77 protein-coding genes (1 of these 77 running past the window's edge) are annotated in these 115,343 nt (G+C 41.5%); 68 read left to right on the forward strand and 9 right to left on the reverse strand.

From position 1 onward, the window contains the following. The first annotated feature begins 44 nt into the window (after nucleotides 1-44). The 5 genes from RZO55_RS03775 (at nucleotide 45) to RZO55_RS03800 (ending at nucleotide 3,920) form a co-directional block, all read left to right on the forward strand. On the forward strand, nucleotides 45-629 hold the full coding sequence (locus RZO55_RS03775; protein ID WP_318062955.1) for a P-loop nucleotide/nucleoside kinase family protein: 585 nt from the start codon (nucleotides 45-47) through the stop codon (nucleotides 627-629). A 340-nt stretch (nucleotides 630-969) separates the two neighbouring features. After that, nucleotides 970-1,866: a metallophosphoesterase family protein gene (locus RZO55_RS03785; protein ID WP_318062956.1), complete on the forward strand. Its 897-nt coding sequence runs from the start codon at nucleotides 970-972 to the stop codon at nucleotides 1,864-1,866. 218 nt (nucleotides 1,867-2,084) lie between these two features. Beyond that, on the forward strand, nucleotides 2,085-2,315 hold the full coding sequence (locus RZO55_RS03790) for a family 1 glycosylhydrolase (protein ID WP_439100021.1): 231 nt from the start codon (nucleotides 2,085-2,087) through the stop codon (nucleotides 2,313-2,315). 95 nt (nucleotides 2,316-2,410) lie between these two features. Then, complete coding sequence (locus tag RZO55_RS03795) at nucleotides 2,411-3,529, forward strand: BglG family transcription antiterminator (protein ID WP_318062957.1); 1,119 nt, start codon at nucleotides 2,411-2,413, stop codon at nucleotides 3,527-3,529. Nucleotides 3,530-3,566: 37 nt separating this feature from the next. Next, complete coding sequence (locus RZO55_RS03800; protein WP_318062958.1) at nucleotides 3,567-3,920, forward strand: sulfatase/phosphatase domain-containing protein; 354 nt, start codon at nucleotides 3,567-3,569, stop codon at nucleotides 3,918-3,920. 103 nt (nucleotides 3,921-4,023) lie between these two features. Here RZO55_RS03800 and RZO55_RS03805 read toward each other — a convergent pair whose 3' ends face one another. From RZO55_RS03805 to RZO55_RS03815, 3 genes are read right to left on the reverse strand one after another with little or no spacing between them, the layout of a single operon-like run. Then, complete coding sequence (locus RZO55_RS03805) at nucleotides 4,024-4,593, reverse strand: accessory gene regulator ArgB-like protein (RefSeq protein ID WP_318062960.1); 570 nt, start codon at nucleotides 4,591-4,593, stop codon at nucleotides 4,024-4,026. After that, on the reverse strand, nucleotides 4,562-5,890 hold the full coding sequence (locus RZO55_RS03810; RefSeq protein ID WP_318062961.1) for a sensor histidine kinase: 1,329 nt from the start codon (nucleotides 5,888-5,890) through the stop codon (nucleotides 4,562-4,564). Before RZO55_RS03810 ends, RZO55_RS03805 begins: the two co-directional genes overlap by 32 nt. 12 nt (nucleotides 5,891-5,902) lie before the next feature. Next, nucleotides 5,903-6,610, reverse strand: a complete 708-nt coding sequence (locus RZO55_RS03815) for a LytR/AlgR family response regulator transcription factor (RefSeq protein ID WP_318062962.1) — start codon at nucleotides 6,608-6,610, stop codon at nucleotides 5,903-5,905. Between the two features lie 64 nt (nucleotides 6,611-6,674). On the opposite strand from RZO55_RS03815, the gene RZO55_RS03820 reads away from it, so the two are divergent. From RZO55_RS03820 to RZO55_RS03930, 23 genes are all read left to right on the forward strand, one after another. Beyond that, a complete protein-coding gene (locus RZO55_RS03820) occupies nucleotides 6,675-6,959 on the forward strand; it encodes a cyclic lactone autoinducer peptide (RefSeq protein ID WP_318062963.1) in 285 nt (94 codons plus the stop codon). Nucleotides 6,960-7,089: 130 nt separating this feature from the next. Beyond that, nucleotides 7,090-16,005, forward strand: coding sequence for a non-ribosomal peptide synthetase (locus RZO55_RS03825; protein ID WP_318062964.1), 8,916 nt, complete (start codon nucleotides 7,090-7,092; stop codon nucleotides 16,003-16,005). A gap of 24 nt (nucleotides 16,006-16,029) precedes the next feature. After that, a complete protein-coding gene (locus RZO55_RS03830; RefSeq protein WP_318062965.1) occupies nucleotides 16,030-17,304 on the forward strand; it encodes a condensation domain-containing protein in 1,275 nt (424 codons plus the stop codon). Between the two features lie 26 nt (nucleotides 17,305-17,330). After that, on the forward strand, nucleotides 17,331-31,106 hold the full coding sequence (locus RZO55_RS03835; protein ID WP_318062966.1) for a non-ribosomal peptide synthetase: 13,776 nt from the start codon (nucleotides 17,331-17,333) through the stop codon (nucleotides 31,104-31,106). Continuing rightward, on the forward strand, nucleotides 31,106-32,278 hold the full coding sequence (locus RZO55_RS03840; protein WP_318062967.1) for a DUF362 domain-containing protein: 1,173 nt from the start codon (nucleotides 31,106-31,108) through the stop codon (nucleotides 32,276-32,278). The genes RZO55_RS03835 and RZO55_RS03840 overlap by 1 nt, the downstream gene beginning before the upstream one ends. Further along, on the forward strand, nucleotides 32,265-32,987 hold the full coding sequence (locus RZO55_RS03845) for a thioesterase II family protein (protein WP_318062968.1): 723 nt from the start codon (nucleotides 32,265-32,267) through the stop codon (nucleotides 32,985-32,987). Before RZO55_RS03840 ends, RZO55_RS03845 begins: the two co-directional genes overlap by 14 nt. 103 nt (nucleotides 32,988-33,090) lie before the next feature. Beyond that, the gene (locus RZO55_RS03850; RefSeq protein WP_318062969.1) at nucleotides 33,091-33,453 is read left to right on the forward strand and encodes an ArsR/SmtB family transcription factor; all 363 of its coding nucleotides are present in this window, start codon (nucleotides 33,091-33,093) and stop codon (nucleotides 33,451-33,453) included. 187 nt (nucleotides 33,454-33,640) lie between these two features. Beyond that, nucleotides 33,641-34,483 (forward strand): BglG family transcription antiterminator LicT, encoded by an 843-nt coding sequence (licT, locus tag RZO55_RS03855; protein WP_318062970.1) that lies wholly within the window; start codon nucleotides 33,641-33,643, stop codon nucleotides 34,481-34,483. A gap of 69 nt (nucleotides 34,484-34,552) precedes the next feature. Next, the gene (locus RZO55_RS03860; RefSeq protein WP_318062971.1) at nucleotides 34,553-36,382 is read left to right on the forward strand and encodes a beta-glucoside-specific PTS transporter subunit IIABC; all 1,830 of its coding nucleotides are present in this window, start codon (nucleotides 34,553-34,555) and stop codon (nucleotides 36,380-36,382) included. A gap of 12 nt (nucleotides 36,383-36,394) precedes the next feature. After that, nucleotides 36,395-37,846, forward strand: a complete 1,452-nt coding sequence (locus RZO55_RS03865; protein ID WP_318062972.1) for a glycoside hydrolase family 1 protein — start codon at nucleotides 36,395-36,397, stop codon at nucleotides 37,844-37,846. A gap of 151 nt (nucleotides 37,847-37,997) precedes the next feature. Beyond that, on the forward strand, nucleotides 37,998-38,279 hold the full coding sequence (locus tag RZO55_RS03870) for an autorepressor SdpR family transcription factor (protein WP_318062973.1): 282 nt from the start codon (nucleotides 37,998-38,000) through the stop codon (nucleotides 38,277-38,279). Beyond that, entirely contained in the window at nucleotides 38,266-38,922 is a 657-nt protein-coding gene (locus RZO55_RS03875) for an SdpI family protein (RefSeq protein ID WP_318062974.1), read from the forward strand. Before RZO55_RS03870 ends, RZO55_RS03875 begins: the two co-directional genes overlap by 14 nt. Before the next feature lie 43 nt (nucleotides 38,923-38,965). After that, on the forward strand, nucleotides 38,966-39,640 hold the full coding sequence (locus tag RZO55_RS03880; protein WP_318062975.1) for a response regulator transcription factor: 675 nt from the start codon (nucleotides 38,966-38,968) through the stop codon (nucleotides 39,638-39,640). After that, nucleotides 39,630-40,682, forward strand: a complete 1,053-nt coding sequence (locus RZO55_RS03885; RefSeq protein WP_318062976.1) for a sensor histidine kinase — start codon at nucleotides 39,630-39,632, stop codon at nucleotides 40,680-40,682. The genes RZO55_RS03880 and RZO55_RS03885 overlap by 11 nt, the downstream gene beginning before the upstream one ends. A 174-nt stretch (nucleotides 40,683-40,856) precedes the next feature. Then, a complete protein-coding gene (locus RZO55_RS03890) occupies nucleotides 40,857-41,927 on the forward strand; it encodes an efflux RND transporter periplasmic adaptor subunit (protein ID WP_318062977.1) in 1,071 nt (356 codons plus the stop codon). 5 nt (nucleotides 41,928-41,932) lie between these two features. Beyond that, a complete protein-coding gene (locus tag RZO55_RS03895) occupies nucleotides 41,933-44,965 on the forward strand; it encodes an efflux RND transporter permease subunit (RefSeq protein ID WP_318062978.1) in 3,033 nt (1,010 codons plus the stop codon). Nucleotides 44,966-45,235: 270 nt separating this feature from the next. Continuing rightward, the gene (gene hcp / locus RZO55_RS03900) at nucleotides 45,236-46,867 is read left to right on the forward strand and encodes a hydroxylamine reductase (RefSeq protein ID WP_318062979.1); all 1,632 of its coding nucleotides are present in this window, start codon (nucleotides 45,236-45,238) and stop codon (nucleotides 46,865-46,867) included. Nucleotides 46,868-47,192: 325 nt separating this feature from the next. Continuing rightward, nucleotides 47,193-48,458, forward strand: coding sequence for a phosphoglucose isomerase-related protein (locus RZO55_RS03905; protein ID WP_318062980.1), 1,266 nt, complete (start codon nucleotides 47,193-47,195; stop codon nucleotides 48,456-48,458). A 73-nt stretch (nucleotides 48,459-48,531) separates the two neighbouring features. Continuing rightward, on the forward strand, nucleotides 48,532-50,172 hold the full coding sequence (locus tag RZO55_RS03910) for an ABC transporter substrate-binding protein (protein WP_318062981.1): 1,641 nt from the start codon (nucleotides 48,532-48,534) through the stop codon (nucleotides 50,170-50,172). A 97-nt stretch (nucleotides 50,173-50,269) separates the two neighbouring features. Beyond that, the gene (locus RZO55_RS03915; protein ID WP_318062982.1) at nucleotides 50,270-51,247 is read left to right on the forward strand and encodes an ABC transporter permease; all 978 of its coding nucleotides are present in this window, start codon (nucleotides 50,270-50,272) and stop codon (nucleotides 51,245-51,247) included. After that, complete coding sequence (locus RZO55_RS03920; protein WP_318062983.1) at nucleotides 51,240-52,109, forward strand: ABC transporter permease; 870 nt, start codon at nucleotides 51,240-51,242, stop codon at nucleotides 52,107-52,109. The genes RZO55_RS03915 and RZO55_RS03920 overlap by 8 nt, the downstream gene beginning before the upstream one ends. Before the next feature lie 31 nt (nucleotides 52,110-52,140). After that, a complete protein-coding gene (locus RZO55_RS03925; RefSeq protein ID WP_500683303.1) occupies nucleotides 52,141-53,133 on the forward strand; it encodes an ABC transporter ATP-binding protein in 993 nt (330 codons plus the stop codon). Further along, nucleotides 53,134-54,096, forward strand: a complete 963-nt coding sequence (locus tag RZO55_RS03930) for an ABC transporter ATP-binding protein (protein ID WP_318062984.1) — start codon at nucleotides 53,134-53,136, stop codon at nucleotides 54,094-54,096. Nucleotides 54,097-54,156: 60 nt separating this feature from the next. Here the strand turns inward: RZO55_RS03930 and RZO55_RS03935 are convergent, their stop codons facing one another. Beyond that, nucleotides 54,157-54,645 carry a hypothetical protein gene (locus tag RZO55_RS03935; RefSeq protein ID WP_318062985.1) on the reverse strand — a complete coding sequence of 163 codons (489 nt, stop codon included), beginning with the start codon at nucleotides 54,643-54,645 and terminating at the stop codon, nucleotides 54,157-54,159. Between the two features lie 125 nt (nucleotides 54,646-54,770). Between RZO55_RS03935 and RZO55_RS03940 the strand changes: the two genes are divergently transcribed. Continuing rightward, nucleotides 54,771-57,206: a glycoside hydrolase family 3 N-terminal domain-containing protein gene (locus RZO55_RS03940; RefSeq protein WP_318062986.1), complete on the forward strand. Its 2,436-nt coding sequence runs from the start codon at nucleotides 54,771-54,773 to the stop codon at nucleotides 57,204-57,206. A gap of 77 nt (nucleotides 57,207-57,283) precedes the next feature. Further along, nucleotides 57,284-58,897, forward strand: coding sequence for a sulfatase family protein (locus RZO55_RS03945; RefSeq protein ID WP_318062987.1), 1,614 nt, complete (start codon nucleotides 57,284-57,286; stop codon nucleotides 58,895-58,897). A gap of 47 nt (nucleotides 58,898-58,944) precedes the next feature. On the opposite strand, the gene RZO55_RS03950 is transcribed toward RZO55_RS03945, so the two are convergent. Together RZO55_RS03950 and RZO55_RS03955 are read right to left on the reverse strand one after the other, a co-directional pair. Continuing rightward, nucleotides 58,945-60,174: an ROK family transcriptional regulator gene (locus tag RZO55_RS03950; protein WP_318062988.1), complete on the reverse strand. Its 1,230-nt coding sequence runs from the start codon at nucleotides 60,172-60,174 to the stop codon at nucleotides 58,945-58,947. A gap of 41 nt (nucleotides 60,175-60,215) precedes the next feature. After that, the gene (locus RZO55_RS03955; RefSeq protein ID WP_318062989.1) at nucleotides 60,216-60,965 is read right to left on the reverse strand and encodes a hypothetical protein; all 750 of its coding nucleotides are present in this window, start codon (nucleotides 60,963-60,965) and stop codon (nucleotides 60,216-60,218) included. A gap of 177 nt (nucleotides 60,966-61,142) precedes the next feature. Here RZO55_RS03955 and RZO55_RS03960 point away from each other — a divergent pair, with 177 nt between their 5' ends. The 31 genes from RZO55_RS03960 (at nucleotide 61,143) to RZO55_RS04110 (ending at nucleotide 99,924) form a co-directional block, all read left to right on the forward strand. Beyond that, a complete protein-coding gene (locus RZO55_RS03960; protein WP_318062990.1) occupies nucleotides 61,143-62,633 on the forward strand; it encodes a sulfatase-like hydrolase/transferase in 1,491 nt (496 codons plus the stop codon). 22 nt (nucleotides 62,634-62,655) lie between these two features. Further along, nucleotides 62,656-62,892 (forward strand): polya polymerase, encoded by a 237-nt coding sequence (locus RZO55_RS03965; protein WP_318062991.1) that lies wholly within the window; start codon nucleotides 62,656-62,658, stop codon nucleotides 62,890-62,892. 65 nt (nucleotides 62,893-62,957) lie between these two features. Further along, entirely contained in the window at nucleotides 62,958-64,106 is a 1,149-nt protein-coding gene (locus RZO55_RS03970) for a class II fructose-bisphosphate aldolase (protein ID WP_318062992.1), read from the forward strand. 15 nt (nucleotides 64,107-64,121) lie between these two features. Then, nucleotides 64,122-64,955 (forward strand): triose-phosphate isomerase family protein, encoded by an 834-nt coding sequence (locus RZO55_RS03975; protein ID WP_318062993.1) that lies wholly within the window; start codon nucleotides 64,122-64,124, stop codon nucleotides 64,953-64,955. A 32-nt stretch (nucleotides 64,956-64,987) separates the two neighbouring features. After that, a complete protein-coding gene (locus tag RZO55_RS03980; protein ID WP_318062994.1) occupies nucleotides 64,988-66,460 on the forward strand; it encodes a lactate racemase domain-containing protein in 1,473 nt (490 codons plus the stop codon). A gap of 34 nt (nucleotides 66,461-66,494) precedes the next feature. Further along, nucleotides 66,495-67,613, forward strand: coding sequence for a PfkB family carbohydrate kinase (locus tag RZO55_RS03985; RefSeq protein WP_318062995.1), 1,119 nt, complete (start codon nucleotides 66,495-66,497; stop codon nucleotides 67,611-67,613). A 30-nt stretch (nucleotides 67,614-67,643) separates the two neighbouring features. After that, on the forward strand, nucleotides 67,644-68,450 hold the full coding sequence (gene larC, locus RZO55_RS03990; protein ID WP_318062996.1) for a nickel pincer cofactor biosynthesis protein LarC: 807 nt from the start codon (nucleotides 67,644-67,646) through the stop codon (nucleotides 68,448-68,450). A 147-nt stretch (nucleotides 68,451-68,597) separates the two neighbouring features. Beyond that, on the forward strand, nucleotides 68,598-69,707 hold the full coding sequence (locus RZO55_RS03995) for an anaerobic sulfatase maturase (protein WP_318062997.1): 1,110 nt from the start codon (nucleotides 68,598-68,600) through the stop codon (nucleotides 69,705-69,707). A 101-nt stretch (nucleotides 69,708-69,808) separates the two neighbouring features. Beyond that, the gene (locus RZO55_RS04000; RefSeq protein WP_318062998.1) at nucleotides 69,809-70,021 is read left to right on the forward strand and encodes a hypothetical protein; all 213 of its coding nucleotides are present in this window, start codon (nucleotides 69,809-69,811) and stop codon (nucleotides 70,019-70,021) included. Nucleotides 70,022-70,162: 141 nt separating this feature from the next. Next, entirely contained in the window at nucleotides 70,163-71,698 is a 1,536-nt protein-coding gene (locus RZO55_RS04005) for a DUF5605 domain-containing protein (RefSeq protein ID WP_318062999.1), read from the forward strand. A gap of 121 nt (nucleotides 71,699-71,819) precedes the next feature. After that, entirely contained in the window at nucleotides 71,820-72,797 is a 978-nt protein-coding gene (locus tag RZO55_RS04010; RefSeq protein ID WP_318063000.1) for a LacI family DNA-binding transcriptional regulator, read from the forward strand. 310 nt (nucleotides 72,798-73,107) lie between these two features. Then, entirely contained in the window at nucleotides 73,108-74,469 is a 1,362-nt protein-coding gene (locus RZO55_RS04015; RefSeq protein ID WP_318063001.1) for an ABC transporter substrate-binding protein, read from the forward strand. A 22-nt stretch (nucleotides 74,470-74,491) separates the two neighbouring features. Next, on the forward strand, nucleotides 74,492-75,373 hold the full coding sequence (locus RZO55_RS04020) for a carbohydrate ABC transporter permease (RefSeq protein WP_318063002.1): 882 nt from the start codon (nucleotides 74,492-74,494) through the stop codon (nucleotides 75,371-75,373). After that, the gene (locus tag RZO55_RS04025; protein WP_318063003.1) at nucleotides 75,373-76,239 is read left to right on the forward strand and encodes a carbohydrate ABC transporter permease; all 867 of its coding nucleotides are present in this window, start codon (nucleotides 75,373-75,375) and stop codon (nucleotides 76,237-76,239) included. Before RZO55_RS04020 ends, RZO55_RS04025 begins: the two co-directional genes overlap by 1 nt. An 11-nt stretch (nucleotides 76,240-76,250) precedes the next feature. Then, a complete protein-coding gene (locus RZO55_RS04030; RefSeq protein ID WP_318063004.1) occupies nucleotides 76,251-77,966 on the forward strand; it encodes a glycoside hydrolase family 32 protein in 1,716 nt (571 codons plus the stop codon). A 15-nt stretch (nucleotides 77,967-77,981) separates the two neighbouring features. Further along, nucleotides 77,982-79,400, forward strand: coding sequence for a sucrose phosphorylase (gene gtfA, locus RZO55_RS04035; protein WP_318063005.1), 1,419 nt, complete (start codon nucleotides 77,982-77,984; stop codon nucleotides 79,398-79,400). An 82-nt stretch (nucleotides 79,401-79,482) separates the two neighbouring features. After that, nucleotides 79,483-79,980: an HD domain-containing protein gene (locus RZO55_RS04040; RefSeq protein ID WP_318063006.1), complete on the forward strand. Its 498-nt coding sequence runs from the start codon at nucleotides 79,483-79,485 to the stop codon at nucleotides 79,978-79,980. A gap of 319 nt (nucleotides 79,981-80,299) precedes the next feature. Then, a complete protein-coding gene (locus RZO55_RS04045) occupies nucleotides 80,300-82,642 on the forward strand; it encodes a helix-turn-helix transcriptional regulator (RefSeq protein ID WP_318063007.1) in 2,343 nt (780 codons plus the stop codon). A gap of 134 nt (nucleotides 82,643-82,776) precedes the next feature. Next, on the forward strand, nucleotides 82,777-83,706 hold the full coding sequence (locus RZO55_RS04050; protein ID WP_318063008.1) for an ABC transporter permease: 930 nt from the start codon (nucleotides 82,777-82,779) through the stop codon (nucleotides 83,704-83,706). Between the two features lie 11 nt (nucleotides 83,707-83,717). Continuing rightward, nucleotides 83,718-84,608 (forward strand): carbohydrate ABC transporter permease, encoded by an 891-nt coding sequence (locus tag RZO55_RS04055; RefSeq protein WP_318063009.1) that lies wholly within the window; start codon nucleotides 83,718-83,720, stop codon nucleotides 84,606-84,608. Nucleotides 84,609-84,659: 51 nt separating this feature from the next. Further along, nucleotides 84,660-86,432, forward strand: a complete 1,773-nt coding sequence (locus tag RZO55_RS04060) for a type 2 periplasmic-binding domain-containing protein (RefSeq protein ID WP_318063010.1) — start codon at nucleotides 84,660-84,662, stop codon at nucleotides 86,430-86,432. A 48-nt stretch (nucleotides 86,433-86,480) separates the two neighbouring features. Then, a complete protein-coding gene (locus tag RZO55_RS04065; RefSeq protein ID WP_318063011.1) occupies nucleotides 86,481-87,896 on the forward strand; it encodes a family 43 glycosylhydrolase in 1,416 nt (471 codons plus the stop codon). A gap of 16 nt (nucleotides 87,897-87,912) precedes the next feature. Beyond that, nucleotides 87,913-90,219: a glycoside hydrolase family 95 protein gene (locus tag RZO55_RS04070; protein WP_318063012.1), complete on the forward strand. Its 2,307-nt coding sequence runs from the start codon at nucleotides 87,913-87,915 to the stop codon at nucleotides 90,217-90,219. Nucleotides 90,220-90,243: 24 nt separating this feature from the next. Beyond that, the gene (locus tag RZO55_RS04075) at nucleotides 90,244-92,682 is read left to right on the forward strand and encodes a glycoside hydrolase family 2 protein (RefSeq protein WP_318063013.1); all 2,439 of its coding nucleotides are present in this window, start codon (nucleotides 90,244-90,246) and stop codon (nucleotides 92,680-92,682) included. Between the two features lie 38 nt (nucleotides 92,683-92,720). Next, complete coding sequence (locus RZO55_RS04080) at nucleotides 92,721-94,550, forward strand: glycoside hydrolase family 36 protein (RefSeq protein ID WP_318063014.1); 1,830 nt, start codon at nucleotides 92,721-92,723, stop codon at nucleotides 94,548-94,550. Nucleotides 94,551-94,631: 81 nt separating this feature from the next. Next, nucleotides 94,632-94,940 (forward strand): glutaredoxin, encoded by a 309-nt coding sequence (locus tag RZO55_RS04085; protein ID WP_318063015.1) that lies wholly within the window; start codon nucleotides 94,632-94,634, stop codon nucleotides 94,938-94,940. A gap of 54 nt (nucleotides 94,941-94,994) precedes the next feature. Further along, a complete protein-coding gene (locus RZO55_RS04090) occupies nucleotides 94,995-95,504 on the forward strand; it encodes a flavin reductase (RefSeq protein ID WP_318063016.1) in 510 nt (169 codons plus the stop codon). Between the two features lie 68 nt (nucleotides 95,505-95,572). Beyond that, on the forward strand, nucleotides 95,573-95,707 hold the full coding sequence (locus RZO55_RS04095; protein WP_318063017.1) for a hypothetical protein: 135 nt from the start codon (nucleotides 95,573-95,575) through the stop codon (nucleotides 95,705-95,707). A gap of 162 nt (nucleotides 95,708-95,869) precedes the next feature. After that, nucleotides 95,870-96,481 carry a TetR/AcrR family transcriptional regulator gene (locus tag RZO55_RS04100; protein WP_318063018.1) on the forward strand — a complete coding sequence of 204 codons (612 nt, stop codon included), beginning with the start codon at nucleotides 95,870-95,872 and terminating at the stop codon, nucleotides 96,479-96,481. A gap of 12 nt (nucleotides 96,482-96,493) precedes the next feature. Further along, nucleotides 96,494-99,055, forward strand: coding sequence for a PEP/pyruvate-binding domain-containing protein (locus RZO55_RS04105; RefSeq protein WP_318063019.1), 2,562 nt, complete (start codon nucleotides 96,494-96,496; stop codon nucleotides 99,053-99,055). Nucleotides 99,056-99,147: 92 nt separating this feature from the next. Continuing rightward, nucleotides 99,148-99,924 carry an EFR1 family ferrodoxin gene (locus RZO55_RS04110; RefSeq protein WP_318063020.1) on the forward strand — a complete coding sequence of 259 codons (777 nt, stop codon included), beginning with the start codon at nucleotides 99,148-99,150 and terminating at the stop codon, nucleotides 99,922-99,924. 274 nt (nucleotides 99,925-100,198) lie between these two features. On the opposite strand, the gene RZO55_RS04115 is transcribed toward RZO55_RS04110, so the two are convergent. Beyond that, entirely contained in the window at nucleotides 100,199-100,966 is a 768-nt protein-coding gene (locus RZO55_RS04115) for a hypothetical protein (protein WP_318063021.1), read from the reverse strand. 233 nt (nucleotides 100,967-101,199) lie between these two features. Here RZO55_RS04115 and RZO55_RS04120 point away from each other — a divergent pair, with 233 nt between their 5' ends. Further along, complete coding sequence (locus tag RZO55_RS04120) at nucleotides 101,200-102,453, forward strand: transposase (protein ID WP_318063022.1); 1,254 nt, start codon at nucleotides 101,200-101,202, stop codon at nucleotides 102,451-102,453. A 283-nt stretch (nucleotides 102,454-102,736) separates the two neighbouring features. Here the strand turns inward: RZO55_RS04120 and RZO55_RS04125 are convergent, their stop codons facing one another. Continuing rightward, nucleotides 102,737-103,225, reverse strand: coding sequence for a cell wall hydrolase (locus RZO55_RS04125; RefSeq protein ID WP_318063023.1), 489 nt, complete (start codon nucleotides 103,223-103,225; stop codon nucleotides 102,737-102,739). Between the two features lie 195 nt (nucleotides 103,226-103,420). Between RZO55_RS04125 and RZO55_RS04130 the strand changes: the two genes are divergently transcribed. Beyond that, nucleotides 103,421-107,548, forward strand: a complete 4,128-nt coding sequence (locus RZO55_RS04130; RefSeq protein WP_318063024.1) for a DEAD/DEAH box helicase — start codon at nucleotides 103,421-103,423, stop codon at nucleotides 107,546-107,548. A 212-nt stretch (nucleotides 107,549-107,760) separates the two neighbouring features. Here RZO55_RS04130 and RZO55_RS04135 read toward each other — a convergent pair whose 3' ends face one another. Beyond that, nucleotides 107,761-107,955, reverse strand: a complete 195-nt coding sequence (locus RZO55_RS04135) for a hypothetical protein (RefSeq protein WP_318063025.1) — start codon at nucleotides 107,953-107,955, stop codon at nucleotides 107,761-107,763. Nucleotides 107,956-108,079: 124 nt separating this feature from the next. On the opposite strand from RZO55_RS04135, the gene RZO55_RS04140 reads away from it, so the two are divergent. From RZO55_RS04140 to RZO55_RS04160, 5 genes are all read left to right on the forward strand, one after another. Continuing rightward, nucleotides 108,080-109,030 carry a DUF1848 domain-containing protein gene (locus RZO55_RS04140; RefSeq protein WP_318063026.1) on the forward strand — a complete coding sequence of 317 codons (951 nt, stop codon included), beginning with the start codon at nucleotides 108,080-108,082 and terminating at the stop codon, nucleotides 109,028-109,030. Nucleotides 109,031-109,328: 298 nt separating this feature from the next. Continuing rightward, the gene (locus RZO55_RS04145) at nucleotides 109,329-111,041 is read left to right on the forward strand and encodes a sensor histidine kinase (protein WP_318063027.1); all 1,713 of its coding nucleotides are present in this window, start codon (nucleotides 109,329-109,331) and stop codon (nucleotides 111,039-111,041) included. Beyond that, nucleotides 111,038-112,507 (forward strand): response regulator transcription factor, encoded by a 1,470-nt coding sequence (locus RZO55_RS04150; protein WP_318063028.1) that lies wholly within the window; start codon nucleotides 111,038-111,040, stop codon nucleotides 112,505-112,507. Before RZO55_RS04145 ends, RZO55_RS04150 begins: the two co-directional genes overlap by 4 nt. Nucleotides 112,508-112,594: 87 nt before the next feature. Beyond that, entirely contained in the window at nucleotides 112,595-114,472 is a 1,878-nt protein-coding gene (locus tag RZO55_RS04155) for an ABC transporter substrate-binding protein (RefSeq protein WP_318063029.1), read from the forward strand. A 25-nt stretch (nucleotides 114,473-114,497) separates the two neighbouring features. After that, a protein-coding gene (locus RZO55_RS04160) for an ABC transporter permease (protein ID WP_318063030.1) crosses the window boundary here: on the forward strand, nucleotides 114,498-115,343 show its 5' portion. The gene runs 159 nt beyond the window's last position; 846 of the gene's 1,005 nt are visible here — the first part of the coding sequence; the start codon lies at nucleotides 114,498-114,500; its stop codon lies off the right edge, out of view.

Raw genomic sequence — 115,343 nt, forward strand, 5'->3', positions numbered from 1 at the left:
TAATAGGATTAAAAATGGACTTTATAATAGAAGAGAGGTAAATTATGAAAAGACTGATACTGGTAACATCTCCTCCTGCAAGCGGAAAAACATACGTATCAAAGCAGCTTGCCAAAAATTTAAAACATGTTGTTTATCTTGATAAAGATACATTGATTGTCTTATCGAAACAGATTTTTGTTGTTGCCGGTCAGGAATACAACAGAAGTTCTGATTTTTTTGAAGCCAATATACGGGATTATGAATATGCGGCTATTGTCGACCTTGCTATGGAAGCATTGGAATATGATGATATTGTGCTGATTAATGCTCCATTTACAAGAGAAATCAGAGATACGGGATATATGAATGCACTGCGGGAGAAGCTGATCAAGAAGAATACAGTTCTTACCGTAATCTGGGTTCAGACGGATGCAGCAGTATGCAGACAGAGAATGATTGACCGGAACAGTGATCGGGACCAATGGAAGCTTGATCATTGGGATGAATACATTGCAGGTGTTAATTTTGATATTCCAGAAGAATTAGACGATCCCGACTGCAAAGATGATCTGTTGATTTTTAAGAATTCATCAGAGACTGAATTTCAGAACTCCATGAAAGAAATACTGGATATAATTGAAAGCTAGTTCAGTATGTTGTGGAATGAAGAAACAGGCTGACCATCATGGCGTCAGCCTGCTTTTAATTTTTACTTTCCATTTCAGTTATATGCAGGCTATTCAAGAGATGCGTTTGATTATATCGTACTATATATCTTTCTCCTTGTGATATTATGCACAGCGGCAGTCACGCCAACATTTTCTAATGAATATCAAACCGGTTCCGATAGTATATTACGATGTACGAAATTGGAAGGATAAAACTGGCATTTTGCATTTGGGCCACAGTGTATGAAAACATCCATGCAGATGAGTATAAAACCTGAAATTAGTTAAATACTATAAAAAAAGGAAAACCGGAGCCCAAATGAAAGCAGATAAAAGACTTACAACCGCATTTAAGCATGCCGAGACCATAACGTTTGATAAAAATTCTAAATATATATTCTTCAGTGACTGTCACCGTGGTGATGACAGTGTCTCAGATGAATTTATCAGAAATCAAAACATCTTTTTACATGCATTAAACTACTATTATAAAGAGAACTATGTATATGTAGAGGTTGGAGATGGGGATGAATTGTGGGAGTATAAGAAATTCAGTGTCATACGGCTGGCCCATACCGATGTGTTTACAGTAATGAAGAAGTTTTATGATTCTGGGCGATTCATCTCACTGTATGGTAATCATAATATTTATCTGAAATCTAAACGTTTCGTAAAATCAAATTATTATCAATATTATGACGAATATAATCAAAAGACGGTGGATTTATTTAAAGGAATAAGACCAAAAGAGGCTCTGGTTCTCCGTTATAAAGACACGGGGCAGAAGATTTTTGTACTGCATGGACATCAGGGTGATTTTATGAATGACCAGCTGTGGTTTCTGTCCATGCTGCTGCTCCGGTATTTCTGGAGATATCTCCATCTTGTGGGGTTTGACAATCCAACAAGTCCTGCCCGTAATTTATTTAAACGTCATAAAATAGAACGAATCTATGATGAATGGATTCATAGGCATAAAGTTATGCTAATCTGCGGACATACGCACAGACCCAAATTTCCGAAATCAGATGAGCTTCCATATTTTAATACGGGCTGCTGTACCAGAACCAGGGGAATCTCCGGAATAGAAATAATAAATGGAGAAATACTGCTGGTGGACTGGAGAATAGCCGCAGATGAAGAGGGTGGTCTTAGAGTTCACCGCACCGTAGTAAGAGGACCGGAACCCATTGAAAAATATGATAGAAGGAAATAGTAATGCTCCCGTTTTTACCCTTATAGAAACGGTCAAAAATAGAAATGTCGTTTTGGGGAAATATACACAAAAAATACACATAATTTTAATTGGTTTTTACAGATTGACATAGTATTGTTTATTTATTATACTTAAGTCATCTTAAAAGGATTGTTACTCTTTGAGGCATTACCTGCTTATTTTGGTATGCTTTCAAGGAGTTTTTTTATGCAAATACGTTGAAGGGAGTTTCTCATTACGAACTACCGTATCATTTGATGGAGCAATATAATGGCTGGACAAACCGGAAATGCATTGATTTTTATCTGCATTATTGCAATACATTATTTACAGAATATAAAGATCTGGTAAAATACTGGCTTACTTTTAATGAAATTAATTGCCTGACAATGAGTGTTGGTGATATTTTTTCAGGAGGGTTTTTGTGTGAAGACGGACCTGCCCAGTAATGGCGTAAAGATTTACCGTAATGCATACGGAAAATAATCGGGTGGATCTTCATTCTGCCGATGTTATAATGAAGATAACGAAAGGAGGTGGCGGCTTGCTTAACAGGAGGCAGCAGCTTTTGTTCTCAAAGTTTACCAGCAATCAATACATTACAGCGGCTGAACTGGCCAGACAACTGGAACTTAGTGAAAAGACAGTCAGGACCAGAGTTAAGGAACTGGATAAAGAGCTTTTGCCATGTGGGGCACATGTCATATCCAAACAAGGATATGGATACAGGATTTCCATTACCGATGAGGTATTATATCAGAAACTCATAATGTCTGTGTCAGCAGACAAACAGGTGTTACCCACATCTTCACAGGAACGGATTTTGTATCTTCTTTCTTGCTTTCTTAACAGCAGGGACTATGTAAAACTGGATGATTTAAGTTCTTTTTTATTCATATCAAGGAATGTGCTGACTGGAGATTTAAAAAAGGCAGAGGAGATGTTATCCAAATACGGTGTCAGACTGGTGCGCAAACCTCATTATGGCATCAGGGCAGAAGGGACTGAATTTGATAAAAGGCTGTGTATCTCCAATTATCTGATGAAGCCGGATTTTATTTTGCAGGGGAACCGGCGCAGAAGTACGGATGAGATGAGGTCCATTGGAGATACGCTTCTTTCCTGCATCAGAGAGCATAGCATCAAATTGTCTGAGGTTTTATTTCAAAATCTGATCATTCATATATACATTGCAGCAAAACGTATGAAAGCCGGGCTTTATATGACTGCAAAGGAGACTGATTATTTTCAGACAAGCCTTGGCGAGAAAGAAATGGTCATTGCACAGAATCTTGCGAAAGGGCTGGAGTCCAGTCTGGGAATCGTTTTTTCAGAGCCTGAGATAAAATATCTGGCAATTCATCTGGCTGGAAAAAGAAGCATTGGGGAAGAAAACGGTGAAAGTCTTAAACTGGAAATTCCCAGGCGGCTTATGGATCTGATTACGGAATTGCTGCAATCGGTGTATGACAGTTTTAAAATAGACTTCAGACAGAACCAGGAGTTAATTCTGTCGCTTTCTCAGCACATGGTGCCTTTGGATATTAGAATCCGGTACGATATGGGAATCGATAATCCATTGCTGGAGGAAACAAAAAAGAATTATTTTCTGGCCTATGCCATTGCCAGGCAGGCATGTATTGTTCTTAATTCTCCCATATAAGCAGTTTGGAAAATCACTTCTGAATGCGGTAAGCGGCATGGAGTTTCATAAGGATGCGGTATTCTGCGAAGGTGGCAGGCTTCATGGGGAGGAGCACTGCATGGAAAAGGGACACGGTCCTTTATCTCCTTACTGGCCCAGACTTGATACACAGTGCAGTGAGGGGGCAGAGCATACAAAGGCAGTTATGATCAGGAGGGGGAATTTGAAATACGTCAGGCGTTTGTATGAGACAGATGAACTCTATGATCTTGAAAAAGATCCCATGGAGTTAAATAATGTAATCAATGATGGGAATTATAAGGAAGAAATCTTAAAACTGAAAGAGCGTATGCTTACCTTCTTTCTTGAAACAGGAGATTATGTGCCTGACCGTAAAGATATTCGATAGATCATGAGGGGAATGGAAAAAAACCATTCCCCTTTTCCCATACCAGTATTATGTCTCACGGAAAATTTCTTCAATCAGCGCCGGCTTTCCTTAATTCTGTTTTTCATCCCCTTTTGTTTTTCATTATGCCAAGAATCAGCATAACTGCCGAGACCAAAAGAGACAGAGTAATATTGTTTGCGATTGGTACCAGCCCTGTTACAAGAAAAAGTAGTGTCAGCGCAGAAAGAACAGACAGGACAACCCGGGACCTGTGTCTGTAGACCATCTGTTCCGTCTCGTCGAGAGGTTTGTTTTCGTCCTCAACAGGTGCAAGAATAAAGATGACAGCACCTGAAAAAAGAAGAACAAGAATGCAGACGATGCTGCTCCACGGAAACCACTTTAACATACTCAGAACAATTACAATCAGAAGCAGGGAAAAGAGGTAGCAGTTTCGCTGGGTGCGCGCATGATAACCGCCCGCCATTGGACGTATCAGCCCGTAGGAGAGAATGAATACAAGACTCTGCCACAGCATACCAAACAGCAGACCGATTAAAAACACACTGGCATAATTGAAAATATAGATACCGCCCTGCCAGAATCCGTAAGCATATAAATCCCGGTCCTCTCTGTCTATGATTTTCCAGTCTATTAATTTATCCGTTAGTGCATTTGCTAAATGTTCCATGATAACCTCCCCAATTATTTAAATTCATGTACATCAGAACCTTAACCTGAAAACCTTTTTCATCATGGGATACCTGCATGGCACCGTCGTATTTCTGAATGGCCTTCTGTACACTTTTCAGCCCTAACCCATGGTTTTTTTCATCCTTTTTCCGGGTTATATAGTGATCCTCTACTTTCTTAGCCAAACCGTTAAAGGAGTTGTTTATGACGATGATAAGGCGGCCTTTGGTGTATTTTATTCTAATATGAATCCAGCGTTCCCCTGTTTGGGCAACTGCTTCCAGAGCGTTATCCAATAAGTTTCCAAGGATAACAGCCATATCAAACGTTTCCACTGATAAGTCTTCCGGAATCAGGATATCCGCCTTAATTTGTATGTTCTTTTTTTCAGCCTGCTGTAATTTGAAATTAATAATACTGTCAATGGTGCTGTTTCCTGATACAGCATATTCTTTTGTTATTTGGCACATGTCGGTTAATTCGGATAGCCGTTCGGTTAATTCATTTATTTTCCCGGATTTTGCCAGTTCACATAAAGGGGATAGCTTATTTTTAAAATCATGGCGGAGCATTCTCATATTTTTTAAGGCTGACTCCATCATCGCCACCTGATTTTCATAATAACGATTCTGTTCTTCTATAATTCTTCTGTTCATCTGCGCAACTAATAAGTCAGATATTTTATCGTAAAGATAGAATGTAACAATATTTATGGCGAACGCACTCGCCATACAAATAAAAATAATGGTGCGGGATCTGGAATTGTTTGTGAAAATGGTAAGAAGCATGATAATGGTCCCATATGGAACGGTGATTAAGCTTAACCAGTACACATTGGGGAGAGGATATTTAGTTTTCACATTCTTAAATCCCTGCACAAGCAGCACATAAGAAAAGGATAGTATATTTAGCGCAACAATCCCAAAGCCCGATTTATACTGAAAGGGTATCAGAAGATTCAGCTCCAGAATGCTGGTTAAAAACGCCACAAGTGTCTCGATCATCATCAATGAAAAATAAATAATGGTCGTAGAGAGGAGGGCTTTACTGGTTTTACCTTCATACAAAAGAGCTGTTAAAAAGAGTGTTATCAGATTGACCGTTAAATTTGCCAATGGAATTTTTAAATAAATATATGTAAGTGTGATCACCACAAAATAGCCGAAATAAGCCAGACGTTCCAACTTAAAATTCACTCTGCAGTCTGAGTAAAAAATATGCATATATTTGTAAATGACAAAAGTCATAAACAGATTGCCCAGGCAGTAGACCGCATTGTAGCTTTCCATATTCATAAAGTTTCCCCCTTATTCTTCGCTGATCTGCAGTTTGCGGAACTCATGACGCTTTGATCTGCTGATCGGAAGTACCGTACCATTTGACATAACTACTTCTGTATAACGCAAAATCGCAATATGGTTATAATTGATCAGATAGGACCGGTGTATCTGAACAAATTGATATTTTGTAACACTTAAGGCTGTGTCCTCCAGTTTCCCGTAAAAAAAATCTTCTCCGGTTGTAAATACAATCCTGTTTTCCCGGTTTAAGCTTTCAAAATATATGATTTCACTAATTGGTATCTTGTGCGTATCATATCCTTTTTGGTAGGTGAAATAACCGCCCAGCCTCTGGGTTCGTTCTAAAGCCAGTTTTAAATCTTCTATGACCGTGAGAGGATTGATGGGCTTGGGAATAAAATGGAGCGGCTGAATATCAAATAATTGTCTGTCATAGGCGTCTTTGCCTGAAATATACACAATTTCAGTGTTATAATTTTTCAGGACTTTTCTTATCTGCCTGCCTGCTTCCACACCATTCATGCAGCCCAGTTCAATATCAAGGAAAATCAGGTCAAACGACTTTTCCTGGTCAAACGATTTTAGCAGACTTTCACCGCTGTTGAAGATGCTTAAATCAATCTTCAAGAAATTTCTGGCAGCATAATCCAATATGATGTGTTCCACCTGAGAGCATATCACATTGTCATCATCACATATAGCAATATCAATCATAGTAACTCCTTTCCGTTAGATATTGGTAACAAAATTGTCGATTACAATCTTATTATAGCAAAATATGTCATTTTTGCTACATTTAATTTATCGTTACATTTCACATCAATCGAAAGTACCATTCACTACATTAAGTTACTTTATAGTAAATTATTTGATAAAATACACATTGAAAGTAGAAAACAATAGAAAGGAGGCGAAAATCATAGAACTTTTATTTTTTAAACTGGTAAAAATAATCGCGAGTCTTGCGCTGAGTTTTACATCTTTAAATATGAATTTAGCATGCATGTTGTTTATTCATCAGCCCAAGCTTCCGGACAATGCTAAAAAGCTGCGCCGTTTTTAAGTGAAGAGAGGTCTAAAGCTGGTAACACAGCCATGATTGCCAGGCCGCCGAAGGAAACCAGGCAGTGACAGCAGCCTGTTCCAATAATTTTATGGGGACAGACTGCTTTTTTTTATGAGGGGAGAAATTTATGAGTACAAATGAGATTACAACAGAATACAGATTAAGTTCTTATCAGAGAGATATATGGTTAGAGCAGTGCATGCATCCGGGAAAACCGATTTATAATCTTGGCGGTTATATCAGGATTAAAGGGAACATTGATACCAAAATATTTAGAAATGCCATGCAGCAAATCATCAATCAGAATGATACTCTGAGAACACGTCTTATGGACCGGGCAGGAGAAGCGTATCTGACCATACTGCCTGAACTGGAGTATAAAGCTCCATATCTTGATTTTTCAATGAAAGAAACCCCGGCTGATTTTTGTGTGAATTGGATTAAACGTGAATTTTTAAAACCATTTAATCCCAACGATTATTTTTTTCAATTTTGTTTATTGAAAAGTGATGAAAATGAATATTATATTTTTTTAAAAGTGTATCATATGATCATTGACGGCTGGGGCTTTGCATTATTATACAGCCAGATGGTTGATACCTACAATGAACTGTCAAACGGAAATATGGAAGTAAAGGCAGTTGCCTATTCCTATACCGATTTTATCGCCGAGGATCAGGAATATAGAAACTCCCCGGCCTACTTAAAGGACATTGAATTTTGGAAGAATAAATACCGTACGATTCCGGAACCTTTGTTAAGTAAAGGAATTGGAAATGATTGTGAAAATGACAGCACCATTTGGAGTGACAGGTGCACTTTAAAAATAAAAAAATTGCAATATAACAGAATGCTGGAGTTTTGCAAAGAGGAAAACAGCTCCGCATTTCATTATTTATTAGGGATTTTATATCTCTATTTCAGCAAGGTCTGCAATCAGAAAGATATGGTGATTGGTGTCCCTGTTTTTAACCGGAGCAATGCCAAATATAAACAGACCATGGGACATTTTGCAAATGTAATACCGCTGAGAATAAACCCGGAGACGGATATGAGCTTTAAAGAGCTTATGAAAATAATCAGGCATGGCCTTTTTGAATGTTACCGCCATAAAAGAACGAACTTTGGTGACATCAGCCGTGCGGTTTTTGAAGAGGTAAGTGAGAAAGGTAATCTATTTGATATATCCCTTTCTTTTGAAGAACAGGAAATCAGGAAACAATTTGTTACTGCGGATGAATGCCAGAATATAACAATGTCGCATCAACATGAAAGGAATGCTCTTATGCTTCTGATCTGGGGACATGAGGGGGAAGCAGATGTATGCGTTAATTTTGATTACCGGCTTGATGTGTTTGAAAAGTTTATACCCATTAAAGACTTCATTGCCCATTTTGAATATTTATTCACGCAGGCAATGGAAAATGGCGATACTCCCATATCTGCAATAGATGTAATACCGGAGGCAGAAAGGCGAATGCTGCTTCATGATTTTAATCAGACAGTGATGGAATATCCAAAAGATCAGACTATCCACGGTTTGTTTGAGGAGCAGGCGAAACAAAGGCCGGATCATACGGCACTTGTTTATGAAGATAAGAAACTGACTTACAAGGAATTAAATGAGAAAGCGAATAAGCTGGCTCATACACTGCGAAGGCAGGGGGTTAAACCGGACAGTATTGTTGCAGTTATGACGGAACGTTCCTTAGACATGATAACGGGCATATTCGGAACGCTCAAAGCGGGAGGTGCCTATCTGCCCATAGATCCCGGTTATCCGCAGGACAGGATTGAATATATGCTTGAGGACAGCGGGGCGGAGGTTGTGCTGACTCAAAAGCATCTAAAGGACAGAATAAACTATAACGGTCATATTATCTGTCTGGATGATGCAGATGCTTATATGAAAGAAGATACCAACCCAGAGCCTGTAAATAAATCAGATGATCTGGCGTATATCATCTATACATCTGGCTCAACCGGAAAACCAAAAGGGGTTATGGTAGAACATCACGGTATTTTAAATCTCCAGAATTATTTTAAAGAAGGCTGGGGAGTAGATGGATCAGACCGGATGCTGCAGTTTGCCAGCAGTTCCTTTGATGCTTCCGTATGGGAAACTTTTACCATTTTGCTGGGCGGAGGAACCTTATATCTTATTTCCAGAGATGTAATTAATAATCTGGATAATTTCAAGGATTTTATCAATGAAAATGAAATCACCATTACATTGCTTCCTCCTGCATACCTGTCAGGCATTGAGCCGGGAAGCTTGCCGTCATTAAAGAAACTGGTAACTGGCGGATCGGCTATTACAAAGGAACTGGTTGCAAAATGGAAGGACAAGGCTGCTTATATGAATGCCTATGGTCCCACCGAATACAGTGTAATTGCGACTACATGGAAATTCAGAAATGAGGAGACAGGATATGATTCAGTACCCATTGGAAAGCCTGTGTCCAATACAAGAATCTATATACTGGATAAGGAACAGAAGCTTTTGCCGGTGGGAGTGGCCGGAGAAATGTGCGTATCAGGTGCCGGCATTGCCAGAGGCTATTTAAACCGCCGGTCTCTGACTGCAGAAAAGTTTGTGGATAATCCCTATGAAGCCGGAGAGAAGATGTACCGGACAGGAGATCTTGCCCGCTGGCTGCCGGATGGAAATGTGGAATATTTAGGTAGAATCGATGATCAGGTAAAGATCCGGGGATTTCGGATCGAGCTTGGGGAGATTGAAGCAAACTTACATAAGTATCCGCTGATCCGTGATGTGGCAGTGATTGCAAGAGAGGACAAAAAGAAAGAAAAGTATCTCTTAGCGTATTATACGGCAGAGTGCCCGCTTAAAGCAGATGAACTGCGGGAGCATCTTTTAAAGGAGCTTCCGGATTATATGGTGCCGTCTTACTTTACACAGTTAGAGCATATGCCTTTGAATCAAAGCGGAAAAATTGATAAGAAGGTCCTTCCTGAGCCAGATACAGGTATGAGTGCTGCAGTGGAATATGTGGCGCCGAGAAACAAAACAGAAGAGATCATAGCTCGGGTTTGGGAAAAGGTGCTTGAACTTGAACGGGTGGGAATCAAAGACAATTTTTTCAATCTGGGCGGAGATTCCATTAAAGCAATACAGGTATTATCCAAACTGAACAGTTATCAGCTAAAGCTTGAACTAAAGGATATTTTTGAACATCCGTTTATCGGAGAGCTGAGCGCTTATATTAAAACCGGGGAACGTACTGCTTTACAGGGAACTGTAAAAGGAGAAGTAATTCTTACTCCGATCCAAAGCTGGTTTTTTGAGCAGTGTTCTGAGTATAAAAATCACTTCAACCAGTCAGTTATGCTGTACCGGAAAGAGGGATTCGACGAAGGTGCTCTGAGAAATGTACTTGACCGCCTGGTGGAACACCATGATGCGCTGCGGATTGTAATGAGGCAGAAGGCCGGGCGGATTGCTTTGCTTAACCGGGGGCTGGAAGGAAATCTTTATTCACTGACAGTAAAGGATTTTACAAGTGTGCAGTTTGACAAGAAAGCAGTGGAAGAAGAAGCCGGAATTCTTCAGTCCTCTATGAATTTAAAACAGGGTCCTCTGGTAAATGCAGGTCTGTTTAAGACAAAAGAGGGAGACTATCTGTTCCTTGCAATCCATCATCTGGTGGTTGACGGGATCTCTTGGAGAATTCTCTTTGAGGATATCACAGCAGGATACCGGCAGGCGGTTAACGGTGAAGAGATTAAATTCCAGGCAAAAACAGATTCCTTTAAGGAATGGTCGGAAAAGCTTTATGAGTATGCCGACAGTGAGGAGCTTCAAAAGGAAATTCCGTACTGGAGTGGGCTGGAACAGATCGAGGTGAAGTCCCTTCCAAAGGAACATACTGTCAGCAGCAGACACTATAAAGATTGTGACCAGGTTTTCATGGAGCTTGATGAGATCCGCACTTCCCGTCTGATCAGGGAAGTAAACAAGGCGTACAATACCGAAATTAATGATATTCTTCTGGCAGCGCTGGGGGAGACGATTTCAGAGTGGACTGGAGAGGATAAAGTTCTCATTAATTTAGAAGGACATGGCCGTGAAGAAATTGTCCCGGATATTGATATCAGCAGAACCGTAGGATGGTTTACCACACAGTATCCTGTAATTTTAAATATGAAAGGAAACGGAGCCTTATCCTCCAGGATAAAATCTGTGAAAGAAATCCTGCGTACCATTCCAGGAAAAGGAATTGGTTATGGTATTTTAAAATATCAGACAATTCTTCCGGATGAAGAAATGCTTAAGTTTAATTTAAATCCGGAGATCAGTTTCAACTATCTGGGTCAATTTGACCAGGATATAGACAGCGGTTTATTTACGTTATCGAATATCTCCGCAGGTAACACTATTTCACCAGAGATGGAGCTGCCATATTGTCTTGATATTTATGGAGGAATTAATAACGGAAAGCTGCAGCTTAATTTTACCTATCACATTGGCGAATATGAAAAGACCACAATAAACCAGATTGCTGAGAATTTTAAACGCTGTCTGATACGGATGATTGAGCACTGCGTATCTCAGGATTATACCGAACTGACACCTGGTGATTTAAGCTCCGCAAAGATCACGGATCAGGAAGTGGAGGCGGTGTACCGTGTGATGGAAGCATCAAAACAAAATATCAGGGACATTTATCCCCTGACGCCGATGCAGACCGGAATGCTGTATCATTTCCTCAGGGAAAAAGATTCCAATGCTTATTTTGAGCAGGCTGTAATCACATTAAAGGGCAATGTTGATAAAGATGTATTTCAGCGGGCATTTTGGCAGGTGATTTTAAGACATGATATTCTAAGAACCGCCTTTATCTATGAACAGACAGATAAGCCGGTCCAGGTGGTTTTAACAGACAGACCTGCAAAAATGGACTATAAGGATATTTCACTTTTATTGGAAGAACAAAAGAAATATTATTTGGAAGAATGCATGACTGACGACAGAAAGAAGGGATTTGACTTAACCCACGAGCCGCTGGTCCGGATCATGCTGATTAAAGTGAGTGAGGGAATTTACCATGTAATCTGGAGCTTTCATCATATCATCATGGACGGCTGGTGTCTGCCTATTGTATTTAAGGAGCTTCTGGAATCTTATAAAGCGTTTCGGGACGGCAGTTCCCCCCAGTTAGGAAGGATATACCCATACAGCCAGTATATACAATGGCTGGAAAACAGAGATGACCAGGAAGCATCGGATTATTGGGCTCAGTATCTCATGGAATATGAACAGACTGAACAGCTGTCCAGAATGAAAGCCATAACTGCCGGGCAGGGTTATCTTCAGGAGGAATACGATTTTACAATAAATGAAGAAATGAAAGCAAGGCTTGAAAAAACAGCAAGAGATAGCACTGCTACCTTAAGTACGCTGATGCAGGCAGTATGGGGAATCTTACTGCAAAGGTACAGCAATACCCGGGATGTGGTGTTTGGATCAGTGGTTTCAGGCAGACCGGCCGAGGTGGAGGGGGTTGAACGAATGGTAGGGCTCTTTATCAATACCATTCCAGTCAGAGTCCGGGCAGAAAAAGGTGAAAGCTTTTCCTCTCTTATTGCAAAACAGCAAAGAGCGGCGTTGGAGTCTGAGAAACACAGTTATTATCCGCTTGCGGAAATTCAGTCCAGATTATCCTGCAAAGGGGAACTGGTTCAAAATCTTATGGCTTTTGAAAATTATCCCATGGAGGAAGCTGTTAAGGGAGACGATAACGATAAGGATGATATCACCGTACTTTCAGCAAAGGTATCGGAGCAGACGAATTTTGATTTAAATATTATTATCATGCCCGGGAAGGATCTGCAAATCAAATTCCGATACAACAGCCTGGCTTATAACAAAAGCTTTCTCGCCCGAATCGCTGAACAGATGAAAGCTATAATCAGTGAAATTGTAAAGCACCCGGATATGGCCATTGAAGAGATTGATGTAGTGCCGGAAGCTGAAAGGCGTATGCTGCTTCATGATTTTAATCAGACAGTAGTGGAATATTTAAAAGATCAGACTATCCACGGTTTATTTGAGGAGCAGGCAGATCAAAGACCGGATCATGCGGCACTTGTTTTTGAAGATAAAAAACTGACCTACAGGGAGTTGAATGAGAAAGCAAACAGGCTGGCTCATGCACTGATAAGGCAGGGAGTGAAGCCGGACACCATTGTTGCTGTAATGACAGAACGTTCCTTGGATATGGTAACAGGCATATTTGGAATACTCAAAGCGGGAGGTGCCTACCTGCCCATAGATCCCGGTTATCCACAGGACAGGATTAAATATATGCTGGAGGACAGCCAGGCAGGTATTGTGCTCACTCAAAAGCATCTGAAAGACAGAATTAAGTATAACGGTATTGTGATCTGCCTGGATGATGATGAGGCTTATCTGGATGAGAAGGCAAATCCGGAGCCTGTAAATAAACCGGATGATCTGGCGTATATCATCTATACGTCAGGCTCTACCGGAAAACCGAAAGGTGTCATGGTAGAACATCACGGAATTTTAAATCTCCAGAATTATTTCAAGAAAAGCTGGGGAGTGGGAGAATCAGACCGGATGCTTCAGTTTGCCAGCAGTTCCTTTGATGCTTCCGTGTGGGAGACTTTCACGATACTGCTGGGCGGGGGAACTCTGTATCTGATTTCCAGGGATGTGATTAATAATCTGGATGATTTCAAGGGTTTTATCAATGAAAATGAAATCACTATTACCCTTCTGCCGCCTGCATACCTGTCAGGCATTGAGCCGGGAAGTCTGCCGTCATTAAAGAAACTGGTAACGGGTGGGTCAGCTATTACAAAGGAGTTGGTAGAAAAGTGGAAGGACAAGGCTGATTATATGAATGCCTACGGTCCAACCGAATACAGTGTCATTGCAACCGCATGGAAATACCAGAGCGGGGAAATGGGATTTGATTCAGTACCTATCGGGAAGCCTGTCTCCAATACAAGGATCTACATACTGGATAAAGAACAGAAGCTTTTACCGATAGGAGCGGCGGGGGAGATGTGCGTATCAGGTGACGGCATTGCCAGAGGCTATTTAAACCGCCGGTCTCTGACTGAAGAAAAGTTTATTGATAACCCGTATGAATCCGGTGAGAAGTTGTACCGGACAGGAGATCTTGCCCGGTGGCTGCCGGATGGAAATGTGGAATATTTAGGAAGAACCGATGATCAGGTAAAGATCCGGGGATTTCGGATCGAGCTTGGAGAGATTGAAGCAAACTTACATAAATATCCCCTGATTCATGATGTGGCAGTGATTGCCAGAGAGGATCAAAAGAAAGAGAAATATCTGACTGCATATTATACGGCAAAAGATGAAGTAGATGTGGAAGAACTGAAAAAACATCTTTTAAGGGAACTGCCGGACTACATGGTACCAGCCTTCTTTATGAAGATGGAGCTTATGCCAATGACGCAAAGCGGCAAGATAGACAAAAAAGCACTGCCGGAGCCGGAAATGCATGGAAATTGCGGGGCAGAATTTATTGGTCCAAGAAGCGATGCGGATAAAAAAATCCAGGAAGTGTGGCAGGATACTCTGGGAATTGAAACAATCGGAATCGATGACAATTTCTTTATGATGGGCGGAAATTCCATCAAGGCGATCCAGGCAGTATCAAGGCTGGCGTCGGAATTCGAAATTGGAATTAACGACATTTTCCAATATCCTACAATACGGAGTCTGTCGGATCAGATAAAATACTCCAAAGACAGGCTGAAGACAGCGATTGAAGCACTTAAAGAATCAGCGGTCACCAGAATGGAAGGAAGGGGAGCCAGTGATGGAAGAATTCTTAAAAGCCTGAAAGAATACCATAAAAGAAATCAGAAGTATAAAGAAGTAGATATTTCAGAAAAGGCAGGCTACCACAATATTTTAGTAGCAGGAGGAACCGGTTATCTTGGTATACAGATTGTACATCAGCTGCTAAAGAACACTGACTATAAGATTTACACAGCTGTCAGGGGAAAGGATGACAGTGAGGCAAAGGAACGGCTGTATGCAAAGCTGCAATTCCACTTTGGAGATGAAATCTGCGGACGGCGAACACTGGAAGACAGATTATACGTATTTAGCGGAGATTTAACAAAGGATTATTTTGGGCTTGGCAAAGAACGTTATGAAAGCCTGGCAAATCAAATTGATGCAGTCATAAACTCAGCGGCAAATGTTAAGCATTTTGGAAATTATTCAGAGTTTTACGCAATTAATGTGGAAGGAAATAAAAGGCTCATTGAATTTGCTGGTACAGGAAAGAAAAAGGTGTATAACTTCATATCAACGACAAGTGTGGGAAGCGGATTAATAGAAGATCAGTCAAGCATGGTTTTTACCGAGTATGACTGTGATGTAGATCAAAATTCCGACAACTATTATGTAATGACAAAGCTGGAAGCTGAGAAGCAGATCGTCAGGGCGAGAGAAAATGGTATTGAATGCAATGTTTTCAGGGTAGGAAATCTGGTTTTTGATTCAGAGTCCGGTATTTTTCAGGAAAATATTCAGGATAATGCGTTCTATACCATGGTGAAATCCATGATAAAGCTAGGATATGTCCCTGCGATTACTGATAAAACCCTGGACTTTTCCTTTGTAGATCAGGTGGCAAAAGCAGTTGTACTGCTGTTTGACAGGAAGAATTTAAAAAATGAGACGTACCATTTATTTAACAGCCATCGGATCAATATGATTTCCTTTGCCCGTTTCTTAAATCAGGCAGGAGTGGAAGTGGAGCCGATGCCCGTGGACAAGTTCACCTCATATATTCTGAAAAAATACGATGATAATGAGGCGAAACAGGAAGTATCCAGAATACTTGTCCATTCCAATATATTCTTTGAAGGAGCCAGCAAAACATTATTCCTGATAAAGAACAGAAAGACTGACGGTATCTTAAAAGCGCTGGGATTTGAGTGGCAAAAGCTTGACAGCAGCAGAGTAAAGCTCATGATTGAACACTGCAGAAATGTAGGGTTTATGCAATAAAAATACGCTGGAGGGCAGTAAAAGATGGATGCAATCAAACTTGCAAGTTTATATTTTTTTGGAACAGAAGAATTCAATTCGTCCAATTGCATGATAGCAACAGTCAGCTTTAAGAAGAAAATTGATCCGGAACAATTGTATCCCAGCTACCGGGCACTGGTTATGGAAAATCCGCTGCTGCAGGCTAAAATGGTGGAACAGCCTGAAAAAAATACGTTTCAATGGAACCGGTTTCCAAAAGAGGAACTGAAAGTTTTGCTTGATTTTGAAAAGGAGCAGCTTTCTAAGTATTATACCGAGGAAGAGGTTTTGGAACGATATGATTCCACCAATTCCAGGCTGGTTTTTCACCTGTTTCCTGTAAATGAGAATACGATGGTATTTTCCATGCATCATGCCGTGACCAATGGCAGGGGACTGATATTCTGGATTAAGAAGTGGCTTGAATATTATTCGTGTGAAATTGACACAGTGCCGGAAGAGACGTCTGTCTCTCCCGGCTTAAGGGAACGGATTCTTCGCACCGGCAGAAAAATATCTGCCTATTTGTGGCTTCCTGTTTTTTTAACAGGCTTTGCATTCAATGTTAATAAGAAGGATAAAAACGAAACTTTAGATTTAAGTTATGACCAAAAACCGAAAAGAGGCAGAGGCTATGTGAAAAAATCCTACAGTTTCAGCGCTGAAAAAACCAGGGAAATATTACGCCAGAGCAGACGCCATGATATGACATTTGGCGAATATCTCTGTTACAGAATGACGGATGGATTATTGGAGCATGATTCCGGAAAACAGCGGGTGCTTGTCTCCATGCCTATGGACATACAGCCTTTACATTCCTATTCGCCACAGACCATGCATGGGAATTATGTAGCCAGCCTTCCGGCGCAGTTCTTCCGGGAGGGAGATTTGAGAAAACAGGTAAAAGAAGCGTTTCAATGGTTTAAAAGAGGAGTCCCGTACGGCTTGCTGCGTCTGGCAGCTGTTTTCTCCAATTCATTGAAAAAATACAAGAGGCTATGTTTAAAATCGTGTAAGAAAACCATGTCTGAAAGGGGGCCGTTGATGAATACGTCCATCACTCTTTCTAATCTTGGTGTTATATCATATCCGATTATGGAAAAATGGGTGGAATCGTTTTATATTTCTGTGAGAGCCCAGTCACTTTTCCTTTCGTCGGCTACCATTTCAGGGCGGTTAATGATGGAACTTTGCGTTTCAAAAAATCTTTACGATCCGGAAGAAGTTATTTCACTTTTCGACCGGATATTATCTGAGAAACATTTGTTAAATACATAGCAATAAAAAAGGGGAGATCAATCAGTATGGAAACAGGAATAAAAAACGTTACAGAATATCCGTTAAGCTCATACCAAAAGGACATATGGCTGGAACAGTGTATGTATGCAGGTAAGCCAATTTACAATATTGGCGGATATACAGAAATAAAAGGCGAAATTAATGTACCATTATTTAACCAGGCCATTCAGGTTTTTATCGACCGCAATGAAATGATGCGGGCTAACGTAATAGAAAGAGACGGAGTACCATATCTGAACATATCATCAGAGTCTTTGTATGAACTGCCTGTACATGATTTCTCCGGGAAGGAAAATTCCCGTGAGTTTTGCATGGAATGGATGCGGGGAGAGTTTCAGAAGCCCTTTGATATGGGAAACCGGCTCTTCCAGTTTGACCTGTTGAAATGGAACGATAACCAGTACTTCGTATTTATCAAAGCCTTTCATCTTATTATAGATGGCTGGGGATTTGTACTCACTCACAAACAAATCATAGAAAACTATAATGAATTATACACAGGGGGAAGAACAGAAGAGAAACCGGTCTATTTCTATCACGATTTCCTGCTTGAAGATCAAAGCTATCATAATTCAAAAAGCTTTATAAAAGACAGGGAATTCTGGATGGAAAAGTACTTAAATATTCCCGAACCTTTGTTTAAACGAAACGCAACCGGCACTGATCCGGACGGGCAGTCGGACTGGAGCGGCAGGCGTATTTTAAAGATAGACAGGGAATTATATAACCGGATTATTCGGTTCAGTGAAGAAAGGGGCTGTTCTGTCTTTCATTTTGTACTTGGAACCTTATTTACCTATTTCAGCAGAGTATGCGATAAGGAAGAGGTAGTAATCGGCGTACCGGTTCTAAATCGAAATAAAACAAAATACAAGCAGACGATGGGACATTTTGCCAATGTTATTCCGTTAAGGATATCTCCAGGAAGCGATATAAGCTTTCATGAGCTTATTAAGTATATTAAAAATGAGCTCATGGACTGCTACAGGCACATGAGGGTTTCCACAGGAGAAATCTACCGGTCTGTTTTCAGTACAACAATCGAAAAAAGCAGTCTTTTTGATATTTCATTTTCCTATGAAAAGCATGGGGCGACGGAAAGCTTTGTGGATGCTGAAATTGGAAGCCATGTAATGTTGCCCCATCATCATGAACGCAACGCTCTCACGGTCTATTTAAGAGAGTATGAGGATGCAGAAGTTTATATTGATTTTTCCTATCGAATGGATGTATTTGACAAATTCATTCCAATTGAACATGTGGTATCTCATTTTGATTTTTTATTCCGCCAGATATTGGATCATAACGAATGCAGCATATCAGAAATCGGCATTGTACCTGAATGGGAACAAAAAAAGATGATGGAAGAGTTTCATGCAGCAGCAGCGGATTACGAAAAAAACAAGACCATACATACGCTGTTTGAAGAACAGGTTTTAAAATACCCTAAACAGACTGCTGTGTGTTTGGAAGATCAGAAGCTTACGTACCGGGAATTAAACCAAAGGGCTAACCAACTGGCATGGACGCTGAGAGAGAAAGGTGTGAAAAAAGATCAGATCATTGCCATCATGACCGGACGTTCCCCGGAAATGATCATAGGTATGCTGGGAATACTTAAAGCAGGCGGAGCTTATTTAACCATTGATCCCAACTATCCTTCAGAAAGAATAAAGTATATGCTGGAAGACAGCGCGTCGGAAATTTTGCTGACTCAAAAGCATCTGAGGGATAAAGCGGATTTTAACGGAGAAGTGATCCTGCTTGATGACAGCCAAAGCTATAATGATAACAAAGACAATCCGGAGAACAGAAGTAAACCGGAGGACCTGGCATATATCATCTATACTTCCGGATCTACCGGGAAACCCAAAGGAGTTATGGTGAAGCATCAGGGAATCTTAAATCTTCAGGCCTTTTTTGTGCAGAAGCATGAGATGAATAAAAATGACAGAATGCTTCAGTTTGCAAGCAATTCATTTGATGCTTCTGTGTGGGAGATTTTCACCACCCTGCTGACCGGTGCCACCCTTTACTTAATACCCAAAGAAACCATAAACAATTTATTGGAATTTGAAAAATATATAAATAAGAACGGCATTACCATAGCATTGCTTCCTCCAACTTATTTGTCTAACTTAGAGCCGGGACAACTGCCCACTCTAACAAGGCTGATTACCGGAGGGTCCGCAATTACAAAAGAAATGGTGGAAAAGTGGAAGTCTGGGCTTACTTATATTAACGCTTACGGTCCGACGGAATACAGTGTTATTACTACTACATGGACATATAAAGAGGAAGAATTGGAATATGAATCGGTACCCATTGGAACTCCAGTGAACAATACCAGAGTATTTATTCTTGACAAAAAGCGTCATATGCTGCCAATTGGAGCCGCGGGTGAACTGTGCATTTCAGGTGACGGACTTGCAAGAGGGTATTTAAACCGTCCGGAGCTTACGAAAGAAAAGTTCGTGGATAACCCCTTTCAATCAGGAGAAAAAATGTACCGGACAGGTGATCTTGCCAAATGGCTGCCAGATGGTAATATCGAATTCCTGGGTAGAATTGACGATCAGGTAAAAGTCAGAGGTTTCAGGATTGAACTGGGTGAAATCGAGAGCCAACTGCTTAAAATGCCCCAGATCAAAGATGCTGCAGTCGTTGCGAAGGATGATTTGCAGGGCAATAAATATATTGCAGCTTATATTGTCTGGGAAGAAATATTACCGTTAGACAGGCTGAGAGCAGAGCTGTTACAGGAACTGCCGGATTATATGGTACCTTCCTGCTTTGTAAAACTTGACCAGATGCCTTTAACTGTCAATGGGAAAATTGACCGCAAGGCCCTCCCGGAACCTGACCTGACTATGGATACAAGTGCAGAGTACGAAGCGCCTTCTGATGAACTGGAAGAGGATATCTGCCGGTTGTGGAAGAAGATATTTAAGGCAGAGCGTATCGGAATCAATGATAATTTCTTTGCACTTGGGGGAGATTCCTTAAATGCAATTGTTCTTTCCTCTGAAATCCACAAAGAATTTAATAGTAACATCCCGTTAAAAGAGATTTTTGCAGGTCCCACAGTAAGGGAAATTGCGGCGTATCTAAGGAACGCAAAAGAGGATATTTATGCTTCCATCCAACCAGTAGAACAGGCAGAGTATTATCCCATGTCATCTGCCCAGAAACGGATATTTGTATTAGGACAGTTGGAGGACGGAAAGACAGTATATAACATACCTGGTGCTGTACTGATTAATGGCTATATTGATCCGGAAAAAACAGAAGCTGTTTTTAAAAAGCTGATTGCCCGTCATGAGACTTTAAGAACATCCTTTGAAATAATGAACGGGGAACCGGTCCAGAGAGTGCATGATCAGGCACAATTCAGTGTATCTTACAGGGAAGCACCCAACGAAAATACAGATAACCTGCTGAATGAATTTATAAAGCCCTTTGATTTAAACAAAGCCCCTCTTTTGCGGGCAGGTCTGGTGAAAACCGGAGAAAACAGGCATGTCCTTCTGTTTGACATGCACCATATTATCTCTGACGGAGTCTCCATGGAGATACTGATCCGGGAATTCACCACTCTTTATGAAGGAACGGATTTGACCCCTCTCAGACTTCAGTACAGGGATTATTCAGCATGGCAGAATCAGATGTACGAGAATGGAACCTTAAAAAAGCAGAAAGAGTTCTGGCTTAAGACCTTTGAAGGTGATCTTCCTGTACTCAACATGCCCCTTAATTATCAAAGACCGGCGGTACAGAGCTTCGAAGGAGACAGAATCAGGATTCATTTAAACCAGGAAGTTTCAAAGAAACTACAGGGTATTGCAAAGGATCATGGAGCAACCATGTATATGGTGCTGCTTGCAGCATACAATACACTGCTTTATAAATATACCGGACAGGAAGATATAATAGTCGGATCACCAATTGCGGGAAGGCCCCATGCAGATCTGCAAAATATGATAGGAATGTTTGTCAATACTCTGGCAATGAGAAACTATCCTCAGGGAGAGAAGACCTTCCAGGACTTTTTGGCAGAAGTCAGAGAAATGGCTCTCAGTGCGTATGAGAACCAGGATTATCCCTTTGAAGAGCTGGTAGAAAAGCTTAAATTGAAAAGGGATGTCAGCCGAAATGCCCTTTTTGATGCTTTTTTTGCCCTTCAGAGTGTAGATACTACAGCGTTTGTAATGAATGGGCTGGAAATGATGCCTTACAGCTATGATGTGAAAATGTCCAAATTTGACATTGCCCTGACTGCTAAAGAGGATGACGGGGGGATAGAGCTTGAACTGGCATACTGCACCAGGCTGTTTTGTAAAGATACCATGGAGAAGGCGGCAGTCCACTATGTTACATTGCTGGAAAAGATTGCCGCTAATCCCCAGACCCGCCTTAAGGATCTTCAGATGCTTAAAGAGGAAGAAATACAAAGAATTGTATATGACTTTAATGACAACTTTGCACAGTATGCCAGAGATAAAACCATCGTTCAGGTATTTGAAGAACAGGCGGAGAAAAATCCAGACCAGGCGGCTGTGGAATTTGAAGAAAGCAGCCTTACCTATGGGGAATTAAATTCACGTTCCAATCAGTTGGCAGGAGTATTGAGAGAAAATGGAGCAGGTACGGAAAAGACCATAGGTATCATGACTGAACGCTCAGTAGAAATGATAGTGGGAATTATGGCAATACTGAAAGCAGGAAGCGCTTATCTGCCCATGGATCCCCTTTATCCTGAAGCAAGAATCCGGTATATGCTGGAAGACAGCCAGACACAAATCCTGCTGACGCAGACGCAGTTACTAAATAAGGTGCAATTTTCAGGAAAAACACTGGACTTAAAGGATGAGTCATTGTATCAGGGAGACACAGCCAATATATCTCCCCTTAATTTCCCGGATGACATGGCCTACGTTATCTATACCTCCGGAACAACAGGTATGCCAAAAGGAGTCATAATTGAGCACAGGAATGTACTGAATCTTACAGCAGGTTTAAACAGGCATATTTACGGAACGTATGACAGGAATTTTAAAGTTGCCCTTGTGGCGCCCTACGTCTTTGATGCATCGGTCAAACAGATTTTTCCGGCTTTGCTGCTGGGGCATACAATTTGCATCGTTCCGGAAGAAGCAAGGCTGGACGGCATGAATCTGCTCCGTTACTATAAAGAACATTCCGTGGATGTCTCTGATGGCACCCCGGCACATATCCGTTTTCTGGAGAATGCAATGCAGGAAGGAGCAGATGCTTTAACGGTAAAACATTTTGTAATCGGCGGTGAAGCGCTGGGGATAGAAACGGTAAAGAGTTTTTATGACCGGATTTCCGGAGAAAAACCAAGGATCACCAATGTTTATGGTCCTACAGAATGCTGTGTGGATTCCACCTTGTTTTCCATTGATTATGAAGCTGCAGCCGGACTGAACTCCATACCGATCGGAGCGCCGATTAACAATGTCCAGGTCTACATTCTTGGAAAAGACAGAGAGGTACTTCCGGTTGGCACAGCAGGAGAGCTGTACATATCCGGTGACGGAGTAGGAAGAGGCTATCTAAACAGATTAGAACTGACAGAGCAGAAATTTGTGGAAAATCCATTTGTTCCCGGAAGCAGGATGTACCGGACAGGTGATTTGGCAAGATGGCTGTCTGATGGTACGATTGACTTCCTTGGAAGAATTGACTATCAGGTAAAAATCCGCGGATACAGGATCGAACTGGGAGAGATCGAGAATCGTCTGCTGAACCATGAGTCAGTCAGGGAAGCCGCAGTGATTGACCGGGAAGACGGATACGGAACAAAATATCTCTGTGCATATATAGCAGGAAAAGAAGATCTTACGCCAGGTAAACTGAGAGAGTTTCTGCTAAGGGATTTGCCTGAGTATATGGTACCGTCCTATTTTATTCAGCTTGAGAAGCTGCCCCTTACATTCAACGGAAAGCTTGACAGAAAGGCACTGCCGGAGCCGGAGGGCCGGATTGATACCGGTGTGGAATACGAAAAGCCGGAAGGAATGGTGGAAGAAAAGCTGGCGGAGATCTGGCAGGAAGTATTGAAAATCCAGAAAATCGGCAGAATGGATAACTTCTTTGAACTGGGAGGACATTCCTTAAAAGCGACCGTGCTGGTTTCCAGAATCCATAAGGAATTCAACATCAACATACCGTTAAAGGCGATTTTTGAAGGACCCACAATAAAGGATACTGCAGAATACATTAAAAATGCAAAAGAAGATATTTATGCTTCCATTAAAACAATGAAAAAAGCAGAATACTATCCCATGTCGTCTGCCCAGAAGAGAGTATATGTATTGGGCCAGCTGGAGGACAGCAAGACGGTCTATAATATGCCGGGAGCGGTCTTGATTGAAGGCGGTGTTGATAGGCTAAAAACAGAAGCTGCGTTTAAAAAACTTATCGAACGTCACGAGACTTTGAGAACTTCTTTTGAAATAATGGATGGAGAGCCGTTACAAAGAGTGCACGATGAGGCGGAATTTTGTGTGTCCTGTAAAGAGGCACCAGGAGAAAAAACAGAAGATTTGCTAAATGACTTTATAAAGCCTTTTGATTTAAGCAAAGCCCCCCTTTTAAGAGTAGAATTGGTAAAGACCGAAGAAAACAGTCATGTTCTTTTATTTGATATGCACCATATTATCTCCGACGGAGTCTCCATGGAAATCCTGATCCGGGAATTTATCACCCTTTATGAAGGCACGGATTTAAATCCGCTCAGACTCCAGTACAGAGATTATTCGGCTTGGCAGAATCGGATGTACGAAGATGGAACCTTGAAAAAACAGGAAGATTACTGGCTGAAGACCTTGGAAGGTGAAATTCCGGTACTCAATCTGCCCCTTGATTATCAAAGACCGGCAGTACAGAGCTTTGAAGGAGACAGAATCAGGTTTCATTTAAGCCAGGAGATTACCGGGAAACTTCAGGGTGTGGCCAGGGAAAACGGCGCAACCATGTACATGGTACTGCTTGCAGCATATAACACACTGCTTTATAAATACACCGGACAGGAAGATATGATAGTCGGATCGCCCATTGCAGGAAGACCTCATGCAGATCTTCAGAATATTATTGGAATGTTTGTTAACACTCTGGCAATGAGAAACTATCCCCAGGGAGAGAAGACCTTTGAGGGATTTTTGACGGAAGTCAGAGAAATGGCCCTGGGTGCGTATGAAAACCAGGATTATCCCTTTGAAGAGCTGGTGGAAAAGCTTAAGCTGAAACGGGATGTAAGCCGGAGTGCCCTTTTTGATGCTTTCTTCGCGCTGCTTAATGTGGATGCAGCAGCACTGGTAATGGATGGACTAAACATCACGCCTTGCAGCTATGAAGTGAAGATGTCCAAATTTGACATTGCCCTGACTGCGAAAGAGGAGGAAGCGGGGATAGAGTTTGAACTGGCATACTGTACCAGGCTGTTTAAAAAAGAAACCATGGAGAAAGCCGCAATCCACTACAGCGCGTTGCTGGAAGAAATAGCCAAAGACCCAAAGACCCGGCTTAAGGATCTTCAAATGCTTAAAAAGGAAGAAATTCAAAGAATTATATATGGCTTTAATGACAACTCTGCAGAGTATTCCAGGGATAAAACCATCATTGAGGTATTTGAAGAACAGGCAGAGAAAAATCCTGACCGGGTGGCTGTGGAATTTGAAGAAAAAATCCTGACTTATGGAGAATTGAATGCGCGTTCCAATCAGCTTGCCGCAGTATTGAGAGAAAATGGAGCGGGTGTTGACAAGACGGTAGGTATCATGACAGAGCGCTCGGTAGAAATGATAGTGGGAATTATGGCAGTACTAAAAGCAGGAAGTGCTTATATGCCGGTTGATCCCCTTTATCCGGAAGCAAGAATCCGGTATATGCTGGAAGACAGCCAGACGGAAATCCTGCTGACGCAGACGCAGTTACTGGACAAACTACAATTCTCTGGAAAAACACTGGACTTAAAGAATGAGGCATTGTATCAGGGAGAGGCAGGCAATATAGCTCCGGTTAATACTCCCCAGGACATGGCTTACGTCATCTACACTTCAGGAACTACAGGTATGCCAAAAGGAGTCATGATCGAGCACAGGAATGTGCTGAATCTGACAGCAGGTTTAAACAGGCATATTTACGGAAAGTACGACAGGAATTTAAAAGTTGCCCTTGTGGCACCCTATGTCTTTGATGCATCGGTTAAGCAGATATTTCCGACTTTGATGCTGGGTCACACACTTTGCATCGTTCCGGAAGAAGCAAGGCTTGATGGCATGAGTCTGCTCCGTTACTATAAAGAGCACTCCGCAGATGTCTCTGATGGTACCCCGGCACACATCCGTTTTCTGGAGAATGCTATGCAGGCTGGATCAGATGCTTTAACAGTAAAGCATTTTGTAATCGGCGGTGAGGCGCTGGGGATAGAAACGGTAAAGAGTTTTTATGACCGGATTGCAGGAGAAAAACCAAGGATCACCAATGTTTACGGTCCTACAGAATGCTGTGTGGATTCCACCTTGTTTTCCATTGATTATGAAACCGCAGCAGGACTGAACTCCATACCGGTCGGAGCGCCGCTTAACAATGTCCAGATCTACATTCTTGGTAAAGACAGAGAGGTACTTCCGGTTGGCGCGGCAGGAGAGCTGTATATATCCGGTGACGGAGTGGGAAGAGGATATCTAAACAGATTGGAACTGACAGAGCAGAAATTTGTGGAAAATCCATTTGTTCCCGGAAGCAGGATGTACCGGACAGGGGATTTGGCAAGATGGCTGTCTGATGGAACAATCGAGTTTCTCGGAAGAATTGATTATCAGGTCAAAATCCGCGGATACAGGATCGAATTGGGTGAAATTGAGAACCGGCTGCTCACCCATGAGTCAGTCAGGGAAGCCGCAGTGATTGACCGGGAAGACGGATACGGGACAAAATATCTCTGTGCATATATAGCAGGAAAAGAGGAGCTTACAACAGGGGAATTGAGAGCATACCTGTTAAAGGATCTTCCTGACTACATGGTGCCCTCCTATTTTATCCGGCTTGAGCAGCTGCCGCTCACCTTTAACGGAAAGCTTGACAGAAAGGCACTGCCTGAGCCGGAGGGCAGGATCGATACCGGTGTGGAATACGAAAAGCCGGAAGGAATGGTGGAAGAAAAGCTGGCCGTTATCTGGCAGGAAGTGTTAAAAGCTGAGAAGATCGGGAGAATGGATAACTTCTTTGAACTGGGAGGTCATTCTTTAAAGGCTACCGTGCTGGTTTCCAGAATCCACAAGGAATTCAACATCAACATCCCGTTAAAGGAGATCTTTGGGGGACCGACAATTGCTGAAATGAAAAAATACATAGAAAATGCAAAGGAAGATATCTATGCATCCATTGAACCGGCAGAAAAAGCGCAGTATTATCCAATGTCCTCTGCGCAGAAGCGGGTCTATGTATTAAGCCAGCTGGGAGGGAATGGAATTACCTATAACATGCCTTCTGCATTGCGGATTGAAGGTAATATTGATATAGAACGTCTGCAGGCGGCATTCAGACAGATGATTGAGCGCCATGAAACCTTAAGAACATCCTTTAAAACAATAGATGGTGAACTGGTCCAATGGGTGGACACCCATGTTGATTTTGCAGTCGGCTGTGAAGAAGCCGCAAAAGAAGAGGGACAGGATATTGTCCGTAATTTTGTAAAGCCTTTTGACTTAAGTAAGGCACCTCTTTTGAGAGCTGAACTGGTTAAATTGAAAGATGAAAGTTATATCCTGATGTTTGATATGCACCACATCATTTCCGACGGAGTTTCCATGGAGATACTGCTGAGAGAATTCTGTGCTCTTTACGAAGGGAAGGATTTAAAACCACTGCAGCTTCAGTACAGGGACTACTGCGTATGGCAGAACCAGATGTATGGGAATGATTCAATGAAACAACAGGAAAATTACTGGCTGAAGACATTAGGAGGTGAAATACCCGTACTTAACATGCCGGCTGATTATAAAAGACCGGCAGTGCAAAACTTTGAAGGAGGCAGAGTTCGTTTCCACTTAGGCAGCGAAATTACAGGAAAGCTTAGTGAAATTGCAAAAGAAAACGGAGCAACCATGTACATGGTACTTCTGGCAGCTTACAACACGCTGCTTTACAGATATACAGGGCAGGAAGATATTATAGTTGGTTCCCCTATTGCAGGACGGCCTCATGCAGATCTGCAAAATATAATAGGGATGTTTGTTAACACCCTGGCAATGAGAAATTACCCTCAGGGAGAAAAGACATACCAAAAATTTCTGGCAGAAGTCAGAGAAATGGCCCTGGGAGCTTATGAAAACCAGGATTATCCTTTTGAAGAGATTGTAGAAAAACTGGGATTAAAGGGAGACATGAGCAGAAATGCTTTGTTTGATACCATGTTCGCACTTCAGAATATGGAGACCGGAAAATTAGAACTGGCTGGAATGAAAGCCGCTCCTTATGGCAACGGGGTTCCTATATCCAAGTTTGATATCACTCTTGCTGCTATTGAAACACAGGAAGGTATTATATTTGAACTGGAATACGGGATTAAGCTGTACAAAAGGGAAACAATGGAAGCTCTTTTACAACACTTCGTCAATATTTTGAAAGAGGTGGCAGAAAATCCTCAGGTGAAGCTGAAGGACATTCAGCTTCTTGATGAAGAAGAACGGAAAAAAATATTATATTGCTTTAACAGGACAGCTGAGCCGTATCCAAAACGCAGTACCATTCATGGAGCCTTTGAAGAACAGGTCAGAAGGGTTCCGGATAAGACAGCGGTAGTCTTTGGTGAGAGCAGTTTAAGTTATCTGGAACTCAACAAAAGGGCCAACGGCGTGGCTAAAATACTGAACAGTAAGGGCGTGGGAACAGATAAGATTGTCGCCATTATGGCGGAGCGCTCCCTGGAAATGATCGTTGCAATGCTTGGAGTATTAAAAGCAGGAGGAGCCTATCTGCCTGTAGACCCTAATTATCCGGAGGACAGAATCCGGTATATGCTGGAGGACAGCGGTGCAGCGGTAGTCCTGACACAAAGGCATTTAGAGGAGAAAGCTGTGACTGACATAGAGGTGATTTTCCTCGATGACCAATTTGGTGAATGCGGGGAAAACCCTGAGGACTTAAGCAGTGCGGGTGATTTAGCGTATATTATCTACACCTCAGGTTCAACGGGAAAACCCAAAGGAGTTATGGTAGAACATCATGGAATCATAAACCTCCGGAATTATTTTAAGAGATACTGGAAGGTGGACGAAAATGAGCGGATGCTTCAGTTTGCAAGCAGTTCCTTTGATGCATCGGTATGGGAGATCTTCACCAGTCTGCTGGGAGGAGGAACCCTGTATCTGATATCAAAGGACACCATAAACAACTTAAATGAATTTGAAGCATACGTCAATGAAAAGGGAATAACCATAGCTTTGCTTCCGCCTACTTACTTAGCTGGAATTGAACCGGGAAAACTGCGCACACTGAAAAAACTGATTACCGGCGGTTCCGCTATTACAAAGACTCTGGTGGAGCAATGGAAAGACAGCGTTGAATATATGAATGCCTATGGTCCAACGGAATACAGCATTATAACCTCCGCCTGGAAGTACAGGGAAGAAGAGATGTGCTACGGTTCCGTACCCATTGGAAGACCTGTGGACAACACGAGAATCTATATCCTTGACAAAAATGGCAATGTGCTGCCTGTAGGTGTACCAGGTGAATTGTGTGTAGCCGGAGATGGAATTGCCAGAGGTTATTTAAACAGACCGGAGCTGACAGCTGAAAAGTTTACTGCTGATCCATTTCTGGCCGGTGAAAGAATGTATCATACCGGTGATTTAGCCAGATGGCTTCCGGATGGAAATATTGAGTATATGGGAAGAATTGACGATCAGGTAAAGATCAGGGGCTTTCGGATCGAGCTTGGAGAAATTGAAGCCAGACTGCTTCAATGTCCATCTGTTCGTGAGGCAGTGGTGATAGCCCGTGAAGACAGTCATGGAGATAAGTACCTTGTTTCCTATTATACGGGAGAAAAAGAACTGGAAGCTGCAAAACTGAAGGAACAGATGGCAGAAGCATTGCCGGACTATATGGTGCCGTCCTATTTCGTACAGTTGGAGGCGATGCCTGTGACTGCCAATGGTAAGATCGATAAAAAAGCATTACCGGAGCCGGAGAAAGGCGGAAATGGGGAATCAGAGTACATAGGGCCTAGAAATGACACAGATGCTAAAATCCAGAAAGTATGGCAGGAGGTCCTGGGAATCGGGCAGATCAGTATCGATGACAACTTCTTTATGCTTGGAGGCAATTCCATTAAAGCGATCCAGACCGTATCCAGACTGGCAATGGAGTTTGAAATAGAGATCAACGACATTTTCAAGTGTCTGACCATACGGGTTTTATCGGATCATATCAGATATTCCAAAGACAGGCTGAAGAATGCCCTGAATGCCTATAGAGAAGCGGCTGTTACAGCACAAAGCGGTGTGTCTGCCTTAGATGAAGGAATAGAAAAGCGAATCATTAAATATAAGACCAGAATCCAGAAGTATAAGAAAATGGATTTATCAGAAAAAGCAAATTACAGCAATATTCTACTGGCTGGAAGTACTGGTTATTTGGGAATACACATTTTATACCAGCTGTTAAAGAATACCAATTATAAGATTTATGTTACAATCAGAAGTAAGGATGATAAAGAAGCATGGGAACGGCTCTGTAAAAAACTTGAGTATTATTTTAAGCCGGATGTGCAGCTAAAGAATATATTAGAGGACAGAGTCTGTGCATTCTCAGGAGACATAGCAAAGGACAAACTGGGCTTAAGTCAAAAACTGTATGAAGTACTGGCAGATAAAATTGATGTGATCATTAATTCCGCGGCAAACGTGAAGCATTATGGACACTACTCTGAGCTTTATGATGCAAATGTGGCAGGAAATGACAGGTTGATTGAATTTGCCCGTACAGGAAAGAAAAAAGCGTACAACCTTATTTCAACAACCAGCATAGGAGAAGGAACCATAGAGGGAAAAGCAAGAGAGCTGTTTACCGAATACGATTGTGATCTGGGGCAGAAATCGGAAAATTACTATTCACAGACTAAATTTGAAGCAGAGAAGATGGTTGTAAAAGCCAGGGAAGAAGGAGTAAATTCCAATGTGTTCCGGGTGGGTAATCTGGTGTTTGACTCTGGCACGGGTGTTTTCCAGGAAAATATTACAAACAACGCATTCTATTCTGTGATTAAATCCTGTATTAATCTTGGCTGTTTTCCGGAGACGACAGAAAAGAACATTAATTTTTCTTTCATCGATCAGGTAGCCGAAGCGGTTGTACTGCTGTTTGACAGGAAAAAATTGCAGAATGAAACGTATCACCTGTATAACAGTTACACTGTGAGTATGAGTTACGTTGCTAAGCTGATCAATCAGGCTGGGGTGAAGGTCCGGATCATTCCTCCGGCAGAGTTTGTGGAAAATCTGCTTAAAAGGTATGATGAGGAAGACAAAACGGATGATATTACGCAGATCCTTGTCCACACCAATATGTTATCCGTAAGTATGGACAAAACATCATTTAACCTGTTAAACAACAAAACGGATGAAATTTTGAAGGCAGTCGGATTTAAGTGGTTGAGGCTTGACCAGAAAAAAGTAAAATTAATGCTTGAGCATTGTATAAAAGTGGGATTTATAAATATGGATGATGGCAAAATGGAGAGTAAATAATGGAGAGTGTAAGTATTATCCAATGTGAGAATTATGAGTATGAAAAAGTAGAGCATGCAGTTTTTGAGTGTCTGGATCATTTGACAGAAATGAAATGCATGATTAAAAAAGGGAGCAGAGTTCTGGTCAAAGTAAATCTGCTGAAAAAAAATCTGCCGGAGGATGCCGTAACAACCCATCCGGCTGTTGCGGAAGCGATTGTAAGATATCTTCAGAAAATGGAATGCAGCGTGGTTTTGGGAGACAGTCCGGGAGGTGCTTTCACGCAAAAGCGGCTGGAGGATATTTACCGGGCCTCCGGTATGCAAAATGTTGCACGGAATACAGGCTGTGAGTTAAATTATGATACCTCTGAGGCAGAGGTATCCAATCCCAAAGCAGAGAAATTAAAACACATGAACATCATAAAAATAGTGGAAGATGTGGACTTTGTCGTATCAGCAGCAAAACTTAAGACACATGGTATGATGACGTATACGGGAGCAGTAAAAAATTTGTTTGGTGTCATACCCGGGCTCACCAAGGCGGAATATCATTTAAAAATGATTTCCATTGAGAACTTTGCCGAACATCTGGTGGATATCTGTGAATATGTTACTCCTGTTTTTTCAGTTATTGATGCGGTAGATGGCATGGAAGGCGATGGCCCTTCTGCAGGGAAAAAAAGGCACGTGGGACTGATAATGGCGTCTGAAAGTCCTTATGTGCTTGATGTTGCCGGCGCTCATTTAATCGGGCTTAAGTCAGAGCAGGTCCCCACAATCCAGGCTGCAGTTAAGCGGGGACTGTGCAGCCCAAATGTGGAGGACATAACCGTATTGGGATGTCCCTTTGAATCCGTAAAAATACCTCCGTTTCTGCTTCCAAAATCCTTTGATCAGGATTTATTTGGCAGGAAAGTTCCCGGATTCTTAAAACAGATTCTGACCGATGCATTACGGGCAAAGCCGGTCTTTGACTATAATAAATGCATTTCCTGCGGCGAATGTAAAAGGGGCTGCCCTGCAGGTATTATTGACATGAGTTCCGGAAAACCAAAACCGGATTTAAGTAAATGCATCAGCTGTTTCTGCTGTCATGAGTTATGCCCGGTACAGGCGGTGGATATAAAAAGACACTGGCTGAACCGGAAGCTTTTTGACCGGAAGGAGGGTAAACATGAGCAGGATTAAACTGTTTTGCCTGCCTTATGCAGGAAGCTCCGCCATGATATATTACCAATGGAGTAAATTCCTCAGTCAGGACATTGATCTGCAGCCTGTGGAACTGGCAGGAAGAGGGAGCAGAATGGATGCCCCTTTATATGATAGTATTAATGGAGCAGCACAAGAGGTGTGCTGTTCCATAAAAGATCAGATCACAGATACGCCATATGCCATATTCGGGCACAGCATGGGCAGCTGGATTGCGTTTGAATTGTACCATGAAATCATAAAGTCCGGTCTCCCCTTGCCGGAACATGTTTTCTTCTCAGGAAACCGGGCACCTCACCTGAATATCAGAAGAAATAAAATTATTCATAATCTTCCAGAGAATGAATTTAAAAATGCCATATTAAAACTGGGAGGGACACCAAAATCGGTTTTTGAAGACAAAGCGCTTGCTGATATCTTCGTTCCTTTAATCAGGGCGGATTATAAAATCACGGAGACATATCAATACTTACCTGGAAGAGATAAAATTCAGTGTGGAGTTTCGGTTTTATGCGGCAGGGAAGATTCAATTTCACAGGAAGACATGGAAGCGTGGAGAAAACATGTATTAAATAAGACGGATATTGTATATTTTGACGGTGGTCATTTTTTCTTAAACCAGAATATCGGAACCGTCACCTCCTATATTAATCAGACGCTTAAAAGGGCTGATTGTCGTGTGTCATAGGATTTTTGTGAATTCTATGGTGTGCAGCTTGACGTTTGGAGGAATATCCGGGTATAATTAATTACTACAGTGAAACCAGAAGGGATACAGGGAATGATACGGTATGGGAGAATCAGTAAATAAATGCGATTGTCAGGCGGTTAATGAGGAATTGGCAGAAAAAGTGAAATCAGAGATGGAAGATAACAGCTGCTTTTCTCTTCTCTCTGCATTCTTTAAATTAATCAGTGATGATACCAGAATAAAAATTATGTATGCATTATCAAAAAGTGAATTATGTGTCAATGATCTGGCAGTTATTTTAAATATGACCAAATCTGCGATATCCCATCAATTAAAGCTGCTTAAAGCCTCGGGTCAGGTAAAGTCAAGAAAAGAGGGCAAATTTGTTTATTATTCTCTGGATGATGAACATGTTTTTGAAATTATGGAAAATGCTCTCATTCATGTAAAACACAAAAAATAATTTATATTGATTTAATATTTTTTTTGTATTATACTGTAGTCAAGTGGATGGTGATTGCGTTTGCAAGCTATACCTGTTTATTATGTAATTATGGCATTTCAGGTCATAATAACATAATAAACAGGTTTTTTTTCGCCAAAAACAGGAACTTGAGGGTCATTTATACCAGTGGACAGGGGTGAGAAACATGATAATTTATAAAATTTTTAATAACAATGCTGTAGTTATTAAAGATGAAAACGGGGTGGAGAAGGTTGTCATGGGCTGTGGCCTTGCGTTTAAAAAGAAGAATGGAGATGAACTTGATGAAAGCAGGATTGATAAGATTTTTGTTTTGTCCGACCCACTGATTAACAATCGGTTTCAGGAACTGGTTGCCAGCATACCAATTGATTATGTGGAGCTTGGAGAAGAGATTATTGAATATGCTTCAAAGGTTTTAGAGGTGGATTTAAACGATATCATTCATCTATCCTTAATTGATCATATTTATTCTGCAGTAAAACGGTTTCAGGAAGGGATCGGGATAAAAAATGCCATTCTCTGGGATATAAAGAAGTTTTATAAGAAAGAATTTGAGATTGGTTTAAAGGCTCTGGATATGATAGAAAAACGTTTTTCCATCCGTCTGCCGGAAGATGAAGCTGGTTTTATTGCAATTCATTTTGTGGAGGCCGTGACAAGAAAAGGGGCAGAGGAGATCCATCAGGTTGCTGAGCTGATCGCTGAGATCACAAGTATTGTTTCCTATAATTTCCACTTGTTTTTTAACGAAGACTCATTGTATTATTACCGTTTTATCACTCATCTGAAATTTTTCGCCCAGAGAATGTTAGAAGGAAAAACCTATCTTGATGATGAGCAGGATGATCTTCTTATAATCATTAAGAAAAAATATGTGAATGCTTTTGAGTGTGCGGAAAAGATCTGTGAGTTTCTTAAAAAGAAATATAACTACCAGGTATCCAATGATGAAAAGCTGTATTTAACGCTTCATATTGAACGAGTTGTTTATAAGACTGTTTTATGACAAGATGGTTACATTAGGTTGGCTAAACTTTCATATTTCAAATAAAAAAGAAAGATGGAGGATTTAACAATGGGAAAATATGACCTGTTGGCAAAAGACATTATCAAAAAAGTCGGCGGCAAGGACAACATTTTAAGCCTTGTACACTGTGTAACCCGTCTGCGCTTTCAATTAAAGGATGAAAGTCTTGCAGATGATGAGGCGCTTAAGCAGACAGAAGGTATCATAACAGTTATGCGCAGTTCCGGGCAGTATCAGGTAGTTATCGGAAACCATGTTCCACAGGTATTTGCTGATGTGTGCAGAATTGCAAATATCTCATCAGAGAAAGAAGGGGGACAAAAGAAGATGAGTTTCAGGGAAAAATCACTGGATCTTATCTCCGGGATTATGATGCCGGCAATCGGCATCCTCTGTGCCTGCGGTATGTTAAAGGGACTTAACTCCATTCTTTCGTACCTGGGACTTTATTCTAATGAAGACGGAATTTATATTCTGCTCAATGCAATCGGAGATTCTATTTTTTATTTCTTCCCGGTTGTTATCGGTTACAACACCGCAAAGAAAATAGAGATGAATCCGTTCCTGGGTCTGATTATAGGAGCAGCACTGTGTTATCCGACCATTAATGGAGTGGATGTACCTCTGTTTGGTCATGTAATTAATGCAACTTATACGTCCACATTGCTTCCTGTTATTTTAATCGTAGCCATAGCAAAACCTTTGGAGAAATTTTTCAACCGGGTAATACCCGATATGGTGAAAACCTTTATCACGCCAATGCTGGTGCTGTTAATATCCGTTCCCCTTGGCTACGTGGTAATTGGACCTCTTGCCAATATGCTGTCTAATGGCATTTCCCAGGCAGTATTATCTGTATACAAGATAAGCCCTATAGCAGCCGGATTTTTAGTAGGTGGATTCTGGCAGGTAATGATTGTATTTGGTGTTCATATTGTCCTGGTTGTGTTGTGCATTACAAATATTATATCAGGGACTCCGGATCCGATTCTGGCATTTACCACTTTTGTTACTTTTACAACTACTGGTATGGTTTTAGCCATGTGGCTGAAAACAAAGGATAAGAGTTTAAAGCAGATCGCTCTTCCTGCATGGATTTCAGGCTTTTTCGGCGTAACAGAGCCGGCTATTTACGGAATTTTACTTCCAAGGATGAAGCACTTCGTTATTTCCTGTCTCTGCGGAGCTGTCGCTGGTGCGGCAACAGCAGCTTTAGGATTAAAGTATCACACAATGGCTGGTATGGGACTGTTTGAGATCCCGGCACTTCTTGATCCGGCCCAGCCGGGAGTTAGTCTGGTGAGAGCAGTGATTGCTGCAGGTATCTCGCTGGTGATTGGTTTTGTCGTTTCCTTTATAACTTTTAAAGATGAAGAGCCTTCTCAGACCAAAGGGGAGGAAATTGTTTCTGAAAAATGTAAAAAAGAAGTCATCGCTTCACCGTTGTCCGGCAAGGTTAAACCCCTTAGTCAGATCAATGATTCTGCATTTTCCAATGAAACTCTTGGAAAAGGAATTGCAGTTACACCTTCAGAAGGAAAAGTAACAGCGCCGTTTAACGGCACGGTTATGATGCTGTTTCCCACAAAGCATGCCATAGGGTTTATGTCTGATCAGGGCTGTGAAGTGATCATTCACATAGGGATGGACACGGTTCGTTTAGACGGTAAATATTTTGAAGCACATGTAAAAGAAGGAGACAAGGTTAAAAAAGGAGATCTTCTTATTACTTTTGATATAGATGCAATTGAAAAAGAAGGATATTCTCTTGATACCCCGGTTATCGTGACCAATACCAATGATTATATGGATATTATCGCAATGATGGAAAGCGGTTCAACCGTTCATTGCGGTGATGACTTAATCACCATATTATAACAGACAGGAGGAATGAAATTGTTTCCAGATAATTTTTTATGGGGCGGCGCTGTTGCAGCCAACCAGTGTGAGGGAGCCTGGAAAGCTGATGGGAAAAAAGAAAGCATCTGTGATCATTTAACGGCAGGATCCCTTAATAAAAACAGAGTTTTTACTTCCGGAATTATTGAGGGGGAGAGTTATCCCAGCCATACCGCAGTTGATTTCTACCACTGCTACAAAGAAGATATTGCATTATTTGCAGAAATGGGGTTTAAGGTATTCCGCCTGTCTATCGCCTGGAGCAGAATTTTTCCCCATGGAGATGATGAAATTCCCAATGAGGAAGGATTACAATTCTATGACCGGGTTTTTGACGAATGCCGCAGATATGGAATTGAACCAATGGTGACACTGAGCCATTTTGAGATACCGTATCATCTGGTGAAAGCCTATAAAGGATTTTCCGACCGGAGGGTGACTGGCTTTTTTGAACGCTATGTAAGGTGCGTGATGGAACGGTATAAGGATAAAGTTAAGTACTGGCTGACTTTTAACGAGATTAATTTTGCTACCATGCCCATGGGGAATCTTGAAGTACTTGGCATCATTAACAGGGAAGACGATGAGGTGGCAAATCCGTTAGATGACAGAAATCTCCGTTTTCAGGCGCTGCATCACGTATTCCTTGCCAGTGCAAGAGCAGTGGCTGCCGCAAAGGAGATCAACCCGGAATTTAAAGTGGGCTGCATGCTTGCCCATATCACCATGTATCCTTTGACTTCCAGACCGGAAGATATGCTTCTTATGCAGGAGCTTGACCATTTAATCAATGATTTCTGCGCCGATGTTCAGATCAAAGGGAGTTACCCCGGTTATGTACTGCGTTATCTGGAGAAAAACCAGATTGATCTGACTGTTGAGCCAGAGGATGAGGCTGTGTTACGAAATGGCTGCGTTGACTTTTACTCGTTTTCATATTATATGAGTAATTGTGTGACAACTGAGGAAGGTCATGCCACTACACTTGGTAATCTGCTGGGTGGAGTGAAAAATCCCTACTTGGAGACAAGCCAGTGGGGCTGGCAGATTGATCCGAAAGGTCTAAGGTATACGCTCAATAAGATTCAGGACCGTTACGGGATTCCGATTTTTATAGTTGAGAACGGACTTGGTGCGGTGGATGAGCCGGATGATAACGGCTGTATCCATGACGATTACAGGATTAACTATTTAAGACAACACATAACTGAAATGGAAAGGGCCATTGAAGACAAGGTGGATCTCATAGGATATACAGTCTGGTCGGCTCTTGATATCGTAAGTTCGGGTACAGGAGAAATGAAAAAACGGTATGGCTTTATCTATGTGGATAAAGATGACCAGGGTAATGGGACAATGAAGCGGGTCAGAAAAAAATCATTCTACTGGTACAAAAAAGTAATCCAAACCAATGGGGGAGATTTAACTGATATAGAAATTTAAGAACAGGGCTATGCTGGAGGTGTTTTGCTTTCAGCATGGCCCTATTTGTAATAAAATGCCAGAAAGTTTAAGCACAGATACTCTTGACAGAAATTCATGGAGGGAGTAAAATCTATTTAGAAAAACATCTAAATAGATAAGGAGGAGAAAATTGGGATTCCCAGATACGTTTAAGGCTCTCTCAGATCCAGTCAGGCGGGAAATCCTGCTGATGCTGAGAAGCGGCCGTTTATCTGCCGGACAGATTGCAGATAAATTTGATATGACAAATGCCACAATATCATACCACCTGGCACAGTTAAAGAAGGCAGACCTGGTATTTGAATCAAAGCATAAAAATTTTGTTTATTATGAACTTAATACATCTGTTTTTGAGGAGCTTATGCTATGGTTTTCTCAATTTAAGGGAAAGGAAGATAATGATGAAGAATAAACGAACAATTATTTTAACCTCAGTTTTGTGTATGCTGCCGGAGATTCTCTCTTTAATCCTCTATAAGAGACTGCCGGAGCAAATCGCGGTACACTGGAACAGCGCAGGTGAGATTGACGGATATCTCCCAAAAGCCATGGCTGCATTTGGTATGCCTTTTGTATTCCTGCTGATAAATTTATTTACAAATATCAGTCTGCTCTATGATCCCAGACGGGAGGGACAGCCGAAGGCACTCCGCGCGATCGTTAACTGGCTGATTCCTCTTACTTCCCTGATTCTGATACCTGCCACCCTGTTTATGTCAATTGGTATTAAAATTCCAATAACCTCATTAACATTCTCCATTGTAGGCATCGTGTTTATCGTAATAGGAAATTACTTACCTAAAAGTAAAAGAAATTATATGATGGGAGTGAGAATACCATGGACCTTTCATGATTCCGATAACTGGAATAAAACAAACCGGATAGCCGGTCATATGATGGTGGCCGGAGGTTTCGTGATCTTAGTAAGCGGATATTTACAAGTGAATGCTGTTTTACATGGAGTTTCCCTTATTTTTATCATAACGGTTTTAATTGTTGTTATTCCATTTTTTTATTCCTTCTTCCTATATAAAAAAGAGAGGGATAAAAAATAGGGAGATAAAGAAACTTTTTATAAATCAAATTTGGAGGTGTTATATGGCAACAATTCTGGTTGTTGAAGATGATAAACATACAAGACTGTTAACCTGCGCCAGATTGAAACCGTATTATACAGTGACAGAGGCGGAAAATGGGGAAGAAGCGTTGAAACTCCTGGACCAGATGCATATTGATCTTATTATTGCAGATATACAAATGCCTGTCATGAATGGTTATGATATGGTAAAGGAAATGCGGGAATCAGGCATTCAAATACCGGTTATTATGTTGACGGCCATGCATACGTTTGATGACAAAAGAACTGGATTTGCTTCCGGTACCGATGATTATATGATAAAGCCGATTGATTATGAGGAGCTTCTATGGCGTATAAAAGCACTTTTAAGAAGGGCAAATATAGTCAGTCAAAGAAAAATTATAATAGGAGATATTACTCTTGATTCAGCCGCTTATACTGTAAGAAAAGAAGGAACAATTACTGAGCTGGCCAAGAAGGAATTTGATCTTCTTTTTAAATTACTTTCCTATCCTGGTATGATTTTTACGAAATCCCAGCTTCTTGATGAAATATGGGGGTATGATACCAATAGCGACGAAACAACGATAAAGACCCATATAAACAGGTTGAGGAACAAATTTGCAGACTGTACGGAGTTTGAGATTATTACAATCAGGGGTCTGGGGTATAAAGCGGAGATCTATGAAAAATAGTTACAGGAAAGAGAGGCAGATAAAAATTACAGGAAAATTTAATAAGAAAAGGTCACTTGCAATTCATTGGGCTGTGTGGTTTTATATTTTAATACTGATTAGTTCTGTCATGGCTTTCGGACTTATTGCGTATCTGGAATTGGATATGAATGGGAATGATGCGATTTACATGCTTGCCATGATGCCTTGCATGGGTATTATTGCAGGAGCAGCCTTACTTAAAATAATAAGTGTTCTGAAACTTCGGATGAAAAAAATTATGGCTGGAATTACCAGTGTGACGGAAGGTGACCTGGATGTTGAATTAGATTTAAATAATTCCGGTGAATATAAAGAAATGTACGAGAATTTTAACCGTATGGTACGGGAGTTGAAGAATACAAAAAGTGAAATGAAGAATTTCATGAATGATTTCTCCCATGAATTTAAAACCCCCATAACTTCCATTCATGGTTTCGCGGAACTGTTATTAGAAGAAAATATAAATGAAGAGGATAGAAAACAATATCTACAGATTATTTTGGAAGAATCCCAGCGGCTGGCATCACTTTCTCAAAATACACTGCTACTTTCAAAGCTGGATGCACAGGAGATTTTGACGGATAAAAAGAAATTTGAATTAGATGAGCAGATTAAAAAATGTGCAATTTTATTATTCCGGCAAATAGAAAAGAAACAAATCAAATTAAATATGGAGCTGGCACCCGTAACATATTATGGAAGCGCAGAATTACTGCATCAGGTATGGATGAATCTCATTAGTAATGCGATTAAATTTACTCCCACTGGCGGGGAGATTACTATTAAATTAATTTCTACCGGAAATCAGATCACCATTCAGATATCGGATACAGGAATCGGTATGAATGAAGAAACTACCAGGCTTATATTTAATAAATACTATCAGGAAGATTCTTCTCATGCTACCGCAGGGTTTGGACTTGGACTTTCTATCGTTAAGCGTGTTGTAGATTTGTGCAAGGGGGAAATCATTGTAACCAGTGTTCCCGGAAAAGGAAGCACATTCACAGTTGTATTATAAATTAAAATAATAACAAATAAAAGGAAAGAGGCTTTACATTGATGTCAAATCGTGTAAATACCTCTTTTTTGCTGTTTTTAATTTAGTTTACGTTTAGTTTACAAAAGCTGATTACAATGTCAGGTATCGATATAAAACAGGATCATATAAAAATCAATTTTTAAGGAGCAGAAAATGAAAAAGAAAGTACTATTACCTGGAGTAATCGCAGTGATATTGATTGCTGTGATATTCGTTCGGATTAATGGAATGAAGGTTCCAGTCAAGACAGATACTCTGCCTGTTGTGGAAACCGTTAATCCGGAGGTTGACACAATTGAGTTGTACACCAGTCTGATTGGAACTATAGTACCTGAGACTGTAGTCAGAATCTCCCCTGAAGCATCAGGAACAGTTACCCAGGTAGCTGCAAAAGCAGGCGATATGGTGCAGCAGGGACAGCTTCTGTGTGTAATTGATACAAACAAAGTACAGAATGCAAAGAATACCATGGACAATGCAAAAGTTACTTATAAAGAAGCTCATGATACCCTGGGTCGTATGTCAGTGCTTTATCAAAGCGGTGCTGTCTCGGAACAGGATTATCAGGGATACGTAAATTCAGCAAAAAAGTCGGAGATTGCATATAAACAGGCGAAGGAGGAGTACGAAAACCAGGTTTCTTACAGTAATATAAAGTCTCCCATCAGTGGAACGATAGAAAGCTGCAGTATTGAACAATTTGATAAGGTTTCCACCAGCGATCAGATCTTTGTCATATCCGGAGAGGGCAATAAAATCATCTCTACAAGCCTGACAGAGAAATTGCAACGCTCGGTAAAGCCTGGTGATCTAGTTATTGTTGAGGAAGACAGAAACAATCTACAGGGAACTATTTCAGAAATAAGCGGTATGGCAGATGATAAGACCGGTTTGTTTAATATTAAAATACAGCTTGCAGACGCAAACGAATTATCTGCCGGAACCAGTGTCAAGTTGTCTTTGTGCTCTGAGAGGGCAGACCAGGTGATTACAGTACCCGTAGATTCCGTTTACTATGAGAACAGTAAACCATATGTGTATACTTATGACAACGGTACTGTACATAAAATTTTTGTCGAAGCTGGTATCTACGATTCAAGCCGCATGGAGGTAAAGGAAGGAATACAGAAAAATATGGATGTCATTACCACCTGGAGTCCTGAGCTTTATGAAGGAGCAAAAGCGTTGATAATGAATTCAGGAGAAGAAATAAAAGGAGAATAAAAGGCATGAATCAATTAACAAAAATCGTCTTAAGACGGCCGGTTACCGTTATTATGTGTCTTCTATGTCTGGTGGTATTTGGTGCTTCTTCTGTACTCAGCTCCAGGCAGGAACTGACCCCGGAGATGAGTATGCCCATGCTTATGGTCGTGACCCCATACCCCGGAGCACAGCCAAAGGATGTAGATGAATTAATCAGTAAAAAGATTGAAAACTCAGTTGGTGCACTCAGCGGCATAAAAAAAGTAACTTCAAAATCTTCAGAAAACCGTTCAACTGTAACTTTGCAGTATGAATACGGAACAGATTTGGATAAGGCCTATGATGATCTGAAAAAGAAAATTGACGAAGTATCATCAGATCTTCCGGGAGAAGCGAAAACACCAATTGTAATGGAACTGGATACTGGATCTTCTGCAGATATAAAACTGGTAGTAACAGAGGCAGAAAATACAAATCAGTATGATTATGTAAAACAGGAAATTGTACCTGAGTTTGAAAAATTATCCAATGTAGCCGAAGTTTCTGTAGCTGGAGGCAGTGGAGATTACATTAAAGTAGAACTGAGCCTGGAAAAGATGCAGCAGTATAAGTTAACTATGTCCTCCATAGCAAATGACATCTCTGCATCTGATGTAAAGATGCCTGGCGGAACAATTGAAGTGGGAAGAAAAAAAGCATCAATATCCTCAAGACTGAAGTTTGATACAGAGGATTCCCTGCAGAATATACCGCTGACGGTATCTGGTAATAATATTGTTTATCTTGGAGATATAGCGGATATCTATGAAACAGGTGATAAAGAAGGAAGCATTGCTCATTATAATGGGGAGAGTACTGTCTCTCTTTCCATCAGCAAGCAGCAAAGCTCCACTGCGGCAGAGCTTTCAAAAGAAGTAAATAAGTCGATTAAAGCACTTGAAACAGCAAAGCCTGGATTAGACATTCAGATTGTCAATGACAGCTCAAAGGATATTATGGCTTCTTTGATATCTATCGCAGAAATCGTTATTCTCGCTATAGTAATTTCTATGTTAGTTATCTGGCTTTTCTTTGGTGATTTAAAGGCGTCCTTCATTGTGGGAAGTTCTATACCTGTATCCATATTAACTGCGCTTATTATGATGAAATTTATGGATTTTTCGTTGAATATGCTGACTTTGGCAGCTTTGTCCATGGGTGTCGGAATGATGGTAGATAACTCGATTGTGGTGATGGAAAGCTGTTTCAGAGTAACTGCTCAGGATAAAAGAAATTTCATCGATTATTTTCAGGATGCCTTAAAGGGTACTGGAATTGTTTCTGCTTCTGTTTTAGGATCTACCTTGACTACCTGTGTGGTATTTCTACCCCTTGCTTTCTTAAACGGTATGGCAGGACAGATGTTTAAGCCTCTGGGATTCACCATCGTATTCTGTATGGGTGCTTCCTTAATATCAGCAATCACGGTGGTACCTTTATGCTATTTGATGTATAAGCCGGAAGAGACCTCAGCAATATTAGCAGCTCCGATTCAAAAGCTTCAAAATGGATATAGAAAAGTAATGCATCATATTCTTCCTAAGAAAAAGACGGTCATGGCTGTATCAATCCTTCTTCTTGTAATTTCTTTTCTTATGGCAGGGCAGCTTAATGTAAGCCTGATCACAGCAGATGATCAGGGGCAGATTGCAATAACAGTGGATATGGCTCCCGGACTTAAGACAAAAGATGCAGACGAATTACTGAAAAAAGTAGAAGACTCGTTTTCTGATTATTCGGAAATGGAATCTTATATAACCAGTTATGGAGGCAGCGGTGTCAGTGCAGGAACTTCCTCATCAATAATTGTATATCTGAAAGAAAACAGAAAGATACCTACCAGTCAGGCGGTGGATATTTTTAAACAAAAGCTCAGTCTGGTAACGGATTGCAAAATAACTGTGAAAGAAAATTCCTATGCCAATATGATTAGCTCTTCCGATTCTTACCAATTGATTCTGAAAAGTACAGACTATAATCAGTTAAAGAACACATCAGGTGAGATTGTATCAGAATTAATGGAAAGACCTGAACTTACCCGGGTTCATTCTACTCTTGAAAACGCGGCCCCAGTTGTGGAAGTTGCGGTGGATTCGATTAAGGCGAAAGCAAAGGGAATCACCCCTTCCTCCATTGGTCATAGTGTTTACCAGGCTATTAATGGGGTGACTGCAAAAACGATAGAAGTAGACAGTGATGACGTGGATGTAAAAGTTCAATATCCAGAAGATGAATTTAAGTCAGTTGATCAGATACGGAATATGACCTTATCCCTTCCCAATGGCGGTTTTGCTGCTGTAAATGATGTAGCAGACATAAGCTTTCAGGACAGTCCGGCAAGTATCACCAGAGAAGATAAAGAATATATGGTAACAATCAGCGCAGATTATACTTCATCAGCAAGTAAAAATACAAAAACCATTATTAATAAAGAGATTGTCACACCAAATTTGACCCCCCTCGTAAGCTTAGGTACCAGTTCCATTGATGATCAGACAACTGAGGAACTTACCTCTCTTTTATCTGCAATTATGCTGGCAGTCTTTCTGGTATTTGTAGTAATGGCAGCTCAGTTTGAATCACCAAGATTTTCTTTTATGGTCATGACAACCATTCCGTTCAGTTTAATTGGTGCCTTTGGATTGATGTTTTTTACAGGAAGTGATTTGAGTATGGTTGCAATGCTTGGATTTTTAATGTTAATCGGTACTGTTGTTAACAGCGGTATTCTTTATGTGGATACGGTTAATCAGTATAAAGGCAGTATGTCTCAGGAGGATGCAATGATTGAAGCTGGAGCAACCAGACTTAGGCCGATTTTGATGACCACCTTAACCACTGTACTTTCTATGATCCCAATGGCGCTTGCATTAGGACATTCCGGTAAAATGATGCAGGGTCTTGCGGTTGTCAATATTGGTGGACTGACTGCTTCCACAGTTTTAAGCCTTCTTATGCTTCCGGTATATTACAATCTTATGAGTAAAAAAGAAAAAAGAAGAGAAAAAATCAAATAAGCAAATAAGATGGCCCGGTATTAAATGCCTGGGCCGGAAGTCCGGAGTTTGCAAGGACACAAGAAGAATGGTCTATTCAAAGTGCTGGCAGCTTTGTCCATCCGTGTTAAAAATCAAAAAAATAAAATAGATGTTGTTGTGTTGTAATAACAACAGACATAAATCAGATTCAATGATATTCTTAATGAGCAACAGGGCAGTAACACAATATTAAAACGCGCACAAACTCCCAATGGGGTGTGTATAAATTTACTTTAGGAGGTAAGGAATATGAGCATGTTTTGCTATCAGTGTCAGGAGACAGCTAAGAACACAGGATGTACAGTGAAAGGGGTATGCGGCAAGACGGAAGAGGTTGCTAAACTACAGGATCTGCTTATCTATGCGGTGAAAGGTATTTCAGAAGTAGTGGTAAAGACAGGAACAAATGCGGCTGATATCGCTGAAATTAATCATGAGGTAGTAAAGAGCCTTTTTATTACTATCACCAATGCAAACTTCGACGCAGCAGCAATTGAAGCACAGATTTTAAAAGTACTTGGCTTAAGAGATGAGCTGGCATCAAAGAAAGGTTACACAGGCAGCAACGATGCAGCCGTTTTCCACGTGACGACCAGAGAGTCAATGCTTGATAAGGCAGCTGCAGTAGGCGTACTTGCCACAGAAAACGAGGATGTACGTTCCTTAAGAGAGCTGATTATCTATGGCATAAAAGGTATGGCTGCTTATGTAGAACACGCAATTAATCTGGGAAAAGAAAACACCGACATTTATGGATTTATGTATAAAGGGCTGGCAGCAACTCTTGATAACACCCTTTCTGCAGATGATCTGGTTGCTTTAACATTACAGACAGGAGAAGTTGGTGTTACAGCCATGGCTCTTCTTGATGAAGCCAATACTTCCCGTTACGGTAATCCAGAGATCACTTCCGTTAATATTGGTGTCAGAAAGAATCCTGCAATCTTAATTTCCGGTCATGATTTAGCAGATATGGAACAGCTTTTAGAGCAGACTGCCGGAACAGGCGTAGATGTTTATACTCACGGCGAGATGCTTCCAGCTCATTACTATCCAGCATTCAAGAAGTATGATCATTTCGCAGGAAACTACGGAAATGCATGGTGGAAACAGTTAGAAGAGTTTGAATCCTTCCACGGTCCGGTTCTTTTCACAACCAACTGTATCGTTCCTCCAAGAACTCCTGAGGCAGCAGCTAAAATCTTTACCACAGGCGCTACCGGGTTCCCAGGATGCACACATATTGAAGCAGATGAAAACGGAAAGAAAGATTTTTCCTCTATCATCGAGCTTGCAAAGACACTTCCCAGTCCGGAAGAGATTGAAACTGGTTCTATCGTAGGTGGATTCGCACATAATCAGGTGTTTGCACTGGCTGACCAGGTAGTTGATGCTGTAAAATCCGGCGCCATCAAGAAATTCTTTGTAATGGCAGGCTGTGACGGCAGAGCGAAATCAAGAAACTACTATACAGAATTTGCGCAGAAGCTTCCAAAGGATACCGTAATCCTGACAGCAGGCTGTGCAAAATATAAATACAATAAGCTGAATCTGGGCGATATCGGCGGTATTCCGAGAGTCCTTGATGCAGGTCAGTGTAACGATTCCTATTCTCTTGCAGTAATTGCAATGAAGTTAAAGGAAATCTTCGGACTGGCTGATATCAATGAGCTTCCAATCGCTTATAACATTGCCTGGTATGAGCAGAAAGCCGTTATCGTGCTTCTTGCACTTCTTCATCTTGGCGTAAAGAACATTCACTTAGGACCGACATTACCAGGATTTTTATCTCCTAATGTTGCAAAGGTGCTTGTAGATACCTTCGGTATTGCAGGAATCGGAGAAGTGGATGATGATATTGAATTATTTATGAATGCATAATTAAAAATATCTAAAAAAGACCATCGGACCTGTTGCTTTTAGCAGCATTCCGATGGTCTTTTTTATTGATTTAAGCACTGTTTCAGTTATATTCCATATTTTACCAGACTGACAAAGTTAACTAGAAGAGGTAGTGAATCGAAATTATTTCATAGAAGGTTATAGAATAAAATATGTCGAATAAAAAAGTTTGTTGTAAAAATGCACAAAAAAAATAATTAATTTTTATGAATATTCACATCTTGAATAAAACGCTGAAGTAAAGTAAGATATGTATAAATTAAATTAATTAATTAATTGATTTTGCATTTATCAGAGGTGAAGTATGAAAGAAATAAGTATGGAATTAATCGACGGTTCCTCATGGCTTACGACGGAGGAAATCACAGGCAAGATGGAGGAATACGCCCCTTACCTTGATGAAGTAAAGTATGGGGAAAAGCAGTATGAAGATAACCTTGGCTGGCTCAATGTAGATGAGTGGGCAGGTGAAAAGTGGATCACTTACTATCAGGAATTAGCAGCTGATGTACGAAAGAATGCAGATGTGTTCGTAGTCATCGGTATCGGCGGATCAAATCAGGCGGCACGTGCAGTGGTAGATGCGATTGGAGAGACCGGTCCGGTTACAATTAAATGGGCAGGCAACAGTATTTCTGCAAACAGCATTCGTAATGTATTGCAGGAATTAGAAGGAAGAAGTGTTTACATAAATTTAATCGCTAAAAATTTTGAAACGCTGGAACCAGGCATTGGATTTCGTGCTCTTCGCAGTTTTATGAAAAAAGAATACGGGGATGAATATGCAAAGCGTGTGATCTGTACCGGCACGGCAGGAAGTCATCTGGAGAAGCTTTGCAAGGTGAACGGGTTTCACTTTCTTCCGTTTCCCCTTAATATCGGAGGACGGTTTACAGCTCTTTCCCCGGTAGGACTATTCCCTATGGCTGTGGCTGGAATTAATATTGGTGCAATAGCAGCAGGAGCAAAGTGTATGCGGCAGAAGCTGCTTGAGGAAAGCGCTTCTGAAAGTATGGCATTAAAATATGCAGTTATAAGAAATATGCTGTATCAGAAGGGATTTGGCATGGAGATGCTTTCCTATTTCGAGCCTCGCTACTTCCGTTTCGCAAAGTGGTGGATGCAGCTGTTCGGCGAGAGTGAAGGAAAAGACAATAAAGGGTTATATCCTTTGTTTGGCAATTTTTCTGAGGATCTGCATTCGGTCGGTCAGTTTTTACAGGATGGATCAAATATTATTTTTGAGACCTTTTTAGATATTCAGAATACGGGTGCGTCTTATGTTCTGCACAATGATCATGTGGATGATCTCTTTGATTATTTAGATGGCAAGGATTTTGATGAAATTAACAGGGCAGCATTTGAGGCGACAATAACAGCACACAGTAAAAAGTTTCCCTGTGTGAAACTAAGTGTTCCGGCTGTTGACGAGGAGACGTTTGGCCAGTTGTTTTATTTCTACGAGTTTGTCTGTTATTTATCGGCAAAGATTCTGGGGGTTAACCCGTTTGACCAGCCAGGGGTGGAGGCATATAAAGAGCATATGTTTCAGAGACTGGGAAAGAACTGACAGAGGTATCTTTTTAATAACAGGTGTAAAAAACACTTGATATAATAAGGCATCAGAGAAGGAGGAATTTTTTATGAAAAAAGGTTTTAAGAAGTTTTGCTCGATTGCCCTGGTTGCAGCAATGGCAGCCTCTACACTGGCAGGCTGCGGGGGATCTAAGTCAGAAACGGCTGAAAGCAGTGCAAGCAGCGGTGCAGCATCCGAAAGTACAACGGCAGGCAGCGGTGATACACAGGCAGCAGCCACAGGTGGCGATGGTGTATTGGATATCGGTTATTCATCACTGGTGGAAAGTTTAACCCCATTCCGGGGCAATACCTTAAGAAATGCTCCATTTATGACCCAGCTTTATGAATCCCTGGCAGTTGTAAATGAGATCCGGGAAATGGAGCCGCTGGTAGCAAAATCATGGAAAACGGATGATGACGGGTTTACTTATAATATTGAAATCTGGGACAGAGTAAGTGATTCTGCAGGAAATAAAATTGATGCATCTGATATTGTGTGGTTTATGCAGGAATCCATGAAACGGGCATTAAAACCTGTATTTGCAAAGGTTGAGAGTGTGGAACAGACTGGCGACTATACATTGACAGTTAAGATGAAGTCCAATATCGTAGGTACCTTTGAATCTCTTTTAAGAGATACATACGCCATATCCAAAAAAGCTTTTGAATCAAGTCCTGATGAATTCGGTGCATCACTGGTTTCCACATCACCTTACATGATCACAGAATATACGGCAAATTCAATCCTGACTTTAGAAAGCAGAAGCGACTATTGGCAGGATGAAGCCAATATGCCAAAGTGTGTGCGTCCAAATGTTAAGAAACTGAGCTATCACTGTATTACAGAATCTTCCCAGATGGCAATTGCACTGGAAACCGGTATTGTGGATATGGTAATTGCCTTAGATCCGTCTTCTGCCAAACAGTTCGTTGACAACAAAGATTATACGGTTGAACTGGCAGATGGTTCTCAGGGATATCAGATCTTCTTCTCAGGTGCAGATAATAGTGAGGTTGCAGACAATGTGAAACTTCGTCAGGCAATCTGCTATAGTATTGATGAAAATGGTATGATTACAGGTCTTCTTCAGGGTTACGGTACACCGATGTACGATGTATGCCCGCCTATGTTTAACGGATTTAATCAGAAGTGGCTGGAAGAAGATTACTATAATTATAATGTTGAAAAGGCAAAACAGCTGGTTGCGGAATCCGGTTATAATGGTGAAACAATTACCGTTCTTGGAACCAGCAATACAATGACACAGAGAATGGCGCAGATGCTGCAGAGCTATATGATGGCAATCGGCATCAAGGTCGAATTAAAACTTGTTGATATGGCTTTATACACTTCTATCCGTCTTGATGGTACACAGTATGACATCGTAATTAATACAATCGGCGGAACATTCTTAAGTGATCACTGGTCAATCAGGTATGATCCGGCGGCTTATAAGACCGGCGACGCAACAAGCCGCCATGACAATACTCTGGCACAACTTTTATATAAGACCTGGACACCAAGCGGTTATACAGAAGAGAACATTGATGCAGTTCATAATTATTTAAAAGATAGTGCCATTGCTTATGGAATGTTTAATCCTCAGACAATTTGTGTAATTAGAAAAGATACAGGTCTGGAAAAAGAAGTGCTTGAGTATCAGGGGTATATTGCTCCGGCATCCAGTACCTTCAATAATTATTAAAAATATCAGAAGCAAAACAGTGTTATACTAATTCTAAGCTGAGGTGCGCAGAGCACGTTAGGGCTGCGCACCAGTCAGCTTCAATGGAGAATAATATATGCTAAAATATGTATTGAAACGATTAATCTGGATGATACCGATTGTTCTGGGAGTTGCAATTCTTGTTTTCATTATGATGACCTTTTGCCCAGGAAAGCCGGAGGAGATCATTCTTGGTCCTTCGGCGACGGAGACAGAGCTTGCTGCAAAACGCCTGGAACTGGGACTGGAGGATCCACTTGTGCTTCGTCTCGGCCGGTATATGAGTGATGTTTTTATCCATTTTGACCTGGGTAAATCCTGGCTGACCAATGTGGATATAACCAGTTCTATTAAGGAACGCCTTCCCAGAACATTGATGCTGACCGTTACTACCTTATTAATATCCGTTGGTATTGGAATTCCATTGGGTGTAATAGCCGCAATTAAGCAAAATAAATGGCAGGACTCCTTATGTATGGTGCTTGCCCTGGTTGGTGTGGCAATTCCTAATTTCTGGCTTGCATTGCTGTTGGTTATACAGTTTTCTGTAAAACTCAACTGGTTACCTGCCCTGGGAATCGGAACAGGGCTTGCCGGAATTAAATTTTACATTCTGCCTGCTATTTCCGGAAGTACCGGTGGTCTTGCAAGCTGTGCGAGACAAACCCGGTCTGCCATGTTAGATGTAATCCGCGCCGATTATATTACAACTGCCCGTTCAAAAGGTGTGCCGGAACGGGACGTTATCATGAAACATGCCTTAAAAAACAGTTTAATTCCGATTATAACTGTTATGGGAACGATGTTTGGCCATTTTCTTGGAGGAGCAATGATTATTGAAACTATTTTCGCAATTCCAGGTATGGGTACCTATATTATCGGTGCTGTAAACAGCCGTGATTATCCCATTGTGCAGGGCGGTTCCATTTTCCTTGCAATCACATTCAGCTTCTGTATGCTTATTGTAGATTTACTTTATGCACTGGTAGATCCGAGAATCAAAGCACAGTATGCGTCAGGCAGGAAGAAAAGGAAGGTGAAAGCAAATGCCTAAGACAACCGGACATGCTAAAAAACAGGGCGGATTTGCTGCTGTCATGAAGCAGATGAGTAAGAATAAAGCAGCAATGCTTGGTCTTTTAATCCTTTCAACTGAAATCATCCTGGCAATTCTGGCACCTTATATTATACCTTATGATTATTCTTTTATGGACATGGCAAATATGTTTGCCAAACCATCATTATCCCATCTGTTTGGCTGTGATGATATGGGAAGAGATATATTCAGCCGTGTACTATATGGTGCCAGGTTTTCCATTTCCATCGGTATCATAGCTGTTTCCATGGGTTCCGTAATTGGCTGTACCATTGGTGCAATCGCCGGATTTTTCGGGGGCCAGGTGGATAATATTGTCATGCGCTTATTAGATATCATTCAGGCAATTCCAGGAATGCTTCTTATGATCGTTATTTCTGCTGTACTGGGACCTGGTTATTTTAATACAATTATCGCATTATCCATAGGAAGTATTTCCGGTATGGCAAGAATGCTGCGTGCCCAGATGCTTAAGGAGAGGGAAAACGAGTATATTGAGGCAGCCCAGTCCATTAACTGCAGCAAATTCCGGATCATTACAAGCCATTTGCTTCCAAACTGTATTTCCCCCATGATAGTATCTGCTACAATGGGAGTGGCGCAGACCATAACGGTTGCGGCTGGTTTAAGCTTTATCGGTCTGGGGGTTCAGCCTCCTATTCCTGAATGGGGTGCCATGTTATCCGGAGCCCGCCAGTTTATTCGTGAGGCTCCTCATCTGGTTTATTTCCCTGGGCTTGCGATTGCAGTGACAGTACTTGCATTGAATTTACTGGGAGACGGCTTAAGAGATGCTCTGGATCCCAAATTGAAGAATTAAGGAAGGAGGAACAGCTGTGCGTCAGAAAGAAATCAATACAGATATGCCGTTCCTTTCTATAAAGGACTTAAAGGTGGAATATAAATCGGATGGACAGATTGTACATGCCGTAAATGACGTAAGCCTCCAACTGGAGCGCGGAAAAACCCTGGGGCTGGTTGGTGAGACCGGTGCAGGTAAAACCACGATAGCAAAATCCATCCTGAGGATTTTACCTGATGTTGGAAGCCATATCGCCAATGGCGAGATTTACCTGGAAGGGGAGAACCTTTTGAAGCTGTCGGAAAATGATATGAGAAAGATCCGCGGCAATAAGGTTTCCATGATATTTCAGGACCCCATGACAGCGTTAAACCCGGTTTTGCGTGTGGGGGATCAGATTGCAGAGGTAGTGAGTCTGCATAGTGACAACAACAATCATGCAGAACATGAAAAAAGAGCAAAGGAAATGCTTGAAATTGTAGGTATTCCTGCAGAACGTTATTATGCATATCCCCACCAGTTTTCCGGTGGTATGAAGCAAAGAGTTGTTATTGCCATTGCACTGGCATGCAATCCCGACCTTCTGCTGGCAGATGAACCGACAACCGCTCTCGATGTGACGATTCAGGCTCAGGTACTTGATTTAATTGCAGAGCTAAGAAACAAATATAATACAGCCATGCTGTTAATTACACACGACATGGGCGTTGTTGCACAGGTGTGTGATACAGTAGCAGTCATATATGCAGGAAGCATCATTGAATATGGAACGAAAGAACAGATTTTCAGACACCCCTCTCATCCATATACAATTGGCCTGTTTGGGGCAATCCCTGATATGAATGAGGAGGAAGAGTGGCTGCACCCAATTGACGGGCTTCCGCCTGATCCAACCAATCTGCCTCAGGGCTGCTCCTTTTCTCCCCGGTGTAAATATGCAACCGATGCATGCCGGAAGGAAACAATCAGCATGTTCAAGACTCAGGATGGACACGACTGCCGCTGCTGCCGTATTGAAGCCGTTATGAAGGGGGAGGATTAAATGAATCCGGTTATTGAAGTAAAGAATTTAAAAAAATATTTTACTACCCCTCGCGGTATGCTGCATGCCGTCGATGATGTTACATTTACCATTGAAAAAGGGCGTACACTTGGTGTTGTAGGAGAGTCGGGATGCGGAAAATCCACCCTTGGAAGAACGATTATTCACCTTCATGAAAGTACGGAAGGACAGATCTTTTTAAATGGAACGGATGTTACCAATTTAAAGGGGAAAGATTTACGGCACGCCCGTGAAAAAATGCAGATTATTTTCCAGGATCCTTATTCCTCTCTTGATCCCCGAAAAACAATAGACAGTACCATTCGGGAACCCTTAATCGTATCAAGGCGTTTTTCAAAAAGCCAGATTGAACAAAAGACTCAGGAACTAATGGATCTGGTTGGTATAGATGAACGATTAAGGAAGGCATATCCTCATGAACTTGACGGCGGGCGCAGGCAGAGAGTTGGAATTGCCCGTGCACTGGCATTAGAGCCTGAGTTTGTGGTATGTGATGAGCCGGTATCTGCGCTTGATGTTTCAATACAGGCACAGGTTCTCAACCTTTTAAAGAAGCTTCAGAAGGAAAAGGGACTGACCTATATGTTTGTTACCCACGACATGTCCGTGGTTCGACACATCTCCGACGATATTTGTGTCATGTATTTGGGACAGGTAGTTGAAAAATGCCCGTCTAAGGAACTGTTTCAGAAACCGCTGCATCCTTATACAAGAGCATTGCTTTCCGCAATTCCTTCTACAGATATTGATAAACCCAATAAGCGTGAGATCTTGCGCGGTGAAATCACATCGCCGGTTAATCCAAAACCAGGATGCCGCTTTGCCGCCCGTTGTCCTTATGCGAAAGAGGAGTGCTCCATGCAGCAGAAGCAGCAGGAGGTGTCCCCGGGGCATTTTGTGACATGCTGCCGTCTGAATGAAATTAATTCCATGTATAATTAAGGAAGAAGACTCCAAAAACGCCAATGCAGAATCCGTGTTTTTGGAGTCTTTACAGCAGGGTCACAAGTGTATATCGCCTGCATTATAGGTCTGGATCTTATTGCTGAAACGCATTTGAATCTGATCTAAGCGCTGTTTAGAATAAGTGAGGAAAATCATGTTTTTTGGCGGCCAGTTAAGCATCATATTAAATCGCTCTTCATCTGTAAAAGCAATATCAGAAATGTAGATATAGAGTGATCCGGTATTTTTGGAATCTTTCCTGGCAAATAGCTTCGTTCCTGCTACGCCTACTTCTGCAATTTCATCCCAGGTGAAGGACTTAAGCGTTTTCCAGGGGAGAGATAAGCGGATGCCAGTCTGGTCCACTGAAACGAAAGCTGCGTAGGTGAGCATTGGTTTTATAAAGATAAGTCCGATCAGGAAAAAGACTGCAGCTGATCCAAAACGGTGAATGATGATCAGACTGATAACAATCGTGAGAGAAAACAGTGCGGTGGTGATGCTGACTGCCGCCTTAAAAGTATCGACAAGGTATGTTTTTTTCATGTGGTAATATTCCTCTCTTAAATTAAACAATTTAAATAATTAATCCTATTATAACCAATGAACTGTATTGTGTCAATTTGCTAAAATCAAGAATAAAATTTTTGAAAAATATGGAGGTATTTGATATGGAGTTATACAAGGATCCACATCAACCGATCGGGGCAAGGGTGGAGGATCTTCTTTCCAGAATGACTCTCGAAGAGAAGGTTGCCCAGTTATGCGGTGATTTACCGGCTTCATTTATAGAAGATGGAAAAGTAAATACAAAGCTGTTAAAAGAAAAATTTCCTGATGGTCATGGGCGTTTCACCCAGTATTCCATCGTCGGTCTGGTAAGCCCTGAGCAGATCGCCAGGATCAGCAATCAGGTACAGCATTATTTTGTTGAAGAAACCAGACTTGGTATTCCTGTTGCATTGCAGGCAGAAAATCTTTGCGGTTATCCTGCAGCAGGCGGCACTCTTTTCCCGGCAATGATCAACATGGGCTGCACCTGGGAGCCGGAGCTTGCCAGGAAGATGAGTGAGATTATCGGTCAGGAGAGCCGCAGCGTTGGAATCACCTCTGCCATGAGCCCGGTAATTGATGTAGTACAGGATCCCAGATGGGGGAGAACCTATGAGACGTTCGGAGAAGATCCATATCTGGTCAGCCAGTTTGGCATTCACTACGTAAAGGGAATGCAGGAACAGGGCGTCAGCTGTATCGCAAAGCATTTCTTAGGATATTCGTCCACACAGGGCGGGTTAAATACATCGGCATGCCGTATGGGAAAACGGGAACTGTATGAAATATTTGCAACGCCATTTGAAGCGGCGGACAAGCTGGCAGGACTGGATGCCATGATGGCAAACTATGGAGAAATTGATGGACTGCCGGTAATTGTCAACAAGGATATTATTGAAAATCTGCTGCGTAAAACCATGGGCTTTGACGGAGTTTTAACATCAGATGGCGCGGCTGTGTTAAAAACCCACCAATACTTTAAGGTTGCAAAAACCTATGAAGAAGCTGGATATCTGGCGAAAAAAGCCGGTACTGATACGGAGATTCCGGTAGGAGCTGCTTTCCGTCAGCTGCCCAGGTATGTTCGTTCAGGAGAACTCAGTGAAGAATGCATCGATGCTTCTGTGCGCCGCGTACTGACAGTAAAATTCAAACATGGCCTTTTTGAGAATCCTTATTGTGAGGAAGAGAAGGTTACGATAGCTTTAAGCAATGATTCAAAAAATAAATTAAATGAAGAAATTGCAGCAAAATCAATGGTACTTTTAAAGAATGACGGTGTACTCCCCCTGAAAAAAGGAACAAAAGTGGCGCTCATAGGCCCTCATGCTGATTCACTGAGATATCCGGTGAGCGGTTATACTTACCCGGCTTATGTAGAAATGATGAAAGCTGGTGCCAGCGGACAGGCAACCGGTTTCAACGGTCTGGCTGATGAGCAGGAAAAAGCACAGAGCAGTGAAAAGAAATATAAAGGGCCGTTTGCGGTCATGTTTGATATGTTCTCAAAGGAAGAGCAGGATTCCATGAATGATATGGAAACAGCTCTGCGCAGAACAGGAACACGCAGTTTAAAAGAGGTTCTTACAGAGCGTTTCTTAGTATCCTATGCACAGGGCTGCAGTATTACTGGCAAAGAGACAGATGGTTTCGACAAAGCAGTGCAGGCAGCGAAAGAGTCAGATGTGATCGTGATGGCATGCGGCGGAAATTCCGGCTGGGTCAATGTAACCGGAGGTGAGGGAAAAGACCGCCAGTTCCTTGATCTGCCAGGCGTTCAGCAGGAGCTTCTTAATGCAGTTGCAGCGACAGGAAAACCGGTTGTACTTGTACTCTATGGACCAGGCGTATTTGCGGTTAACTGGGCACAGGAAAACTGTGGAGCGATTCTGCAGGCATTTATGCCCGGACCATTCGCCGGAAAAGTTATTACCGATGTGTTAGACGGAACATTAAATCCAGGAGGAAAGATGACAATGACTGTGCCGAGAACAGCCGGACAGATCCCGATTTATTACAATCATCGCATCGGATCCGGTTATAACAGCGGAGGTGATATCTCTGCCTCCTCAATTTTCACAGGGGGATATGTGGATGGACCTGCTGATCCTCTGTATTGCTTTGGACATGGTCTCAGCTACACTACGTTTGAGCTTTCTGAAATGAAAGTATCTGCCTGCGAAATTCCGACTGACGGAAAGCTGGAAATCAGCTGTAAAATAAAAAATACCGGTGCTGTGTCTGGTGATGAGGTGGTACAGTTATATACCAGCTTTACTGAGGCACATGTTACCCGTCCTAACAGACAGCTGTCCGGTTTCCTGCGGGTTTCTCTGAAACCAGGGGAGGAGAAACAGGTTGTATACCATCTGGATCTGGCACAGCTTGGATATTATAACGAAAGCATGGAATTTGTGGTTGAACCGGGAACCATGCACATTATGCTGGGCACAAGTTCTGCAAATCTCCCGTTAAACAGCAGTGTAGCGCTGACTGGAAAACCGGTTGATGTTATGGGCAGACGTTCTTACGTATGTGAGACAGAACTGCGGTAGTTTTAAAGTGTGGAGGTCAGCTGAAACTATGGCTGGCCTCTTAAATGTACGTTTGTCACTGTGCAGAAAGGAAGAATATGGTTAAAAAACCTCATATTATTATCTTTAATCCGGATGAAATGCGCTCTGACTGCCTTGCGCATCTGGGTCAGAATAAAGCTGCCCAAACTCCTTTTTTAGATGAATTTGCCCGGTCAGAAGGTGTATCGTTTCGCAATGCTTTCTGTCAGAATACGGTGTGCGTTCCCAGCCGCTGCAGCTTTTTTACCGGTCTCTACCCCCATGTCAACGGCCATCGAACTATGCAGCATCTGCTGCGAAGCCATGAGCCGAGCCTGTTCTCTGAATTAAAGGATGCAGGTTATTATGTCTGGATGAACACACGGAATGATTTGATTGCCGGACAGATACCAGGCCTTTTGGAAGTCCACGCAACAGAGATCTATTACGGGGAGAAATGTCCCAAAGCACCAGGACCTGAAAAGAAAGATTTTCGCGGAAAAATGGGGGATAAAAACTATTATTCTCATTACGAAGGCCGGCTGCTGCTGGACGAGAACGGAACTCATTATTCGGATGACGATGGAGTTGTTGATGCGGCGATTGACCGGATATTTCATCGGGTGAATGACCAGCCGCTTTGCATGTTTCTTGGATTAATGTATCCGCATACGCCTTATGCAGTGGAAGAACCTTACTTTTCAGCAATTGACAGAAGCATGCTGCCAAAACGTGCTGTTGCCGGAAAGGATAAGCCAGAGATGGAGTCAGCCCTAAAAAATCTGATGGCTATGGACTCCTATACGGAAAAGGACTGGGATGAGCTGCGTGCCTGTTACTTAGGGATGTGTATGAAGGTAGATGAACAGTTCAGAAGATTATGTGATGCGCTTAAGGAAGCGGGAATCTATGACGATTGCGCTATCTTTTTCCTGAGTGATCACGGTGATTATTCCGGTGACTTTGACTTGCCGGAAAAATCCCAGAATACGTTTGAAGATTGTCTGACCAAGGTTCCGCTGCTTATAAAACCGCCTATGGGCGAACCTGTTGATGCAGGAATTTCTGAATCTCTGGTAGAACTGGTGGATTTTTATGCCACTGTAATGGATTATGCTGACGTAGCCCCAGACCATGATCACTTTGGAATGTCCCTCAGACCTGTTCTTGAGAATCGGAGCAGCCAGCTGCGAAAATATGTTTTTTGTGAAGGCGGCAGAATGCCGTGGGAGATACAGGCTGATGAGTACCACCCGGCAGCCGGCAGTTCCGGTGTAATTCCAAAAACCAGTATGTACTGGCCCCGGCAGACAGCACAGCTTCATGCAGATGCCCACTGTAAAGGGACTATGATACGGGATTATTTTTATAAATATGTTCACCGGTCAAACGGGAAACATGAGTTTTATGATCTTCGGTCTGATCCTTTTGAGGAGAATAATGTGTATGGGGATTCTGAGCACGAAGCAAAAACAGAGGAACTTAAGTTCCGCCTTCTGGACTGGTATCAGCAGACCTGCGATGTTGTCCCAAGGGATTATGACAGACGTATGAGTGACCGGATGATGTGGGCGAAGATAAAGCAGGATTGTCCGTCCCATCTGGAAGAAAAGGTCTTTGAAATGATCCGGGATGGAAAGGGGATGGCCTATATCAGAGGTCAGCTGGCAGAAATGCAGACAGATAAATAAGACGGGTAATGGGGTATCAATTGATACCCCATTATCCGTCTTAAACTTTATTCAATGAAAGTTTTTAAATCATTTTGTACTGCAGCAGCTGCTGCGCCAATGGCACCGCTGTATATATCTGGCTCAACAAATATAAATTTTGTATCGATATCTGTGGCGGTATATAAATTCCGCATAATGACATCCATAAGCTGATCTTTGTTTTTCTGATTCTGAAAGATATTGCTGTCAATCAAAATGCATTTTGGTCTGACGAAATTATCTATATTGGCGATTCCAATACCCATGTGATAAACTGCATCTTCCAGAATTGCATTCACACTCTGGTCTCCTTCAGACTGTGCTTTTATTATTTCATGTATAGTTGGGGATTCGGCATTGCCGCATATATGTCGAAGGGTATCTGCCTTACCGTTATTCAGTTCACTGATACAATTGGAAATGATTGCACGTTCACTTGAAAATGCTTCAAGGCAGCCATGGTTTCCGCATCTGCAGAGAGGACCATGAGAGTCAACGACCATGTGTCCCGCCTCGCCCTGACCGATGATTGATTCGCGAAAACGATCATGTGTATACATCAAAGGACAGGCAATTCCAGTTGAAACCATAAAGTATGCGAAGGAATGATAGTGATCCATTCGCTCATGATCAAATAAATAAGAACCATAGGCTCTCGCGCAGGCATTATTTTCAATTGAAACAGGGCCATCATAGTTAAGCAGCCTGGATAAATCACCTCTTATATCTTTATTTTTCCATTCATAACCTGGAAGAACAATCAGTTTCCCCTTGTTGCGGTCAACAAGTCCTGGTATGCACAATCCAATACCGGCTATTTTGGATTTTGGTATTTTACTGGTTCGCAGCAGCTTTTTAACCAGTTCAGAAGTTTCTATCATGATTTCATCATAATCACTGTATGCAGTATCATCTGCAATAGCTTTTATTAAGTTCCCCCGATAGTTCGTGATACAGGCGCGGCGCAGTGTACCTCGTGTTTCGATTCCAACAAAATATCCACCTTCGTCTGAAATATCAATTAAAGATGCCTTTCGTCCAAGGGTCTTACCAGAGACCTTAGTATTTTCCACTTCTTTTATAAGTCCTTTGGAAAGCAGAAAATTGACGGTGGTGGTGATTGTCGGAAGAGTAAGCGACAGCTTTTCTGATATTTCAATTCTGGAAATCGGGCCATCGTGGTAAATCATCTGGCGAATCGCGGACTGATTGGTGACCTTAACTCTTGAGAGATTATTTCCATTGGCAATTTGCATGTTGTTTGGTTCCTTTCTGTATATGTATCATATATTTTTTATCATTTTAAATGAGGGTAACGGGGAATGATATGTTCCTGTGTTGCAAGGTCAACCTGCTTTAAGTCGTCAATTACCTGCTGTGGGTGAAAAAAGTGTATAAATTCATCAATCATTTTCTCACCCTTAAGAGCGAGTTCGTCACGTTCGGCGATGGAGCGGCAGCTTTCTCCGCCTCCATGGTCTGAAAACTCTTCATAGAAGAATCCTGCATTACCTGGTGATGTTGCCAGGGAGTTCAGCCTTTGAACTGCAGATTTCAGAGGAGTTTTGGAAGTGGTTGAAAACGGTTCTTCCTTTTGTATGGCCTCCGGGTCAACGGTAAGGTAATCCAGCTGGTTCATCTGCTTATAAGCACCGTAAATAAGCTCTTTGAAAGGTATACCTGTTACCTGCCAGCCATTATTTTTTGCAATTTCTATTGCATTAAACAGACTGATATGAACAAATGGAACTTTTTTATCATGAAATGCATCCATAATAAAACTGTTGATAGTTAAATAGGCAGGACCATGGCCTGAGAGGTAAATTTGCTTACGAAAGCCCTGTTTTAACAGGCTGTCAGACAGCTGCCGCAGATAAGATGCACCCTCCGCAATGCTTAAGTAAACTGTACCGCGACCGGTTCGTGTAGCACCTGGATAAAAGAATGGAAGACCGGTTAATGACAGGATGAAAATTACATCTCTGCCGCGGTCTAAGTACGCCTCAACATCAGCATTTTTCATTTTATTTAAAATATGTGTTTTCATATTTCCTCCCGGGCATATTGTAATAATTAAATGATTTAATAGTCATAATAGCAGAATAATTAAGAAAATGCAAGTTTTAGAAAATATTTATTGCAGGTAGATATTGAAATTATTACGTACTGATGATATAATAAATTAAATTAATTAAAAAATAGAACAGAAGGGATAAAAGAAGTTATGAAGGACGTTTTACTCTACATGTCTGATCAGCATTCCTACAATCTGCAGGGGTATGCCGGAAACAAAATAGTAAGAACTCCCAATTTAGATTTCATTGCCAGGGAAGGTACTGCGCTCACCAATGCATATACGGCATGTCCGCTGTGTGTACCGGCCCGTGCCTCCATGATTTCAGGGCAGCTTCCCAGCAATAACGGTGTTTTATTTAATTTTAACTCGATTAATTCTGACAGCGCTACCTTTCTTCACAGTCTGACTGTATCCGGCTATGAAACGGTTCTTTGCGGCCGTATGCATTTTGTCGGACCAGATCAGCGTCATGGCTATGCAAAACGTATTGCAAAGGAGCGTACTCCTGTATATCACAACGGTCTCCAGAACGTGAAAGGTGAGATGGAAAGAAAATCCAAAGTAAAAGGATTTGATGAAAACAGCTCGCTTTATTATATCGGAGGCGGGGATTCTCCGGTTCTGGCTTACGACCGCTATGTTGTAGACAAAGCGCTGGATTATTTGAGCCAGGAGCATGAAAGACCGCAATTTATCACGGTAGGAACTTATGGACCGCATTTCCCATATGTAGCCCCTGAGGAACTTTATGAGTATTATTATGACAAAGTCAGCCTGGAGGATGTTAAAGAAACCTTCCAGGGGCACCCTGCTCTTGACGGTAAATTTATAGAGGCAGACCCGGAAGTGGCCAGAGCAGCCCGTGCAGCCTATTATGGTCTGGTTGAACAGCAGGACCGGCATATTGGAGCAGTATATCAGGCATTTCAGGAATACTTAAAACGCACCGGCCATGAGGGCGTATTTATCTATATATCAGATCATGGTGACATGAACGGCACACATGGCTATTATGGCAAGCAGGTATTTTATGAACCGTCAGCCCACATTCCGTTCTTAATTCAGGGAGATGGAATTCCAGCCGGATGTACGATTGACAGTCCCACAAGCCTTTTAGATATCGGACCTGCCATCTGCGGTCTGACCGGTGCGGAGATTTTAGAAGGCGACGGGAAAGATATTTCTCTCCAGATTATGGAAAACAGCCAGGATGAAGACAGAATGGTGGTCAGTGAGATGTATACCTATCTGAGTAACGGAGAGACATCACTTGGAAGGCTTGTCCGCTTTAAGCAGTGGAAGTATTTTACTTATTCCGGATTCCCAGAGGATGATGTGCTCTACGATCTGGAGACAGATTTAAACGAAGAACATAATGTAATCGCCCTGCATCCTGAGATTGCAGAAAAGCTCAGGCAAAAAGCTGATTCCTATAAGAGCTATGACGAGGTAATGGAACACGAGAACTGGGTAATGAGTCAGCTTCGAATCCTGATGAAATGCGATTATGATAATCCGGATGAAAGATGGATTCCCTCTGGTCTTAAGGAACTCGATAATCCGGTTAAAAGCAAAAAGCCATTTGAGCCGACACCCTGGGCAATACAGATGAGAAAACGGCTGAATGAAATGAAATAATATAAAAAGGGAGGAAATTACAGTGAGAGTAAAACAGATTAAAGATATTGATGCTTTTTTTAAGGCACTGACAACGTGTCAGGGCAGAGTGGAACTGATTACAGATGATAAGGATGTACTTAATTTAGCATCGAAGCTGACGCAGTTTATAGGTCTTACCAGAGTATTCAGCAATCCTGAAATAGAATCCTATGAAATCGTCTGCTATAACGGAGAAGACTATCAGAGAATTAAAGAATACCTGGTTCCGGCAGAATAGCCATAAGAATACAGGCTGGAAAAGGTTTACGTTTAACTAATGAATTGTTGAAAGGGGAAAAAACTATGCCAATCATACCATTAAGACCTCTCTTGGAGGCAACCGAAAAATATCAGTTTGCTCAGGGCGCATTCAATGTAAATGCAGTATCCCAGATAAAAGCAGCAATTGAGGTCCATGAGATGTTAAGAAGTCCGGTCATATTACAGGGGGCAGATTTAGCCAACGGTTTTATGGGAGGAAGAACTGATTTTTTAAACTCAACGATTGAGGATAAACGCATAGGTGCAAAAAATATCGGTGCAGCCGTCCATAAATACGGTGCTTATTCTCCCGTTCCGATTGTACTGCATTTAGACCACGGGAAAGATTTTGATTCAGTAAAAGCGGCGATTGACGGCGGATATACATCGGTTATGATTGATGGTTCGTCCCTCCCATTTGATGAAAATGTGGAACTGACCCGGGAGGTTGTAAAATATGCTCATGTCCGGGGGGTATCGGTAGAGGGTGAGCTGGGGGTTCTGGCCGGAGTGGAAGATCATGTATTTTCTGATGCATCTACTTACACCAATCCTATGAAGGCAATTGAATTTTTCAAAAAAACAGAGGTTGACTGTCTGGCCATTTCCTACGGAACCATGCATGGAGCTGTAAAAGGAAAGAATGTAAAGCTTCGGAAAGAAATCGTAATTGCAATCAAAGAATGCTTAAGGCACGAAAAGATATTTGGAGTATTAGTATCCCACGGTTCCTCAACTGTTCCTAAATATATCGTTGATGAAATCAATGCTCTTGGCGGCGAGATCACCAATGCAGACGGCATCTCAGTAAACGAAATAAAACAGGCGATTGCATGCGGAATCGGCAAAATTAATGTAGATACAGATTTACGTCTGGCAGTAACAAGAAATTTACGTGAATATTTCTATCATAATCCGGATAAGAAAAACAGCCCCTCAGTTGGGGAAATATATGATTTGCTGGAGGAAAAGAAATCAGCATTTGATCCCAGAGTTTTCCTGACCCCGATCATGGATACTGTGATGAAGGGAATTGAGAATGATGACGACATACGAAAACTGGGAGAGTGCATTGAACAGGGCGTAAAGGAAGTTGTGGGGACTCTGATCGTTGAATTTGGTTCTGTAGGCAAAGCATCTGTCGTTGAACAGCTGACAACGGATGATATGATCAGAAAATATAGAAAGTAATGAGAAAGGATTACCATGAAGCATATCTTTTTAAATTTAAAACGATTTGATATTCCCAGGGAATACAGCGGAGTAAACAGTATTGCCAGACCATGTGAATGGGGTTCATACATAGTTAGTAAAGTGCAGGAAGAATTAAAACAGTATCACAAAGATGATGTGGAATTTGTGATGTATATGCCGGAAGCGCATATTATCAATGCAGTAAAGGAACGGAAAGAAGATTCCAATCTTAAAATCGGCTGTCAGAGCGTGTATCGTGAAGATACTGCACCAGGAGTAAACTTTGGTGCATTCACCACTCAGAGAACCGGTAATTCCATGAAGGCAATTGGATGTGACAGCACAATCATCGGCCATTGTGAAGAGCGAAAGGACAAAGCAGGTATTTTGTCTGAAGTTGGAGTGGAAGACTCTGATGCAGTAAACCGGATACTGAACAGGGAGATTAAGGCAGCAATCCAGGCAGGACTGGACGTACTTTACTGCATCGGTGAAACAGCAGACCAGCAGGAAAACTGGAAGGAAGTTCTGAAAAAACAGCTGACAATCGGATTAGACGGAGTGGATATCAGTAAAGTATCAGTCGCCTATGAGCCTGTATGGGCCATCGGGCCAGGAAAAACACCTCCTGACAGAGAATATATCAGAAAAATAGCCTGCTTTATCAAAGAGGTAAAAAACGGGATTGCAGTAACCTACGGCGGAGGACTCAAAACGGATAATGCCGCCATGCTGGCTTCCATACCTGAAGTCGACGGAGGGCTTATCGCGCTTACAAGATTTTCAGGAGAGATCGGTTATTACCCGGATGAATATCTTGAGATTATACGTACATATTTAGGATAGATGAAAAGTCGTTATGAAAGTGAGGAACCGAAATGAAGTTACAGTTTGAATATGGACATGGTTTTGTAAATGCTGAATTGCCGGACAGTACAGATGTATTTATACCAGGAGAAACAGTGGCAGATCCGCCTTATATACCGGAGGATCAGCTGGAGGCAAAGACTCTCAAATCCCTTCGCAACCCCATTGGTATGGAGCCGTTAACAGAACTGGCTAAAAAGGGATCAAAGGTAACAATTATTTTTCCTGACAGGGTAAAAGGCGGGGAACAGGCAACAGCTCACCGTAAGGTTTCGATTAAACTAATTCTTCAGGAATTGTACAGCACAGGAGTGGAAAAGAAAGACATTCTCTTAATCTGCTCCAATGGTCTGCATAGAAAAAATACCAAGGAAGAGATCTATAATATCCTTGGAAAGGAATTATTCCATGAATTCTGGTTCACCCATCAGATTATCAATCACGACAGTGAAGATTATGATCACCTGGTTGATTTAGGCGTTACAGACCGGGGAGATCCGGTCATCATGAATAAATACGTGTATGACAGTGATGTGGCGATCCTGATCGGTCATACCCAGGGCAATCCTTACGGCGGTTATTCCGGCGGCTATAAGCATTGTTCTACCGGTATCACACATTGGAAATCCATTGGTTCCCATCATGTTCCGGAGGTTATGCACCGGGATGATTTCGTTCCTGTCAGCGGGAAATCATTAATGAGATCCAAGTTTGATGAGATCGGCGAGCATATGGAGAAATGCATGGGCAAGAAGTTCTTTTGCTGTGATGCAGTACTTGATACTTACTCAAGGCAGATTGAAATCAACAGCGGTTATGCAAAAGAGATGCAGCCGGTTTCCTGGAAAACAGCGGATAAAAGAACTTACGTTCCGTTTGCTGAGAAGAAATATGACGTAATGATTTTTGGTATGCCCCAGTTCTTCCATTATGGAGAGGGAATGGGAACGAATCCGATTATGCTGATGCAGGCTCTTTCTGCGCAGGTGATCCGTCATAAAAGAGTCATGAGCGACAAGTGTGTCATTATCTGTGCATCAACCTGCAATGGCTATTTTCATGATGAGTTATGGCCCTATACCAGAGAGATGTATGAGATGTTCCAGACAGATCATATGAATACACTTCCGGATATGAACCGTCTGGGCGAATATTTTGCGACAAATGAGGAGTACATCAGAAAATACCGTTATACCAACGCATTTCATCCCTTCCATGGCTTTTCCATGATTTCCTGCGGACATCTGGCAGAGAAGAATACCTCTGCGATTTACATTGTGGGTGCAGAACAGCCAGGTTATGCAAGAGGAATGGGATTAAAAACAAGGGCAACGATTGAGGAAGCACTTGCTGATGCAAAACTCAAATATGTGGGTGAAAATCCAAATATTCTGGCTCTTCCGAAAACATTTAAAACATCAGCCGTTCATCTTATGATGAAGGATGAAGTATATACCGGAGACAACATGTATCATCATCACTAACAGATTAAAACTTGGAATAAGGATTGGTGGATCAATGCAGCGTAGTAAATGGGTTACGATGGAAGAAGGGATTTTAGAAACGTATATACGCAATCTCAGCGGGGAAATTGTTCTTGGAATAGATGGTTTTATTGATCAGGTATGGCAGGTAGTTGAAACAAGAACACTGGATAACAACTACATTCTGATCGATAAGATGCAGGAGTTTGGTAATATGATTGTCAACCGCAGAGAAGGCGGTATGGCAAATGAGCTGATTAAAAAGAGGCGAAGCTATGGCGGTTTTACTGCCAATACCGGAAAAGCTCTGGGAAATATGGGTTTGTCAACAACTCTGATTGGAATGTATGGAAAAGAAGAAATTGATAAGATATTTCATGATCTGGAAAAGAAGTGTAAATTAATATCCATTGGAGATCCTGTAGTCAGTACAATTCTGGAATTCACTGACGGAAAAATCATGATGCCTAATTTAGATGAACTGCTGAATTTTACATGGGATGATTTCCTCGGCATAATCGGACATGATCAATTACAAAAGATATTATTAAACGCTGATATTGTATCATTGGGATACTGGTCTAACATGCCTGATTTTGACACGTTTATGACAAAACTCAGTGATAATTATTTCCATACAGACCAGCCAAAACGGTTGTTCTTTGATTTTGCAAATATAAAGAAACGAAGTGTGGAAGCAATTAATGACACCTTCCGGGTTTTAGAGAGGGTGAATGATAAAATTCCAGTAAGTCTCAGCTTAAATGAGCATGAAGCGGTTATATTATTCTCTTATTATGACCGGAAATTCTCTGATGACTGTCAAGAGGTGGCGAGGGACACGGAATATATCAGAAATATAACGGGGCTTGATGAGCTGATTATACACACGCCCCAATATGCGGTACTGTCTTCCAAAACTGAGGGTATGGAGTTATTAGAGCAGGATTACTGCGCAGCACCTGTGATAACAACGGGGGCAGGTGATACATTTAATGGCGGATATATTGCCGCCTGCCTGGGGAATTTAAGAGCTGTGGAACGTCTTGCCATAGCAAATGCAGCTACCAGATTTTACATAAGCAACAGTCATACGCCAGACAGGCAGGAACTGATTTCAGAGATAAAACGAATAAAAGAAGTGTTAAGCTGAGCTTTTTAAACAAAAAGGAAGGGTACGGGGATGGACAAAATACTATATTTGGATTGCAGTTCTGGAATCAGCGGGGATATGTTTGTTGCGTCCCTGCTTGATCTGGGAGCTGACAGAGAAGTTATGCAAAAAGCCTTAGACAGCCTCCTTGTTCAGGGATTTGAAATAAAAATAAGCAGGGTGGAAAAATCAGGACATAATGCGTGTGATTTTTGTGTGGTTTTGGATGAGAAACATGAGAACCATGATCATGACATGCAGTATCTTCATGGTTCTGCAGAAGATAATTTCCATAACAAAACAGCTCATCATGATCACGAGTGCAGGGGAATTGTTGAGATTAAGGAGATTATAGGAAAAGCCAACATGACGCCGGGAGCGAAAGCACTGGCTGAAAAGATATTTTCTATTCTGGCAGAAGCGGAAGCAAAGGCTCATGAAGTACCCGTAGAAAAGGTACACTTTCATGAGGTGGGAGCTGTTGATTCCATAGCAGATATTGTAGCGGCGGCAGTTTGTTTTGAAAATCTGGGTATCAGCAGAACCATTATTCCTCAGATTTGCGATGGAACAGGTACAATCCGCTGCCGCCATGGACTGCTGCCTGTCCCTGTGCCTGCAGTGAAAAATATTGATCTGGTTCATAAGCTGAATCTCTATATTACAGATGTGGAAGGGGAACTGGTTACTCCCACAGGTGCCGCGATTGCCGCTGCAATCCGTACGGATGAACAGATGCCCGATCAATTTTGTATAAGCAGGACCGGTTTGGGAGCGGGAAAGAGAAATTATAAATGTCCTGGCATTCTCAGAGCTAGCGAAATCAATATAAAATAAATAATCAATTTCAAGTGGAGAATCCTCTGTTGACAATACTGTTGGTACACCTCTGGAACTCTTTATATTAATCTGATGGTGAAATTATGATGATTTGCTGTTATAATATGTATCAGTTATCTTAAATAGCAAGGAGGAAACGGTTGTATGCCGCCAGTGAATTTACTGATAAAACCAGCTTCCGGACTGTGCAATATGGAATGTGACTATTGCTTTTATTGTGATGAGACAGAAAAGAGAAAGCAGGCTTCTTATGGATTTATGTCAAAAGAGACCTTAAGCAATGTAATACGCAAGGCACTTTCTTATGGAGAACAGAGTGTAGGGATTGCATTTCAGGGAGGAGAACCCACTCTTTGCGGAATTGATTTTTTTGAAGAGGCAGTCCGGTGTGTGAAGCAATATAATGTGAATGATTTAAAAATTGAATATGCTCTTCAGACCAATGGATACGCAATTACGGAAGAATGGTGCGAATTTTTTAAAAAAAATCATTTTCTTGTAGGTTTATCCGTTGATGGAATGGAAGACACTCATGATAAGTACAGGCACAGCAAAAACGGGGAAGGAACGTACCAGAAGGTTCTTCATGCTGCCAGTCTTATGAAAAAAAATGGTGTGCAATTTAATATACTTACAGTGGTGAATAAGGAAACTGCAGAAAATATCGTACCTATTTATAAGGAATATAAGAGAAACGGCTGGGGATTTTTACAGTTTATTGCCTGTCTGGACCCTCTCGGGGAAACTCGTGGGCAAAAAGAATATTCCCTTACTCCAAAGGCGTACGGAGAGTTCTTAATCAAACTCTTTCATCTATGGTATAAAGATTGGAAACGGGGAAAACAACCCTATATCAGGCAGTTCGAAAACTATATCGGTATTATGCTCAAACATGAACCGGAATCCTGTGAACAGAGAGGCGTATGCGGAATCCAGTACGTGGTGGAGGCGGACGGAGGAGTCTATCCCTGCGATTTTTATGTTCTGGACGAATTTAAACTGGGGAATCTAAACCAGGATACAATGGCTAAAATCCAGGAAAAAAGAACAGAGACCGGCTTTGTTGAACGGTCCCGGAATCATTCTAAAGAATGCAGACAGTGCCGTTGGTTTTTTCTCTGCCGTGGCGGATGCTACCGGTGCAGAGAAGGCGTGGTGGATAATTATTTCTGCGAAAGCTATCAGATGTTATTTGATAGCTGTTTTGAACAGATGCAGGAAATAAGCAGGTTTCTGCTTACAACCAGATGTTAGCAGATTCCAAAATTTAAAATTTAAGAATATCTGCAGTTTTGATTTTGTCTGCATATTTTCCCGGTGATTACAGAAACTAATATCACACAGGAGGTAAGATTATGGCAAAAGCAGGAATGAGAAGACCGAGTCCTTATGATCCCAAAAACCACGGAACAGAAAACCACGAAAAAATGCATCGTCCAAAGAATGAACAGGCCAGGGTTCCTGAGATTCAGGGAGCTGCAAAAAACAGCAGTGAAAAAGCAGGTCCCATCAATGCTCCAAACTGGGCGAGAGACGATTACAAAACAGGAAATAATCGTGAGGACTGATATGAATGAGACAAAACGAGGCATTTGAAATGCCTCGTTTTTGGTATGAAAAACTAGTTCATATATTGCTAAACGTTATATAATAGTATAATGTAATAAAAGGGAAACGTTAGTGAAATCTTAACGAATTAGGAGACTGTCATGGCAGAATTTATTCAGAAAATTGAAAAATGGGATACCTGGGAAATAACCTGTCCCGGTCATACGGATAAAAATCCGTTTGTGGATTATAAGATTTACGGAACATTCACCGGTGCTCATGAATGCATAACAGTGGATGGCTTTTACGATGGAGACGGAACGTATGTGGTTCGGTTCATGCCATCTTTTGAGGGAACATATGGATTTTTGATCAGCGGAAGTTTTTCTGAGAAGACCTGGGAAGGAACATTTGAAGTGCTTCCGGCTTCCGGCGATAATCATGGACCCGTCCGTGTAGCCAATACATATCATTTTGTTTATGAAGACGGAACGCCTTATTATTCTATTGGTACGACCTGCTATGTTTGGGAGCTGCAATCAAAAGAATTACTGAAACAGACGCTTGAGACTTTAAAGAACAGCGCATTTAATAAAATTCGTTTTTGTATTTTCCCAAAACATTATGATTACAATTTAAATGAACCGATCTCTTATCCATACATGGGAACCCCCTGTGACAGCACAAAATTAACCAGTGATAATTTTAACCAGTTTAATGGAAGAGCAGAGGGAAACCAGTGGGATTATTTCCGCTTTAATCCAGAACATTTCCGGCATATTGAAGAATGTATCAGACAGTTGAGAGAATTGTCCATTGAAGCAGATTTGATCGTACTGCATCCCTATGACAGGTGGGGATTCAGTCTTATGAGTAAGGAACAGGACGAACTGTACTGGAACTATGTGATTTCCAGATTTGCCGCATACAGGAATGTCTGGTGGTCACTTGCCAATGAATATGATCTGATGCCTCAGAAGTCGTTAGAGGACTGGGAGAATTTTGCGCGAATCATCTGCAGACAAGATAAGTACAACCATTTGAGATCCATTCATAATTGCGGGCCTTTTTATGATTATTCCAGGCCATGGGTTACCCACTGCAGCATTCAGAGGCAGGATGTCTATAAGACGGCTGAGTACGTGGATGAATGGAGAGCACGGTATAAAAAGCCGGTAGTACTGGATGAAATATCCTATGAAGGCAACATCCAGCATGGCTGGGGAAATATAAGCGGTAAGGAACTGGTGCGCAGATTCTGGGAAGCCAGCTTAAGAGGGGGATATGCAGGTCATGGAGAGACATATATGAATCCGGACGGGATACTATGGTGGTCCCACGGCGGTGTCTTACATGGAGAAAGCCCTGACAGGCTGAAATTTCTGTATGGGATATTAAAAGAGACACCGGGCTGCGGTCTCATGCCATTAAAACAGGCCTGGGACGAGGTATGTGCAACCACAGAAGGCATCAGCTTTGAGATAGGAAAAATTAAAAGCTATTATCTGTATTATTATGGATATAACAGGCCTTCCTTCCGGGAGTTTTACTTTGATGACACTACTGAATTTGATGTGGAAGTCATTGATACATGGGAGATGGAGATTCAGGACAGGGGAATATTTAAGGGAATATTCAAAGTGGAACTGCCGGGGAAGGAATATATGGCGATCCGTGTCAGGAAGCATCAGGCATAGAGAATGCAGGGAAAGAAATATGGTCTGGTGGGGGTTTATACTGGACCATAACCGGGCAATATGGTATACTGAACCCAAAATTTGATTTTAATATTAAAGGACAGCAGGAGGAGATTGACCAATGGCAACTCTTAAAGATGTGGCCGAACGGGCAGGAGTTACGGTCACCACTGTCTCGAGAGTCATTAACAACCGGGGCTATATCAGTGAACAGACGAGAAAAAAGGTTTACGAGGTCATGAAGGAGCTGAATTATCAGCCCAATGAACTGGCACGGTCCCTCTCCATGCAGAGAACCAATACCATCGGGATCATTGTTCCTCACATTGTGCATCCGTACTTCGCCAAGCTTATCAGCAACTTAGAAAATGCAGCTGCCAATAAAGGCTATAAGATATTGCTATGCAATTCAAAAGAAAAGAATGAAAAAGAACTGGAATATATCCAGATGTTTAAGAGCAACCGGGTATCCGGAATAGTGCTTTGCAGCCGAAACGTTGATATAGAAGAGATGAAGAATTTAGAAATCCCTGTCATTACCATAGAGCGTAACTTAGAAGCCGGAACAGTGGGGATCCAGTGCGATAATTACCAGGGAGGCTGTCTGGCGACGGAGCATTTAATTTCCTGCGGTTGTAAGAATCTGCTTCACTTAAGCGGTATCAAGAATGAAAACATGCCTGCAGATGCGAGAGCGGAAGGATTTATAGCCGTTTGTGAGAAATATGGTGTTCGCCACCGGGAAGTAATGGCCACCAGCACGATTTACAATACTCTGGATTATCATGAGCATATCAGAAAGGCTATTGAGGCTGAGCCTGGCGTTGACGGCATATTTGCAAGCAGTGATTTAATTGCAGCCCAGGCCATTCAGATTTGTACTGACATGAATATTTCCATACCTGGACAGATCCGTCTGGTTGGGTTTGATGATGTGGATATTGCCAGGCTGACAACTCCCACCATTACCACTATCAGACAGCCCGTCAGGGAGATGGCTGAATGGGCCATTGAATTTATACAGAGAAGTCTGGATCACGAGGCAGTTCCGGAACAGTTCAAACTGCCGGTCACTCTTGTGAAAAGGAATTCGTCATAAATAGGAAGGACACTGGATCGTGAATTACCAGTGTCCTTTTTTTGCGTAAATGGAGGGGACATTATAAGCGATTGATCTATAAAAAATTGCTTTAAATTTGATCATATAAAGATATAACGCAATAATAATGCTAAATAATTAGTAAAAATGCATAAAAAATATCAAAAAAAATTTGTATATAACACGAAAAATATGTCAAGCGGTTGACATGAAGCGCAGAGAGGAATATACTCAGAGTACAGCATACGCAAAGACGTTTTCATGAGTCGGTATATTTTGCGTAAAATCAGAATATCAGGGAGGTATTGGAATGAAACGAAATCAGGTTCTTTCATTGGGTTTGGCAGCTGTTATGGTGCTCTCTGCAGCTGGATGCAGTGGCGGGAGCAAAACACTTGAGGGGGACAATGGCAGTGCAGAACAACAAAGCGCACAAGGCAGCAAGACAGAAGAGTCCAAAAGCGAAGGGGCATCGGCAGGCGGAGTCACCATCACCATCTTGAATACCAAGGCGGGTATGGAGAAATTTTTTGAACCGGCATTCGAGGATTATAAGGAAAAGACCGGAGTTACAGTGGAGATGTCTTCTATTTCAGAAGGAGATTCCCCTTATGAGGCGATCCAGAAAAGGTATGCGGCCGGAGATGCTCCAACACTTGCCATTATGGACTGCAACGATATTGTTGCTCTTGCAGAACAAAAAGCACTCCCGTTAGACGGGGAAAAATGGGTGGCTGACGGCGGAGATAAATACGGCGTAAAAGTAGGCGGAAAGCTGTATGGATTCCCATTCAGCCTGGAAGGAAGAGGACTTTTGTTTAACAGAACTGCCATCGAAAAGACACTGGGCAGGAAGTTTGATGAGAAATCCATTCAGACTCTTGATGATTTTAAGGCAATCTGTGATGAGCTGGTCGCCGCAGGTATGGAAAAACCGGTCTGCATATCCAAAGAGGACTGGTCACTGGGAGCCCACTACCTGGGACTTATGTATGAAGAGCAGGACGGGACAGCCAAAGGGGCAGAAGATTTCATCAGTTCCTTGGAGGACGGATCCGGAAAGCTGATTGACAATGCCAGATTTAATAGTCTGTTTGATACCTTTGATGTACTGATGAAATATAACATCAACGGCAAAGATCCTCTGGCAGCAGATTATGACACAGATAATGCCTATTTTGCAGAAGGAGACGTGGCATTCTGGTTTAACGGCAACTGGGTATGGGAAGTTGTATCCGGTTTTGCTGATTCCAGTTCCGAGTTTGGCATGCTTCCGGTCGTTCAGAACACAAAGGATGATAAATTCAACACCCTGGTGAATGCAGTTGGTTCCAAACAGATCATGATCGATAAAAACGCATCTCAGGAACAGATCCAGGCTGCTAAGGATTTTTTAAACTGGCTGGTATATGATAAAACAGCACAGGATATTGTGGCTAACCAGATTCTTGCAGTACCGTGTTTTAGTACCTTCAATGCTTCTCCTGAAAATAAGCTGGGGCAGGCATTAAAGGCATATGCAGATGCAGGACTGACATTTGACCAGTATAACGGTCTGCCGGGAGATCACTGGTCTGTATGCGGAGGCTTTGTACAGAAATATCTGGGAGGAAAAACAGACAGGGCCGGTCTTGCAGCCGATCTGGAAGGCTATTGGAAGTCTAAGAAATAAGACACAGGGAAGGAATGCTTTTATGGAAAGAAATTCGATGTCCAATAAAATAAAAACTTATATGATGTTTGCTGGTCCGGCAATGTTTTTCTTCTTTGCAGTCGTTATCATTCCATTTATATATGGTGTTTATTTAACCTTTACCAACTGGGATGGAATTTCAGAGAAAAAGGAACTAATCGGAATCACCAATTACATAGCAGTATTTCAGGACAGGGGGTTCTGGTCTTCACTGCTGCTGACTTTGTCTTACGTGGCGATCAGTACCATCATGGTACAGGTGATTGCATTTCTGCTGGCATATTTACTGACCAGCGGGCTGAAAGGGCAGAACTTTTTCCGGGCAGGATTTTTCACACCAAACTTAATCGGCGGAATTGTTTTGGGATTTATCTGGAAGTTTGTGTTTTCCAAAGCATTTACAGCCTTTGGAGAGATGATTTCGTTACCGCTGTTTGAAAGTTCCTGGTTATCCGATCCAATAAAAGCGTTCTTTGCCTTAATTCTGGTCACCGTGTGGCAGTATTCCGGTTACATGATGCTGATTTACGTAGCAGGTTTTGTGGGAGTGCCCAAAGACTTAATGGAGGCTGCCAGCATTGACGGGTGTACCGATACACAACGGACGAGGCATATTGTGATACCACTGATGGCACAGTCATTTTCCATCTGTACATTCTTAACACTGACCAGATGCTTTATGGTTTATGATTTAAACGTATCCTTAACAGGAGGGGAACCATACGGAAGTACCATTATGGCAGCCCTTCATGTATACCAGAAGGCGTTTAAATCCAAACAGTACGGGTTAGGTCAGGCGGAGGCGCTGGTGCTTTTTGCGGTAGTAGCAGTGGTGGCTGTCACCCAGTATTATTTAAGCAGAAAGAAGGAGGTGGAAGCATAATGGCGAAAGGAAAAACTGTGGTTGGCGGAAAAAAAACAGTTATTATGAACCTTATGAAACTGGTTTTATTAACGGCGGTGCTGGTTTTATATATGATTCCATTTTTCTTAATTCTGGTGAATTCGTTTAAAAGAAAAATTACAATTATAAAGAATCCCCTTATGCTGGTAGAACCAAAAGGTTTTTCCTTTGATAACTACAGTTCGGCGTTCAAGGAGATGAATTATTTAAGAGCGTTTGGTAATTCAATGCTGGTCACGGTTGTCAGTGTGGTTTTTATTGTTCTGTTTGCTTCCATGGCAGCCTACTTCTTTGCTAGAACCAGGAACTTCGCAGCTAAATTCAGTTTTTCACTGATTGTAGCAGCTATGGTTATTCCGTTTCAGACCATTATGATTCCCCTGATATCCATCTATGGAAATATGTTTGGGATACTGAATATGAGGTCAACTCTGATTTTTATGAATATCGGATTTGGTATGGGACTGGCAATTTTTATCTACTTTGGATTTATCCGCTCCGGAGTTCCCCTTTCCCTGGAGGAAGCGGCAATTATCGATGGGTGTTCCCCGTACCAGGTGTTTTTTAAGATCGTATTTCCTCTGCTAAAGCCCACTACAGCAACTTTAATTGTGCTTGATGTCTTGTGGCTGTGGAATGATTATCTGCTTCCCAGCCTGATTCTTGGAAAGAAGAGATTATATACGCTGCCCTTATCAACGTATACCTTTTATGGTACTTATTCCAGTGATCTGGGTAAAATCATGGCAGGTCTGGTGCTGACCATTCTGCCGGTCATTGTGATTTATTTAATTCTGCAAAAGCAGATCATCAGCGGTGTTGTGGCTGGAGCAGTAAAGGCATAGGAGACAGCCCTGTGATTCCATATCGGGTGGCACAGGGCTTTTTTTTACAGAAAAATGGTAAAAGAGAGGGCTGCAGGTTGAAAAAGACAATCAGTATTACCGGGAGATATTTATGGATTCCCATCACTCCGGGAGCAAAAGATTCCATAGTATCTTTCTATTTTAAGGGTAAAAAGATACAGGAAATGTGCATTGAAACTGGGGAAGAGGAGCCGCGTTTTTACGCATGGTTAGATGCAGCAGCTTATCAGGGCTTAGCTGTGACTTTAGAAGGTGATTACGCAGAACCATGGTTTGATTATGTTATGGTACGGGATGAAAAACCTTGTAACCCGGGGAAAAGCAGACCTCTTATTCATTATACCCCGGAGTTTGGGTGGCTGAATGATCCCAATGGACTGATTTACCACAATGGGGTCTATCACATTTATCATCAGCATAATCCATATGGAGTGAGATGGGAGAACATGCATTGGGCACATACCAGTACTCCTGATTTCCTGTCTTATACGCAGACTGAGGATGTTTTGTTTCCGGAAGAGGAAGGACCGGTTTTTTCCGGAACAGCTATCATGGATCAGAACAATTGTCTGGGGTTTGGGGATGATGCCATTGCTTATTTTTATACTTCTGCCGGCGGGCGCAGCCACTGGTCTGAGGATCACCTGTTCACCCAGAAGATGGCAGTGAGCACGGATCATGGAAAGACTCTTAAAAGGAGGGACAAATCTGTTCTGCCTCATATAAAAGAAGAAAACAGAGATCCTAAGGTTTTTTATCACAAAGACAGCAGATTCTATATCATGGTACTTTATATTTCTGATAATACTTTTTATTTCTTCCGTTCCAAAGACTTGTATGAGTGGGAGAAAATACAGGAAATTACAGTACCTGGAATGTGGGAATGTCCGGATTTCTTTCCGCTTGTCTGTGAGGAGGATGGAGTGAAAAAATGGGTTCTATGGTCTGCAGACGGGTATTATTGCCTCGGTGAATTTGACGGGCAGTGTTTTCAGGCTCAGAAGAATAAAGAAGGAAAAGGTTTTGCCAGATATCAGCTTTATGACATAATGAAAGACGGCAGAAATAAGGTTGACCGGAATTTTGTAAGACCATACGCGGCGCAGACATTTCAGGGGACAGGAGACCGCATTTTGCAGCTTAACTGGATTACCAGCATAAAGAAAGACAGTAATTATGCCGGGATACTATCACTGCCTGCAGAACTTGGACTTACTGCATCTTCTAAGGGGTACCGGATCTGTATCAATCCTGCAAAAGAATTAGAGAAACTCAGAAGAGAAACGTTTGAAACAGTTCTTGAAACCGGAGAAGACCAGGCATCTGATCCGTGTACCGTCAGCCTCTATTCCGGTGAGGGGCAGGCGCTTGAGGTGGAACTGGTATTCAGAGACGCCAGAGAGCCAGGAGATACAGGAGAGTCGTATATTAAACTGTCTGTATTTGAGACTTTGTTTTTCATTGATCTTTGTAGCCGTGTAATAACAGTAGGACCCCATAGGATCTGTCTGCCGGAAGAAAAAGAATATCATTTAAGGCTTTATGCGGATACGGATGTGTTTGAATTGTTTGTTTGCAATGGTCTGACATACGCTGTTACAGATAATGACAGCGATGGCGTCTCGGGCTCTGCTGAAGTTGAGTTTTCGGGTATCATGGGTAGTATTCAGCTGCATGTGTTAAGAGGAATCAGGATAATTGAATAGATAGGAGTTGGGAGAATGGAACTGAATAATAAAATTATGTTAATTACATATGCGGACAGTCTGGGTAAGAATTTAAAGGAACTGGATACAGTGCTGCACACATATCTGAAAAGTGAAGTGGGCGGTGTGCACATTCTTCCTTTTTTTCCTTCTTCTGCAGACAGAGGCTTTGCTCCTCTTTGCTATGATCAGGTAGATGCAGAATTCGGAACATTTGAAGATATAAAAAAGATCAGCAGGGACTATTACCTGATGTTTGACTTCATGGTCAATCATATTTCCAGAAGCTCTGTTTATTTTAAGGATTTTGAGGAAAAAAAGGAGCTTTCCCCTTACAAGGACATGTTTATACGATATAAAGATTTCTGGGATCAGGGAGAACCGATCGAAGAAGAGGTGGATTTAATCTATAAACGAAAGCCCCGGGCCCCCTATACTGAGGTCCAGTTTAAAAATGGGGAAGTGGAGAAGGTATGGTGCACCTTTTGTGAGGAACAGATTGACCTTAATGTAAGGACTGAGACGACAAAGGAATTCATCCGGAAATCTTTAACCGGCATGTGTGAGAATGGGGCTTCCATCATTCGTCTGGATGCATTTGCCTATGCTGTGAAAAAGAAAAATACCAACTGTTTTTTTGTGGAACCTGATATCTGGGAGCTGCTCCGTGATATTCAGGATGTTTTGCCTTTAAAGGGAGTGGATATTCTGCCTGAAATACATGAGCATTATACCATTCAGATGAAAATTGCAAAACAGGGATTCTGGATCTATGACTTTGCGCTTCCGGTGCTTGTTTTAAATGCGCTTTATACGGGAAATGGGACGTATTTGAAAAGGTGGCTTGAGATGTCTCCGAAAAAGCAGTTTACCACGCTGGATACCCATGACGGAATCGGAATTGTGGATGCAAGAGACTTAATGCCTGATGAGGCGATTGAGGAAACGAAAGAAAAGATGTTTACCAAGGGAGCCAACGTGAAAAAGATATACAACACAGCGGCATACAATAATCTGGATATATATCAGGTAAACACGACCTATTATTCTGCGCTGGGTGACAGGGATGACGCCTATCTCCTGGCAAGAGCCATTCAGTTTTTTGCTCCTGGAATACCACAGGTGTATTATGTGGGGCTGCTTGCCGGATCTAACGATATTGAGCTGATGGAGAAGACAAAAAACGGCAGGGACATTAACCGCCACTGCTACAGCCTGGAAGAAATCGCCGGGGAGACGAACCGGCCGGTTGTCAAACGGCTTTTTGAGTTAATGCGTTTCAGAAACACTCACCCGGCGTTTGCAGTAGAGGGGAATATGGAAGTGAAGCTTAAAAAGAAGCACCAGCTGACCATAATCCGTACATGGGGTACCTTTTATGCTGCGCTTACGGCCGATTTTAAAAGTTATGAATTCGACATTAGCCATAATTAGGGCAGCAGCAGGTTCTGGCGTTGACAAATACCCTCTGCTTCAGTAAGATAAATGAAGAATAAGTAAGGAGGGGTCTTGGCGGATGAATACCATAAACAGAGTGATTGCAAAGATGATGGACTATTATAAAGGTGATCCAAAAAGGATTCAGCATTTTATCAAAGTATACCAGTTTGGAAAACTCATAGGAGAAGAAGAGGGGCTTGATGCACACAAGCAGCGGATTCTGGAAACTGCCTGTGTGGTTCATGATATTGGTATTAAGGCAAGCGAGGAAAAATATCACAGCAGCGCAGGCAATTACCAGGAGCTGGAAGGGCCTCCCATCGCAAGAAGTCTTCTTATGTTTTTTGATTATTCTCCGGAAGAGATTGACCGTATCTGCTGGCTGGTAGGTCACCATCATACATATACAAATATAGAAGGGGCGGATTATCAGATTCTCGTGGAAGCTGATTTTCTTGTAAATGCATGGGAGGACGGGATGTCCAGGGAGGCAGTTGAAAGTGTCAGGAAAAAGATATTCACAACAGCAGCAGGAATCCGAATGCTTGAAACCATGTATAATAACTTGACTTAAAAATTGCATATAATAAAATAAGTATTGAATATACACGTTTGTATGATTTTATGTAATAATAGTGAATAAACAGATGGAAATCTGCTCGGGGATATCATTAACGATGCTGTGACATAAAGTTTTGACACTATCAATTTAAAATAATAAATAGGGTTGTTGCATTTTAGTAACAGGAAATAAGATGATAAGTGGCTGACTATTCATATAAGCTTTAACAAACAGTCATGGAATCTATCTCCTATACTTTATTTGCAGCAACCCTTTTTTATTTATATTTACATAGTTCATAAAAATAAAATTTCCCGTAAGGAGACCTGTTATGAAACAAAATGGAAAAAGAATTTATAAATTATTCAGAAAATCCAAGGCCCATACCATTTTGTATCAATTTATGGTGACGTATTTTATTGTATTATTTATTCCGCTATTGATCTGCAGTGTTTATTATATAAGAATGATTTCAGTAATCGGCAGTGACGATATACAGGCAAGGAAAACAGAGTTAAAACATGCTGCAGTTTTAGTGGATACTATGCTTGATGAAGTCTCCTATCTGGGAGACAGTCTTGCTTCTAATACAGGTGTTAATACCTTTAAGAGAATTTCTGCTGCTTTTGATGGTTCAAATTCCTATAAGGTTTATGAACTGCACGCCATGCTTCCGGATCTATATGCCATTAATCAGTCTGTTTTTGATTATTTCATATTTTTTGATAAGAGTGAAACAGTAATAAATAAGCAGATTGCCTATACATACAAGGATTTCTATGATCTCTACCTGCATGAGAAAAAGTATGAAAGTTACGATGACTGGTACCATCATATGAAAGAGGATAAAGTGATTTACGGATTAAGTCCCATGGAATCTTATCAATATAAAACGAAGACTCCCTTAAATATGATTGCCTATACAAGGCCTATGATCTATGGGGATTATAACGGTAAGAGCAGAATACAGATCATGTTTAAAGATACGGTATTAGAAACCTTAATGCCTGCTCGGGCTGATAATAGTATCCAGTTTATAAAAGATTTTCATGGCAGGCTGCTGTACTATAAAGCCCAGGGGGAACCCCAAAAGACTACCCAGGGGGAGGTAACCAGAGCGGTTGATTCGGTCATTATCCAAATTGAGAATCCTGAAAATCAGACAGTACTGCTTGATAGAGAAAAATATCTGGTAATCCGGTATGCCTCAGATAAATCCGGGTTGGAATATTATATGCTGCAGCCAATGATGGCAGTCAACAGCAGGAGCATTTACAGTATATTCATGCTGGCCGTTTTTGTATTTGCTGCGGTCACTGTGGGAATCATATTAAGTTATTATATGTCCAGGAAAAGTGCCACTCCCATTAATGATATTATGAAAGAAGTTTCCCAAAGTACGAAACGGTTTCATGGACATCAGGCAGTATTTTTAAGTTTAAAGGAGACTTTTAAGCATCTGGTGAATACCAATACGGATATGGTAAGGGTAATTGAAAGCCAGAAACCATTTTTGAGGAATGCTTTCTTAAACCGATTATTATATGGTAATTTCACTACAGAAGAGGATGCATGCATAATTGCAGATAATATTGGGCTGATTCACAGAGACAGGGTCTTTGGCATCCTTGTTTTCCGTTTTAATGCGGATATAGATAAAATAGTAGAAGATGATCTGAAACTGATTAACTCCTGCATTCTTTCAATGATTGAAGTGTTGAAAGAGATTCTTCCAGACAGCCTCTATACGAATCTGGACGGTGATCAGGTAGTACTTCTGATGAGTATCGAAAAGAAACGCAGAGAGTATTTTAAAGAAGAGACAGAACGAAATATCAGGAAAATTAAGGAAACAATGCCCTTAGATGTATCGGAGCAGTTCTTTGTATACGGGGGAAATGAAGTAGAGAGTCTGACGGAACTTAAGGATTCCTATAATAATGCAGTGTATATGTTCCAGAATGAGAAGGGGCAGATTGATAATACTGTCATCTGGTATATCAATAATTTTGTAAATATTCCTTCCTATCCGCCCCAGGATTTTTCGCTGAAACTCATGCATTATGTAATGGCTGGAGATAGTGAGGGACTCCATGATGCGCTTGAGGAAATTATTAAAAAGTATTTTATTGAGAACAGCCTTCCAGTTTACCTTCAGCATATGCTTTTGAATGAATTGCAGACAGCTCTATTTCGCATAATCCGCCGGATTGGAACAGACGAATCGGAATACAGTACTTATTATAATAAATTAGAGGAAAATAGTAATGCAACGCTGCTGAATCAGTTTACCCTCACTCTTAACTTGTACCGGGCGGTATGTAAAGGTGTCGGTGACAAAAAGAAGCTTAAGGATACTTCTGTGATTACAGCTTCCATTGCTTCCTATATTGATATTAATTACGGCGATAAAAATCTGTCTCTTACCAGTGTTGCTGATATATTCGGTATAAGTGAACCCTATTTATCCAGTATATTTAAACAGTACCTGGGAATTAATTTTTCTACCTACATGGAAGGGGTAAGAATTGAAAAGGCAAAGGAATTTTTAGAAAAGACGAATTTGTCCATTGGTGAAATTTCCGATCATGTAGGTTATGGTTCGGCTAATTCTTTCTGCCGGGCTTTTAAAAGAGTAATGGGAAGCAGTGCTTCCGAATACCGAAAAAAATAAAAGGGATAAGAGGGCGTAGAAGCCTTGATAACAGCGGAGTCTTAAAATATGAATAGTGGGGAAAAAGTATTGTATATATATTTTTGACCAGCAGTGTGCAATGATGAAAAAAAGAAAAGGGAGAGGTGAATGAAATGCAAATTCAAAAGAAAGGAAGCTTTACGAAATATTTCTCTGCACACTGGCAATTATATCTTATGATGTCACTGCCTTTAAGTGTATTACTGATTTTTGCTTATGGTCCCATGTACGGCATTATACTTGCTTTTAAAAATTATAAAGTAAGTCTGGGGATATGGAATAGTCCATGGACCGATCATTATGGTTTTAATAATTTTATAAGATTTTTTAACAACTATAATTTTAAAGAATGTCTCCGCAATACCCTGGTGGTTTCCATCTATTCCATGGTGGTAAGCATACCCTGTTCCATATTTTTAGCACTTTCCTTAAATTATACTAAAAATGTTTTATTTAAGAAAACAGCCCAGCTGATTACGTATTGTCCGTATTTTATATCTACAATTGTATTTGTAGGAATTATAAATATAATTTTGGACAACAGAACCGGTGTAGTCGGCAGTATTCTTTATAATCACTTCGGTATTAATGTATTGGGCAGTGCTGGATTGTTTCCTTCTCTTTATGTATGGTCAGGTGTTTGGCAGGGGATAGGTTTCGGCGCAATTATTTATATTGCTGCACTGGCTGGTGTGGATATGGAGCAGCATGAGGCAGCCATTATAGATGGAGCCACTCTTTTACAGAGAATACGGTTTGTGGATATACCGGCTATTATACCTACTGTGGTTATTATGATGATCTTAAATATGGGAAGTTTATTAAATGTGGGATATGAGAAAGTTCTTGCCATGCAGAACCAGAATAACCTGGTTGCTTCTGAGATTATTACTACATATTCTTATAAGGTATCATTGGTTTCCACTTTTCCGGATTATCCGTATTCTACCGCAATTGGATTGTTCCAGTCCCTGGTTGGGTTGTTTCTGATACTAGCCGCAAACAAAATCGCCAATAAAGTATCAGGAAATGGTTTTATGTAAAGGGGAAAATTATGAAGAGTAAAAGAATTACACAGGATAAGGCAGTTTATTTCATCAATTATATATTACTCACCCTGCTGTTAATTGTTGTGTTATATCCGATTGTCTATATTATCAGCTGTTCGTTCAGCAACGGTAATGCACTGATGTCTGGAAAGGTTAAACTCTTTCCGGTAGGATTTACCCTGGACAGCTATGAAACAGTATTTAAATATAAATCAATCTGGACTGGATTTAAGAATTCTCTTACATATACGCTTTGCGGCGCATTAATCAGTATAATCCTTACGTTGTTTGCAGCATATCCCTTATCCAGAGCTGATTTCAGGGGAAGAAAAATATTCACAGGAATTTTTTTGTTTACCATGATGTTTTCCGGTGGTTTAATACCTACTTTTATGTTAGTTAAGAATCTTAGGCTGATTGATACAATGTGGGCGGTCATTTTACCCGGTGCAGTCAGTGCTTATAATGTGATCGTTGCAAGAACATTCTTTGATCAGACGATTCCCAAAGAATTACTGGAAGCCTCAAAGATGGATGGATGCTCTGATTTTAAATTCTTTTCCATGATAGTTGTGCCTTTGTCTAAACCAATTATAGCAGTTCTAAGTCTTTGGGTGACGGTTTCCCTATGGAATTCTTATTTTAACCCTATGATTTATATTAATTCCACAGATAAATATCCCTTACAGCTGGTACTCAGAAAAATTATTCTGATGTCCCAGGTGGATCTGTCTTCCGCCAATGTCGATCCGGCTATGGTGGCAAAAAATCAGTATTTAAGTGAGATGCTAAAGTATGGAACAATCATTATCAGCAGTCTTCCCTTAATGATTGCCTATCCTTTCGTACAGAAATATTTTGTAAAGGGTGTTATGATTGGTTCTGTTAAAGGCTGAGTCTGTAACTTTTGAAAGTTTATATAGGAATAAAGAGGAGGAAAATTGAAAATGAGAAGGTTTTTTAACAAACGTACGATATCAGTAATAGCTTCAGCGGCTATGGTAGTATCACTGCTGGGAGGCTGTGGGAACTCAGGTACCAAAACTAACGTTTCCAAAACAGATGATGCAAATTCTGTATCTTCTGAAGATTCATTTAATTTCAAATCTGTTAAAGATGTAACTTTTCCACTGAAGCAAAAACTGGAATTAACAGTTTTTGTATATGCGACTGCTACAGGCGGCGGTACGTATCAAAATAACTATGTAACCGACTGGATTGAGCAAAAAACTAATATTCATTTAAATTATGTATATGATTTAGATGGTGATGATGCAAAAACCAAATTAAATCTTGTTATGACAGATACAGCCAGTCTTCCGGATATCTTCCTTGCCACGAACTGGACGAAATCAGAAGTACAGTCTTATGGACAGCAGGGACTGATCCTGCCCCTTAATGATTATTTAAAGGATGCACCGAACTGGAATGCCAATAATGAAAAGAGTCCTGGCAGGAAAGCAGATCTTACAATGACTGACGGAAACATCTATACATATGGTGATGAGAATGAATGCTTCCATAGTATGTTCCAGAACAGAATGTGGATCTATATGCCCTGGGTAGATAAGCTCAATGATGGTAAGGTACCTCAGACCACAGATGAACTGTATGATTACATGAAAAAAATCAAAACCCAGGATCCCAATGGTAACGGTGCAGCAGATGAAATACCTATGACCGGTTATATTGGCGGCTGGGCGACCGATCCTACAGTTTGGATGATTAACTCATTTGTACAGTGTAATAATCCGTTAAGCAATACGAACCCTACGGTAGCAGCCGGATTTGTGGTTGATAATGGAAAAATTGAGTATAACGTAATGAAAGACCAGTATAAAGATGCACTTAAATACATGAATAAACTTTATAAAGAAGGCTTACTGGATAATCAGACCTTTACTCAGGATAATACCCAGTTTAATTCTGCATTAAATAATGATGTTCATCTGGTTGGATTATATGCAGATGGCGGTGTGAATGCAGACGGAGATAATTTCTGGGCTAAAAAACCTGGTGACTGGCAGAACTGGGCATGTCTTGAGCCTGTTGCAGGACCTGATGGGGTCAGGCTGGCGGCAAGAAGTATTGCTACTTATTTTGGTTCTTCCATAGGAAGTATATCAGCAAATTGCAAATACCCTGTTATTGCAGCAGCATTATTTGATTTCATGGCATCAGAAGAGGCTTCCAATGTTCAGGCATATGGACCGGAAGGCTTTGGCTGGGATTGGACAAGCGAGGGAACTTCTCTGGGGGATGGTGTTCCAAAATATGAAACACATACAATACCGGATGATTTTGACTGGGTTGGAAACGGATTTTCCCGAAATTATGCTCACAAAGCTTATACTGCCGATGCTATGATAAGATCCAGCAACAATGAATATCGTTCAGCCTTAAAGGTTGAAAATCCGGATCTGGATGTAGAGTATGTATTCCAGAAGGCAGCAGAAAGATATGAAAAATATTCACCGGATATTGACACACTGATTCCAAACTTAGCGTTCGAAGGGGAAGACAGTCAGGCTGTATCGGAATATACACTGACCATCGGAGGATATGTAAACCAGGCTACGGTTCAGTTTATCACCGGAAATCTGGATATTGACAAAGAGTGGGGCAATTACATCAGTAAATTAAAGGATATGGGAGTAGAGGACTACATTGCACGTTATCAGAAATGCTATGATGCTTATATGAAAACAGCAGGCAAGTAATAAAGACTAAACAGTCATACGTATATTGATCAGTGGGAGGTAGTATTTATGAAAAAACAGGCCTTTAATCCGTATCTTCCGTCATGGGAATATATACCTGACGGGGAACCTCATGTATTCGGAGACCGTATTTATGTATATGGATCTCATGACCGGTTCAGGGGCAATGCTTATTGTTTAAATGATTATGTATGCTGGTCGGCTCCGGTAGATGATCTGGGTAACTGGAGATATGAAGGCTTGATTTACCCAAAGGTATCTGATCCCCTTAATAAGGATGGCAGTATGTGTTTGTATGCACCGGATGTGACGTTAGGTCCTGACGGACGTTATTATCTTTATTATGTACTGGATAAAGTAAGCATCGTATCCGTTGCGGTGTGTAAGGAACCGGCGGGGAGATATGAATTTTACGGGTATGTTCATTATGCTGACGGTACACGCCTGGGAGAAGGAAAGGGGGACGAGCCTCAGTTTGATCCGGGAGTCCTTACGGAAGGTGACACAACTTATTTGTATACCGGATTCTGCGGCATCGGGGACAGATCAAGAAGTGGTCCTATGGTTACGGTACTGGGACCTGACATGCTTACTATTGTGGAAAAATCTGTATTTATTGCCCCAAGTGAGCCCTTCAGTGAAGGAAGTTCCTTTATCGAGCATGAATTTTTTGAAGCACCGTCTATCAGAAAAAGAGGAGATACTTATTATTTTATTTATTCCTCTATTGTCATGCATGAATTATGTTATGCAACCAGTAAATATCCTACAAAGGGTTTTGAATATGGCGGAGTGGTCAGCAGTAATTGTGATATGCACATTCATTCCTATAAACCGGCAGAAAAACCCATGTATTATGGATCTAACAATCATGGGAGCATCGTTGAAATCAAAGGCCAGTGGTATGTATTTTACCACCGTCACACAGACGGAACAAATTTCAGCAGGCAAGGCTGTGCGGAGCCGATTAAGTTCCTGGAAGACGGATCCATTATGCAGCCGGAGATGACCTCCTGCGGATTAAACGGGGGACCGCTGGCTGGAAGGGGAGAATATCCTGCTTATTTAGCCTGTAATCTCTTCTGTAAGGACGAAGAGATTTATACTCCCCTTGGAGGCCTGTGGATGGACAGCCGGTTTCCCAAAATAACACAAGATGGGAGAGACGGGGATGAGGAAGTGGGTTATATTCAGAATATGCGTGATACGGCAACTGCAGGATTTAAATATTTTGACTGCAAGGAAATTAAAAGTGTTATAATTAAAGTACGCGGATATTGCAGGGGTCAGTTTGAGATAAAAACAGCCTGGGATGGAGAAGCACTTGTAAGTATTCCAGTCGTTTATACTAATATATGGAAGGAATATGCGGCAGATATTGAAATTCCGGATGGGATCTGGCCAATTTATATTACTTATCGCGGAGAGGGCAGTGCATCGTTACAATCGTTTACTTTAATTTAGTCTGGGGGGTATCCATATGAAGAATCGTTTACTATATGACAGACCGGTTCCGTACAAAAGATTCACATCTGACAGTGAAGAAATCTGGAATGAAGCAGCACCCATTGGCAATGGGAATATGGGAGCTATGGTTTTTGGAGGAGTTCAGACTGATAAATTACAGCTGAATGAGGATACCATCTGGTATGGAAACGGGGGCAGAAACCGTGTGAATCCGGAAGCCAAAGACAATTACCATAAGATTCGCCGGTTATTGTCAGATGGTATGATCTCAGACGCTCAGAAGCTTGCCAGTGATACAATGATGCCGGTTCCTGACCAGCAGAGAAATTACAGTACCGCCGGTGAAATCTTTTTTGAATTCCATGAGGAAAAAGAGGAATTTAAGAATTATATAAGATACCTTGATTTAAATCAGGCGGTTGTAACTATGGAATATGAAATTGGCGGGGGGAAGTACCAGAGAGAATATTTTGCAAGTGCGCTGCACCAGGTAATTGCTCTCCATCAGGAGAGTAAAGAGGAAGAGAAGGTAAATGGCTGCCTGACTTTAACATTTTTCCGCAGTAATGTAGAAAAAATTGAAAAACTCTCTGAACAAATCCTGTCCATGACGGTAAAGGAAGGTGCTGGAGGCTGTTGTTATTGCGTAATGGCGGCAATTAAGAATGAAGGCGGTACCGTGGAGATTCACAGAGATCAGATCCGCGTAAAGGAAGCAGATTCCTTTACGATCTATCTTTCAATCCGAAGTGATTTCTATAAGGAAGAACCAGCCGGATGGTGCAGAGAAAAACTTGAGTCTGTACTTAAACTGCCTTATGAGCTTGTAAAGTCAGAGCATATAAAGGAGTACCAAAGCTATTTTAACCGCGTTCAATTTTCATTAGGCCAGGATACTGGGAAAGAGGAAAGGACGATTCCTGAAAGACTAAAATCCATGCAGCAGGGAGAACAGGATCTGGAGCTGATTGCAGAGTATTACCAGTTTGGCAGATATCTGCTGATATCAAGCAGCAGACCGGGGTCACAGCCGGCAAATTTACAGGGCATCTGGAACCGGAATGAGCATCCGGCCTGGGGAAGTAAATATACAATTAATATTAATACGGAAATGAATTACTGGCCTGCAGAAAGCTGCAATTTATCGGAATGCCACCTTCCGTTGTTTCAATTAATCCGCAGAATGCTTCCATATGGTCAGAAGGTTGCAAGGGATATGTATGGTCTGTCCGGTTTTGTTGCCCACCATAATACAGATTTGTTTGGGGACTGCGCTCCCCAGGATGCAGTGATGCCGTCTACGATCTGGCCAATGGGAGCAGCCTGGCTTTGCATACATATCTGGAATCATTATGAATATACCCTGGATCAGGAATTTCTGAAAGAGAATATGGATCTGATAAAGGAAGCCAGTCTTTTTATATCGGAGTACCTCTTTGAAAACCAACAGGGGAAACTGGTAACAGGACCTTCCATATCACCGGAAAACACCTATCTCCATCAAAGTGGACAGGAGGGACAGCTTTGTATCGGGCCGTCCATGGATACTGAGATTATCAGGGACCTGTTTGAGGCTTGTATCAAAGGGGCAGAGATTACTGACTGCGAGGATGATTTAACAAATAAATTAAGAACAATTTTACTGCGTCTGCCGGAACTGTCTGTGGGTAAATATGGACAGTTAATGGAATGGGCGGAAGACTATGAGGAATTGGAGCCTGGGCACCGTCATATCTCCCATCTGTATGCACTGTATCCGTCTGAGCAGATCACTTATGAGAGAACTCCGGAATTAATGGAGGCTGCAAGGGAGACCTTAGAAAGACGTCTTAAAAACGGAGGCGGTCATACCGGCTGGTCGAGAGCCTGGATTATTACCATGTGGGCCAGACTCAGGGACGGTGAAAAAGCAGGAGAGAATATCAGGGATCTATTGACAAAATCAACCTATCCCAATCTTTTTGACTGTCATCCTCCGTTTCAAATTGACGGAAATTTCGGCGGTACGGCAGGAATTAAGGAGATGTTACTGCAATGCATAAACGGTGAGCTTACGTTTCTGCCCGCACTGCCAAAAACCTGGGACTGCGGATATATAAGCGGACTAAAGGCCAAAGGAGCTGTAACCGTTTCCTTTACCTGGAAGGAAGGAGAGGTTATTTCCGGCAGTATTCTTGCAGAAAAAGGAGGAAGGTGCTGTTTTATAAAGCCTGACAGCATTACAAAGATCGTTTCCGGGCAAAAGGTAAACATTACTTATGAAGGTCAGAAGGTAGTCTGTTACGGTGAGGGTGTTTATGATATACAGCTCTTAGCGTAAAGTTGAGGCAGGAGAAAGAATCTTATGAAGAACAGGGCGGGAAGGCAAAAGCTGCTGCAAAACAATAATTGGAAATTTATGCATGGTGATTATAAAGACGCGAAGGATTTTCAATATGATGACAGTAAATGGTATGATATTGGAATACCGCACTCATTTGGGATACCGTATTTTCAGGAAAACGAATTTTATGTTGGTTATGGCTGTTACCGCAAAATACTTTATATAGATGAGTCGTGGCTGAGCAAGAAATTATCCCTGGAATTCCAGGGAGCGTTTCAGGATGCTGAGGTTTATTTAAATGGTCAGTTAGCCGGGGTACATAAAGGCGGATATACTGCTTTTGAGATTGATATCACACTTTATGCAATGGCGGGGGATAACTTATTATTTGTCAGGCTTAATAATAACTGGAACCCAAGGCTGGCGCCCCGTGCAGGAGAGCATGTATTTAATGGAGGAATATACCGGGATGTAAGTCTGCTGATTACAGAACCGGTACATATCAGCTGGTACGGAACTTTCGTTAATACCTCTGCCGTTTCTAAAGAGGAAGCGGTTGTAGATATCACTACGGAGGTATTGAATGAAACAGATTCAGCGGTTACCTGCAGATTGGTTTCTGTTGTCGAATATAAAGGGGAAGCGGTAATCCGTATATCGGATACAGGCATACTTAACTCAAAGAGCCAGATGGTCTTTCATCAGAGTGATAAAATTCGTGATCCTAAGTTATGGCATCCGGATACACCTGAGTTATATGTTTTGAAAAGTTTTGTTTACCTGGGAGATGAGTTATATGATGAATATAAAACCAGCTTTGGCATCCGGTGGTTTCTGTTTACTTCGGATAAGGGATTTTTCCTGAATGGAGAACACTACGACATAAACGGAGCCAATGTACATCAGGATCATGCCGGCTGGAGTGATGCAGTCACTCATTCCGGAATACGCAGAGATGTTAAAATGGTGAAAGACTGCGGCATGAATTTTATCAGGGGTTCCCATTATCCCCATCACACTGTATTTGCAGAAGAATGCGATAAACAAGGCGTTTTATTCTGGTCGGAAAATTGTTTCTGGGGGACTGGCGGACCAAAGGAAGAGGGATACTGGACCAGCAGCGCTTATCCGATTAAGGAAGAAGATCAATTGGAGTTTGAAGAGAGTTGCATCCGTATGCTGAAAGAGATGATACGAACGAATCGGAATCATCCGAGTATTATTGTGTGGAGTATGTGCAACGAACCGTTTTTTACTACTGCTGAAGTCATGGATAAGGCAAAAAAGCTGGTGAAACGGCTGGTAAAGGTAAGTCATGAAGTAGATCCGACACGTCCTGCAGCCGTTGGCGGAGCCCAGAGAGGTGGTTTTGATACCCTGGGAGATATCGCAGGGTATAATGGAGACGGGGCAGTTATTTTTCATAATCCGGGCTTCCCAAACTTTGTTTCGGAATATGGCAGCTATGAAGAAAGCACCCGCCCGGGCAGTATTACCCATGCTGGTATGGAGATGGAATATCAGTGGCGTTCCGGTAAGGCATTATGGTGTGCTTTCCACCATGGAAGTATATTGTGGAATATGGGATATTTAGGAATGATTGATTATTACAGACTGCCGCTTAATCTATGGTACTGGTTTAGAGAAACACTGCTGGGAATTAAGCAGCCGGAACCGGTTAAGGAAGGGATTGCGCATGCGCTGAGGGTCACGGCAGACCGGACATGTATTGGGACAGACGGCACGGAAGATGCTTTTATCATGGTTGAAATAATTGATCAGGCCGGCAACAGGATAGCAAATACCATGGAAATCGTGTTGGAGGTTGTGAGCGGCGGAGCAGTTTTTCCCACAGGTAAGCGTTTTGTTTTTTCACCTGGGAAAAGGAATTTTTATGAAGGTCTTGGAGCAATTGAACTGCGTTCTTATTATGCGGGAGAAAACAGGATAACAGCGGTTGCAGAAGGGTTGGCTGCAGTAGAACTTATTATCAGTGCAGCAGGTGAGGAACTTTGGGAGAATCAAAGGCTGACGGAGCTATTACCGCCGCCGTCGGTTAAGGGGATGCCAAAGCATGACAAGAGTTTCAACATTGGAGTCAGCAGACCGGTTTTTGCTAGCAGCGAACAACCGGATTATGCTGCCAGAAATGTGACGGACCAAAGCAGCACCAGGCCGTGGCGAGCCACTGAGAAGAAGCAGGGCGAGTGGATTATGGTTGATCTTGAGGGTTCCAAACCGGTAAACAGGGGAGAAATATTTTTTGAAGAGGTTAACAGTAATCCTTTTGAAATCAGCATTTCCAGTAATGGAGTGGATTTCAAGGTAATAGCTGTCAGTAAGGACAGAGCTGTTAATTCATTTTTAGATATAAGTCTGGGAGGAAAATCTCTTAGATATTTTAGAGTACAATTTCCGGAAGAATCTGCTGCTATCATTAAAATCAAATTATTCAGTTAGATAATAGATCAGTAAAAGACGATATAAGGAGTTCAGCAATGGAATATTATGTAGAATTGAAATTAAGAAAAGATGCCCATAATGGCGGGTTTTCCAATGGCCTGACCTTATGCGGAGGTGAATCCACGAAAGGACTCGAAAGAGTTCTTGAAAAAGCTGATTCAATAGTATATAAAAACAGTGCCAGCCAGTATGTAACACTGGATATGGTAAATAGTAACGATACCGTTGAGGTAAACACTATATTTGAGAACAAAGGTACTGAAACTGCAACTTTAGAGATGCTCTCATCTTTTGCTCTAAAGGGAATAAAAGCGGACAAAATCCACAGACTTCAATCTTTTTGGAGTGCGGAAGGAAAACTCAGGACAGAAACAATTGAGGAACTGCACTTAGAGCCATCCTGGAACAGATGTGGTATGCGGGTTGAGAAATTTGGCAATTTAGGATCTATGCCGGTGCGGAAGTACTTCCCTTTTATAGCGTTGGAAAACAGTGAAACACATGAATTTACTGCGGTTCAGTTATACACCCCCTTCTCCTGGCAGATTGAGATCCTGTGCAAAGAGGATGAAACTCTGTCACTTGTGGGTGGTATTGCAGACAGGGACTTTGGACACTGGTTTAAGAATATTGCACCGGGGGAGAACTTTACAGCCCCCAAAGCGGTCATTGCCAGGGGGAGTTCCCTCTATGAGGTGTGTGATAAACTGGTGAAGGCACAAAATCCTGAGATATCCCAACTGGATCAGGATATGGGTATTATGTTTAATGAATATTGTACTACCTGGGGTAACCCAAGCCTGGAAAACATCAAAAAAATATGTAATAAGTTAAAGGATAAGGAGGTTAAGTACCTGGTAATTGATTCCGGCTGGTATGGTGAAAATGAGGGCTGGTGGGAAAGCATTGGGGACTGGGATGTGAATTATGAAAAGTTCCCGGGCGGCTTAAAAAAAGCTGCGGATTATATCAGGGAATGCGGGATGATACCCGGTCTCTGGTTTGAACCGGAATCCGTAGGCAGACTGTCAAAACACTGGGACAATTCGGAACATTTGCTGAAAAAAGATGGCGTAGTGCTTACGGTTGGAGAGAAACGTTTCTGGGATATGTCCGATCCCTGGGTTATGGATTATTTAAATAATGCGGTCATAAAAACCCTGAAAGAATGCGGATTTGGGTATATTAAAATTGATTATAACGATACCATCGGCATTGGCTGTGACGGGACCGAAAGTCTTGGAGAAGGGTTAAGGCAGAGAGTCAGGGCAACCCAGGAATTTTTCAAAAAAATCAAAAGTGAAATACCGGACATTGTAATTGAGAACTGTTCCAGCGGAGGACACAGGCTGGAGCCATCCATGATGGAACTGGTATCCCAGGCAAGCTTTTCCGATGCTCATGAAACCACGGCCATACCGATTATTGCGGCAAATATGCATAGAGTAATAAAGCCGTCCCAAAGTCAGATTTGGGCAGTTATGCGTGGCGATGACAGCAATAATAGAATCAACTATTCCATTATCAGTACTTTTTTGGGCAGAATGTGCTTAAGTGGTGATATCTATGATCTGACTGAAAAACAGTGGGAAGTCATTGAGGCGGGAATGGAATTTTATAAAGAAGCAGCTGATATCATAAAATACGGAAGAACAATTAAATATGAAAACAGTACGAAAAGCTATAATAATCCCCAGGGAGAACAGCTTGTTATCCGGGAATTTTGCAATAAACAGTTAGTGGTTGCTCATAGATTTGAGAATTCCAAAGAAATCAGCTTCGATTTCCTGCAGAATAAAAAAATCATAAAAGAATATGGGGTTATCGATGGTGATTTTACTGCTAAGGCCTGGCTGATAGGATAAATGCGCTTATGTAAAAAAATTAGAAAAGAAACCGGATTATATGATATACTGATCACATCAAAGCCTGTGAAGGAGATCCAAATGAAAATTATTATGTATGGGACAGAAATCTGTTCGGATTGTGTAGCAGCAAAGGCCCAGCTTGGAAATCATGCTGCTATTGAACTGGATTACAGAAATATAACAGAGAATACGGCAACAATGAAAGAATTTCTTATTCATCGGGATCATGATGAGATGTTTAAACCAATCATAGAAGCAGGTAAAATCGGAATCCCTCTGTTTATTCTGGAAGATGGGACGCAGACCTTTGATCTGGCTGATTTTATGGATGAGATAAAAGCTCAGCCTGTGAAAAATGCCTGTTCCATTGACGGAAAAGGGTGCTGATTAACGGTTTTTCATATCCTGTATCAGGATAATAATTATATCAGGAGGTAATTTATGAATACGTTTCAAACCATTACTGCAAAAGAATTCGATTACAATCCATTTCAGTTAATCGGGGATGAGTGGATGCTGATTACTGCTGAAAAAGATGGGAAGGTTAATACCATGACTGCTTCCTGGGGCGGATTAGGAATTTTATGGAACAGGAGTGTCGCTTATGCAGTGATCAGGAAGAGCCGTTTTACAAAAGAATTTGTAGATGGAGCGGACCATTTTTCTCTCTCCTTTTTGGATCATAAGACATATGCAAAAGAACTGGGATATTTAGGCAGCGTATCGGGAAAAGACGAAGATAAGATAAAAAAGACCGGTGTAACGGTTAATCATGAGGACGGTGTACCGTTTATTGATGAGGCTTCCAAAGTTTTAATCTGTGAGAAATTGTTTGTGGCAGATATGAAGCCGGAGAATTTTGTGCTTCCTGAAATCGACAGCAAATTTTATGCGGATAAAGATTATCATTATCTGTATATTGGAGGCATCACAAAGATACTGAGCAGATAATGACTGGCGGGCATACATAGGATTCCGAAAATGACGCATTATAAATAAAAAATGAAAGGAGCCTGTTTATGCCAAAAGACAGTCAGCCGGATAATAAGGAAGCCAGAATGGAAAAATGCAATGGCCAGACGCCTATAACAAGAGAGAATTTAAATAAGAATAAAAATGCAAAGCGTAAGTCCATTAAGCATAATGATGTTTAACCATCTGAAGAAAACCCCAGAGCTCACATCTCTGGGGTTTTCGCTTTGTGTGTTCTGCATAGCCGAAGATAAATTCGGCATTGACAACTTCTGTCTATTATGATAGTTTGATTATAGACAGAAGTTGTCAATTGAATGCGTTAAAGAATAGAGGAGTGCAGGATGGATATAGAGCGTTTTTCTGACATCGACCTGGAGAACGAAAAGGTACTACGTATTGTAAATTGTGGATTTAAGGTGTTTGCGAAGAATGATTTTGAAAAGGCGTCAACAAACTTAATCGTGGAAGAGGCTGAGATTTCCAGAGGTCTTTTATATCATTATTTTAAAAACAAGAGCGAGCTGTATGAATTCCTCTTGTACTTTTCCGGGCAACAAGTTTTAAGTAACATGGTGGATTCTGTTGACTGGTCCAATACCGACTTTCTATTGCGGATAAGGCAGGCTTTGATTTCCAAAATAGAAACTCTTGCGAAATATCCATATCTTTACGAATTTTGCGACAAATATGCAAGAGAATATGCGGAGGAATTGAAACAAAAATTAATGCCTTGTATAAAGAAACGCATATTTGAGGAGAATCTTGATTTTTCACAGCTTCGTAAGGAAATTGACCCAGAAATGATGAAAAGTACCGTAGTCAATACTTTGAGCAAAATTATAACTTCAATATTTAAAAATGGATCTGAACTCAGTAATGCAGAAATAATTAAGCTTGCAACAGCAGAAATAGATAAATATCTGCAGTTTTTTAGAATTGTATTTTATATATGAAGGAGGTAGGTCATGAATAAAGTTTATAATTTCGGCTCAAAAACAATACCGCTGCTTTCTGAGGCTGGCGGCAAAGCAAAGGCGCTGATCGAAACAACAAAAGCTGGTTTTCCTGTGCCCGATGGTCTCGTTCTGACAGTAGATTTTTTTACAGCATGGACAGATAAAATCAAGGAGACCAAACAATGGAAGTCTCTGATTTTAGAAGTTACAAAGGACAGGTGCGATGATCTGAAAGCATTAGCAGAAAGCCTGACTTTTGATGAGGAACAAAGAAAGCTGATTTCTGATGAAATAAAAAACATCAATTCAAATTTTTATGCTGTTCGTTCTTCTTCTCCGGAAGAGGATTTGGAGGGAACCAGCTTTGCAGGAATGTATGAAACATTTTTAGGAGTCACTCCTGATATGCTGGAAAAATTTATTGCAAGGGCGTTTGCCTCCATGCTTGATTATCGGGTAATGGAATATAAGGCACAACACAATCTTTGTATTGAAAACACAAAGATTGCCGTAATTATTCAAAAACAGCTTTATTCTGCTATAAGTGGAATCGGATTTTCGGTAAATCCTCAAAACAACAGCTATGACCAGGTAATGATAAACGCTTCCTTTGGTTTAGGAGAATATATTGTTGGTGGGAAGGTTTCCTCGGACAGTTACATCGTAAATACCGCTCAAAACAAGATTACCTCAAAGAAAATTAAAAATAAAAAAGTTGCGCTTCATATCCATAATGACGGTGGAACAACAGAATCTATTTGTGATCACCCACACAAACAGGCACTCACGGATGAACAGATCTTTGAGCTGGCAGACCTTATTAAAAAATGTGAATTCTACTATGGTAAACCTGTGGATACAGAATGGGCATACGAAAATGACAGGCTGTATCTACTACAGTCCCGCCCGATTACTACATGTTTTCCCGTTTATAAAGAACTTTTGAGCAAACCGTATGAGCGAAAAGAGCTTTATCTTGATATTGTAAAAACGTCACAAGGGTTCCAATGGTCTATGAGTGAGCTTGGCTGTGATCTGTTTTGTGAGCTTATTAGTAAGGCAAAGCAAGGCTTATTTCCCATAGGAAGGGACGGAGCGGTTTATGGGTGTCATGGCAGGGTTTATATACTTCTTGGAAATTTAGGCAGGATTGCAGGCGAATCTAATGTTAAAAAAATTATTTCTTCGGTTGACCCATCCTTTACAAAAGTCTTTTCTTCTCTCGCATTCAAAAATTATTTTCCTAAACACAGGCCTGAAAAAATGAAAGGTATTGTGGGAAAATCATTCAAGCTTGCAGTCAAAATTAGTCCCTCTATGATTATGGCGGCTATTGATTTTGATAAGACAATCAAAGATTATTATAAATCAACCGATTACTGCTTAAAAAAATTGGAGAGCCTTCGTAATAGTAAAGAGAATTTTACCAGTCAGATTAATGCCGCTTTTGAAGTGTTCAATATACTGGTGTCAAAAATGATGCCCATACTCCTTGCAGTGAACGCCACCTCGTCGTTGATGAAAATGTTTAATGATAAAAGCTTGGAAGATGATATTCTCTCACTTAATATGGATTTAAAGGGGAACCCCACAAGTGATATGGGGTATAAACAAGTTAAGCTTGCTTCCTTTCCTGAGTTTATTGCAATCAACAGCTTTGAGGAATTTTCCCGCAGACTAAAAGACAGAGGTTTTTCTGCGGAGTTTACCGGGGTCTATAATGAGTATATGAGGTTATATGGCTGCCGCGGAATCGGTGAGATAGATATTGCCAGAGAGAGAACCCACGAAAACTTAGAGAGATTCTACACCATTCTAAAGCAGATTAATATTTCTGACAATGCGTTAATTAAGGTGCAGGAGAGAAAGAAAGCAGCATATCACAGACTTTTGAACCAGGCTAAAAAGATAGGAAAAGAGAAAAAATTCATAAAACTGGCAAAACAGCTTCAGTGGATGGGGCTGCGTGAGCATCCGAAATACATGTTTGTGTATGCTGTTGATATATTAAGACACAATGCTCTGAAAATTGCGGAGGAATTTGTTTCTGATGGCAGGCTTAACCGGGTGGAGGATATATTTTTTCTGACGAGAGAACAAATTGAAAAGGGGCAAAACAATAAAAATATAAACATTGGTTTATTTGTGAACGAAGAAAAGAAAATACGCAAGCTAACCGAGAACGTGAAAAACTGGCCTGCGATTTTTGATTCCAGAGGCGAGATTTTTACTGTCAGAAGAGAGGCTAAGGAAGGAGAACTCCTGGGAGAGCCGGTTTCACCAGGCGTTGTAAGAGGCAGAGCAAAGGTTCTTCGTGAACCCTTTGAAAAGAGGCTGGAGAAAGGCGAGATTCTTGTGACAATGGCTACTGAACCCAGCTGGACACCGATTTTTATCAATGCCTGTGCTGTAGTAATGGAGATAGGCGGTGCACTGCAGCATGGTGCAATTATTGCAAGAGAATATGGTTTACCATGTGTTACAGGTATTGAAAACGCAACTGAAACGATAAACGACGGAGATTTACTTGAGGTTGATGGTACAAATGGTTTTGTAAAAATCATTAAGTAAAAGACATTGGATAAATAAAAATGATGTGATATATTTAAACGGGGACAACACCTGTTTTAAATTGTAAAGGGAAGAAATGTGGAGGAAAAGTGATGGATAGAAAATTAACGATTATTTATTTTAGTCCGACTGATACTACTAAAAAAATTGTAAATGCTATAGCAAAGGGAATGGGTAATAATTGTGTTCAGACAGTCAATCTGACTGATCCCAAGGCCCGAAGCTTAAATTATTCTTTTAAGAAGGATGAAGTAATTATAGTAGGGGTTCCTGTATATGGTGGAAGGATACCTGGTTTCCTGACCCCTGCTTTAAATAATATAAAGGGTGAGGGTACGCAGGCAGTCTTTGCAGCTGTATATGGAAATCGCGCTTATGAAGATGCACTATTGGAACTTAAAAATACATTTGAAGAGAATGGATTTGTGGGTTTGGCAGCAGGAGCGTTTATCGGTGAACACTCAAACACAGAGAAGGTCGCAGGTGGAAGACCGGATGCTCAGGATATTGAAGCAGCGGAAGGGTTTGGAAGAGAAATTGCCGAGAAAATGAAGAAAAAAAGCATCTCTGGAATAACCGTTAAAGGTGATTACCCGTATAAAGAAAGAAAACCAGCTGTACCGATGGCACCTGATACATCTGAAAGCTGCATACAGTGCGGGATCTGTGCAAAATATTGTCCGATGGAAGCGATCAGTTTCAGTGATGCGAAAATAACAGATCCACTGAAATGTATTCGCTGCAGCAGCTGTGTGAAGCGCTGCCCCCAGAAAGCAAAAACCTTTCATCATGAAGCTTTTAATAAAATAACGGAATGGCTTATAGAAAATTACAGCAAGGACAGATGTGAGCCTGAATGGTTTATATAAATCGCGGGGATACCACGCAAAAAGAGCGGAACCAGATGATTAAGAAGCCTCCGCATTTCTGATTACAACGCCAGAATCCTTATATCTGATGTTGTCCAGTAAATCGGCGGACTTGGGATTTTATGGAACAGAAGTGTTGCCTATGCTGTCATCAGACATAGCCGTTTTACAAAAGAATCTGTAAATGACCAGAAATGATGATAGTGACAACGAGCATGAAAAAATCCTCAGAGTGCAGCTCTGGGGATTTCTTAAACACCCTTTGGGTCAATAATTATTTTTCTATTTTTATATTATCCAAAATAAATGACTTATCTTCATTGATTACAACATCTGCTTTTATAGACCCAATATATTGTGGTGTAGCAATATTAGTGAAAATAGCTTCTATTCCTAAAGTTATATTTACTCCATTGTCAAAAGAAAATGATACATTGTTACCATAAGAAATTTTTTCGAAATTCCAATTAGAATCAGCAAAGTTTTTAAGATCGATGTCATATAAATCTTTTTTATTGATAATTATATCTAAAACATTGTCACTCTGTAATTTGTAGTTAATTGCTTCATTTAACTGTTTTTTATAATTATTTGCTGAAAAATTTATAATATTTAAAGAGTTCTTAGAGTCTTGGTAAAAACCATATAAATCTTCAATATACACCTCAGATCCAGATTCAATATTAAAAGAGCATAATATAATGTCCTCTTGACCTATTTGAATAGCTTTTAATTTAGGAAGAACAAACATTGGTGTCATATATTTGATGTCATATTTTTTTAACTCATTTCCATATCTGACTATGATACCTTTATAACTATCAGTATTATCATTTATGCCATATATATAGAAATTCTTTTCTGGAATTTCAGCTAATAAAGGAAATTTAGATTTTTTAAATGTAACTTCATTTGTAATATTCTTATCTAATTTATCAATACTTAACTCTTTATTCGCTTGATGTTTGCTTAAATATAATATGACTATTCCAGCTAATATAACTGCTATACCAAAAAAAATATACTTTCTTTTAACGTTCATACTTAGTTTCCCTCCTTGATAATTTAATTACTATAATAGTTTATGCACAAAATTTTGTCAACTGTTGCAACTACTTGAGTTTCCGCAGATTTATCCACAGACTTCTTGTTTTCTGACTTCGCAATAAACAACTTTCAAAAAACACCCAAAATATAAGGAATCTCCTTCCTTTTTGATGTAGAATTAAATCACGACAAAATAACCTACTAAACAAAAAAAGAGGAGAATTCCCTATGGTTCATTTTACATCAAATACTTACACTTTGAAACGGGAAATTTTAAATTTTTCAAATAAAATTTCCCGCAACCTCTCCAAACCCAATAGAAAATTTACTGCCGATATGACATATGGTATGCTTGCGGCTAAAAGCTGTCTCTTAACCGACATTGTAGATCAACTTCATGAGGACTCAAAAAAGGTCAGCAGCGTGGAGCGTCTTACTCGACATCTGAATCTAGGGACTTCAAAACAGGCTTTACTTTCTTATCTTCAAACCGTTCGTAAATGGGTTCCGGAAGAACCGGTAATTCATATCGATGACAGTGATGTCATTAAACCAGCGGGCTACAAGTTTGAAGCTCTTGATACGGTCAGAGATGGTTCTAAAACTACCCATACCAAAAACGTCTATGAGAAAGGATACCATGTGACGGAAGCTTGTGTCATGACAAATAGCAACCAGCCAGTCAGCATTTACTCCAAAATTCATTCTTTAAATGAAAAGACTTTCATCTCCACCAATAACGTTACCTTTGATGCTATGGAGCGCGCAAAAGCCATGTTTGGCAAAGCCACTTTTGTTATGGACCGGGGTTATGATGATAACAAGATGTTTCTTAAGCTTGATGAATTAAAGCAGGATTATGTGATACGGCTTACTGCTAAAAGAAAACTCCTTTTTCATAACAAATGGGTAGCCGCCACAGAACTGCGGAATCGCCGAAAGGGTAAAATTACAACACCTGTGGTCTATAAAGGTAAAAAGCGGGAAGCTTATTTATCCCATGTGAAGGTTCAGATCACTGCAGCCAGGAAAGATATTTATCTTGTTCTTGTCTATGGAATTACAGAACATCCAATGATGCTGGCAACCAATAAAGAATTAAAGTCCAGGGAAGATGTAATTCGAATCGCAAGGCTTTATTTCTCACGCTGGCGCATTGAGGAATATTTCCGTTGTAAAAAGCAGGTTTTCCGGTTTGAAAACTTTCGTGTCCGGAAACTGAAAGCAATCAACTCTCTTAATTTTTATATCACCTTGTGTATGGCATTCCTGGCACTGATTTCAATGAAATCAGAAACAAATGCCCTTAAGGTTTCAATCATACAGACCGCCGCTCCTGTAAAGGAAAAGGTTCAATTTTGCTATTACCGATTGGCTAAAGGCATCTCTGGCATACTATCGTATGCAAAAGAGGGTATCAGGCTCTGGTTCAGGACAAAACGACCTATATACCGTCAACTCTGCCTTAAGTTAATCGCTTAGATAGATAAAAGAATATTTCTCCCACGGCCCGGTTTCAGGCGGGGCTTATTGAAGTGCTTCTACTCTAGGTACTGCCACTCTTATACAGTTCAAAAAACGGCAGATTAGCACTTTGGGAAGATTTATTCATTTTTAAATTACAGTTTGCGGAAACTCAAGTTGCAACTAATGCTTTATTAACACTGCAACTAATGCTTTATTAACATATGATTGCTACTATTGTTTTATTAACAAAAAAGTAAGCTCTAACTGGAATGTCAGTCGGAGCTTACTTTTCTATTAATTAATAACCTTGAACTTTAAAAAAGGTATGTCCACCAATAACCTTTTTTTCCGTAACTTTAACATAATCTCTACCATTAAAGGTATATGATTCTGTTGAACCTGATTTTTTGATTTTGTTTTTGTATAAGCTATTTGTAACAAACCAAAGACAAGTTCCTATAGGATTTACAACGCTATTTGGATTTAAGAAAAATTTTTTTGCTAAATCTAAGCATTCTTGCCAAGCAGTTGAGTTTATATCAGGCTTTAATGCAGATTCTGTTGTCATTCCTTCAAATGAGTATTTTTTTAGTATTACTCCCGAATATGAATTTCCACCAAATTCAGATGAGTTTTTAGCCATTCTGTTTCTTACTACATAGCCGCAACCTCTTCTGCCTTGATCTGATTCACCCCTTGCTTCTGAATAGAGCATACGCGCAATAAGATCTGTTTGACTCCTGTCTTTTAAATCATTCGTACTGTTTAATGGATCTCCATAACCCATAATTAATTCCTCCTTTATTCTAATCAACATTGTTTTATAACCGGTTATGCTTAATAAAAAGGAATTAAATTCTTATTTGTAAACATTGACTTAATTAACTACCTTTATTATTTGTTATTTCATAAATTGACAGGTTACATACCATTATTTATAATAAAACAATACAGCAGTGAAATATAAAAAACGGAGGTGTCTATGTCAGATCATTCCATGGAACTTTTTCAAACAGATACCAGACACTGGTTTGAACGTGCTCTTGATACCCCTACCCTGGTTCAGAAACAGGCATGGCCTGAAATTGCAGCAGGCAGGCACACCCTTGTTTCCGCCCCTACCGGAACTGGTAAGACACTTACGGCATTTTTGATATTTATTGACAGGCTTTTGGAGGAAGCTGCAAGAGGACAGCTAAACCAGGAACTGCAGCTGATTTATATTTCTCCGTTAAAATCTCTGGCTGGTGATATCCGGGAGAATCTCAGGCGGCCTTTGGAAGGAATTGTAGAGGAGAGAAAAAAATCCGGAAATTTTAACGGACAGGAGCTGTCAGTGGGAATCCGGACCGGTGATACCACGCAAAAAGAGCGGAACCAGATGATTAAAAGGCCTCCGCATATTCTCATCACAACGCCAGAATCCTTATATCTGATGTTGACCAGTAAATCCGGACAGAAAATTTTAATGACTGCAAAAGCACTGATCATTGATGAGCTGCATGTGATGATTGATACCAAAAGGGGAGCCCATTTAATGCTTTCTGCTGCGAGACTGGACTGGCTCTGCAAAAAGCCATTACAGCGCATCGGGCTGTCTGCAACCATTGAACCGCTTGATCTTGCGGCGAAGTACTTAGCGCCGGGGGAGGTCTCCATTGTTGCACCCAGAATGAATAAGGAGATACGGATTGAGGTAAAAAGTTCTTTTTCAGACGGCGGCATTCAGGGGAAGGATTCCGTCTGGAAAGACATTGCAAAGACGGTATATTCTTATATAGGCGGATCGGGCAGTTCTCTGGCATTCGTGGAAGGGCGGGCATATGCAGAAAAGCTGGCTCATTTCATTAACGAATTAGGCGGGGAAGGCTTTGCCCGCACCCATCACGGAAGCTTATCAAAGGAACAGCGGTTTGGAGTGGAGCAGGCTCTCCGCGATGGATCATTAAAGCTTCTTTGTACTACCTCATCCATGGAACTTGGAATTGACGTAGGAGAGATTAAACAGGTTTTCCAGGTCGGATGCCCCCGTTCAGTCTCAAGTACCATGCAGAGGCTGGGGCGGGCAGGGCACAATCCCGGCCTTATCAGCGTTATGTACATGTTTCCCAGAGAAGCTTCGGAAGGATTGTTCTGCGGATTTACTGCAGAGGCAGCCAGAAACGGTAAAATTGAATATGCCAGCCCGCCCAGACTATGCCTGGATGTTCTTGCCCAGCATCTTGTTTCCATGGCGTGTACTCAGGGATATGGCGTGGAGGATGTGATGGATATTCTGTCTGGAGCGTATCCGTTTTATGATGTAACTGAAGAAGATGTGAAAGGTGTTTTGCGGATGCTGGCAGGTGATTATGAGCACGAAAGGGATATTCCGGTAAGACCCCGTATTATCTACGACAGGATTCATGACCGGGTAAGCGCAGATGCCTACAGCCGTATGCTGGCAGTCAGCGCAGGGGGAACCATACCGGACAGAGGACTTTATACAGTCCGGTCGGAAAGCGGAGTCAGACTGGGAGAGCTTGATGAAGAATTTGTCTTTGAAACCAGAATCGGAGACCGGTTTTTACTTGGAACATTTGCATGGCAGATCGTAAATATTATGCGGGATACAGTAATTGTATCTCCTGCAAATCCTTCCGGCGCCAGACTTCCTTTCTGGCATGGAGACATCAAAGGCCGCAGGATGAGGACAGGACTTGTGTTTGGTGAGATTCTGCGCAGATTCAATCAGACAGGCAGTGCAAAAGCCTTATTGTCAGAAGTGGAAAAACTTGGACTGGATAAACAGACAGGGGAACGTGCTCTGGATTATCTGATCAGCCAGCAAAAAAGTACGGGAATACTTCCTGATGACAGAACCATTCTGGTGGAACACTTTATGGATGAAAACAGCAATCATCAGATGATGGTTCATTCTGTATTCGGACGCCAGGTGAATGAGCCCTTATCCCTTCTTATGACAGAAGCGGCAAAGCTTCATGTGGAAACCACCATAAACGCTACAGCAGATGACGATGGCTTTTTGCTGTTCCCTTATGATGGCAAGCCGCTGCCTGACGGACTTATATATGAAATATCTCCCCAGACTGCTGGTCAGATTGTTGCTGCATTACTTCCCACGACGCCCTTGTTTAATATGAACTTTCGTTACAATGCTGCCAGGGCACTGATGATGGGAGTGAGGAATCAGAAGCGTCAGCCTCTCTGGATCCAGCGAATGAAAAGCGCCCAGATGCTTTCTTTTCTGATTAAACAGGAAGACCATCCCATACTGAAGGAAACAAAACGGGAATGCCTGGAAGACTTTTGGGATTTAAAAGGATTGGAAACCATTTTGTATGATATACAATCAGGTAAAATTCAGATTCGGGAGATGTACTTAGAGACACCTTCCCCCATGTCATTGCCATTAAGACGTCAGACGGAAGCCTCCATGATGTATGATTATTCTCCAACGCCACAGAACATTCGTGAGGCTTCGAAGGAGGCACTTCATGAGGCAACTGGAATTACGCCGGAACCCGCACAGCTGGCCCGCGTTTCCAGGCGGCTGCGTCTTCCGGAAGATGAAACACAGCTTCATACACTTCTCATGATAGAGGGGGATTTAGAAGCAGGTGAACTTGATATTCCCATCGAATGGCTGGAAAAACTGGCGTCGGAAGGAAGAGCACTCTATGTAGAGCCGGGGTTATGGATTGCAGCAGAACATGAAAATGATTATGAAAATGCACTTGTTAAGGGGCAGAAGAACGCTGGAAAACGTCTGGTTCAAAGATTATTGAGGTATCGGGGTGCGAAAACTCTGGAAGAGGTGGCAGAGCGGTATTTATGGACCAATGACAAGGCACTTGGTATATTATCTGTTCTGTGTGACCAGGGGAAGGTGATATTGCAGGATGATATTTATTATCACTTCGAGCTTTATGACAGAGCCAGAAATGAAACGATTAGAAACCGCAGGAAGCAGATATCCACTCTTCCTCCCAATCGGTATGCTGCCCTGATGGCAATGCGCCTTCGGATATCGGCATCTCCTCTGGAACAGCTGGAAGCAGCGGTAAACGGGCTTTTGGATCAGCCCTTTCAGGCACAAATTTGGGAGACTGTACTTTTGCCTGCACGGGTTAACAGCTATCGTCCGGAACTGATGGATTCTCTTTTGACAGCCGGAAAGGTGTTCTGGCAAATGGGGGAGAGGTTTGGCCTCACCTTTCATCAGACTGCAGATATTGACTGGACTGCAGATTTATCAGAAGTATATGAACTGCTGGAAGGGGAGGAGAGGGCTGTGTACGGGGCCCTGTTAAAACATGGCGCAAGCTTTATGCAGAGACTGGAGGAAATTCTGGGGAAGTCACCTTATGAAGCTCTTTTTTCACTGACCGAAAAAGGGCTTGTAAGCGCAGACAGTCTGATTCCGGTCAGGCAGCTGATGAACAGGGATAAATTAAATAAGGGGACAGTACGCCAACGGGTAAATGCAAAGACAAAGATTCTGCTGACCGGCAGATGGGAAGTTATCCGCCCTCTTAAGAATATTTCAGTTGAACAGATGCTTAATCGTAACTTTGATAAAAACGTTATTGTCTGCAGGGAGACAATAAAGGGAATGGCGTGGAGTACGGCACTGGAGACACTAAGGATCTGGGAATATACTGGCAGAGTGCGCAGGGGATACTTTATAGAAGGCCTGTCCGGTATTCAGTTTATCAGGGATAAGGAGTATGAAGGGACCTTGGTAAGCCTTTCAAATCCCAGAGAAGAAGTGGTCTGGCTAAACGGAGCTGATCCATCCCAGCTCTGGGGGAAAGTGCTGCATCACCAGGAAGGAAAAGCATTTTTAAATGTACAGGGAACTGCAGTTGCATTAGTATCAGGAAATCCTGCAGCAGTATTTGAACGTCAGGGCAGGCTTCTTAGGATATTTGATATGGATTGTGCCGGAGAGGTGCTTGCGGAGTTTGTCAGGGAATTTACGGCACACAGGATATTTCCGTCGCGAAACAGAATTGTAATAAAGGAATATCCAAAAGAAGCGGAAAGCATCCTCCGTCTTGCCGGGTTTAAGCATGAGCTTCAGGATTATGTACTGTACTGCCTTTAGAGATATGAAAAAAATCCTAATTATGACGGTACTCTGGATTATCTATACTGGAGGAATGCCCTGAATGCGGGATTTGTGGATGATTATCTGTACTACTGGGAGAAAAAATGCGGGCAGATTATCTGATCTTTAGTTCCAGTCTGCCCGTGTGCAACCGGTCTGCTTTGTTATTTACAGATATTCTAAAATTTAGTATGATATATATGCTGCGGTTAATGAAACTTTGACTCAACAAATGAATTTACATAAGCCTGCATTTCCAGTTTTGACTGTAGTGTTTCCGCATGATCTACCATATGCTGCTGTTCTTTTTTCGGCAGAGAAAAGAAGTAATCCATTGCCTGATATTCTTCCAGTGCCAATCCAAAACCAACGGGCAATTCAACCCCACGAGAGTACTTTTCCATTGATGCCTCCTTGTATTTTATAATTAATTAATATTATTATATTTTTTAATAGAACTATTCAGAAACAGGTAATTTGGTGAAAAAATTTGCCCATATGATAAAACCATGAAAGAGGAGGGAGTGAATGATTTTAAGTGTAAGCCGCAGGACAGATATTCCGGCGTTTTATTCGGACTGGCTGCTCAATCGTTTAAAAGAAGGATATGTATTGGTTCCAAATCCCAGGAATCCGTCCCGCTACAGCCGGATAGAGATAAATCCACAAATCGTGGACTGCATTGTGTTCTGGACAAAAAACCCTAAAGACATTATTTTGAAGCTTGACACCATATCCGCAATGGGATATGATTTTTATATTCAGTTTACTCTTACGCCTTATAGAAGAGAGGTGGAAGCGTTTCTGCCGGATAAAAAAGAGCTCATTGCAACTTTTCAGAAACTTAGTGCTATTCTTGGTCCCAAACGTGTTATCTGGCGGTATGACCCTGTGATTTTAACCAATCAGATGGATGTGGCCTACCATCTGGAATGTTTTGAGAGAATGGCGGGCTTGCTGCAGGGGTGTACAGACAGATGCGTGTTCAGTTTTCTTGATTTCTATGCCAGGCTGAGGAATTCTTTATGGGAACTGGGTGTCATCCCCATACAGGAAGATGATATGTTTCGGATTGGTGAAGGGTTTTCTCAAAGTGCACAAAAGTACGGGATCCAATTATCAACCTGCTGCGAATCCGTGGACTTAAGCCGGTTTGGTATTACCCATGCTTCCTGCATTGACGGAAAATTAATCGAAGAACTGATCGGCTGCAAACTTCATAAAAGGAAGGATACCGGACAGCGGACCGGCTGCGGCTGTATGGAAAGTGTGGATATCGGCAGCTATGACAGCTGTGCGCATGGCTGCAAGTACTGCTATGGGATTTTTTCACAGGAACGTGCACAAAAGAACAGGGAGAACCATAATCCTGAAGCGCCTGTTTTATTTGGCTCTCCGCCAGAAGATGGAATGATAACTGAACGGCCTGTAAAATCTTTAAAGGATGGACAGTTTGATTTTTTTCATCTCCTTTCGTAGTCCTTAGATGTACATGTCTATCTCCTTCCTCCTGCTGTCAATTACTGAATTTTCTTAGCAGTAAAATCATAAGTCTGAGTACTTAAAACATATATTGAATTAAGCTGACCGTCTGTAAGACAAGCCGGATAACAGTTGTCACGCTTTTTCAGAAGGGGGGGATCTGATTCTGACAGATCGAAATCGGATTGCCGGGAAAAAATTTAAGCTGTTTTCTTTAAGCTGCAAATTCTCATTGCTGATTCTTGGGATACTGATGGTGCCCATTGGGATTTTCCTGCTGCTGTTTTTTCATAATATGGAAGTGTCCTTATATAAAGATGGACAAACACAGATGAAGTATGAACTGGATAAAAGCTGTCAGAATGCGGAGCAGGCTGCTGTAAACTGTAAATTATCTGCTGAAATCATTGTAAATAATGAGTCAATTAATGATTTTTTAAATCAGATTGCCTCCGATAAGAAGTTCAGCTTTATGGATATTTTGGATTTTTATGGAAAAGAGATCAGCGGAGTGCAAAAGATTATAAAAAGTAATCCCTATATTTATAAGCTGAGGCTGTTTGTACACTCTGGATCCGTGAAAGAAATTATCCCTCTGCTTTATAAAGAGGACAGAATTGCGGACTTAAAATGGGGAAGGGATGGGGTGCCCCCCACAGGGACATGGTGTTTTGATTATGTGGATAGCCTGGAACAGGCGGATGACCCTGATGGTATTGCGCGAATTGCATCTCTGATTACCAGACTGAACGATTACCGGTATGGACGATATGGAATTGTAGAATCCGCAGTAACCATGGAGAATATGTTTCCCGATCTCTATCATTCTACGGCGTCGGACAGGACTTGTTTTGTGGATCAGGCAGGTAACATTTACAGCAGTCCTGAATTATCAGATCTTTGGAGCAGCCAGAAGGAAGAAATCATGGAATTTCTTCACGCTAATGAACAGCCGGATCAGATGGATAATGGTGCTGTCTGTAAGAAAACGAAAATCGGCGGGGAAGAGGTATTAGCTGGCTGCGTAAAGATTAAGTCTATTCAGGGATATTTGATACGGATCGTTTCCACAAAAAATGATAAGATGATTCTCCGTTCTTCCAGAATAGAATTTCTCCTTCTCTGGATTGCAATTGTAACCGTACTCCTGCTGTTTTCCAATAGACAGGTAACTCATATACTGAGGCAGTTTTACGAGATATACGATACGGTTTACCGGGTCCAGCAGGGAAATTTAGAGGTAAGAGTCCAGAATATGAGCAGGGACGAATTTGGTGTCCTGGGGATAGAACTAAACACCATGTTAGACCGGATACAGAAGCTGATGGAAGATACTCTTCAGCGTGAACTGCTTGTAAAGAATTCTCAGATTAAAGCGCTGCAGAATCAGATTAACAACCATTTTATCTATAATGTACTGGAATCGGTGAAAATGATGGCGGAGATTGATGAGAAGTACGAAATCGCAGATACGGTTTCTTCTTTTGGACAGCTTCTTCGCTACAGCATGCGATGGAAATCAGGCTATGTAAAAGTAGAAGAAGAAATAGAGCAAATCAGGAATTATCTGGCTTTGGTGAATTTGTGGTATGACGATGAGATCTGTCTTCGCATGACAATACCCCAGGAGATACTGTGCCAGGAGATACCAAAGATGTCTCTGCAGCCAATTGTAGAAAACTCCATCAGTCACGGAATGCGGGAATATACACATGATACCAATATCTACATGGAAGGAGAGATAACTGGAGAGGATTGTTACATACGGGTAACGGATTTCGGCTGCGGAATGGAAGAAGAGGAATTGCTGCAGCTGCACAAGCGTTTAAATGGTGAAAGAGAGGATAATTCCGGGCAGGAGAGCGGAATCGGATTAAAAAATGTTCATGACAGGCTGCAGATTGGTTTCGGAGCGGAATATGGAATCACAGTTGAATCAGAGCAGCATTGTTATACCCGGGTTACAATAAAAATTCCTTATCAGAAAAGAAAGCGGGGGCTTACATGAAAAATGTGCTGGTTGCAGAGGATTGCAAAATAATCAGAAAAGGAATTTCCGCAATGATTGCCAGGTGTCAGGTTCCTGTTGACCAGATTATAGAATGTAAGAATGGACAGGAAGCGCTGGAAATTGCGGGTAACATGCCCATTGACGTCCTGATTACGGATATAAGAATGCCTGAGATGGATGGAATCACTCTGGTTCAGGAACTGCAGAAAAAGAAATACATACCAAGAATTGTTGCAATCAGCGGATATGATGATTTTTCTTTTGCTGTTGATTTATTAAGATGTGGGGTCCGGGAATATCTTTTAAAGCCTGTAAAACGGGAAGAACTGAATGCCATCATGGTGAAACTGGAGGGAGAGGTTCAAAAGGAGTCAGTACAAAGAAGGTCGAAAATGGCTTTGTGCCGCAGTCAGTTAAAAAGAATTCTTTTATCAGAGAATATCACCCAGGAAGAGATGGAAGAAGTGGAGAGGGTCAGTGGATTTCATGAGACGGAGTTTTCCGTTATCTGCAGCAACAGAATGCCGAAAAACCAGGAGAATCATCAGATGTTTTATTTTCCTGATGTGGAGGGGAATTGTGTGGCGTTAATGGCTGCAAAAGATGTCAGGGATTTTGTTCTGTGCAGCAGCGAAAACGGTTATTTGGGGATCAGTGATTCATATGAGGGGCTATGGAATCTGAGAAGAGCCTATGAGGAGGCAAGAAATCAAAGAATCCGTTTGTTCTGCATGCAAAAAGAAGGATCAGGACCAGGTAACAGCTATCTTATTCCTCCCAATGAACTGGAGTGCTTCGTACAGCGGATCGGTACCCAGAAAAACGTAAAAAATGAATCATTCCTTCTTAATATGAAAGACCGGGTAAAAAATGGAGAAATCGAAGGAATCTGGTTTCAGGAGCTGATCTGTCAGATCACTGCAAGAGTAAAAGAGTTTTATGGAAAAATCCTGGAAGCGGAAGAGGTCCGGCCGGATGATCTCTGTCATATGCTTGCTTTTGATAACATAGATGAATACTGCATGGAAATCAGGCGTGTATTATCCACAATCAATCAGAGAGCACTCGGTCAAATTGATGATTTCAAAAAACGGATTAAGATGGAGCAGGCACTTGCCTATATCAATGAAAATTATCCAAAGAACATCAACATGGCTATGGTATCCAATCACATCTCCATGAATTACACGGTGTTTTCCATTGCTTTTAAGGAATATACGAAAGACAACTTTGTCTCCTATTTACGAAAGATCCGTATGAATGAAGCAAAGCGGCTTCTATCTGAAACGGATTTAAAAATTGGAGTAATTGGGCCTATGACGGGGTATGAGGATCCAAAGCATTTCATGAAAACGTTTAAATGGACCACTGGTGTTACTCCCAGTGAGTTTCGGAAAAATTTAAGGAGAAAAGAAGGCGGGATCGAAAATAACACACCAAAAACGAAAATTGGAACATTTTAATTCTTCCTCCCTGCATCTACAATAAGAATGTAACAGATAGTTGCCCCGGGTAAGAAGCCCGGGAGATTATTGGGTGGAGGTTTTTAGATGAGAAAAAGACAAAACAAATGGACTGCGCTTCTGACTGTTGGAGCAATGACGCTTACCCTTCTTTCCGGATGCCAGAAGGCAGCACCGGCAGATGGGACAGAACAGACAAGCAAGGCGGAGGAGACAAAAGTGACGGCAGCCAAATCATCGGCTGCAGAAGAGACAAAAGCTACAGAAGAGGCGGGTTCCACACCGAGGAAAGAGACACTGTACTTTAATGGACAGCAATGGGGGACAATCAATGACTGGAATCCATTAAGCTCCAATTCAAACAATGCAATGGCTATAGCCCAGCAGGATAATGCCAGAGAGATTATATATGAAACACTTTTCATGTATAACATGCTGGACGGGAAACTCTATGGACTGCTGGGGAAAGACTACTCCTGGAATGACGGGCAGACAGAACTGACGATAACCTTAAATCCGGATGCAAAGTGGAGCGATGGTACTCCGGTGACTGCTCAGGATGTGGTATATACCTTTGACTGCCATAAAAAGTATGCGACTGCCCAGGGCAGTGATTATTCCAATTATATTGAGTCAGTAGATGTCAAAGATGATCATACCGCTATTTTTAAAGCTAAGTTAGATGAAACAGGTCTTCCTGTGAATCCCTTAAAGGTAGTGGAATATACTCCCAAGATCTATGTTATGCAAAAAGCCTATCTTCAGAAGGTGGAAGAGCGCAATGGGAATGATGCAGACAAAATCAAACAGGACCGAATGGAGGATTTTGTTTCCTCAGGACCTTATAAATCCTATTATAATGACGATCAGAAAGTCGTTTTTGTAAGAGATGATAATTACTGGGGAAAGGCCCTTTGGGGAAAACTTCCTGCACCGAAATACATAACCCATGTAATCTATGAGAATAATGCGGCAGGGGACACTGCATTTAAGTCCGGAGAGGTGGATGTATCCCAGCAGTTTATTACCAATGTTCAGAAGCTTTGGGAAGAAGACGGTCTTCCTGTTTCCACCTATATTGATGAAGCGCCCTACGGTGTCTGTGCTACCATGCCTACAGCATTCTTTAATGTGGAGGTACCGGGTCTGGACCGGAAGGAAGTGAGAAAAGCCATTGCCATGGCGGTTGATTATGATCAGATTATCGCTTCTGCCATGTCCAATCAATCCCCAAGCTTTAAAGATGTACCGCGTTCCATTATGAACCCCACATCTGCAGAGCAGTCACTGGTGAATCAGGATGCACTTAAGGATTACCAGTTTACAGGCAATGATGTGGAAGGGGCGAATGCTGTCTTAGACAAGGCTGGAATTGTAGATAAGGATGGAGACGGAATCCGTGAGATAGACGGAAAGAATCTTTCCTTTAAAGCAGAATGTCCGGACGGCTGGACAGACTGGAATGCATCACTGGAGATCGTTGCAGCAGCAGGAAGCAAAATAGGAATCAATATTGAAACTTATTTTCCAGATGCCAATACCTTCTATGATGATATGACAACCAGAAAATTCGATATCTGCATGTGGAACCCACCGGCAGCCTCTGTTGCTAACCCATGGGGCAGAGCCATGGCCTTTATGTCCACAGATTATGCAAACCTGAAGGTAAACTGGACTGGTAACTACGGCGGATACATTAACGATAAGGCAAACGACCTTTTAAAGAAGATTCCGTTAGAGACCAATAAGGATACTCTGAAAGAATATTATACCGAACTGAGCAGAATTTATTTAGATGAGGTTCCTTCCTTCTCCCTGATGTACAGACCGATGCTGTTCCACGCGGTGAATGAAAGCGTATGGACCGGATTCCCGCAGCTTGATGACGGAGACAATATACCGCCGACGGACTGCACGGATGGCTATGGAATTGCAGCACTTTATAATCTGGTGAATGTTAACTGACAGAGAATACTAAAGGGGTGAGACTTTGACAGGATATAAAAAATATTATACCAATAAAATCATCTGGTATCTGATAACTCTGGTGATCGCTATTGTACTGAATTTTGTACTTCCCAGACTGATGCCAGGTGATCCGGTCTCAGCCATTGCGGCCAGAGCGGTAGACGGCATGACCGATTCTACCGCAATCCAGGCCGTATATGAGGACTATGCAGAGAAATTCGGCGTTAATCTGCCGATGAGCACTCAATTTCTAATTTTCTTAAAGAACGCTGTCAGGGGGGATTTTGGTGTTTCGTTCAGCCAGTATCCCAGAACAGTAAGCAATATTATCGCATCCTCTGTATGGTGGACCGTCTGTCTTCAGCTTCCTGCAATTTTGCTGGGCTGGATTCTTGGGAATGTCCTTGGAGCCATTTCCGCATATAAAAAAGGTATATTTGATAAAGGAATACTTCCCGCATTTTTATTTATGAGTAATGTACCCGCTTTTGGTATGGCTACAATTCTTCTTTATGTTTTTTCCCTGAAACTTGGTTTGGCTCCTTCCAGCGGCGGCTATGGATTTGACTTAATTCCTACAGCCAGCCTTACTTTTTTCCGTTCTGTGCTGGCTCATTATCAGCTGCCGTTCTGGTCCATTGTTCTCATTACAGTAGGAGGCCAGGCGATTGGAATGCGTTCCATGTCAATCTATGAGCTGAATGCTGATTATGTAAAATACAGCCGTTTTATGGGAATCAAAGACAGGAAAATCGTAGGATATGTGTTCCGCAATGCTATGCTCCCTCAGATTACAGGTCTTGCCATGTCCATTGGTACCATGATTGGAGGAGCGCTGGTTGCGGAGATCATATTCAGCTATCCGGGC

The organism is Clostridium boliviensis, from assembly GCF_033342255.1.
GTDB classification, from domain to species: Bacteria; Bacillota; Clostridia; order Lachnospirales; family Lachnospiraceae; genus Lacrimispora; species Lacrimispora boliviensis.

What these genes read in the sequence shown, in the direction of transcription:
- RZO55_RS03950 (WP_318062988.1), bottom strand. Translation starts at nt 60,174, where the DNA reads ATGCAAATTGCCAATGGAAATAATCTCTCAAGAGTTAAGGTCACCAAT.
- RZO55_RS04130 (WP_318063024.1), top strand. Translation starts at nt 103,421, where the DNA reads ATGTCAGATCATTCCATGGAACTTTTTCAAACAGATACCAGACACTGG.
- RZO55_RS04110 (WP_318063020.1), top strand. Translation starts at nt 99,148, where the DNA reads ATGGATAGAAAATTAACGATTATTTATTTTAGTCCGACTGATACTACT.
- RZO55_RS04010 (WP_318063000.1), top strand. Translation starts at nt 71,820, where the DNA reads ATGGCAACTCTTAAAGATGTGGCCGAACGGGCAGGAGTTACGGTCACC.
- RZO55_RS03830 (WP_318062965.1), top strand. Translation starts at nt 16,030, where the DNA reads ATGGATGCAATCAAACTTGCAAGTTTATATTTTTTTGGAACAGAAGAA.
- RZO55_RS03985 (WP_318062995.1), top strand. Translation starts at nt 66,495, where the DNA reads ATGCAGCGTAGTAAATGGGTTACGATGGAAGAAGGGATTTTAGAAACG.
- RZO55_RS04000 (WP_318062998.1), top strand. Translation starts at nt 69,809, where the DNA reads ATGGCAAAAGCAGGAATGAGAAGACCGAGTCCTTATGATCCCAAAAAC.
- RZO55_RS03905 (WP_318062980.1), top strand. Translation starts at nt 47,193, where the DNA reads ATGAAAGAAATAAGTATGGAATTAATCGACGGTTCCTCATGGCTTACG.
- RZO55_RS04075 (WP_318063013.1), top strand. Translation starts at nt 90,244, where the DNA reads ATGAAGAACAGGGCGGGAAGGCAAAAGCTGCTGCAAAACAATAATTGG.
- RZO55_RS03815 (WP_318062962.1), bottom strand. Translation starts at nt 6,610, where the DNA reads ATGATTGATATTGCTATATGTGATGATGACAATGTGATATGCTCTCAG.
- RZO55_RS04055 (WP_318063009.1), top strand. Translation starts at nt 83,718, where the DNA reads ATGAAGAGTAAAAGAATTACACAGGATAAGGCAGTTTATTTCATCAAT.
- RZO55_RS03810 (WP_318062961.1), bottom strand. Translation starts at nt 5,890, where the DNA reads ATGAATATGGAAAGCTACAATGCGGTCTACTGCCTGGGCAATCTGTTT.
- RZO55_RS04125 (WP_318063023.1), bottom strand. Translation starts at nt 103,225, where the DNA reads ATGGGTTATGGAGATCCATTAAACAGTACGAATGATTTAAAAGACAGG.
- RZO55_RS04150 (WP_318063028.1), top strand. Translation starts at nt 111,038, where the DNA reads ATGAAAAATGTGCTGGTTGCAGAGGATTGCAAAATAATCAGAAAAGGA.
- RZO55_RS04090 (WP_318063016.1), top strand. Translation starts at nt 94,995, where the DNA reads ATGAATACGTTTCAAACCATTACTGCAAAAGAATTCGATTACAATCCA.
- RZO55_RS04115 (WP_318063021.1), bottom strand. Translation starts at nt 100,966, where the DNA reads ATGAACGTTAAAAGAAAGTATATTTTTTTTGGTATAGCAGTTATATTA.
- hcp (WP_318062979.1), top strand. Translation starts at nt 45,236, where the DNA reads ATGAGCATGTTTTGCTATCAGTGTCAGGAGACAGCTAAGAACACAGGA.
- RZO55_RS04040 (WP_318063006.1), top strand. Translation starts at nt 79,483, where the DNA reads ATGAATACCATAAACAGAGTGATTGCAAAGATGATGGACTATTATAAA.
- RZO55_RS04005 (WP_318062999.1), top strand. Translation starts at nt 70,163, where the DNA reads ATGGCAGAATTTATTCAGAAAATTGAAAAATGGGATACCTGGGAAATA.
- RZO55_RS03995 (WP_318062997.1), top strand. Translation starts at nt 68,598, where the DNA reads ATGCCGCCAGTGAATTTACTGATAAAACCAGCTTCCGGACTGTGCAAT.
- RZO55_RS04020 (WP_318063002.1), top strand. Translation starts at nt 74,492, where the DNA reads ATGGAAAGAAATTCGATGTCCAATAAAATAAAAACTTATATGATGTTT.
- RZO55_RS04025 (WP_318063003.1), top strand. Translation starts at nt 75,373, where the DNA reads ATGGCGAAAGGAAAAACTGTGGTTGGCGGAAAAAAAACAGTTATTATG.
- RZO55_RS03865 (WP_318062972.1), top strand. Translation starts at nt 36,395, where the DNA reads ATGAAATTGTTTCCAGATAATTTTTTATGGGGCGGCGCTGTTGCAGCC.
- RZO55_RS03975 (WP_318062993.1), top strand. Translation starts at nt 64,122, where the DNA reads ATGAAGCATATCTTTTTAAATTTAAAACGATTTGATATTCCCAGGGAA.
- RZO55_RS03850 (WP_318062969.1), top strand. Translation starts at nt 33,091, where the DNA reads ATGGGAGAATCAGTAAATAAATGCGATTGTCAGGCGGTTAATGAGGAA.
- licT (WP_318062970.1), top strand. Translation starts at nt 33,641, where the DNA reads ATGATAATTTATAAAATTTTTAATAACAATGCTGTAGTTATTAAAGAT.
- RZO55_RS03785 (WP_318062956.1), top strand. Translation starts at nt 970, where the DNA reads ATGAAAGCAGATAAAAGACTTACAACCGCATTTAAGCATGCCGAGACC.
- RZO55_RS03930 (WP_318062984.1), top strand. Translation starts at nt 53,134, where the DNA reads ATGAATCCGGTTATTGAAGTAAAGAATTTAAAAAAATATTTTACTACC.
- RZO55_RS03980 (WP_318062994.1), top strand. Translation starts at nt 64,988, where the DNA reads ATGAAGTTACAGTTTGAATATGGACATGGTTTTGTAAATGCTGAATTG.
- RZO55_RS03820 (WP_318062963.1), top strand. Translation starts at nt 6,675, where the DNA reads ATGTCATTTTTGCTACATTTAATTTATCGTTACATTTCACATCAATCG.
- RZO55_RS04120 (WP_318063022.1), top strand. Translation starts at nt 101,200, where the DNA reads ATGGTTCATTTTACATCAAATACTTACACTTTGAAACGGGAAATTTTA.
- RZO55_RS03890 (WP_318062977.1), top strand. Translation starts at nt 40,857, where the DNA reads ATGAAAAAGAAAGTACTATTACCTGGAGTAATCGCAGTGATATTGATT.
- RZO55_RS04145 (WP_318063027.1), top strand. Translation starts at nt 109,329, where the DNA reads ATGGAAGTGTCCTTATATAAAGATGGACAAACACAGATGAAGTATGAA.
- RZO55_RS03910 (WP_318062981.1), top strand. Translation starts at nt 48,532, where the DNA reads ATGAAAAAAGGTTTTAAGAAGTTTTGCTCGATTGCCCTGGTTGCAGCA.
- RZO55_RS04095 (WP_318063017.1), top strand. Translation starts at nt 95,573, where the DNA reads ATGCCAAAAGACAGTCAGCCGGATAATAAGGAAGCCAGAATGGAAAAA.
- RZO55_RS03960 (WP_318062990.1), top strand. Translation starts at nt 61,143, where the DNA reads ATGAAGGACGTTTTACTCTACATGTCTGATCAGCATTCCTACAATCTG.
- RZO55_RS03940 (WP_318062986.1), top strand. Translation starts at nt 54,771, where the DNA reads ATGGAGTTATACAAGGATCCACATCAACCGATCGGGGCAAGGGTGGAG.
- RZO55_RS03800 (WP_318062958.1), top strand. Translation starts at nt 3,567, where the DNA reads ATGGAGTTTCATAAGGATGCGGTATTCTGCGAAGGTGGCAGGCTTCAT.
- RZO55_RS03935 (WP_318062985.1), bottom strand. Translation starts at nt 54,645, where the DNA reads ATGAAAAAAACATACCTTGTCGATACTTTTAAGGCGGCAGTCAGCATC.
- RZO55_RS03915 (WP_318062982.1), top strand. Translation starts at nt 50,270, where the DNA reads ATGCTAAAATATGTATTGAAACGATTAATCTGGATGATACCGATTGTT.
- RZO55_RS04135 (WP_318063025.1), bottom strand. Translation starts at nt 107,955, where the DNA reads ATGGAAAAGTACTCTCGTGGGGTTGAATTGCCCGTTGGTTTTGGATTG.
- RZO55_RS03845 (WP_318062968.1), top strand. Translation starts at nt 32,265, where the DNA reads ATGAGCAGGATTAAACTGTTTTGCCTGCCTTATGCAGGAAGCTCCGCC.
- RZO55_RS03885 (WP_318062976.1), top strand. Translation starts at nt 39,630, where the DNA reads ATGAAAAATAGTTACAGGAAAGAGAGGCAGATAAAAATTACAGGAAAA.
- RZO55_RS03895 (WP_318062978.1), top strand. Translation starts at nt 41,933, where the DNA reads ATGAATCAATTAACAAAAATCGTCTTAAGACGGCCGGTTACCGTTATT.
- RZO55_RS04065 (WP_318063011.1), top strand. Translation starts at nt 86,481, where the DNA reads ATGAAAAAACAGGCCTTTAATCCGTATCTTCCGTCATGGGAATATATA.
- RZO55_RS04070 (WP_318063012.1), top strand. Translation starts at nt 87,913, where the DNA reads ATGAAGAATCGTTTACTATATGACAGACCGGTTCCGTACAAAAGATTC.
- RZO55_RS04100 (WP_318063018.1), top strand. Translation starts at nt 95,870, where the DNA reads ATGGATATAGAGCGTTTTTCTGACATCGACCTGGAGAACGAAAAGGTA.
- RZO55_RS03880 (WP_318062975.1), top strand. Translation starts at nt 38,966, where the DNA reads ATGGCAACAATTCTGGTTGTTGAAGATGATAAACATACAAGACTGTTA.
- RZO55_RS04060 (WP_318063010.1), top strand. Translation starts at nt 84,660, where the DNA reads ATGAGAAGGTTTTTTAACAAACGTACGATATCAGTAATAGCTTCAGCG.
- larC (WP_318062996.1), top strand. Translation starts at nt 67,644, where the DNA reads ATGGACAAAATACTATATTTGGATTGCAGTTCTGGAATCAGCGGGGAT.
- RZO55_RS03835 (WP_318062966.1), top strand. Translation starts at nt 17,331, where the DNA reads ATGGAAACAGGAATAAAAAACGTTACAGAATATCCGTTAAGCTCATAC.
- RZO55_RS03970 (WP_318062992.1), top strand. Translation starts at nt 62,958, where the DNA reads ATGCCAATCATACCATTAAGACCTCTCTTGGAGGCAACCGAAAAATAT.
- RZO55_RS03875 (WP_318062974.1), top strand. Translation starts at nt 38,266, where the DNA reads ATGATGAAGAATAAACGAACAATTATTTTAACCTCAGTTTTGTGTATG.
- RZO55_RS04140 (WP_318063026.1), top strand. Translation starts at nt 108,080, where the DNA reads ATGATTTTAAGTGTAAGCCGCAGGACAGATATTCCGGCGTTTTATTCG.
- RZO55_RS03955 (WP_318062989.1), bottom strand. Translation starts at nt 60,965, where the DNA reads ATGAAAACACATATTTTAAATAAAATGAAAAATGCTGATGTTGAGGCG.
- RZO55_RS04155 (WP_318063029.1), top strand. Translation starts at nt 112,595, where the DNA reads ATGAGAAAAAGACAAAACAAATGGACTGCGCTTCTGACTGTTGGAGCA.
- RZO55_RS04015 (WP_318063001.1), top strand. Translation starts at nt 73,108, where the DNA reads ATGAAACGAAATCAGGTTCTTTCATTGGGTTTGGCAGCTGTTATGGTG.
- RZO55_RS03920 (WP_318062983.1), top strand. Translation starts at nt 51,240, where the DNA reads ATGCCTAAGACAACCGGACATGCTAAAAAACAGGGCGGATTTGCTGCT.
- RZO55_RS03945 (WP_318062987.1), top strand. Translation starts at nt 57,284, where the DNA reads ATGGTTAAAAAACCTCATATTATTATCTTTAATCCGGATGAAATGCGC.
- RZO55_RS03860 (WP_318062971.1), top strand. Translation starts at nt 34,553, where the DNA reads ATGGGAAAATATGACCTGTTGGCAAAAGACATTATCAAAAAAGTCGGC.
- RZO55_RS04045 (WP_318063007.1), top strand. Translation starts at nt 80,300, where the DNA reads ATGAAACAAAATGGAAAAAGAATTTATAAATTATTCAGAAAATCCAAG.
- RZO55_RS04080 (WP_318063014.1), top strand. Translation starts at nt 92,721, where the DNA reads ATGGAATATTATGTAGAATTGAAATTAAGAAAAGATGCCCATAATGGC.
- gtfA (WP_318063005.1), top strand. Translation starts at nt 77,982, where the DNA reads ATGGAACTGAATAATAAAATTATGTTAATTACATATGCGGACAGTCTG.
- RZO55_RS04105 (WP_318063019.1), top strand. Translation starts at nt 96,494, where the DNA reads ATGAATAAAGTTTATAATTTCGGCTCAAAAACAATACCGCTGCTTTCT.
- RZO55_RS03775 (WP_318062955.1), top strand. Translation starts at nt 45, where the DNA reads ATGAAAAGACTGATACTGGTAACATCTCCTCCTGCAAGCGGAAAAACA.
- RZO55_RS04050 (WP_318063008.1), top strand. Translation starts at nt 82,777, where the DNA reads ATGCAAATTCAAAAGAAAGGAAGCTTTACGAAATATTTCTCTGCACAC.
- RZO55_RS03805 (WP_318062960.1), bottom strand. Translation starts at nt 4,593, where the DNA reads ATGGAACATTTAGCAAATGCACTAACGGATAAATTAATAGACTGGAAA.
- RZO55_RS04085 (WP_318063015.1), top strand. Translation starts at nt 94,632, where the DNA reads ATGAAAATTATTATGTATGGGACAGAAATCTGTTCGGATTGTGTAGCA.
- RZO55_RS03825 (WP_318062964.1), top strand. Translation starts at nt 7,090, where the DNA reads ATGAGTACAAATGAGATTACAACAGAATACAGATTAAGTTCTTATCAG.
- RZO55_RS03840 (WP_318062967.1), top strand. Translation starts at nt 31,106, where the DNA reads ATGGAGAGTGTAAGTATTATCCAATGTGAGAATTATGAGTATGAAAAA.